Origin of the sequence: Herbaspirillum sp. BH-1 (genome assembly GCF_002870055.1) — a bacterium.
GTDB classification, from domain to species: domain Bacteria; phylum Pseudomonadota; class Gammaproteobacteria; order Burkholderiales; family Burkholderiaceae_D; genus Herbaspirillum; species Herbaspirillum frisingense.
Window position 1 is genome coordinate 571,940 of sequence record NZ_PKOI01000001.1, and the last position, 111,698, is coordinate 683,637.

The 111,698-nt window shown below is 64.5% G+C and carries 110 protein-coding genes (2 of these 110 running past the window's edge); 66 read left to right on the plus strand and 44 right to left on the minus strand.

What is annotated here, in order from left to right; genetic code table 11:
- A protein-coding gene (epsC, locus tag HBH1_RS02555) for a serine O-acetyltransferase EpsC (protein ID WP_199181511.1) crosses the window boundary here: on the minus strand, positions 1-157 show its start. The gene continues 779 nt to the left of window position 1, outside the view; 157 of the gene's 936 nt are visible here — the first part of the coding sequence; the start codon lies at positions 155-157; its stop codon lies off the left edge, out of view.
- 511 nt (positions 158-668) lie between these two features.
- Here epsC and HBH1_RS02560 point away from each other — a divergent pair.
- Together HBH1_RS02560 and HBH1_RS02565 are read left to right on the plus strand one after the other, a co-directional pair.
- Positions 669-1,169 (plus strand): Csu type fimbrial protein, encoded by a 501-nt coding sequence (locus HBH1_RS02560; RefSeq protein ID WP_006462503.1) that lies wholly within the window; start codon positions 669-671, stop codon positions 1,167-1,169.
- A gap of 177 nt (positions 1,170-1,346) precedes the next feature.
- Positions 1,347-1,727, plus strand: a complete 381-nt coding sequence (locus tag HBH1_RS02565; RefSeq protein WP_102661455.1) for a hypothetical protein — start codon at positions 1,347-1,349, stop codon at positions 1,725-1,727.
- Positions 1,728-1,731: 4 nt separating this feature from the next.
- Here HBH1_RS02565 and HBH1_RS02570 read toward each other — a convergent pair whose 3' ends face one another.
- The 4 genes from HBH1_RS02570 to HBH1_RS24765 all read right to left on the minus strand — a co-directional run bounded on the left by HBH1_RS02570 (position 1,732) and on the right by HBH1_RS24765 (position 7,179).
- Entirely contained in the window at positions 1,732-3,447 is a 1,716-nt protein-coding gene (locus HBH1_RS02570) for a chloride channel protein (protein ID WP_102661456.1), read from the minus strand.
- Between the two features lie 256 nt (positions 3,448-3,703).
- A complete protein-coding gene (locus HBH1_RS02575) occupies positions 3,704-5,422 on the minus strand; it encodes an acid phosphatase (RefSeq protein WP_102661457.1) in 1,719 nt (572 codons plus the stop codon).
- Positions 5,423-5,859: 437 nt separating this feature from the next.
- Positions 5,860-6,576 carry a Pr6Pr family membrane protein gene (locus HBH1_RS02580; protein WP_102661458.1) on the minus strand — a complete coding sequence of 239 codons (717 nt, stop codon included), beginning with the start codon at positions 6,574-6,576 and terminating at the stop codon, positions 5,860-5,862.
- 291 nt (positions 6,577-6,867) lie between these two features.
- Positions 6,868-7,179, minus strand: coding sequence for a hypothetical protein (locus HBH1_RS24765; protein ID WP_146012809.1), 312 nt, complete (start codon positions 7,177-7,179; stop codon positions 6,868-6,870).
- Between the two features lie 222 nt (positions 7,180-7,401).
- Here HBH1_RS24765 and HBH1_RS02585 point away from each other — a divergent pair, with 222 nt between their 5' ends.
- Entirely contained in the window at positions 7,402-7,935 is a 534-nt protein-coding gene (locus tag HBH1_RS02585; RefSeq protein WP_006462508.1) for a bactofilin family protein, read from the plus strand.
- A 332-nt stretch (positions 7,936-8,267) separates the two neighbouring features.
- Positions 8,268-9,137 carry a formyltetrahydrofolate deformylase gene (purU, locus tag HBH1_RS02590; RefSeq protein ID WP_077235047.1) on the plus strand — a complete coding sequence of 290 codons (870 nt, stop codon included), beginning with the start codon at positions 8,268-8,270 and terminating at the stop codon, positions 9,135-9,137.
- Between the two features lie 497 nt (positions 9,138-9,634).
- On the opposite strand, the gene HBH1_RS02595 is transcribed toward purU, so the two are convergent.
- The 6 genes from HBH1_RS02595 to HBH1_RS02620 form a co-directional block, all read right to left on the minus strand.
- Positions 9,635-11,281: a fatty acid--CoA ligase gene (locus HBH1_RS02595; RefSeq protein WP_102661459.1), complete on the minus strand. Its 1,647-nt coding sequence runs from the start codon at positions 11,279-11,281 to the stop codon at positions 9,635-9,637.
- A 150-nt stretch (positions 11,282-11,431) separates the two neighbouring features.
- Entirely contained in the window at positions 11,432-11,722 is a 291-nt protein-coding gene (locus HBH1_RS02600; protein ID WP_102661460.1) for a copper-binding protein, read from the minus strand.
- A gap of 62 nt (positions 11,723-11,784) precedes the next feature.
- Positions 11,785-13,170: a multicopper oxidase family protein gene (locus HBH1_RS02605; protein WP_102661461.1), complete on the minus strand. Its 1,386-nt coding sequence runs from the start codon at positions 13,168-13,170 to the stop codon at positions 11,785-11,787.
- Positions 13,167-14,561: a TolC family protein gene (locus tag HBH1_RS02610; RefSeq protein ID WP_102661462.1), complete on the minus strand. Its 1,395-nt coding sequence runs from the start codon at positions 14,559-14,561 to the stop codon at positions 13,167-13,169. Before HBH1_RS02610 ends, HBH1_RS02605 begins: the two co-directional genes overlap by 4 nt.
- Positions 14,562-14,663: 102 nt before the next feature.
- Positions 14,664-15,113, minus strand: a complete 450-nt coding sequence (locus tag HBH1_RS02615; protein ID WP_233207497.1) for a hypothetical protein — start codon at positions 15,111-15,113, stop codon at positions 14,664-14,666.
- A 36-nt stretch (positions 15,114-15,149) separates the two neighbouring features.
- Complete coding sequence (locus tag HBH1_RS02620; RefSeq protein WP_102661464.1) at positions 15,150-17,504, minus strand: heavy metal translocating P-type ATPase; 2,355 nt, start codon at positions 17,502-17,504, stop codon at positions 15,150-15,152.
- 80 nt (positions 17,505-17,584) lie between these two features.
- On the opposite strand from HBH1_RS02620, the gene cadR reads away from it, so the two are divergent.
- Complete coding sequence (gene cadR, locus HBH1_RS02625; protein ID WP_077235054.1) at positions 17,585-18,037, plus strand: Cd(II)/Pb(II)-responsive transcriptional regulator; 453 nt, start codon at positions 17,585-17,587, stop codon at positions 18,035-18,037.
- A 9-nt stretch (positions 18,038-18,046) separates the two neighbouring features.
- Here cadR and HBH1_RS02630 read toward each other — a convergent pair whose 3' ends face one another.
- The 4 genes from HBH1_RS02630 to HBH1_RS02645 all read right to left on the minus strand — a co-directional run bounded on the left by HBH1_RS02630 (position 18,047) and on the right by HBH1_RS02645 (position 22,736).
- Complete coding sequence (locus HBH1_RS02630) at positions 18,047-18,949, minus strand: alpha/beta fold hydrolase (protein ID WP_102661465.1); 903 nt, start codon at positions 18,947-18,949, stop codon at positions 18,047-18,049.
- A gap of 126 nt (positions 18,950-19,075) precedes the next feature.
- Positions 19,076-20,047 (minus strand): Gfo/Idh/MocA family protein, encoded by a 972-nt coding sequence (locus HBH1_RS02635; RefSeq protein ID WP_102661466.1) that lies wholly within the window; start codon positions 20,045-20,047, stop codon positions 19,076-19,078.
- Positions 20,044-20,466, minus strand: coding sequence for a Cu(I)-responsive transcriptional regulator (gene cueR / locus HBH1_RS02640; protein ID WP_006465369.1), 423 nt, complete (start codon positions 20,464-20,466; stop codon positions 20,044-20,046). Before cueR ends, HBH1_RS02635 begins: the two co-directional genes overlap by 4 nt.
- Positions 20,463-22,736, minus strand: a complete 2,274-nt coding sequence (locus HBH1_RS02645) for a heavy metal translocating P-type ATPase (protein ID WP_102661467.1) — start codon at positions 22,734-22,736, stop codon at positions 20,463-20,465. Before HBH1_RS02645 ends, cueR begins: the two co-directional genes overlap by 4 nt.
- Before the next feature lie 164 nt (positions 22,737-22,900).
- On the opposite strand from HBH1_RS02645, the gene HBH1_RS02650 reads away from it, so the two are divergent.
- The gene (locus HBH1_RS02650) at positions 22,901-23,107 is read left to right on the plus strand and encodes a heavy-metal-associated domain-containing protein (protein WP_102661468.1); all 207 of its coding nucleotides are present in this window, start codon (positions 22,901-22,903) and stop codon (positions 23,105-23,107) included.
- A gap of 22 nt (positions 23,108-23,129) precedes the next feature.
- Here HBH1_RS02650 and HBH1_RS02655 read toward each other — a convergent pair whose 3' ends face one another.
- The 3 genes from HBH1_RS02655 to HBH1_RS02665 are packed head-to-tail and all read right to left on the minus strand — an operon-like array spanning position 23,130 to position 25,839.
- The gene (locus tag HBH1_RS02655) at positions 23,130-24,299 is read right to left on the minus strand and encodes a vWA domain-containing protein (protein WP_102661469.1); all 1,170 of its coding nucleotides are present in this window, start codon (positions 24,297-24,299) and stop codon (positions 23,130-23,132) included.
- A 12-nt stretch (positions 24,300-24,311) separates the two neighbouring features.
- A complete protein-coding gene (locus tag HBH1_RS02660) occupies positions 24,312-24,899 on the minus strand; it encodes a GNAT family N-acetyltransferase (RefSeq protein WP_102661470.1) in 588 nt (195 codons plus the stop codon).
- 58 nt (positions 24,900-24,957) lie between these two features.
- On the minus strand, positions 24,958-25,839 hold the full coding sequence (locus HBH1_RS02665; protein ID WP_102661471.1) for an AAA family ATPase: 882 nt from the start codon (positions 25,837-25,839) through the stop codon (positions 24,958-24,960).
- A gap of 237 nt (positions 25,840-26,076) precedes the next feature.
- Between HBH1_RS02665 and HBH1_RS02670 the strand changes: the two genes are divergently transcribed.
- The 5 genes from HBH1_RS02670 to HBH1_RS02690 all read left to right on the plus strand — a co-directional run bounded on the left by HBH1_RS02670 (position 26,077) and on the right by HBH1_RS02690 (position 30,371).
- Complete coding sequence (locus HBH1_RS02670; protein WP_077235063.1) at positions 26,077-28,314, plus strand: preprotein translocase subunit TatB; 2,238 nt, start codon at positions 26,077-26,079, stop codon at positions 28,312-28,314.
- Positions 28,315-28,680: 366 nt separating this feature from the next.
- Positions 28,681-29,001 (plus strand): c-type cytochrome, encoded by a 321-nt coding sequence (locus HBH1_RS02675; protein WP_039877055.1) that lies wholly within the window; start codon positions 28,681-28,683, stop codon positions 28,999-29,001.
- A gap of 14 nt (positions 29,002-29,015) precedes the next feature.
- Positions 29,016-29,369 (plus strand): c-type cytochrome, encoded by a 354-nt coding sequence (locus HBH1_RS02680; protein WP_102661472.1) that lies wholly within the window; start codon positions 29,016-29,018, stop codon positions 29,367-29,369.
- Between the two features lie 80 nt (positions 29,370-29,449).
- The gene (locus tag HBH1_RS02685) at positions 29,450-29,686 is read left to right on the plus strand and encodes a hypothetical protein (protein WP_006465378.1); all 237 of its coding nucleotides are present in this window, start codon (positions 29,450-29,452) and stop codon (positions 29,684-29,686) included.
- Complete coding sequence (locus HBH1_RS02690) at positions 29,679-30,371, plus strand: nucleotidyl transferase AbiEii/AbiGii toxin family protein (protein WP_102661473.1); 693 nt, start codon at positions 29,679-29,681, stop codon at positions 30,369-30,371. Before HBH1_RS02685 ends, HBH1_RS02690 begins: the two co-directional genes overlap by 8 nt.
- Before the next feature lie 16 nt (positions 30,372-30,387).
- Here the strand turns inward: HBH1_RS02690 and HBH1_RS02695 are convergent, their stop codons facing one another.
- On the minus strand, positions 30,388-30,819 hold the full coding sequence (locus HBH1_RS02695; RefSeq protein ID WP_006465380.1) for a DUF1841 family protein: 432 nt from the start codon (positions 30,817-30,819) through the stop codon (positions 30,388-30,390).
- Between the two features lie 256 nt (positions 30,820-31,075).
- Here HBH1_RS02695 and HBH1_RS02700 point away from each other — a divergent pair, with 256 nt between their 5' ends.
- On the plus strand, positions 31,076-32,302 hold the full coding sequence (locus tag HBH1_RS02700; RefSeq protein WP_102661474.1) for a branched-chain amino acid ABC transporter substrate-binding protein: 1,227 nt from the start codon (positions 31,076-31,078) through the stop codon (positions 32,300-32,302).
- Between the two features lie 47 nt (positions 32,303-32,349).
- On the opposite strand, the gene nth is transcribed toward HBH1_RS02700, so the two are convergent.
- The 6 genes from nth to HBH1_RS24770 form a co-directional block, all read right to left on the minus strand.
- A complete protein-coding gene (gene nth / locus HBH1_RS02705) occupies positions 32,350-33,000 on the minus strand; it encodes an endonuclease III (protein WP_102661475.1) in 651 nt (216 codons plus the stop codon).
- Complete coding sequence (gene rsxB, locus HBH1_RS02710; protein WP_166758445.1) at positions 32,997-33,740, minus strand: electron transport complex subunit RsxB; 744 nt, start codon at positions 33,738-33,740, stop codon at positions 32,997-32,999. Before rsxB ends, nth begins: the two co-directional genes overlap by 4 nt.
- A gap of 193 nt (positions 33,741-33,933) precedes the next feature.
- Positions 33,934-35,169 carry a polyhydroxyalkanoate depolymerase gene (locus HBH1_RS02715; protein WP_006465384.1) on the minus strand — a complete coding sequence of 412 codons (1,236 nt, stop codon included), beginning with the start codon at positions 35,167-35,169 and terminating at the stop codon, positions 33,934-33,936.
- 312 nt (positions 35,170-35,481) lie between these two features.
- Positions 35,482-36,555, minus strand: a complete 1,074-nt coding sequence (locus HBH1_RS02720; protein ID WP_006465385.1) for an NAD(P)/FAD-dependent oxidoreductase — start codon at positions 36,553-36,555, stop codon at positions 35,482-35,484.
- Positions 36,556-36,858: 303 nt separating this feature from the next.
- Positions 36,859-37,182 (minus strand): ferredoxin FdxA, encoded by a 324-nt coding sequence (gene fdxA, locus HBH1_RS02725; RefSeq protein WP_006465386.1) that lies wholly within the window; start codon positions 37,180-37,182, stop codon positions 36,859-36,861.
- 7 nt (positions 37,183-37,189) lie between these two features.
- The gene (locus HBH1_RS24770) at positions 37,190-37,573 is read right to left on the minus strand and encodes a hypothetical protein (protein ID WP_146012810.1); all 384 of its coding nucleotides are present in this window, start codon (positions 37,571-37,573) and stop codon (positions 37,190-37,192) included.
- Between HBH1_RS24770 and HBH1_RS02730 the strand changes: the two genes are divergently transcribed.
- From HBH1_RS02730 to HBH1_RS02745, 4 genes are all read left to right on the plus strand, one after another.
- Entirely contained in the window at positions 37,557-38,810 is a 1,254-nt protein-coding gene (locus tag HBH1_RS02730) for an ABC transporter substrate-binding protein (protein ID WP_102661477.1), read from the plus strand. The genes HBH1_RS24770 and HBH1_RS02730 overlap by 17 nt on opposite strands.
- Before the next feature lie 185 nt (positions 38,811-38,995).
- A complete protein-coding gene (pncB, locus tag HBH1_RS02735; RefSeq protein ID WP_006465388.1) occupies positions 38,996-40,171 on the plus strand; it encodes a nicotinate phosphoribosyltransferase in 1,176 nt (391 codons plus the stop codon).
- 141 nt (positions 40,172-40,312) lie between these two features.
- Positions 40,313-41,737, plus strand: a complete 1,425-nt coding sequence (locus HBH1_RS02740) for a sodium:proton antiporter (RefSeq protein ID WP_369878587.1) — start codon at positions 40,313-40,315, stop codon at positions 41,735-41,737.
- A gap of 72 nt (positions 41,738-41,809) precedes the next feature.
- Positions 41,810-42,790, plus strand: a complete 981-nt coding sequence (locus HBH1_RS02745; protein WP_102661479.1) for a 2-hydroxyacid dehydrogenase — start codon at positions 41,810-41,812, stop codon at positions 42,788-42,790.
- Between the two features lie 111 nt (positions 42,791-42,901).
- Here the strand turns inward: HBH1_RS02745 and HBH1_RS02750 are convergent, their stop codons facing one another.
- Both HBH1_RS02750 and HBH1_RS02755 read right to left on the minus strand, forming a co-directional pair.
- Positions 42,902-43,159 carry an acyl-CoA-binding protein gene (locus tag HBH1_RS02750; protein ID WP_077235077.1) on the minus strand — a complete coding sequence of 86 codons (258 nt, stop codon included), beginning with the start codon at positions 43,157-43,159 and terminating at the stop codon, positions 42,902-42,904.
- 20 nt (positions 43,160-43,179) lie between these two features.
- Positions 43,180-43,536: an FKBP-type peptidyl-prolyl cis-trans isomerase gene (locus HBH1_RS02755; protein WP_102661480.1), complete on the minus strand. Its 357-nt coding sequence runs from the start codon at positions 43,534-43,536 to the stop codon at positions 43,180-43,182.
- A gap of 312 nt (positions 43,537-43,848) precedes the next feature.
- Between HBH1_RS02755 and HBH1_RS02760 the strand changes: the two genes are divergently transcribed.
- The 5 genes from HBH1_RS02760 to HBH1_RS02780 all read left to right on the plus strand — a co-directional run bounded on the left by HBH1_RS02760 (position 43,849) and on the right by HBH1_RS02780 (position 48,556).
- Positions 43,849-44,832, plus strand: coding sequence for a YVTN family beta-propeller repeat protein (locus tag HBH1_RS02760; RefSeq protein ID WP_102661481.1), 984 nt, complete (start codon positions 43,849-43,851; stop codon positions 44,830-44,832).
- A 22-nt stretch (positions 44,833-44,854) separates the two neighbouring features.
- The gene (locus tag HBH1_RS02765) at positions 44,855-45,676 is read left to right on the plus strand and encodes a polysaccharide deacetylase family protein (RefSeq protein WP_102661482.1); all 822 of its coding nucleotides are present in this window, start codon (positions 44,855-44,857) and stop codon (positions 45,674-45,676) included.
- A 108-nt stretch (positions 45,677-45,784) separates the two neighbouring features.
- Entirely contained in the window at positions 45,785-46,771 is a 987-nt protein-coding gene (locus HBH1_RS02770) for a sterol desaturase family protein (protein WP_102661572.1), read from the plus strand.
- On the plus strand, positions 46,771-47,616 hold the full coding sequence (locus HBH1_RS02775; RefSeq protein WP_102661483.1) for an EI24 domain-containing protein: 846 nt from the start codon (positions 46,771-46,773) through the stop codon (positions 47,614-47,616). The genes HBH1_RS02770 and HBH1_RS02775 overlap by 1 nt, the downstream gene beginning before the upstream one ends.
- A gap of 133 nt (positions 47,617-47,749) precedes the next feature.
- Complete coding sequence (locus HBH1_RS02780) at positions 47,750-48,556, plus strand: competence/damage-inducible protein A (RefSeq protein WP_102661484.1); 807 nt, start codon at positions 47,750-47,752, stop codon at positions 48,554-48,556.
- Between the two features lie 88 nt (positions 48,557-48,644).
- Here the strand turns inward: HBH1_RS02780 and phaP are convergent, their stop codons facing one another.
- Complete coding sequence (phaP, locus tag HBH1_RS02785; RefSeq protein ID WP_102661485.1) at positions 48,645-49,208, minus strand: TIGR01841 family phasin; 564 nt, start codon at positions 49,206-49,208, stop codon at positions 48,645-48,647.
- Positions 49,209-49,577: 369 nt separating this feature from the next.
- Between phaP and HBH1_RS02790 the strand changes: the two genes are divergently transcribed.
- Together HBH1_RS02790 and HBH1_RS02795 are read left to right on the plus strand one after the other, a co-directional pair.
- A complete protein-coding gene (locus HBH1_RS02790) occupies positions 49,578-50,492 on the plus strand; it encodes a histone deacetylase family protein (protein ID WP_369878588.1) in 915 nt (304 codons plus the stop codon).
- 59 nt (positions 50,493-50,551) lie between these two features.
- Entirely contained in the window at positions 50,552-51,451 is a 900-nt protein-coding gene (locus HBH1_RS02795; RefSeq protein WP_102661487.1) for a DMT family transporter, read from the plus strand.
- A 3-nt stretch (positions 51,452-51,454) separates the two neighbouring features.
- Here HBH1_RS02795 and HBH1_RS02800 read toward each other — a convergent pair whose 3' ends face one another.
- Positions 51,455-52,261: a helix-turn-helix transcriptional regulator gene (locus tag HBH1_RS02800; RefSeq protein WP_102661488.1), complete on the minus strand. Its 807-nt coding sequence runs from the start codon at positions 52,259-52,261 to the stop codon at positions 51,455-51,457.
- Positions 52,262-52,418: 157 nt separating this feature from the next.
- Here HBH1_RS02800 and HBH1_RS02805 point away from each other — a divergent pair, with 157 nt between their 5' ends.
- Positions 52,419-53,180 carry a class I SAM-dependent methyltransferase gene (locus HBH1_RS02805; protein WP_102661489.1) on the plus strand — a complete coding sequence of 254 codons (762 nt, stop codon included), beginning with the start codon at positions 52,419-52,421 and terminating at the stop codon, positions 53,178-53,180.
- A gap of 425 nt (positions 53,181-53,605) precedes the next feature.
- Positions 53,606-54,709: a D-alanyl-D-alanine endopeptidase gene (gene pbpG, locus HBH1_RS02810; RefSeq protein ID WP_102661490.1), complete on the plus strand. Its 1,104-nt coding sequence runs from the start codon at positions 53,606-53,608 to the stop codon at positions 54,707-54,709.
- A gap of 99 nt (positions 54,710-54,808) precedes the next feature.
- Here pbpG and HBH1_RS02815 read toward each other — a convergent pair whose 3' ends face one another.
- Positions 54,809-55,594 (minus strand): IclR family transcriptional regulator, encoded by a 786-nt coding sequence (locus HBH1_RS02815; protein WP_102661491.1) that lies wholly within the window; start codon positions 55,592-55,594, stop codon positions 54,809-54,811.
- Positions 55,595-55,939: 345 nt separating this feature from the next.
- Between HBH1_RS02815 and HBH1_RS02820 the strand changes: the two genes are divergently transcribed.
- The 13 genes from HBH1_RS02820 (at position 55,940) to HBH1_RS02880 (ending at position 67,500) form a co-directional block, all read left to right on the plus strand.
- The gene (locus tag HBH1_RS02820) at positions 55,940-56,953 is read left to right on the plus strand and encodes a sulfate ABC transporter substrate-binding protein (protein WP_102661492.1); all 1,014 of its coding nucleotides are present in this window, start codon (positions 55,940-55,942) and stop codon (positions 56,951-56,953) included.
- A 73-nt stretch (positions 56,954-57,026) separates the two neighbouring features.
- Entirely contained in the window at positions 57,027-57,623 is a 597-nt protein-coding gene (gene ssuE, locus HBH1_RS02825; RefSeq protein WP_102661493.1) for an NADPH-dependent FMN reductase, read from the plus strand.
- Positions 57,624-57,765: 142 nt separating this feature from the next.
- Positions 57,766-58,749 (plus strand): sulfonate ABC transporter substrate-binding protein, encoded by a 984-nt coding sequence (locus HBH1_RS02830; protein WP_102661494.1) that lies wholly within the window; start codon positions 57,766-57,768, stop codon positions 58,747-58,749.
- A 34-nt stretch (positions 58,750-58,783) separates the two neighbouring features.
- Positions 58,784-59,950, plus strand: a complete 1,167-nt coding sequence (gene ssuD / locus HBH1_RS02835) for an FMNH2-dependent alkanesulfonate monooxygenase (protein WP_102661495.1) — start codon at positions 58,784-58,786, stop codon at positions 59,948-59,950.
- Between the two features lie 7 nt (positions 59,951-59,957).
- Positions 59,958-60,821 (plus strand): aliphatic sulfonate ABC transporter permease SsuC, encoded by an 864-nt coding sequence (gene ssuC / locus HBH1_RS02840; RefSeq protein ID WP_006464489.1) that lies wholly within the window; start codon positions 59,958-59,960, stop codon positions 60,819-60,821.
- A gap of 20 nt (positions 60,822-60,841) precedes the next feature.
- A complete protein-coding gene (locus HBH1_RS02845; protein WP_102661496.1) occupies positions 60,842-61,693 on the plus strand; it encodes an ATP-binding cassette domain-containing protein in 852 nt (283 codons plus the stop codon).
- A gap of 92 nt (positions 61,694-61,785) precedes the next feature.
- Positions 61,786-62,001 (plus strand): TOBE domain-containing protein, encoded by a 216-nt coding sequence (locus HBH1_RS02850; RefSeq protein WP_006464491.1) that lies wholly within the window; start codon positions 61,786-61,788, stop codon positions 61,999-62,001.
- A 63-nt stretch (positions 62,002-62,064) separates the two neighbouring features.
- Positions 62,065-62,910, plus strand: a complete 846-nt coding sequence (locus HBH1_RS02855) for an EAL domain-containing protein (protein WP_006464492.1) — start codon at positions 62,065-62,067, stop codon at positions 62,908-62,910.
- Positions 62,911-62,949: 39 nt separating this feature from the next.
- The gene (locus HBH1_RS02860) at positions 62,950-63,528 is read left to right on the plus strand and encodes an RBBP9/YdeN family alpha/beta hydrolase (protein ID WP_006464493.1); all 579 of its coding nucleotides are present in this window, start codon (positions 62,950-62,952) and stop codon (positions 63,526-63,528) included.
- Positions 63,529-63,687: 159 nt separating this feature from the next.
- Positions 63,688-64,578 carry a sulfate ABC transporter permease subunit CysT gene (gene cysT, locus HBH1_RS02865; RefSeq protein WP_077235102.1) on the plus strand — a complete coding sequence of 297 codons (891 nt, stop codon included), beginning with the start codon at positions 63,688-63,690 and terminating at the stop codon, positions 64,576-64,578.
- A gap of 1 nt (position 64,579) precedes the next feature.
- The gene (cysW, locus tag HBH1_RS02870) at positions 64,580-65,479 is read left to right on the plus strand and encodes a sulfate ABC transporter permease subunit CysW (RefSeq protein ID WP_077235103.1); all 900 of its coding nucleotides are present in this window, start codon (positions 64,580-64,582) and stop codon (positions 65,477-65,479) included.
- A 9-nt stretch (positions 65,480-65,488) separates the two neighbouring features.
- Positions 65,489-66,568 carry a sulfate/molybdate ABC transporter ATP-binding protein gene (locus HBH1_RS02875; RefSeq protein WP_006464496.1) on the plus strand — a complete coding sequence of 360 codons (1,080 nt, stop codon included), beginning with the start codon at positions 65,489-65,491 and terminating at the stop codon, positions 66,566-66,568.
- The gene (locus tag HBH1_RS02880) at positions 66,565-67,500 is read left to right on the plus strand and encodes a CysB family HTH-type transcriptional regulator (RefSeq protein ID WP_102661497.1); all 936 of its coding nucleotides are present in this window, start codon (positions 66,565-66,567) and stop codon (positions 67,498-67,500) included. The genes HBH1_RS02875 and HBH1_RS02880 overlap by 4 nt, the downstream gene beginning before the upstream one ends.
- 12 nt (positions 67,501-67,512) lie before the next feature.
- Here the strand turns inward: HBH1_RS02880 and HBH1_RS02885 are convergent, their stop codons facing one another.
- From HBH1_RS02885 to HBH1_RS02895, 3 genes are all read right to left on the minus strand, one after another.
- A complete protein-coding gene (locus tag HBH1_RS02885; RefSeq protein WP_102661498.1) occupies positions 67,513-67,989 on the minus strand; it encodes a GNAT family N-acetyltransferase in 477 nt (158 codons plus the stop codon).
- Positions 67,990-68,139: 150 nt separating this feature from the next.
- On the minus strand, positions 68,140-68,334 hold the full coding sequence (locus HBH1_RS02890; protein WP_077235105.1) for a hypothetical protein: 195 nt from the start codon (positions 68,332-68,334) through the stop codon (positions 68,140-68,142).
- Positions 68,335-68,482: 148 nt separating this feature from the next.
- Entirely contained in the window at positions 68,483-69,358 is an 876-nt protein-coding gene (locus HBH1_RS02895) for a M15 family metallopeptidase (RefSeq protein ID WP_102661499.1), read from the minus strand.
- A gap of 207 nt (positions 69,359-69,565) precedes the next feature.
- Between HBH1_RS02895 and HBH1_RS02900 the strand changes: the two genes are divergently transcribed.
- Positions 69,566-69,847, plus strand: a complete 282-nt coding sequence (locus tag HBH1_RS02900; protein ID WP_039876100.1) for a hypothetical protein — start codon at positions 69,566-69,568, stop codon at positions 69,845-69,847.
- 346 nt (positions 69,848-70,193) lie between these two features.
- Here HBH1_RS02900 and HBH1_RS02905 read toward each other — a convergent pair whose 3' ends face one another.
- Entirely contained in the window at positions 70,194-70,979 is a 786-nt protein-coding gene (locus HBH1_RS02905) for a phosphodiester glycosidase family protein (protein WP_102661500.1), read from the minus strand.
- Positions 70,980-71,392: 413 nt separating this feature from the next.
- Between HBH1_RS02905 and HBH1_RS02910 the strand changes: the two genes are divergently transcribed.
- The 6 genes from HBH1_RS02910 to HBH1_RS02935 all read left to right on the plus strand — a co-directional run bounded on the left by HBH1_RS02910 (position 71,393) and on the right by HBH1_RS02935 (position 77,359).
- Positions 71,393-72,514: a branched-chain amino acid ABC transporter substrate-binding protein gene (locus HBH1_RS02910; protein WP_077235111.1), complete on the plus strand. Its 1,122-nt coding sequence runs from the start codon at positions 71,393-71,395 to the stop codon at positions 72,512-72,514.
- A gap of 103 nt (positions 72,515-72,617) precedes the next feature.
- Positions 72,618-73,544: a high-affinity branched-chain amino acid ABC transporter permease LivH gene (livH, locus tag HBH1_RS02915; protein WP_006464506.1), complete on the plus strand. Its 927-nt coding sequence runs from the start codon at positions 72,618-72,620 to the stop codon at positions 73,542-73,544.
- A 43-nt stretch (positions 73,545-73,587) separates the two neighbouring features.
- Complete coding sequence (locus tag HBH1_RS02920) at positions 73,588-74,814, plus strand: high-affinity branched-chain amino acid ABC transporter permease LivM (RefSeq protein WP_102661501.1); 1,227 nt, start codon at positions 73,588-73,590, stop codon at positions 74,812-74,814.
- Positions 74,811-75,587, plus strand: coding sequence for a high-affinity branched-chain amino acid ABC transporter ATP-binding protein LivG (livG, locus tag HBH1_RS02925; RefSeq protein WP_102661502.1), 777 nt, complete (start codon positions 74,811-74,813; stop codon positions 75,585-75,587). Before HBH1_RS02920 ends, livG begins: the two co-directional genes overlap by 4 nt.
- Positions 75,587-76,291: an ABC transporter ATP-binding protein gene (locus tag HBH1_RS02930; RefSeq protein WP_006464509.1), complete on the plus strand. Its 705-nt coding sequence runs from the start codon at positions 75,587-75,589 to the stop codon at positions 76,289-76,291. The genes livG and HBH1_RS02930 overlap by 1 nt, the downstream gene beginning before the upstream one ends.
- Before the next feature lie 228 nt (positions 76,292-76,519).
- A complete protein-coding gene (locus tag HBH1_RS02935) occupies positions 76,520-77,359 on the plus strand; it encodes an ABC transporter substrate-binding protein (RefSeq protein ID WP_102661503.1) in 840 nt (279 codons plus the stop codon).
- Positions 77,360-77,398: 39 nt separating this feature from the next.
- Here the strand turns inward: HBH1_RS02935 and HBH1_RS02940 are convergent, their stop codons facing one another.
- Positions 77,399-78,220, minus strand: coding sequence for an IclR family transcriptional regulator (locus tag HBH1_RS02940; protein WP_102661504.1), 822 nt, complete (start codon positions 78,218-78,220; stop codon positions 77,399-77,401).
- Between the two features lie 287 nt (positions 78,221-78,507).
- Between HBH1_RS02940 and HBH1_RS02945 the strand changes: the two genes are divergently transcribed.
- From HBH1_RS02945 to HBH1_RS02980, 8 genes are all read left to right on the plus strand, one after another.
- Complete coding sequence (locus tag HBH1_RS02945; RefSeq protein WP_051110930.1) at positions 78,508-79,311, plus strand: ABC transporter substrate-binding protein; 804 nt, start codon at positions 78,508-78,510, stop codon at positions 79,309-79,311.
- 133 nt (positions 79,312-79,444) lie between these two features.
- On the plus strand, positions 79,445-80,143 hold the full coding sequence (locus HBH1_RS02950; RefSeq protein ID WP_102661505.1) for an amino acid ABC transporter permease: 699 nt from the start codon (positions 79,445-79,447) through the stop codon (positions 80,141-80,143).
- Between the two features lies 1 nt (position 80,144).
- Positions 80,145-80,858, plus strand: coding sequence for an amino acid ABC transporter permease (locus HBH1_RS02955; protein ID WP_006464514.1), 714 nt, complete (start codon positions 80,145-80,147; stop codon positions 80,856-80,858).
- Positions 80,858-81,586: an amino acid ABC transporter ATP-binding protein gene (locus tag HBH1_RS02960; protein WP_006464515.1), complete on the plus strand. Its 729-nt coding sequence runs from the start codon at positions 80,858-80,860 to the stop codon at positions 81,584-81,586. Before HBH1_RS02955 ends, HBH1_RS02960 begins: the two co-directional genes overlap by 1 nt.
- 55 nt (positions 81,587-81,641) lie before the next feature.
- On the plus strand, positions 81,642-82,844 hold the full coding sequence (locus HBH1_RS02965; RefSeq protein ID WP_102661506.1) for a pyridoxal phosphate-dependent aminotransferase: 1,203 nt from the start codon (positions 81,642-81,644) through the stop codon (positions 82,842-82,844).
- Between the two features lie 34 nt (positions 82,845-82,878).
- Entirely contained in the window at positions 82,879-83,577 is a 699-nt protein-coding gene (locus tag HBH1_RS02970) for an RraA family protein (protein ID WP_077235118.1), read from the plus strand.
- Positions 83,570-84,613: an amidohydrolase family protein gene (locus HBH1_RS02975; protein ID WP_102661507.1), complete on the plus strand. Its 1,044-nt coding sequence runs from the start codon at positions 83,570-83,572 to the stop codon at positions 84,611-84,613. The genes HBH1_RS02970 and HBH1_RS02975 overlap by 8 nt, the downstream gene beginning before the upstream one ends.
- Positions 84,614-84,678: 65 nt before the next feature.
- Positions 84,679-86,046 carry an MFS transporter gene (locus HBH1_RS02980; protein WP_102661508.1) on the plus strand — a complete coding sequence of 456 codons (1,368 nt, stop codon included), beginning with the start codon at positions 84,679-84,681 and terminating at the stop codon, positions 86,044-86,046.
- A 40-nt stretch (positions 86,047-86,086) separates the two neighbouring features.
- Here the strand turns inward: HBH1_RS02980 and HBH1_RS02985 are convergent, their stop codons facing one another.
- Both HBH1_RS02985 and hppD read right to left on the minus strand, forming a co-directional pair.
- On the minus strand, positions 86,087-86,437 hold the full coding sequence (locus HBH1_RS02985; RefSeq protein WP_102661509.1) for a FlxA-like family protein: 351 nt from the start codon (positions 86,435-86,437) through the stop codon (positions 86,087-86,089).
- A 185-nt stretch (positions 86,438-86,622) separates the two neighbouring features.
- Positions 86,623-87,723 (minus strand): 4-hydroxyphenylpyruvate dioxygenase, encoded by a 1,101-nt coding sequence (hppD, locus tag HBH1_RS02990; RefSeq protein WP_102661510.1) that lies wholly within the window; start codon positions 87,721-87,723, stop codon positions 86,623-86,625.
- Between the two features lie 146 nt (positions 87,724-87,869).
- On the opposite strand from hppD, the gene HBH1_RS02995 reads away from it, so the two are divergent.
- The 4 genes from HBH1_RS02995 (at position 87,870) to alkB (ending at position 91,318) form a co-directional block, all read left to right on the plus strand.
- A complete protein-coding gene (locus tag HBH1_RS02995; protein WP_006464522.1) occupies positions 87,870-88,388 on the plus strand; it encodes an Lrp/AsnC family transcriptional regulator in 519 nt (172 codons plus the stop codon).
- Between the two features lie 110 nt (positions 88,389-88,498).
- A complete protein-coding gene (ada, locus tag HBH1_RS03000; protein ID WP_102661511.1) occupies positions 88,499-89,671 on the plus strand; it encodes a bifunctional DNA-binding transcriptional regulator/O6-methylguanine-DNA methyltransferase Ada in 1,173 nt (390 codons plus the stop codon).
- 85 nt (positions 89,672-89,756) lie between these two features.
- Complete coding sequence (locus tag HBH1_RS03005; protein ID WP_102661512.1) at positions 89,757-90,668, plus strand: alpha/beta hydrolase; 912 nt, start codon at positions 89,757-89,759, stop codon at positions 90,666-90,668.
- Positions 90,665-91,318 carry a DNA oxidative demethylase AlkB gene (gene alkB / locus HBH1_RS03010; protein WP_102661513.1) on the plus strand — a complete coding sequence of 218 codons (654 nt, stop codon included), beginning with the start codon at positions 90,665-90,667 and terminating at the stop codon, positions 91,316-91,318. The genes HBH1_RS03005 and alkB overlap by 4 nt, the downstream gene beginning before the upstream one ends.
- An 18-nt stretch (positions 91,319-91,336) precedes the next feature.
- Here alkB and HBH1_RS03015 read toward each other — a convergent pair whose 3' ends face one another.
- Entirely contained in the window at positions 91,337-92,527 is a 1,191-nt protein-coding gene (locus HBH1_RS03015) for a DNA topoisomerase IB (protein WP_102661514.1), read from the minus strand.
- A gap of 159 nt (positions 92,528-92,686) precedes the next feature.
- Positions 92,687-94,396 carry a ShlB/FhaC/HecB family hemolysin secretion/activation protein gene (locus HBH1_RS03020; RefSeq protein ID WP_158243269.1) on the minus strand — a complete coding sequence of 570 codons (1,710 nt, stop codon included), beginning with the start codon at positions 94,394-94,396 and terminating at the stop codon, positions 92,687-92,689.
- Positions 94,397-94,661: 265 nt separating this feature from the next.
- Here HBH1_RS03020 and HBH1_RS03025 point away from each other — a divergent pair, with 265 nt between their 5' ends.
- Entirely contained in the window at positions 94,662-96,617 is a 1,956-nt protein-coding gene (locus tag HBH1_RS03025) for a two-partner secretion domain-containing protein (protein WP_102661515.1), read from the plus strand.
- Positions 96,618-96,801: 184 nt separating this feature from the next.
- Here the strand turns inward: HBH1_RS03025 and HBH1_RS03030 are convergent, their stop codons facing one another.
- The gene (locus HBH1_RS03030) at positions 96,802-97,683 is read right to left on the minus strand and encodes a DMT family transporter (protein WP_102661516.1); all 882 of its coding nucleotides are present in this window, start codon (positions 97,681-97,683) and stop codon (positions 96,802-96,804) included.
- 117 nt (positions 97,684-97,800) lie between these two features.
- On the opposite strand from HBH1_RS03030, the gene HBH1_RS03035 reads away from it, so the two are divergent.
- Positions 97,801-98,613: an AraC family transcriptional regulator gene (locus HBH1_RS03035; RefSeq protein WP_102661517.1), complete on the plus strand. Its 813-nt coding sequence runs from the start codon at positions 97,801-97,803 to the stop codon at positions 98,611-98,613.
- Between the two features lie 115 nt (positions 98,614-98,728).
- On the opposite strand, the gene HBH1_RS03040 is transcribed toward HBH1_RS03035, so the two are convergent.
- The gene (locus HBH1_RS03040; protein WP_006464532.1) at positions 98,729-100,030 is read right to left on the minus strand and encodes a D-amino acid dehydrogenase; all 1,302 of its coding nucleotides are present in this window, start codon (positions 100,028-100,030) and stop codon (positions 98,729-98,731) included.
- Positions 100,031-100,182: 152 nt separating this feature from the next.
- On the opposite strand from HBH1_RS03040, the gene HBH1_RS03045 reads away from it, so the two are divergent.
- From HBH1_RS03045 to HBH1_RS03055, 3 genes are all read left to right on the plus strand, one after another.
- Complete coding sequence (locus HBH1_RS03045) at positions 100,183-100,671, plus strand: Lrp/AsnC ligand binding domain-containing protein (protein WP_006464533.1); 489 nt, start codon at positions 100,183-100,185, stop codon at positions 100,669-100,671.
- A gap of 184 nt (positions 100,672-100,855) precedes the next feature.
- A complete protein-coding gene (locus HBH1_RS03050) occupies positions 100,856-103,183 on the plus strand; it encodes an FdhF/YdeP family oxidoreductase (RefSeq protein WP_102661518.1) in 2,328 nt (775 codons plus the stop codon).
- A gap of 6 nt (positions 103,184-103,189) precedes the next feature.
- Positions 103,190-103,480 carry a helix-turn-helix domain-containing protein gene (locus HBH1_RS03055; RefSeq protein ID WP_102661519.1) on the plus strand — a complete coding sequence of 97 codons (291 nt, stop codon included), beginning with the start codon at positions 103,190-103,192 and terminating at the stop codon, positions 103,478-103,480.
- A gap of 53 nt (positions 103,481-103,533) precedes the next feature.
- Here the strand turns inward: HBH1_RS03055 and HBH1_RS03060 are convergent, their stop codons facing one another.
- Complete coding sequence (locus HBH1_RS03060) at positions 103,534-104,973, minus strand: aminotransferase-like domain-containing protein (protein ID WP_102661520.1); 1,440 nt, start codon at positions 104,971-104,973, stop codon at positions 103,534-103,536.
- A 62-nt stretch (positions 104,974-105,035) separates the two neighbouring features.
- On the opposite strand from HBH1_RS03060, the gene HBH1_RS03065 reads away from it, so the two are divergent.
- A complete protein-coding gene (locus HBH1_RS03065; protein WP_102661521.1) occupies positions 105,036-105,707 on the plus strand; it encodes a glutathione S-transferase family protein in 672 nt (223 codons plus the stop codon).
- Between the two features lie 18 nt (positions 105,708-105,725).
- On the opposite strand, the gene HBH1_RS03070 is transcribed toward HBH1_RS03065, so the two are convergent.
- The gene (locus HBH1_RS03070; RefSeq protein ID WP_233207499.1) at positions 105,726-107,033 is read right to left on the minus strand and encodes an ATP-binding protein; all 1,308 of its coding nucleotides are present in this window, start codon (positions 107,031-107,033) and stop codon (positions 105,726-105,728) included.
- Positions 107,030-107,773, minus strand: coding sequence for a response regulator (locus tag HBH1_RS03075; protein ID WP_102661523.1), 744 nt, complete (start codon positions 107,771-107,773; stop codon positions 107,030-107,032). The genes HBH1_RS03070 and HBH1_RS03075 overlap by 4 nt, the downstream gene beginning before the upstream one ends.
- Positions 107,774-107,998: 225 nt before the next feature.
- On the opposite strand from HBH1_RS03075, the gene HBH1_RS03080 reads away from it, so the two are divergent.
- The 3 genes from HBH1_RS03080 to HBH1_RS03090 form a co-directional block, all read left to right on the plus strand.
- Positions 107,999-110,068: a TonB-dependent receptor domain-containing protein gene (locus HBH1_RS03080; protein ID WP_102661524.1), complete on the plus strand. Its 2,070-nt coding sequence runs from the start codon at positions 107,999-108,001 to the stop codon at positions 110,066-110,068.
- Entirely contained in the window at positions 110,068-111,012 is a 945-nt protein-coding gene (locus HBH1_RS03085) for an alpha/beta hydrolase (protein WP_102661525.1), read from the plus strand. The genes HBH1_RS03080 and HBH1_RS03085 overlap by 1 nt, the downstream gene beginning before the upstream one ends.
- 151 nt (positions 111,013-111,163) lie before the next feature.
- A protein-coding gene (locus tag HBH1_RS03090; RefSeq protein WP_077238227.1) for a PepSY-associated TM helix domain-containing protein crosses the window boundary here: on the plus strand, positions 111,164-111,698 show its 5' portion. It continues 143 nt past the right edge of the window; 535 of the gene's 678 nt are visible here — the first part of the coding sequence; its start codon is at positions 111,164-111,166; its stop codon lies beyond the right edge, outside the window.

Genomic DNA, 111,698 nt, shown 5'->3' on the forward strand with positions numbered 1-111,698 from the left:
TCATCGCCTCGCGCGAAGGCAGTTCGCGGATTTCGCCGCGATAGCGGATCTTGTTGGTCACTTCGCGTGAGGTACGCAGCCCGGCCACCACGGCAGACAGGCCCATCCCGGCCGATTCGGCCAGGGCGTTCAATTCGGGGGTATGTGAAGTATCCATCCCGGCATGCTATCAAAAATGCAGGCAGCGCGTCGGCGGGCTGTTTCAGCGCGGCCAGCACGGACGGAGAGGTAATTGTCGGATCTGCAAGGAACTGGCGCCGCACGCCGTCGGGCAGGGGCCAGTGGAGGGAAGGGAAGCCGGAAGAGCGATTCGCGGCGCCCAGTTCTATCTGAAAAGTGGCGCCGCAATTGAATCTGCTCTGGAAACGTACTTTATCGGCTAATAGATTTTGATGCAAACACTCATTTAACATATCTATATGCGCAATTTGATCTGGCGCAAAGGCAGTGTGGGCGGGCCTTTCGGGCAGGTGCCGGAGTTTTCGGGCTGCTTGCCTCCCTGTGACCTCCCTGCATCACTCAGGGAATTCCTGACGCCTTTTCCCGCCGCTCTCAGGAAGCACCCGATACTTGGCGCCACAACAAAAACGTAAAGTTCTCTCCATACCAGCTGCACAACGAAGTCCGAGCAAGGGGCGAGGACCAGGCAGCGATCAGGGAGAGATCACATGTTCAATGCCAAGAAAAACCGCTTCGTTGCCGCCACCGTCGCCGCCGTCGTGCTGGCTTCCAGTGCACCTGCTTCCTTCGCTGCCACCGCCAGCGGCACGCTGACCATCAGCGCCTCGGTGGTCGCCGCCTGCACCGTGGTCGGTTCGGCCATCGCCTTCGGCGCCTACACCCAGAGCGTGGTCAACCAGTCCGGCACCATCACCGTGCTCTGCACCAACGGCACCGCCTACAACGTCGGCCTGGATGCCGGTACCGGCACCGGCGCCACCGTCAGCAACCGCAAGATGAGCGCGGCCGGCGGCGGTACCCTGAACTATGCCCTCTACCGCGATGCGGCCCGTACCAACAACTGGGGCTCGACCATCGGCACCGATACCGCCACCGGCACCGGCTCGGGCCTGACCCAGACGCTGACCGTGTACGGCCAGATCGCCGCCGCCCAGACACCGCTGGCAGGTGCCTATTCGGATACCGTCACCGTCACCTTGACCTACTGATTTCGCCACGACGAGCGCCGCCTGCGTTCACCGCAGCGGCCCTCGTCGCGCCACACCGGATTACCGGGAAGCCCTGAGGGGGGCTGACTTTTGGGCGTGCTTCCGCAAGGAGGTGCGCCCTTTTTTTGTTTGTGATGCAATAGCGGCCTGATTGATTGCGAGAAGGGTAGGCAAGCCATGCGTAGGGTCCGCTCCATCTGTTGCGCCTTCGTGGCGTTTTCCTTGCTGAGCTTGCCCTGGGTGGCGGCGCAGGCACAGGCCGCCCCCGCTACAGCGGCGGTCGTCCCGGTACCGGTGCCGGCCGTGGGCACGGCCGCGCCCACGCCGGTGGCCAGTGACATCACGCGCAGTTGCGCCGCCGGGGCTGGTTGCGTGCTCACCTGCCTGAACATGGCCGGCGAAACCGTGCTCACCGAGACGGCGACGCGGGCGGTGCGGAGCATTTCGCTCTCCAACGGCAACAGCGAATTCCGCCTGGATAACGGCAATGCCGGCATCAACGTGGTGCTGGTCTCGCATGACAACCTGATGTGCAAGCTCAGCGGTGGGGTGCTATAAGGCCCTAGTTGCCCAGCAGTTTTTCCCGCACCGATTCTTCTTCCGCATGGGCGGCGCTGGCGCGCGCCAGGTCGGACAGGGAAAGCATCCCCACCAGCTGCCGGCGTTCCGGGCCGGCCACTACCGGCAGGCGCGCCACGCCCAGCCGCGCCATCATGCCGGCGGCAGTGCGCGCGCTCAGGTGCGGCAGCAGATGGCCGCGATCCGGTTCCAGCAGCAGGCCGCAGACCTGGGCCGGGTCGGCCGCCTCCAGCGTGCGCAGGGCCAGCATGCCCAGCAGTTGACGTCCATGGGTCACCGGATAGTAGCGATGTACGTGGGTGCCAGCACGGCATTGCGCCAGCGCGGCGCCGGCCGGCAGGGCCGCATCCAGCGTCTGCGGGGCGGACATCAGGTCTTCCACATGCATGCGCTCCAGCGGATCGACGCCGTATTCGCGGTGCACGTGCAGGCCGCGGCGGGCAATCTTCTCGGTCATGATGGAGCGCTTCATCCACAGTACGTTGACCCCATACGCCACGGCGGTGGTGGCGATCAAGGGCAGCAGGGCATTGCTGGCGTGGGTCAGGCCGAAGGCGAAGACGATGGCGGTAAGCGGTGCGCCCAGTACGCTGCCCAGCACACCGGCCATGCACACCAGCGGCCACAGTCCGGGGGAGCCGCCCGGCAGCCACGGGGCCAGCACCAGCCCCAGGCCGGCGCCCATCATCAGCAGCGGCGCCAATACCCCGCCCGAGGTCCCCGAGCCCAGCGCCAGCAACCAGATCACCGCCTTGACCACCAGCAGCGCTACTGCCGCCGAGATCAGCATGTGCTGGTTCAGCAGGTCGGCGATGACGTCATAGCCCACGCCCAGCGCGCGCGGCTGCAGCAGCCCGCCCAGGCCGACGGCGATGCCGCCCAGCGCCGGCCACCACATCCAGTGCAGCGGCAGGCGATGGAACCCGTCCTCGATGCGATACAGCGCCAGCGTCAGCAGCGCCGCCAGGCTGCCACTGGCCAGGCCGGCGGCCAGGCAGGAGAGCAGGGCCATCGGGGCCGGCGCGGCCACCTGCAGCGGGAAAAGCACATCCGCCTCCAGCACCCAGGGCCGCAGGAAGCCGGCCACCGCGCAGGCCAGCGCCACCGGTAACAGACTGCGCGGGCGCAGTTCGAACAGCAGCAGCTCCACCGCCAGCAGCACCGCCGCCAGCGGCGTGCCGAAGATTGCCGTCATGCCCGCACAGGCGCCGCAGACCAGCAGGGTCTTGCGCTCGGCCGCCGTCAGGTGCAGCCATTGCCCCAGCAGCGAACCGACCGAACCGCCGGTCATGATGATCGGCCCTTCGGCTCCGAACGGGCCGCCGCTGCCGATGACGATGCCCGAGGACAAGGGCTTGAGCACGGCTACCCTGGGCGACATGCGGCTCTTGCCGAAGAGGATGGCCTCGATCGCTTCGGGTATGCCGTGACCCCGGATCTTGTCACTGCCATAACGGGCCATCAGGCCGACGATCAGGCCGCCTGCCACCGGCAGCAGCGCGGCGATCCAGCCCAGCGTATGCGAGGCCGGGGAACTGGCCGCAAAGGACAGGCGCTGGAAGTAGAACAGGTTGGTGAAGAGCGCAATGAGCTTGAGCAGCAGCCAGGCAGCGCCGGTGGAGAGGGCGCCGATCAGCAGTGCGATGGCGCACAGGTAGGGGAGCCGCCGGTCGGCGGTGTAGTCGCGTTTGTGTTTCATGCCGGAGTCAGGATGGGGCGCGGCCTGCCAGACTCACTGCGAGTGCAGGCCCGCCAGCGCAAGGGGATAGGCCTGTAATATATCACAACATGATATAAATGGTCGAAATGCGCCGTGCCGCTTGCCTCGATGGTTTTTCATGCTCTGGCGAAGCCTTGAATCCTGCATGAACCGTCAAAACGACAACGCCGCCGCAGGTGGACCCTGGGGCGGCGTTGACTGGCCGGCGATCAGCGAGAAAAGCGGTGGTGCCGGATCAGACCTTGAACTGCAAGGCGTTGGTCAGGTCACCCATGGGCTGCTGGCCGCGCGCGATCATGGCGTCGTCGCGCTGCTTGAGACCGTCCAGCTTTTCCAGGCCGAAGGTGCGGGTGATCAGGCGCAGGATGGAGGCGGTGTCGTAGATGGTGTGGTCCACCGTTCCCCTGCGGGCGAAGGGCGAGACCACCAGTGCCGGTACGCGGGTGCCGGGCCCCCAGCGGTCGCCCTTGGGCGGGGCCACGTGATCCCACCAGCCGCCGTTTTCGTCGAAGGTGATCACCACCACCATGTTCTTCCACTGCGGGCTGGCCTGCAGGCTCTTGATGATGTGCGCGATGTGACGGTCGCCGGAGGCGATGTCGGCATAGCCGGCGTGCAGGTTGAGGTTGCCCTGGGGCTTGTAGAAGCTCACCGGTGGCAGACGGCCGGCTTCGACATCGGCCAGGAAGCGGTTGGTCCGCGCTTCGTCGCCCAGGCCGCCGTCACGCAGGCGCTTGTTGCGCTCGGCCGGATTGTCCGGGCCCAGGTTCTTGAAGTAGTTGAAGGGCTGGTGGTGGTACTGGAAATTGGGAATCTTGGGAATGCCCTTGGAGTCCTTGAACTCGTCCAGCGTGGCCTGCCAGGCGCCGGCATACCAGGCCCAGTCGATGCCCTTCTTGTTGAGCTTGTCGCCGATGTGCTCGTGTACCTGCGGCACCAGCACGCTGGGCTGGTTGGGTTCGGCATAGGCCGGGTTGTTGCGGTCGCGGCTCCAGGTCGGCCAATAGGGCGGGGCCATGGTGTTGACCGCGTAGCCGTCCGGGGTGAGCGCACTGGGGCCAAACTTGGGCGGGCCTTGCAGGGCGCTGGCCGGGCTGTTTTCGGCCGGTACCAGTTCCGGTGAGAGTGGATCGTTGTTGCGGGTCTTGGCCACCTGGGTGCGCGAGACCGAATTCATCACATCCGGATAGTAGGGCGGGGCGGCGCAGATGAGGTATTGGTGGTTCAGGAAGGAGCCGCCGAAGGCGCCCTGGAAGAAGTTGTCGCACAGCACGAACTCGCGTGCCACGTCCCACAGGCGCAGGTTGTAGCGGGTGTCGGCGTAATGCCCCATGGTCAGGCCGCCGGAGTCGGCCCAGGCCACGAAACCGTCATTCTTGCCGCCGTTGATCTGCATCTGGTTCTGGTAGAACACGTGCCACAGGTCACGCGTGACCAGGCCCAGCGGCAGGGCTTCGCCCTGCGGTCCCTTGAGCGCGAAGGGCGCATTGGGCAGGTCGCTCTGGTATTGCTTGCCGGCCGGGTAGGTCACGCCTTCGATGCTCTGCTCCTGGATCGCCACGCCGCTCCAGACTGGGGGCAATTGCTTGAGCAGGCTGCCGTCGCGGTCGCGCTGCTGGTAGTCGGAGGCCTTGACCGAGGACAGCGGCTTTTCCAGGCCGGGGAAATCGGCGAAGAGGTTGTTGAAGCTGCGGTTTTCGGCGTAGATGACCACGACGGTCTTGACGTTGTCGCGCAGGGCGCGGTCCAGTGCCGCGGCATCTGCCGGATTGCCGCTGGGGTAGGGCACCGGGCCCGGACCCTGGCCCTCGGTGGCGCAGGCGGCCAGCGCGCTGCCTGCGCCCAGCGCGGCCATGCCGCCCAGGAAGCGGCGGCGGCCGGGATGGGGGGAGGGCGTGGAGGAATCTTCGGACGCGGGCTGACTGCCGGCGATGTCGTCGTCGTGCTGGCTCATGGATGAGTTTCCTGTCGGATATTGTTGTGGGTTGGCGCGTTGCGGGGCGAGCTTAGCGCGACCGTATGACAAGGATGTGTCCTTTTGCGTAATCGAGCAAGTTTCGAGCTAAAAATGTGAAGAAACCTGCACCAAGAGACAATGAAAAATTGCGTAAAAGAAGAGGTAGGATGCCGGGCGCGCGACCGGATGCCTCTACAATCACAGGACGTATCCGGCTGCGCTCCACGCGCAGCGTGGCCCGGCAACCGGGCTGGACAGGGCGACGGACCAGGGGATGGGCCGTGGCGCCCGGGTCGCTGCGGATCAGTTCGTTGAGGGGATCATTTTGCTCAAAGCGTTTCAATACCTGTTCATGGCCACCGGTTTCATCGTTTCCATGTTGTTCATGCTGCTGCTGGCCATCACTGCGCCCATCGTGTAGCGGATGGTTTGCGCTAGCGTCGATGCAGGACCGGTTTGCCGGATCGGTTCACGGCGATGAACAAGCCCATCAGTGCGATGAAGCTGGCCAGCAGCAGGCTGGCATTGAGCAGCACGCGCGGATAGCCCAGGGCATTGACGTCGATGAAGGGGTAGGGATAGAAGCCCGACAAGGCCCCGCGCCATAGCGTGAGCAACAGGTAGCCCAGCGGGTACACCAGCCACAGCAGGGACTTGCGCAGCGAGGTCCGGAACACCGGCACGAAGAAGATCCAGTAGGCAATGGCCAGCAGCGGCACTACCGTATGCAGGCTCTCATTGACCAGCGCACGAAAACCCGTCGGCGTCCACAGATGACGCAGCAAGAGGTTGTACGCAATCCCCACGAAGGCCAGATAGGCCACCACTGCCGAAATCACCGAGGGCTGCCGGAAGAAGCGGCTCACGGGCGTCTTCAGCGAAAACGCCAGCGAGGTAAAGCACAGCGCGCTCATCAGGATGGTGAGGTTGGTCAGGTACATGGTCAGCCGGTCCAGCCCATCGAGCACGCCGCCGCCGCGTGCCAGCAGGCGGCCGATGGTGATATCGGTCTGCGCCACGAAGGCGAACCAGCTGATGACGGCGATCAGTGTGGCCACCGCCCGTGCTGCGGCGGAGTCGCGGCGGGCCGGGAAAAGTTGGGCGCCAAAGGAATCCAGCGATTCCGGCGAGGGGATCTGTTCGTGGCTCATGGTGTGATCAGGGCAGCGGGACAGCTACGGCAGGGCAGGCGGATGCCTGGGCGCGCAGCGTGCACATCGTCAAAGGACATCATCATAGATCGGCTGGCCCGGATGTGCTGGCGCGATGACATTCATTTTCATCGCTTACATCGGCTCACATCCTTGCGCTTTTTTCTCCGTGTTGTATCGCCTGGTTATGCATCTCTCCTTTGCTCTTCCTGCTGTCGATTGTGGTGGTTTTCACGGTCCGTATCGGCCCCGTGGAGCGGGAAAGGAAGAGAATGCGGAGCATCCGAAAGACTAAGTTTTTAGGATGAGTGGCTCCTTCTGAAAGTCCCTTTGATGAAAACGTAGATGGCCTTGGGAGTCGCATCCAGAGCGGATTGCAGAATGATGAGTGTCGCCTTCAGGCGACGCAGGGTTGAAGGCAACTGTTACATTTTTTTTAGTTACAAGGCGCTTCAAAATATAAATAATTTGCCCTGTATTCATTGCGGAGAAAGGCTTCTCCGCTGTTACAAAATTATCGTGAACTTTGCAAAAGGCATCCTGCCGAACCGCACAGGTTTCCTCCCGGACAATGCCCTGCGGCATTGCTTCCAGGTGGCGCATCCCGGTCCTCGACCGTGACGATCGCTGCGGGAGGGTTCGACCTGTGGGCGTGGCGTCCTGTCGCTGATCACCTGCCCGGATATCCGCCGAACCTCCGGATATCTGCAGCCGGTCACTCGGGGCAACGCTACGTTCGCGTGCGCACTGTTGCGCATGCTCTTCTTCGCGCGTCATGACGCGTGTCATTTTTTTGCTTCAGGCTCTACCATTTCAGGAGATCACATGCTTCGCTCGGAATCCCTCTTCGGCAAACGCGAAACCAGCTCGACCAACTCCCCGTTCAGCAGTGCGGGCAATAGCGTCTCTTCTTCTACAGGCGGCAATGTGACCAGCGTCAATAAACCCAATCAGTATCCCTCTTCCGTGTCCAGCACCACCGGCAGCGCGCCTGCAGCGACCGAGGAGACCGGCAGCAAGCTCACCGTCGGCCCCAATATCAAGGTCAAGGGCGAGATCGAGGACTGCGACACCCTGGTGGTGGAAGGCAAGGTCCAGGCCACCATCAACTGCCGCGTGGTGCAGATCGCCGAACGTGGCGCCTTCAAGGGCTCGGCCGAGATCGACCTGGCCGAGATCCGGGGCGAGTTCGACGGCGACCTGACGGTGCGCCAGAAGCTGGTCATCTATGCCAGCGGCAAGGTCACCGGCAAGATCCGCTACGGCAAGCTGGTCATCGAAGAGGGTGGCCAACTGGCGGGCGATCTGCAGGTCGGTGGCGGCCACGAGCAGAAGGATCTGCTGCAGAAGACTGCCTGAGAGCCACTGCGGGTGGTGGCGGGTGCGGCGCACCGGCCACCGTCCGGGGATGGGCTGACTTAGTGGCATGGTCGATGGCATGGTCAGGTTTCTTTCTGGAAACCTGCTTGTCTGTGTCGCCATCTGCGGGCTTTGACAGTCAATTGCGCCGATTTCGGTGTCATTGGCTCGCCGTGTCGTGTGCGCGGCGTTTCTTTATGGCGCGGGATTTGTCCGCGTCGCCCGGCCGTGCGACAATAGCGCCTTTCGTCCTTTTAGCCGGCCTGCCAGGCCGGTGGTGACGCCAGCACGGCGTTACCTGTGGGGACGCTGGCGCTTTTCAGTACATTCTCATGGCTCACCCGGAATACATCCTTACCTTGTCCTGCCTGGACCAGCGCGGCATCGTGCATCGCGTCTCGGGCTTCCTGGCCGATCACGGCTGCAACATCATCGATTCGGCGCAGTTTGGCGATGCGCAATCCCGGCTTTTCTTCATGCGCGTGCATTTCTCTTCGGAGGATGCGGCGGTGTCGGATGCGGCGCTGCGGGCCGATTTCGGCGTGCTGGGGGATGCGCTGCAGATGAACTGGCAGTTGCATGATGCGGGCAAGAAGCCGCGTGTGATGCTGATGGTGTCCAAGATCGGGCATTGTCTGAACGATCTGCTGTTCCGCTACAAGAGTGGTCTGCTGCCGGTGGAGATTCCGGCGATCGTGTCGAACCATACGGATTTCTATCAGCTGGCGGCGAGCTATAACATTCCTTTCCATCATCTGCCGTTGGCTACCGGTGCGCCGGCTGAGGTGAAGCGGGCGCAGGAGCAGCGGATCATGGAGATCGTGGATGCGAACCAGATCGATCTGGTGGTGCTGGCGCGTTATATGCAGATCCTGTCGCCTGAGATGTGCGAGGCTTTGCGTGGGCGGGCGATCAATATCCACCATTCCTTCCTGCCCAGTTTCAAGGGGGCCAAGCCTTATTATCAGGCCCATGATCGGGGGGTGAAGCTGATTGGGGCGACTGCGCACTTTGTCACCGGTGATCTGGATGAAGGTCCGATCATCGAGCAGGGGGTGGAGCGGGTGGATCACTCCATGGGGCCGGATACGCTGACTGCCATCGGGCGCGATATCGAGTGTGTGGTGTTGGCGCGGGCTGTGAAGTGGTTTACCGAGCATCGGATTCTGCTCAATGGGCATAAGACCGTGATCTTCAACTGATCCTTGCTGTATGAACTTGGACGCCGTCTGGCTTGGGCTGGGCGGCGTTTTTGTTTTGTGCTTCAGGTTGTGTTCGGATGCGGGTTCGGGTTCGGATGCGGGTTCTGGTTCGGGTAGTCTGCACGGTGTGCTGTTCTGCGCACTGACTTAATTCTTTCTCTCTCCGGTCTCAGGGGAGCGCCGGGGGCGGCCCGGCAGCCGCTCACTTTCTTTGGCCCGCCAAAGAAAGTAAGCAAAGAAAACGGCCCCCAAGAGCCAGCCCTCCTGCGGAGGGTTCCCGCCGGAGTGAAGCAGCAAGTGGGAAAAATAGAGTCGCTTCGCTCCCACTATTTTTCTGATCCACTTGCCGCTTCACTCCGGCGGCTGGCTCCCAAGGGGGAAAGCGTGTCCGGCTCGCCTTCGGCCTCGCGGTGCGTCGCTCGCCTTCGGCTTCGCGGTGATTGCTCGCCTTCGGCTTCGCGCTCTTGCCGTCCTTGGGGATTGCTTCCGGGCTTACTTCACTTATTTTCTCTTGCCGGGTACTGCTCGCGCATGACGCGCTTGTTCAGCTTGCCTACGCTGGTGCGGGCCAGTTCGGTGACGAACTGGACGCGGTCAGGTACGCCGTAGCGGGAGATGGTGCCGGCTTCGGCAGCGGCCATGACGTGGCGGCGGATGTCTTCTTCATTCACGCCTGTGCTGTCTTTTTTCAAGACCACCAGGGCGATCGGGCGCTCGCCCCATTTGCCGTCCTGGATGCCGATGACCGCGGTTTCGGCGACGGCGGGGTGGCGGGCGATGATGTCTTCGATCTGGAGTGACGATACCCATTCGCCTCCGGTCTTGATGACGTCCTTGATGCGGTCGGTGACCTGCAGGTAGCCTTCGCCGTCGATGTGGCCAATGTCCTGGGTGTGCAGCCAGCCACCGTGCCACAGGTCTTCCGAGGCTTCAGGCTGGTGCAGGTAGCCCTGGGTCAGCCAGGGGGCGCGGACGACGACTTCTCCGGTGCTCTTGCCGTCGTGCGGGCAGTCGTTCATCTCGCCATCGACGGTGCGTAAGGCCACGAGGGGCAGCGGGCGGCCGGTCTTCAGGCGCAGGGTGGTTTCGCGGTCGCTGCCAAGGTCGGCGGTGGCGACCTGGGCCAGGGTCAGGACCGGGCAGGTTTCGGACATGCCGTAGCCGGTGAAGACGTCAAGGCCACGCTCCAGCGCGGCCTTGGCCAGGGCGCCGGTCATGGCGGAGCCGCCGATGATCATCTTCCAGCCGGTGAGGTCGGTATGGCGGGCCTGTTCCGATGACAGGATCATCTGCAGGATGGTCGGTACGCAATGCGAGAAGGTGACCTTTTCTTCGCGGATCAGGCGGCAGATGGTGTCGGGGACGTAGCGGCCAGGGTAGACCTGCTTGACGCCGGCCATGGTCGCGACATAGGGCAGGCCCCATGCGTGGACGTGGAACATCGGGGTCAGCGGCATGTAGACGTCGTCGCGGTGCAGGCGGCCTTGCTGCGGGGCCAGTGCCAGGCCGGCGGTGGTGCCCAGGGTGTGCAGGACCAGTTGCCGGTGGCTGAAGTAGACGCCCTTGGGCAGGCCGGTGGTGCCGGTGGTGTAGAAGGTGGTGGCGCGGGCGTTTTCGTCGAAGTCGGGGAAGCTGTAGCTGGCCTCGGCCTGGGCCAGCAGTTCTTCATATTCGCCGGCAAAGCCGGGGCCGCGCGGGCAGGGGGTGTTGTCGTCGGTGAGCAGTACGCAGCGGGTCAGGGTGGTGAGTTCGCCGCGGATCTGCTTGAGCACCGGCATGAAGTCGGAATTGACTAGCAGCACATCAGCCTGCGCATGGTTGAGGGTGTAGGCGATCTGTTCCGGCGACAGACGCACGTTGACCGTCTGCAGCACGCATCCCATCATCGGCACGGCAAAGAAGCATTCGAGATAGCGGTTGCTGTCCCAGTCCATCACGGCCACGGTGTTGCCGGCCTGGACGCCCATTTCCTTGAGCACGTTGGCCAGCCGCTGTACCCGCTGGTAGAAGCCGGTATAGGTGAGACAGCGCTGGCCGTAGATGATTTCCTGGTCGGGGGCGGTGGACAGGGCGCTGTGCAGCAATTGCTTGATCAGCAGTGGATAGCCATAGGCCGAGGGCGTTTGCTGGATCACTTGGGGCATGCCGGGTCTCCTCTGTTGTGTCGGCGCGATGGCCTGTTATGGAAAAAACCGATGATAACGCCAACGCCGCAGGGGAATGGTCGTCGGGGCGACGAAATTTACATCCGGCATCGCGCCTTCAGTTCGTCGCCCCGCACCCGTCGGTGTCGATCAGTTCCGGCTCTCCAGCGAGGTGACGGTGAGCGCGCCATCGATACGGTCGGCGGTGAAGCTGATCTTCTCGCCTTCATGGGCGCGTCCGATGATGTCCGGCGCGGCCTTGAAGACCATGGTCATGCCCGACATCTGCAGGTTGGGGATGTCGCCGTGGCGGATGGTGAGCTTGCCGGTGGTAGCGTCGACCTTGCGGATTTCGCCGTCGACCTTGGGTGCCGTGCCCTGGGCATGGACGCCCAGCACGGGCAGCGAGAGAGCCAGGGTGAGGAGGAGGGTGCGTAACATGATGCTTCCTTTCTTGATGGTGTAAAGCTGAAGTTGTTGGGGCGGCTGGTTCAGTGGCCTGATCAGTGGCCGTGGTGGCCGCCCGGCTTGACCACGTCCAGCGGGGCCGGCGCTGCCGGCTTGGTATGGCTGCCGACCGCGCGTCTGGCCTCGGGCATGTCTCCCTGCCATTCGCGGGCTACCGTGCCGCTGGGGGCGCGGTACCAGCCGGGGTCGCGGTAATCGTCGCGGGCCAGGTGGCGGCGTACCTTGACGGTGCTGAACATGCCACCCATTTCGATGGGGCCGTAGGGGCCGGTCCCGGTCATCATCGGCAAGGTGTTGTCGGGCAGCGGCATCTCCATGCCGTCCATCGAGCCACCCTTGTCACCCATGGCCATGTAGTCGGGGATGAGCTTGCTGATCTTCTCGACCACCCGTGACTGGTCCACTCCGATCATGGTCGGGACGTCGTGGCCCATGGCGTTCATGGTGTGGTGGGCCTTGTGGCAGTGCAGCGCCCAGTCGCCTTCCTCGGTGGCGTCGAACTCGATGGCGCGCATCTGGCCCACGGCGATGTCGGTGGTGACCTCGGGCCAGCGTGCCGCGGGCGGCACCCAGCCACCGTCGGTGCCGGTGACACTGAATTCGTGACCGTGCAGATGCAGGGGATGGTTGGTCATGGTCAGGTTGCCCACGCGGATGCGCACGCGATCGTTCTGCCGCACCACCAGCGGGTCGATGCCGGGGAAGGCGCGGCTGTTCCAGGTCCAGAGATTGAAGTCCAGCATGGTGCTGACCTTGGGGACGGCCGCACCGGGTGCGATGTCGTAGGCATTCATCAGGAACACGAAGTCGCGGTCCACGCGCATCTGGCCGGGGTCCCTGGGATGGGTGACCCAGAAGCCCATCATGCCCATGGCCATCTGCACCATCTCGTCGGCATGCGGGTGGTACATGAAGGTGCCGGCGCGCCGGGCGGTGAATTCATAGACATAGGTCTTGCCCGGCGGGATGGCCGGCTGGGTCAGCCCGGACACGCCATCCATGCCGTTGGGCAGGCGCTGACCGTGCCAGTGTACCGAGGTCGCCTCGGGCAGCTTGTTGGTCACGAAGATGCGTACCCGGTCGCCTTCCACCACTTCGATGGTGGGGCCGGGGCTCTGGCCGTTGTAGCCCCACAGATTGGCTTTCATGCCGGGGGCGATTTCACGCACCACCGGTTCGGCCACCAGGTGGAATTCCTTGACGCCGTTCTTCATGCGCCAGGGCAGGGTCCAGCCGTTGAGCGTGACCACCGGTTGATAGGGGCGGCCAGTGGCCGGTTGCAGCGGTGGCTGGGTGGCGGCGCTGGTCTGCAGCGCGGCCTCGGGCAGGCTGGCCGCACCGGCGCGGCTGACGGCGCCGGCCGTCACCGCCAGGGCGGCGCCGCGCAGGAAGTGGCGGCGGTCCTTGTCGCTCGGGTTCATGGTTGCGTTCCTTGGGTGGGGCGGCCGTTGAGGGCCAGTTGCAGGGCGGCGTCGGCGATCCAGAAATCGCGCTGGGCGTCGATGGCGGCGTTGACGGTACTGGCCTGTTCGCGGGCATCGGCCAGCAGCGCGAAGACGCTCAGCAGCATGCCGTTGTAACGCAGCAGGTTTTCTTCGGCGATGCGCTGGCGCAGCGGCAGCAACTGGTCGCGATAGCGTCGTGCCAGGGCGTAGGCATCCTGTCGTTGGCGCCAGGCCAGGCGCGCCTGGGCGCGGGCGTCCAGCACGGCACCGGCCAGCTTGTGGGCGCCTTGCAGGTAGATCGCCTCGGCCTTGGCGACGCGGGCCTCGCCCCAGTCGAAGAGCGGGATCTCGATGGAGATCTGGTAGCCGATTTCGGGCGGCTTGCCGCTTTCGGACGTGCGCAGCGCGCCCAGGTCCAGCACGTTCACCAGGCGCGTGGCGCGGGTCAGGCCCAGCGAGCCTTGCAGGCCTTCCAGTTCGGTGCGGGCGGCCTGTACGTCCAGCCGCTGTTGCAATGCCTGCTGCTCGACGTCGCCGATGGCATCCAGTTGCGCGGGCAGGGCCGGTAGTTGCGCCGGCAGGGCGAAGTCGGGCGCCAGGCCCAGCAGGCGGGCCAGGGTTTCCTTGTCCTGCGCGGCCAGGCGCTGGGCCTGTTGCAGGTTGGCTTGCGCCTGGCCGTAGAAGAACTGTTCGCGGGCGGCGTCCAGTTTGCTGATGTTGCCCAGGCGGGCCATCTGCGCGGCCAGTTCGTGCGCGGCGTCGGCGGCGTCGGCGACCTGCTGCTGGTAGGTCAGGCCCTGCTGCGCGGCCACTGCCTGGTAATAGGCCTGCCGGGTCTGTGCGGCCAACGCCAGCACGCGTGCGGCCAGCGACAGGCGGACCTGTTCGAAGCGGCGCTGTTCGATGCGGGCGGTGGCCGGCATGGTCAGCAGGCGCATCAGGCCCAGCGACAGGCTGCGCTCGATCTTGATGTCGTCGCCGGCATGGGTGCGGGCAAAGGAAAAGCCGGGGTTGGGCAGGCGCCCCGCCTGGACCAGATCAGCCTCGGCCACGCCGAGTTCGGCGAAGGCGGCCTGCAGTTCGGGGTTGTTGATCAGGGCGATCTGTACCGCGTCATCGGCACTGGCCAGTCGGTTGGCCGTGGGGCCAGCGCTGCCATCGGCCTGCAAGAGCCGGGTGACACGGTCCTGGCTGGCCTGGCCTTGTTCGGGCGTGCGGTTCCAGGCAGGTGCCTGGCCCAGGCGCTCGGTGCTGGTCTGTGCCAGCCGGTCGAAACCGGCGTCGGGCGAGAGCTGCGCGCAGCCGGCCAGCATGGCACAGGCGGCCACGGCGGCTGCCCGCAAGGGGCGTGAAACATGGGGGATCATGAAATCCTCGTCTGATGATGATCGTCATCCGTCGTGCGGCATGCAGGATGCGGCGCGGAACGGGGCAGAGCTCACGCGCACGCGGACGTGCGCGGGACGGGATCAGGCGAGGGCAGGGGGACGGTCGGGGTTTTCCGGCAGGTAGCCGACGAAGCCGGAAGCCGGCTGCACGAGATAGTCGTGCGAGGGAAGATCGGGCGCGGGAACGGTAGCCAGCGCCAGCGGCAGGATGGCGCCCACCGTGCAGGCGGCGCAGAAGCTGCAGGAGGCGTTGGCGTGCTGCGTGCCATGCGGGGAAGCCGGTGCGGGATCGCTATCGGCCAGGGTTTGCGCCATCGGGTGATGGTGGGCGTGATGCTGTGCAGCCTGGTCGGCAGGATCGGCAGGGGCGGCTTCGGCGGTCGTGGCAGTGGCGCTGGCCTGACCGGCGTGGTGTTGACCATGATGTTGCGGCTGCATCGCCGGCGCGCAGGCCTGCAGCACGGCGGCGAAACCCTGGAGGGGAATCGCCAGCGCCAGCAGCCAGAGCAGGAGGATTTTTGCGCGCAGCATCATGGGCGCCAGTATAGTCGCTGTGCCGACCGTGGATCAACCGGCCGATTTGCGCTGGCGCAAGCCGCGCACCAGCCGCAGGCCGTTGAAGACCACGATCAGGCTGGCGCCCATGTCGGCGAACACGGCCATCCACAGCGAGCTCATCCCCAGTAGCGCCAGCACCAGGAATACCGCCTTGATGCCCAGGGCGATGCTGATGTTCTGCACCAGTACGGCATGGGCCTGGCGCGAGAGGCCGATGAAGTCGGCGATCTTGCGCAGGTCGTCGTCCATCAGCGCGACATCGGCCGTCTCCAGGGCGGTGTCGGTACCGGCCGCGCCCATGGCGAAGCCGATATCGGCGCGCGCCAGGGCCGGGGCGTCGTTGATGCCGTCACCGACCATGCCCACGCTGCGCTCGCCATGGCGCTGGCGCAACTGCTCGATGGCCTGCAGCTTGTCTTGCGGCAGCTGGTCGCCACGGACATCGGTGATGCCGGTCTGCCCGGCAATCGCCTGGGCGGTATGGCTGTTGTCGCCGGTCAGCATGACCACCTGCACGCCCATGGCCTGCAGTTCGCTCACCGCCTGGCGGCTGCTCGGGCGCACCGTGTCGGCCACCGCCATCAGCAGTTCCGGGCGGCCGTCGCAGCACAGCAGGGTGGTGGTCTTGCCCTGCTTTTCGAAGCCTTGCAGGCGTGCCTCCAGTTCCGGGCTGCACTGGCCCAGTTCATGCACCAGGCGGTGATTGCCCAGGTGCAGCAATTGCCCGTCGATGCGGCCTTGCACGCCGCGTCCGGCCAGGGCGGCGAAGTCCTGCACCTCCAGTGCCTGCCTATCCTCTTGCCTCTCCTCTTGCCTCTCCTCCTGCACGGCGATGGCACGCGAGACCGGGTGGTCCGAGCGTGCCGCCAGCGACACCGCCAGTTGCAGCAGGGCCTGCGGGTCGGCGCCGGCCTGCAGCGAGACCACGTCGGTCAGGCGCGGCTTGCCGAAGGTCAGGGTGCCGGTCTTGTCCACCGCCAGGGCGCGCAGGCGGCGCCCCTGTTCCAGATAGACGCCACCCTTGATCAGGATGCCGTGCCGGGCCGCCGAGGCCAGCCCGCTGACGATGGTCACCGGCGTGGAAATGACCAGTGCGCAGGGGCAGGCGATGACCAGCAGCACCAGCGCCTTGTACAGCCAGGGCTGGAAGGGTGCGCCGGCCAGCAAGGGCGGCAGCAGGGCCACCAGCACCGCCATCACCACCACGGCCGGGATGTAGTAGCGCGCGAAGTTGTCCACGAAGCGCTGGGTCGGGGCGCGCTGGCCCTGAGCCTGCTGCACGCTCCGGACGATGCGCGAGAGGGTGGAATCGGCCTGGGCGGCGCTGACCCGCATCTCGAAGGCGCCCTGTTCATTGATGGTGCCGGCGAAGACCGGATCGCCGGCCTGCTTGGCCACCGGGAGGCTCTCGCCGGTGATCGGCGCCTGGTTGATGCTGGTGCTGCCGCTGACCAGCAGGCCATCGAGCGGTACGCGCTCGCCCGGGGCCACGCGCACCATGGCGTCCACGGCCACGCTGGCGGCCGGCACGCTGTTCCAGCTGCCATCGACGCTGCGCACGGTGGCCATGTCCGGGGTCATCGCCATCAACCCGGCGATGGCGTTGCGGGCGCGGTCCAGCGACAGCGCCTCGATCATCTCGGCCAGGGTGAACAGCACGATCACCACCGCCGCTTCCGGCCACTGGCCGATCACGGCGGCGCCGATGACGGCCAGCGACATCAGGAAATTCATGTTCAGCGAGAAATTGCGCAGGGCGATCCAGCCCTTCTTGAGCGTACCCAGTCCGCCCAGCAGGATGGCCGCCAGCGCCAGCGCGATCACCGGCAGCGAGCGTTCGTCGCCGCTGGTCCAGGCCAGCACCTCGGCGCCCAGGGCCGCCACGCCGGCCAGGCCCAGCAGCGCCCAGCGCCGGGCCGGGATGCGGTAGGCGGCCGCCTGGTCGGGGGCGTCGCCCCCGGCGTCGGCATCCAGCGAATCGGACTTCACGGCCGGCAGCATGTCCAGCGCCTTGAGGGTCGCGACCAGCGGTGCGATGGAGGGCAACTGGTGTTGCACCCTCAGTTCGCGCTGGATCAGGTTGAATTCCAGCGTACCTACACCCTTCATGTTGGCGAGGCGTTCACGGATCAGTTTTTCTTCAGTCGGGCAGTCCATCTTCTGAATGAAGAAGACCGCCTGTTCGGTCGCGCCGTCCAGCTTGCGCGGTGCCACCACCGTTGCCGCACTATCGCAGGCGTGGCTGCCGCAGCAGGCTTGCGGCTGGGCGTGCTGGTGCTGCCCATGATCATGATGGTGGTCATGGTCGTGGTCGTGATGATCGTGCTGGTGGTCATGCGCGTGCTTGTGATGGGTTCCGGTCATGCCTTGCTCCTTGTGCAGCCAACGGGTTTCAGGGGTATATTAAAAACCCTGAAGTAACTACAAGGTCAAGCGAGGATCGCATGGATACGCTCAAGATAGGCGAACTGGCCGCCCAGGCCGATTGCCCGGTGGAAACCATCCGTTATTACGAGAAAGAGGCATTGCTGCCCGAGCCGACGCGTTCATCGTCGAACTACCGGCTCTATGGCGAGCGACACGTCGAACGCCTGCAGTTCATCCGCCATTGCCGGTCGCTGGACATGACGCTGGACGAGGTGCGCGAACTGCTGCGCCTGCGTGATGCGCCCGAGCAGAACTGCGGCGAGGTCAATGCCCTGCTGGACAAGCACATCGGCCACGTGGCACAGCGCATCGTGCAACTGCAGGCCCTGCAGGAGCAACTGCACCAGTTGCGCGCCCAGTGCGAAGTGGAACAGCCGGCGCGGGATTGCGGCATCCTGCAGGGGCTGGCCAGCCTGCCGGACGAGATGAAGCCAGCCAATCTGGGCAGCCACGGCGGTGGCTGCCACTGAGGCCGTGGATCAGGCCGGGCGTGCCAGCCAGGCCATGATTTCCTCGGTGACCTCGTCCGGTCGTTCGCGCTGCGGGAAGTGGCCGGCACCCGGGATCAGCACGCGCCGATAATCCTTGCCGAAGAACTTGTCCCGGCCCTCGGAGGTGGCAGGGGCGTTGGCGCCATCCTCGGCGCCATGCAGCACCAGCGTGGGCACCATGACGCGCGGCGTGTCCTGCAGCCGGGCTTCCAGGGCGGCATAGGTCGGGTCACCCTCGGCGAAGCCCCAGCGATGACGGTAGGAGTGCAGGCAGATATCGACCCAGTCCGGATTGTCGAAGGAGGCGGCGGTATTGTTGAACTCGCTCTCGGCAAACTTCCACGACGGTGACCAGCTATGCCACATGAAGCGGGTGAAGGCCCGACGGTCCTCGCGCAGTTCGGCCGCGCCACGGTCGGTGGCGAAATACCAGTGGTACCAGTAGTTACGCGATTGCTGCAGCGTCAGTTTCTGGTCCGGCCGGTTGGTCCCCCAGCCCACCGACAGCGCGATGCAGTGGCTGATGCGTTCGGGGGTCTGCGAGGCAGCGATATAGGCGGCGCGGGCGCCCCAGTCGTGGCCGATGAGCGCGTAACGCTGCAGGCCGAGGGCGTCGACGAAGGCCATCAGGTCACTGCCCAGCGCGGCCAGCTGGCCGCTCCTCGGGGTGCTGTCGGTGTGGAAGCGGGTCGGTCCGTAGCCGCGCAGGTAGGGGCGGATCACCTGGTAGCCGGCCGCACGCAGTGGACGCAGCAGGGCATCCCAGGTCCGTACGTCGTCCGGCCAGCCATGCAGCAAGACCACCGGCGGGGCGTCGGGCGGGCCGCTGACTTCGAAGCCGATGCGCAACTGGTCAGTGTCGACGAAACTCAGATGATTGGTCTGGGGCATGGCAAGCAATCTCCCTCTTCTGTGTTCTGGTGAGTGATAGCTGAGTGATGGGTGGCGTCCGAGCGTGATCATCCCGCAGCCAGCGGCACCGTCGGTCCCCCCGTTGGCAACGCTGCAGACATTATGTCATTTTGGCCGCAGGATGGTTTCCATCATCCAGGCCGTATGGGCGGCGCTGTCGCCGCAGGAAGGATGGCGCGCACCTCCGTCCAGGTGAAGCTGCATGTTGCTGACGTGATGCAGCTGGATCGGGTCGGGGTTGGCGACCTCCAGGTGCAGCGTGGTATCGGCCGTGTGCAGTTGCAGGGCCGCTTCCTCGAATACCGAAAAAACGATCTTGCCGGCGCTGCCCGTGATCTCCACCCGGTCGGCGCGTTCGAAGCTGCCGAAATGCCAGCTGCCGCTGCCGGTCACGCCGCTGCGATAGCGCCAGCTTGCGGCCACCGCATCGCAGGCGCTGTACAGGCCCTGCTGGTTGCTGCCACTGCCGGATACCTCGGCCACTTCGCCGAAGAAGTATGAAAACAGGTTCAGCCCGTGACTGCCGAGGTCGTCGAAATAGCCTCCCGGGGCGATGCGGGCGTCGGTGCGCCAGCGGTAGCGTCGCTGCAGGTCGTCCGGCCCCGCTGGGCGCGCCAGTTGCCAGTGGATGTGGCGCGCAGTGCCGATGCGGCCTTCAGCCAGCCATTGGCGCACTTGTTCGAAGCGTGGCAGCGAGCGCCGGTAATAGGCCACGAACAAGGGCTGCCGTGCCCGTTCGAAGGCGGCCAGCATTTCCAGACATTGCGCGTGGCTGGGGGCCATGGGCTTTTCCACGCAGCAGGGCTTGCCGGCGGCGGCGACCTTGAGGGCGTAATGGCAGTGGCTGTCGGGCGGGGTGGCGATGTAGACGGCGTCGATATCGGGGGCCTGGATCAATGCATCTGCATCGTCGAACCAGCGCGCGACACCGTGGCGGTGCGCATAGTCGGCCGCCAGCGCGGCATCCCGTCGCATCACGCCGGCCAGCGCGAAGCCGGGCGTGCGCTGGTAGGCCGGGCCGCTCTTGCGCTCGGTCACGGCGCCGCAGCCGATGATGCCCCAGCGCAGCACCTTCATGCCGGCGTTCCCTGCCGGGCGCAGCAATCTCCCTGGCCGCCCAGTGCATCCAGAATGGGGCAGTCGGGACGGCTGTCGCCATGGCAGTCCTGGGCCAGGCGTTCCAGCGTGGCCTTCATGGTCTGCAGTTCGCGGATGCGCTGGTCCAGTTCGCCGATGTGGGTCTGTGCCAGTTGCTTGACCTTGCGGCTGGAGCGCGACTGGTCCAGCCAGAGCCCGATCAGGTCGCTCACCTGGGCCATGGAAAACCCGAGCTGGCGTGCCTGCCGGATGAAGCGCAGCAGGTGCACGTCGCGCTCGCCATAGACGCGGTAACCGGCATCGGTGCGGCCGGCACGCGGGATCAGGCCGGTCTCTTCATAGTGGCGGATCATCTTGGCCGAGACGCCCGAGGCGCTGGCGGCTTCTCCGATATTCATGGCTGGGTTCCCTCGTTGCTCAGGTTTTGTGGCACATCCTGTGGATGCGGCCGCCAGCGACGCAGCAGCAATGCATTGCTGACCACGCTGACGCTGGAAAAGGCCATCGCCGCGCCTGCCAGCATGGGGTTGAGCAGGCCGAAGGCCGCCAGCGGAATGCCGATCAGGTTGTAGATGAAGGCCCAGAACAGGTTCTGGCGGATCTTGCCGTAGGTGCGGCGGGAGATGTCGATGGCGTCCGCTGCGAGTCCCGGGTCGCCATGCATCAGGGTCACGCCGGCCGCCTGCATGGCCACGTCGGTCCCGGTGGACATGGCGATGCCGACGTCGGCGGCCGCCAGCGCCGGCGCATCGTTGATGCCGTCGCCGACCATCGCCACCAAGTGCGCGCCATTCTCGCGCAGGGCCGTGACCGCTGCGGCCTTGTCGCCCGGCAGCACTTCGGCGCGCACATCCTGGATGCCCAGCACATCGGCCACCTGTTGCGCGGCGCCCCGGTTGTCGCCGCTCAGCATGGCGGTACGGATGCCCAGCGCATGCAGGGTGGCGATGGCTTGCCGGGCGCCGGGCTTGATCTGGTCGCCGAAGGCCAGCAGGCCCAGCACCGTCACGCCTTCGGCGTCGCGTTGCGCCAGCCAGGACAGGGTGCGTCCCTGCGCCTGCAACTGTGCCGCACGCGCCTGCAAGGCCGGGGCCGAGGCCTGCAGTTGCTGCATCCAGCGGCTGCTGCCCAGATACAGCGTGCGACCCTCGACCTCGCCCTCGATACCCAGGCCGGCAACGCTGCGCACATCGTTGGCCTGCAGCGTCGCCAGGCCGGGTTCCGCCGCTGCAGCGTCTAGCACCGCGCGGGCCAGCGGATGTTCACTGCGCGCCTGCAGGGCAGCGGCCAGGGCCAGCAGCCGCGCTTTGCCGGACGGGCCGGCGCCTTCTCCTTCCTCCAGTTCGGTCAGGCGCGGCCGGCCCAGGGTCAGGGTGCCGGTCTTGTCGAAGGCGATCACATCCACCCGGTGCGCGATTTCCAGTGCCTGCGCATCCTTGATGAGGATGCCGTGGCGCGCCGCCACGCCGGTACCGGCCATGATGGCGGTCGGTGTGGCCAGGCCCAGGGCGCAGGGGCAGGCGATCACCATCACCGCCACCGCGTTGAGCAGGGCCTGTTCCCAGTCACCCGCCGCCAGGCCCCAGCCGAGGAAGGTCAGCAGGGACAGCAGCAGCACGGCAGGCACGAAGACCGCGCTGACCTTGTCCACCAGGCGCTGGATCGGTGCCTTGGCGGCCTGGGCCTGCTCCACCATGCGCACGATGCGCGCCAGCACGGTCTCGGCACCGACGGCGGTGGTTTCGAACACCAGCACGCCTTCGGCATTGATGGCACCGGCCGACAGGGTGTCGCCGACCTCCTTGGCTTGCGGCCGGCTCTCGCCGGTGAGCATGGCTTCGTCCAGATGGCTGCGACCCTCGCGCACCACGCCGTCCACCGGCACCCGCTCACCGGCGCGCAGCACCACCAGGTCGCCCACCTTCACCTGGGCCAGCGGCACCTCGACATCCTGCCCGTGGCGGCGCACGCGGGCGCGGTCCGGGCGCAGCGCATTGAGGGCGGCGATGGCGTCGGCGGTCTGGCGCTTGGCGCGGCCTTCCAGCCATTTACCCAGCAACACCAGGGTGATGACCACGGCCGAGCTTTCAAAGTAGAGATGCGGCATCGCCATGGTATGGCCATCCATGGCCGGCATGCGCAGCCATTGCCAGAGCGACAGGCCATAGGCGGCGCTGGTCCCCAGCGCCACCAGCAGGTCCATATTGCCCGAGCGTGCGCGCAGCGCGCCCCAGCCGGCGTGGTAGAAGCGCCAGCCCAGCCAGAACTGCACGGGCGTGGCCAGCAGCCATTGCCACAGCGGCGGCAGGCTCCAGCTGCTGCCCAGCGGAACCAGCAGCATGGGCAGCACCAGCGGCAGCGAGAGCGCGGCCGCCAGCGCCACCGGCCACCAGGAGGGCAGGGTACGGCCGCTGGGCGGGGTGCTAGCCTGCTCGGGCAGATGTTCACGGGCCTGGTAGCCGGCCTTTTCGATGGCGGCGATCAGGGTGGCAGGCGGGACCGCGTCGGCCGTGGCGATGCTGGCGCGTTCGGTGGCCAGGTTGACGCTGACCTCGGTCACGCCGGGGATTTTCTTCAGGGCTTTTTCGACGCGCATCACGCACGAGGCGCAGCTCATGCCTTCGATATCGAGGCTGATCTCGGCCGTGGCAGTGGAGGAATCATTCATGGCGAACTCCGGGAGGATGAATCGGATACCTTCATCTTCATCCTTCCCATGATGGTAAGGTCAAGCCCGATTTTCGCACGGATGGTGAATTCTTGCGCTTGACCTTGCCACGGTAGGAAGGTTTAAGCTTTCCTCATTGCCATCACTTCATGAAAGGAAATGCCATGAGCACCCCCCTCACCTTTACCGTCAACGACATGACCTGCAACCACTGCGCCGGTGTCATCACCAAGGCCGTCAAGGACGTGGACGCCAATGCCCGGGTCGATATCACGGTGGCCGACAAGCGCGTGGTCATCGACAGCAGCCTGCCGGCGCAGTCCTTCGCCGAGGCGATCGAGGAAGCCGGTTATACCCCGGTAGCGGCCTGAACCTTCAATCCTTTCATTGCCTTCATTTGCTGAGCAGCCGCATCGCCCGCTCCAGCCCATCCATGGTGAGCGGGAACATGCGGTCGTTCATCAGCTGGCGGATCAGCGCGATCGACTGGCGGTATTGCCATAGGCCTTCCGGCTCGGGATTCAACCAGACGAAGTGCGGGAAGGCGGCCGTGAAACGCTGCAGCCAGTCGGCGCCGGCTTCGGCATTGTTGTATTCCACCGCGCCGCCCGGCTGCACGATCTCGTAGGGGCTCATGGTGGCATCGCCCACGAAGATGAGCTTGGTGTCCGGCGTGTACCTGCGCAGCACGTCCCAGGTCGGGAAGCGTTCGGCATGGCGCCGCCGGTTGTTCTTCCACAGGTAGTCATAGACGCAGTTGTGGAAGTAGAAGAACTCCATGTTCTTGAATTCGGTACGGGCGGCCGAGAACAGCTCTTCGGTGCGGGCGATGTGGTCGTCCATGGAGCCGCCGACGTCGAACAGCATCAAGACCTTGATCTTGTTCTTGCGCTCGGGCTGCATGCGGATATCGAGATAGCCGGCATTGCTGGCGGTGGCGCGGATGGTGTCGTCCAGTGCCAGTTCTTCCTCCAGCCCTTCGCGGGCAAAGCGGCGCAGGCGGCGCAGCGCCACCTTGATATTGCGCGTACCCAGTTCGCGCTCGCCGTCGTAATCCTGGTATTGGCGTTCCTCCCATACCTTCACCGCGCTGCGCTGGCCACCCTTGCCACCGATGCGGATGCCTTCCGGGTTGAAACCGCCATGGCCGAAGGGGGAGACGCCACCGGTGCCGATCCACTTGCTGCCGCCTTCGTGGCGTTCCTTCTGTTCTTCCAGCAATTGCTTCAGGCGATCCATCAGCTTGTCGTAGCCGAACTTCTCGATGGCGGCCTTCTGTTCCGGGGTCAGGTCGCGCTGCAGTTGCTTGACCAGCCATTCCAGCGGGATGTCGGGACGCTTCTCGAAGATCGTTTCCACGCCCTTGAAGTAAGTCCCGAAGGCGCGGTCGAACTTGTCGAAGTGGGCTTCGTCCTTGACCAGCGTGAGCCGCGCCAGATAGTAGAACTCGTCCAGGGAGGGATGGATCACCTGGCGGTCCATGGCTTCCAGCAGGGTCAGGAATTCCTTGATCGAGGCCGGCACTCCGGCCTGCTTCACGGTATAGAAGAAATCGATGAGCATGGGCAGGCGGGCTCAGCGCCCCAGCTTGAACTGCAGATGGCGGCGCACCGTCGGCCATTCCGATTCGATGATGGAAAACACCACCGTATCGCGATAGGACCCGTCCGGCATGCGCTGGTGATTGCGCAGGATGCCATCCTGCTTGGCGCCCAGGCGGGCAATGGCTGCGCGCGATTGCTGGTTCATCCAGTGGGTGCGGAACTCGACGGCGATGCAGTGCATGTCCTCGAAGGCATGGGTCAGCATCATCAGCTTGCACTCGGTATTGATGCCGGTGCGCTGCGCACTGGCGGCATACCAGGTGGAGCCGATCTCCACACGCCGGTGGGCGACGTCGGCGTTCATGTAGGTGGTCATGCCGCACAGGGCGCCGGTGTCGTTGCGGCGGATCACGAAGGGCAGCATGCTGCCTTGCTGCTGCAGGTGCAGGCGTCTTTCGATTTCGGCGCGCATGGTCTCCGGCTTGGGGATGGCGGTGTACCAGAGCTTCCACAGCTTGCCGTCCGAGACCGCCGCGATGAGTGCATCGTGATGCTCGGGATGCAGTGGCTCGACGGTGGCGAACTGGCCCTTCAAGGTGATCGGCGAGAGAAATTGCATGACGGCTCCTGGGGCGGGTAGGGCGTGCTCAGCTGTGGTTCAGCGGAGGTTCAGCGTTTCAGCGATTGGTACGGGACATGAACACCAGCCTTTCGAACAGGTGCACATCCTGCTCGTTCTTGAGCAGGGCGCCGTGCAGCGGCGGCACCACGGCTTTATTGTCCGGGTTGTGCAGGGCCTCGGGCGGGATGTCCTCGGCCATGAGCAGCTTGAGCCAGTCGATCAGCTCCGAGGTCGACGGCTTCTTCTTGATGCCGGGCACGTCCCTCACCTGGTAGAAGGCTTCCAGCGCCTGCGCCAGCAGTTCACGTTTGATGTGCGGGAAGTGCACATCGACGATGCTCTGCATGGTCGCCTTGTCGGGGAACTTGATGTAGTGGAAGAAGCAGCGGCGCAGGAAGGCGTCCGGCAATTCCTTCTCGTTGTTGGAGGTGATCACCACCAGCGGCCGGTGCCGCGCCTTCACCAGCTCACGCGTCTCGTAGACGTAGAACTCCATGCGGTCGATTTCGCGCAGCAGGTCATTGGGAAATTCGATGTCGGCCTTGTCGATTTCGTCGATCAGCAACACCACCGGCTCTTCCGAGGTGAAGGCTTGCCACAGGACACCTTTGACGATGTAGTTGTGAATATCCTTGACGCGCTCGTCGCCCAGTTGCGAATCCCGCAGACGCGATACCGCGTCATATTCATACAGGCCCTGCTGGGCTTTCGTGGTCGATTTGATGTGCCACTGCAGCAGCGCCCGGCCGAGCGCGGCCGCCACCTCCTCGGCCAGCATGGTCTTGCCGGTGCCGGGCTCGCCCTTGATCAGCAGGGGCCGTTGCAGGGTGAGAGCGGCATTGACGGCCAGCTTGAGGTCGTCGGTGGCGACGTAGTTCTCGCTACCGTTGAAGCGCGCGGATTGAGGAGCGGAGGAAGATGCGGAATGATCTGGCATGGATGCGGTCCTTGTCAGGTTGCTGGAGGCAAAGCGTATGGTGTCTGCGTGTCTGTGAGTCTGGCAAATGCGGCGGTGCAGCGGCAGTGCAAGGGCGGCGCCACCTGTTTCTTCGTGTTTCTCCGAGTATAAGGGAAAACCCATGCCATCCCGAGTGGGCTTGAATTTGGTGAAATCATTCATATATAGCTGATCACGCATGCAACAAAATGGAAGCGCCCACGGCGCTCACTGCCCATGAAATTCCTGTTCTTCAAGATGCTGGTGGTGTGGAGACGAATGCGCCACGGCATGCAGGCGCGTTACATGGACCGGCAGGATGTCGGCCGCCAGCTGGAGGTGTTGATGCGACGCATCGATGCCGCTGCGAGCTGGCATGAACGCGCCAACTGGATGATCGACGTGGCCGAGTGGCTGCGCCATCGCCCGGCGGTATCGCTGCTGGACCGCCAGAGCTGGCACAAGGTGCGGCGTCAGCGGCTGGCGATCATGCTGGACTGGCTGGACCAGCACCGCGACGTGCGGCGCGAGGTCCAGAAGGCACTGCAAAAGACCCTGCGCGAAGCCACCGGCCCCGAACTCTTTTCCACCACCGGCCTGCCGCACGAGCCCGGCTTCTTCGGCGAGCTCTCGGAGCGCCTGGCGCGCCTGGTGCTGCCGCGCCATCTGTCACCGACCGACCTGTCCTCGCTGTTTACGGCCATGTTCCCCGATCCGGAGGACGCCGCCTGGCTGGTGGAGCTGGACAATGAACTGCTGGTCCGTCTGTGGAAACTGATGGCCGACGACGGCATCTCGCACATGTACTGGCAACAGATCGAGGAGGCCATCACCTACCTCACCATGACGGTGGTGGCCGATGGCATCAGCCCGGCCTTCCGCCAGCGCCTGGAGCCCAAGATGCCGATGCGCGCCACGCCCTTCCTGGCGCTGCGGCGCGAGATGGAGACCTGGCTGCGGGCGCAGCCGGGCGATCTGGGCGCGCTGCGCAGCGTGCGCATGCTGGTGGCGGTGTGCCACGCCCAGACCGACCGCATCTATGCCCACCTGGATGAATACGGCGTCTCGGTCAGCCTGGTGTACCGGGTCGAGCGCATGCGCGCCCACCTGCAACGCATCGGGCGCCTGATCGACGTGCGCTCCGGCGTACCCGGTCCAGCCATCAGTCCGGCTGTGCCGGGTCTGGCGGCCAAGGCCGGCGCCGGCCGCATGCAGTTGCTGCTGTGCGACCTGATTTCCGCGCACCACCATCGTGATTCGGTACGCGGCCTGATGCGGCGCAGTTTCGCGCTGCTGGCGCGCAAGATGGTGGAGCGCAATGCCGATCACCGCGAGCAGGCCATCGCCCGCGACGGTGCCGGCTATCGCAAGGTGATGCGGGCCGGTCTGATCGGCGGCGCCGTGATCGCCGGGACCGCCCTGGTCAAGACGAGCCTGTCGTCGCTGGGCGTGGGGCACTTCGTGGATGGCGCACTGGCCTCGCTGAACTACGCAGCCAGCTTCCTGTTGATCGCCGCCCTGGGCGGCGTGCTGGCTACGCGCCAGCCGGCCGTGACCGCACCGGCCCTGGCTTCGCGCATGGGCGAGCTGGACGGGCAGGGCATGCGCGAGCTGATCGCGGAGTCGGGCCAGCTGTTGCGCTCGCAATCGGCCGGCATCTTCGGCAACCTGCTGGCGGTGGTGCCGGTCACGGCCGCGCTGTGCGCCCTGGGCTGGTTTGCGCTGGGCGGCAAGTCGATGCCGGTGGAGACAGCGCGCCAGACCCTGGCCAGCCTGTCACTGGTCGGCCCCACGCCGCTGTATGCCGCCCTGACCGGGATACTGCTGTGGCTGGCCAGCCTGGCCGCCGGCTTTGCCGACAACTGGTTTGCCCTGCGCCGGGTGCGCGAGGTGGTGTCCAACCATCGTCGCCTGGTGCATGGCCTGGGGGCCATGCGCGCCCAGCGCTGTGCCGCCTGGCTGGAGCGCAACGTCGCCACCATCGCCGGCAGCCTGGCGCTGGCCGTGCTGCTGGGGATGGCGCCGGTGGTGGCGGCCTTCTTCAGCCTGCCGCTGGATATTCGTCATGTCAGCCTGGCGGCCGGCGCGCTGACGGCCGCTGCCTTCAGCCTGGGCTGGGAATCCCTGATGACACCGGCCTTCTGGCTGGCCGCCGGGGGTGTGGCCATCACCGCCCTGCTGTCGGTGGCGGTGGCCTTCGCCTGCGCCCTGGCGCTGGCCCTGCGCTCGCGTGACCTGCCGCGCCGTGCGCGCAACGTGGCCATGCGGGCAGTGTTGCGCCGTTTCGTCGTCCGGCCGTGGTATTTCATTCTCCCCGAGCGTTCACATGCCGCGCTGCAAGATGAAGCCGAAGACGAGCAGGATGACGATGACGACGAGGGAGACGATGCCGGTGCAGCCGATGGGAAGTGGCACCAGGCTTCACTTGTTCAATCAGATGATCTGCATCATCAGGCCAGTCGTCATGTCGCCTGAAGCTGACATCAGCCACATTCCATATCCCTGATATTGCAGCGCATATAACACCCCGTCCGCCCGCCAGGCCGCAGCGGGCGGGCTGTTGCGCCTGATCGGCCGGTGCTGCGGGCAGGGATGACGCTGCCGGTTTTATTGGTTAGAATCAAAAGCGTTTTTTGCGCAAGGCAGGGGGAGTGGAGAGACAAGCTTGAGCCAAAACACCGGTTGAGCCATAGCAGAACAGCCAAACCTGCAAGACCAGCACAATCTAACAAGTACGATAAAGTTTGCCGCTGGTAGCAAAAGATGCGTTTCGTCGGGTGTCCGTTGCGCAGCCGTTACATGCGGGACGGATGGCAAGTCCAATCATCTTAGCCAGCTCACATGAAAAAACACCTCGTGTTTCTTGCCTTGACCGGCATGCTCGGCAGTGCGTCTGCGGCGGACATCGTCGGCAATGCCAAGGCCGCTGAAAACAAAGTCTCCATGTGCATCGGTTGCCATGGCATCCCCGGCTACAAAGCCAGTTTCCCCGAGGTCTATCAGGTACCGATGCTGGGCGGCCAGTCTGCCAAGTACATCGAGAACGCGCTGCGGGCCTACCAGAAGGGAGAGCGCAAGCATCCCTCCATGATGGGCATTTCGGCCAGCCTGTCGGACCAGGACATTGCCGACCTGGCCGCCTACTATTCGCAGCAGAAGTGAAGGGGAGCCACGAGATGAACAACAAGCTGATCGCTCCGGCGCTGCTGGCGGCTGCCACGCTGCTGTCGCAGGCCGCCACCGCGGCCGATATCGCCAACGGCCGCGCGCTGATGGAAAAGTACAATTGCGCCTCCTGCCACGGCAAGGACTACACCTCACCCACCGACCCCGCCTATCCCAAGCTGGCCGGCCAGCACGAGGACTACATCAAGCACGCCCTGACCGCCTACCGGCGCGGCGACAGTGCCATGAACGGCCGCAACAACGCCATCATGTCGCCGCTGGCCAAGCCGCTGTCGGACCGGGATATCGCTGATATCGCGGCCTTCCTGCACAGCCTGCCGGGGACGCTGGTGTTGCGCAAATAACGGGGCATCTTGGTGCACAGGCAGGCCGGGGCAGGCTGGTGCCCGGCCGATGGACCTGCTGGTTTGATAAGGAATAGTTCATGATGCATAATCGATTCATGAACTTCGCCGCCGAACTTGTCGTCATCGGGGACTTCCCCCAGCTCCGTCTGATCGCCTGGAATCGTGATCCTCGCGATGCGATTACCGGTGCGGAGGCGTTCGACCTTTACGAACGCAACTGGAGGTTCGTCGACCAGGACGCCATGCCCCCTGCGGAGCGGGCCATGCTGGATCGCCTGATCCACCAGTACGGTCACGGCGTCCTGCATGTTTAAGCGAGCGCATCATCGCCGCATCGCCGGTTTGCTCGCAGCGCTGGATGGCGATTTCCTGTTCAGCTGTGGGTGTTTCTTCGGTGGTGGAACGGCCATCGTCCTGGCGCTGGATGAATATCGCGAATCCCTGGATGTCGACTTTCTCTGCAGCTCTCAGGAAGGCTACCGCGCCTTGCGCAATACCATTACCAATGCTTCCCTGGGACAGATGGCGCGTACGCCGCTTGAGCTGATACGCGAGGTGCGTGCTGATCGTTATGGCATCCGTACCTTCCTCCGGATCGACGATGTGCCGGTGAAATTCGAAGTCGTCAGCGAGGGGCGCATCCATGTCGCGGGAGCAATGCATCCGCAATGGGGCATCCCCGTGCTGGCGCCGGAAGACATGTATGCCGAGAAGTTGCTCGCCAATGCCGACCGCTGGGGTGACAAGTCGGTCGCCAGCCGTGATGCCATCGATCTGGCCATGATGATCGCCCACTGGGGAACGGTGCCGCAGGCTGCCTGGGACAAAGCCCGGCTGGCCTACGGCCAGAGCGTTGATGTGGCTTATGACAAGGCAATCGGACTGGTCAGCGATCCGGCTTATCTGGCACTTTGTCTGCAGAAGATGCAGATGGACCCGGAACTCAGGGAGCGCATTCCGGCCCTGCTGCGTAGTTCGTCGCCGGATTCACTTTCATGACCGTGGCTGCAGGGAATCACCCCTGGGCGCGCCGCTTGATATTCTCGATATAGGCGGCCCCATCCGGGGGCAGGCCATTGCGCTGGGCGTTCCAGATCATCTCGCCCAGGGCTTCCATGATCTCGTGATGGGCCTCGTGCTCCGAGCCACGGCGCTGCGCCAGCAACTGGAAGGCGGCGCGGATGCCGGGCGGCTGGTCGATGGAGATCTGTTCCGTGATCGACAGGTGCATCGACAGGTGCAGGAAGGGATTGCTCTGGCCCTGCTCGACCGAGTAATCGGCGGCAATCGCGGCCTCGACGTCGCGCAGGCCGTCGTGATATTCCGGATGCTGCATGATCCAGTCGCGGGCGATGGCTTCCAGCGGCGTGAGGATTTCATGGCCCTGGTGCTTGCGATAGGCTTCGCAGAAGAAGCGGCGGACATCGTGCTGGGACGGCGTGAACATGGCGGTGCGCAATTCGGTGACAAAGCGCTATTTTACGCTGGTCTGCCGGGGCTTTCAGGCGGCCCCGGCAGAGCGGCCCCGCAGCGGCCGCAGATGAAGTACTATTCTTTCCACACAACAAGCATCTGAATAATCCATCCAAAGACCAACCTGGCCGCATCGCCGCGTGGCGGTGACAGGGGACGCGAGGCCGGGCAGAGAGAAGGGATAGTGCATGCGTTTTGTTGGAAGCCTGATGGGACCTCCCCGCCACGGGATGTCCTGGCTGCGGCGCGGGTCGGCTGTCTTGCTGACATGGGCCGCCGTGGCCGCGATGGCTGTGACTGCGGTGAATGCATTGAGCACGCCGGCCTGGGCAGCGCCTGCCAAGCGGGACGTGCCTGCGGTGACTGATGAGGCCGATAGCGGGGACGATACCCTGGCCATCGGTTTTGCCGGTCCGCTGAGCGGGGCCTCCATGGCCGTGGGCCGCAGCATGCAGAACGGCGCGCAACTGGCGGTAGACGAAGCCAACCAGCGCGGCCTGCGCATAGCCGGCAAATCCTATCGGCTCAAGCTGGTTTCCCAGGATGATCGGGCCGATCCCGGTACGGCGGAATACGTGGCCCGCTATCTGGTGGGGCAGCGTGTCATCGGCGTGGTCGGTCACTGGACCAGCGGTACCAGCCTGGTGGCCGCGCCCGTCTATCATGCGGCCGGCGTGATCCAGGTCACCCCTTCGGCGATGAGCCGCAAGCTGACTTCCCTGTCTTATCCGCGCATCTTCCGCACCATTCCCAACAACGAAGGCGTGGGGCGGCTGGCGGCCGATTATGCGATCGCCAGGCTGGGCGTCAAAACCGTGGTGACCATCGACGACCGTACTCCCTTCGGCCAGGGCCTGGCCGAGCAGTTTGCCCGCCAGGCAGAAGCGCAGGGGGCGAGGGTGCTGGGCCGCTATTCGGTCAGCGACAAGACCTCGGACTTCAATGCTCCATTGATGGAGGCGCGCAAGCAGGCGCCCGACCTGATCTTCTTCGGCGGCCTGAACTGGCAGGCGGGCATCCTGGCCAAAGCCATCCGTCGGCTCAAGCTGGAGGCCCGATTGATGGCCTCTGCCGGCACCGTCGGCTTGCCCTTCCTGATGCGTGCCGGCGCCGATGCCAATGGCGCGCTGGTGCTGGAGCCGGGTCCTCCGCAGGACAGGATGCCGGGCTGGAAAGGCTTCCGCCAGCGCTATAGCCAGAGTTTCGATTCCAATATCGATCTCTATGCCGTGTTCGCCTATGAGGCGGCGCAGGCCATCATCCAGGGCATCCGCCAGGCCGGCAGCAGTGACCCGGAGCTGGTGGCGCGGGCCATGCATCGTCTGCGCTTCGAGGGTGTCAGCGGCACGGTCGCGTTCAATGAGGAGGGTGACCTGCTCAACCCCACCTTTACCATGTATGAAGTGAAGGATCAGCGCTGGGTGCCGGTGGAGCGCTTCAGCGGACTGCCGCGCTGAAGCGGCCGCGTCGGATCGGCCAGTCGCCAGTCCGGAGCTTCAGAGCTTCACACGCCCTTGGCCGGAAGTGGCGTCTTCTGCTTGAATTCACACAGGTCGGCGATGATGCAGTTCCAGCACTGGGGCTTGCGCGCAATGCAGGTATAGCGGCCATGCAGGATCAGCCAGTGGTGCGCATCCTGGCGGAATTCCGGGGCGACGAACTTGATGAGCTTGCGTTCGACCTCGTCCACATCCTTGCCCGGGGCGAGGCCGGTGCGGTTGGAGACGCGGAAGATATGTGTATCCACCGCAATGGTGGGATGGCCGAAGGCCGTGTTCAGGACCACGTTGGCGGTCTTGCGGCCGACTCCCGGCAGGGCTTCCAGCGCCTCGCGCGATTCCGGCACCTCGCCGCCGTGCTGTTCGATCAGGATGCGGCAGGTCTCGATGACGTTCTTGGCCTTGGTGCGATACAGGCCAATGGTCTGGATATAGGGCATGAGCTGGTTCACGCCCATCCTGAAGATCGCCTCGGGCGTATTGGCCACCGGATAGAGCTTGCGGGTGGCCTTGTTGACCGAGACGTCGGTGGCCTGGGCCGAGAGCAGCACGGCGATCAGCAGTTCGAACGGGGTGGTGTATTCCAGCTCGGTGGTCGGGGTGGGATTGGCCTGGCGCAGGCGTTCGAAGATATCGCGGCGTTTGGTCGGGTTCATGCTGGCTCGCTGTCGGTCGGGTTGGTCGGCGGGGCTGGCGTGTCTTGGCTGTCTTGACTGTCTTGTGCCGCCTGCAGCTTCTTTTGCCGCGCACGTTCCATGGCGGCCTGGATGATGGCCTTCTTGCGGGCCAGTTCGGCCTGCTCTTCGGGCGTGCCGGCGGCAGCGGCTTCCACTTCCTTCAATTTGGCGGCGGCCTTGGCGGCCAGGCGGGCATCGTTTTCCAGCTTATCGCGACGCAGACGTGCCGTGCGCCAATCGTGACGGGCACGGGCCTCGTCGGCCTGCTGCTGGCTCCAGGCCTGCCAGCCGGTGCGGCCGGGCGTGACCTCCACCATGCTGATGCAGTCCACCGGGCAAGGCGCCACGCACAGGTCGCACCCGGTGCACAGGGCATCGACCACGGTATGCATCTGCTTGGCCGCGCCGGCAATGGCATCCACCGGGCAGGCCTGGATGCACAGGGTGCAGCCGATACAGACCTGTTCATCGATCACGGCCAGGCGACGCGGTTGTTCGCTGCCATGGACCGGATTGAGCGGAATCACCGGCCGGCCCAGCAACTGCGCCAGTCGCGCCACCCCTTCGGCACCACCGGGCGGGCACTGGTTGTACTCGGCACGTCCTTCGGCGATGGCTTCGGCATAGGGGCGGCAGGCGGGATAGCCGCACTTGGTGCACTGGGTCTGCGGCAGCAGGTCTTCGATACGGTCGGCCAGCGAGGCTGACGAAGTTGCCAACGTAGACAAAGGGGACAAAGGGGACGAGAAGGAGGCGGATGGCGGCACGTCGGTCGGGCAGTTCTGCAGAATAAGGGCGCTATTATCCGGCCAAACCGCGCCGAAGTCATGCCGCCAGCGCAAAGCAGAACGGCGCCGCGTTTTCACGGGCGCCGTTCCGAGGGGCGTGGCGGATCAGTCGTGCCAGCGCCGTTCAGGCATTGGCGCGGATGAATTCGCCGATCTTGGGACAGACGATCTCGCGCCAGCGGCGGCCCGAGAAGATGCCGTAGTGGCCGGCCTTGGGCACGGTGAAGTGCTGCTTGCGGGCCTTGGGGATGCTGCTGCACAGTTCCTGCGCGGCCTGGGTCTGGCCGGAGCCGGAGATGTCATCCAGTTCGCCTTCGATGGTGAAGAGGGCGACCGACTTGATGTCCTGCGGGCGCACCGGCTTGCCTTCGATTTCCCAGGTGCCACGGGCCAGGTTGAAGTCCTGGAATACCACCTTGATGGTTTCCAGGTAGAACTCGGCCGGCATGTCCAGCACGGCGTTGTACTCGTCGTAGAACTTGCGGTGTTCCTCGGCCGAGGCATCGTCGCCGTCGCGCAGGTGCATGTAGAAATCCCAGTGGCTCTGGGCATGGCGGCGCGGGTTCATGGCCACGAAGCCGGCGTGCTGCAGGAAGCCCGGGTAGACCTTGCGACCGAAGCCGGGATAGTTGGCCGGGACGCTGTAGATCACCGTGTTCTCGAACCAGGAGAAGGGCTTTTCGGTGGCCAGGTCGTTCACCGAGGTGGGCGACTTGCGGGCATCGATGGGGCCGCCCATCATGGTCATGCTCCTGGGCAGCTTGGGATCGTTGGCGCTGGCCATCAGCGCGATGGCCGCCAGCACCGGCACCGTCGGCTGGCAGACCGAGATCACGTGCACGTCCGGACCCAGGGTGCGGATGAAGTCCTGCACGTAGTAGACGTAGTCATGCAGGTGGAATTCGCCCTGTTCGACCGGCACCATGCGGGCATCGGTCCAGTCGGTGATGAAAACGTCATGTTCCTGCAGCAGGGCGCGCACGGTTTCGCGCAGCAGGGTGGAGTGGTGGCCGGACAGTGGCGCCACCACCAGCACGGTCGGCTGCTTGAGGGCGGCAATCTGGCGCGCGTTGAGATCCTTCTTGAAGTGGATCAGGCGGGCGAAGGGTTTTTCCTCCACCACTTCCTCGACGATGCCGGTGGGCTTGCCATCGACCGGCACTTCGCCGATGTTGAACTGCGGCTTTTCGTATTCCTTGGACAGGCGATAGAGCAGCTCATAGCCGGCGGCGATGCGCTGCGAGAAGGGGGTGTGGGCGAGCGGGGAAACCGGGTCCGAGAAGAGTTTGGCCGAGGTTTCGGCCCATTGCATCATCGGGTTCAGAAACGCGCGATTGAGTTCATGCAGTTGATAAAGCATAGCTGACCTTTATACAAGCACTGGCTGGCCTGCCTGCCAGGCGGATAGCCCGGACCAGGTGCGCAGCAAGCATGTGCCACAAACGTTTGGCGACGATCATCGGCTGACAAATTCATATTGTGATTAATTTGTCAACTTTTTCCTTGTTGCGACGCAGTAGCATAGCACGCTTTGCCTTACGCCCTGCTTGCTGGTCAGACCAGTGGCTTGCAGTCCACAAGTTCCTGCAAAACTTTGCAGAAACAAAAAGCCCCCGTACTGGGACGGGGGCTTTGGTGGCAGCGCGGCTGCCTTGGTGCGGGCAGTGCAGCCTCAGTCGAAGACCGGGCTTTCCACGCCCAGGATCTTGTGCAGCTTGGGCGAGGTGGTGGTGTACTGCATGTGGATCTTCTTTTCCGGGAAGATGTAGGGCGCAGCGCCGAAGGCGGCCAGCGCGGCTTCGTGGAAGCCCGACAGGATCAGCTTCTTCTTGCCCGGATAGGTGTTGATGTCACCCACGGCGAAGATGCCCGGGATATTGGTCTCGAACTTCTCGGTATCGACCACCTTCAGTTGCTTGCGCTCGATATCCAGGCCCCACTCGGCGATCGGGCCCAGCTTGGGCGAGAGGCCGAAGAAGACCAGCAGCATGTCCAGCGGCAGGCGGCGGGTGACGCCGTCGGCACCGGTGACCTTGACCTCGGCCAGCTTGCCGTCCTTGATCTCGGTGCCGGTGACCTGGCCGATCACCAGCTGCATCTCGTACTGTTCGCACAGTTCCTTCATCTTGGCCACCGACGCCGGCGCGGCGCGGAATTCCTCGCGACGATGCAGCAGGATCACCGATTCGGCCTTGCCCACGAAGTTCAGCGCCCAGTCCAGGGCGGAGTCGCCGCCGCCGCAGATGACGATGTTCTTGCCTTCGAACAGGGCCGGTTCCTTGACGCGGTAGAACACCTGCGAGCCTTCGAACTGCTCGATGCCCTCGACCTTCAGGGTACGCGGCTGGAACGAACCCACGCCAGCGGCGATGAAGATGGTCTTGGTGATGAAGCGGGTGCCGGTGGAGGTCTCGACGTCGAAACGACCATCTTCGCGCTTGTTGACCAGGGTCACTTCCTGGCCCAGGTGGAAGGTGGGCGAGAAGGGCTCGATCTGCTTCAACAGGTTGTCGGTCAGTTCCTGGCCGGTGCAGACCGGCACGGCCGGGATGTCATAGATGGGCTTGTCCGGGTAGAGCTCCACGCACTGGCCGCCGACGACGGGCAGCGAATCGATCACGTGCGCCTTGATTTCCAAGAGGCCGAGTTCGAACACCTGGAACAGGCCGACCGGGCCGGCGCCGATGATGACGGCATCGGCATCGATGACGCCGTTGACTGCCGCGCTCTGGACATTGTTTTCCATGATTTTCTTGATATTCCTGTTTCAGTAGATCAGTAGAGAGGCTTTTCGCACTTGCGCGTTGCGCGACTGGCTAGCGGCGTGGGCCGCATGGCGGTGGATCGGCCAGGTAAGGACGGTGCATAAAGAGGGTGCTGCAGGCCTGCACCGCTTCGGCAACGCCAACCCATGAGGCTGGCAGGGGCTTTGCGGAGGGCCAAATACAAACGGCTGCGCATCTGGCTGGGACGATGGTGCTGCCAGGCTGGATGCGCAACCGCAATTCTGGGCGGGTTCGGGCCCGACCGGCTTGATCTGCCGCAGCGATCAGCGCTGCAGGTATTGCAGCTTGTCGGTCTTGTCCTTCCATTCCTCGGCGTCCGGCAGCGGTGCCTTGGTCTTGGTGATGGAGGGCCAGCTGCGGGACAGGTCCGCGTTCAGGGCGATGTAAGGCTGCTGGTCGGCCGGCACGTCTTCTTCCGCGTAGATCGCATTGACCGGGCATTCGGCCACGCACACGGCGCAGTCGATGCATTCGTCCGGGTCAATCGCGAGGAAATTGGGGCCTTCGCGGAAACAATCCACCGGGCAAACATCCACGCAATCCGTGTAGCGGCAACGGACGCAGGAATCGGTGACAACGTGGGTCATAACTGTCCTATCTGTAAAATTTCTTCAAACCGATGGCTAACTGCGCCGCAATTGATGGCAATATGGCACGGTTAAAATCATGTTGCGGCTGGTCAACCTGTTGTCGAGGTCCATTTTGCGCGCATCCTGCTGCATCCTCCGCCTTGTGGGCGCCCTTGGGATGCCGCTGCGCAACCCGCCGCAAAGCCTTGTATTTTAAGGTAATTCGATTTTTCCCACAAATGAGGCTTATACAGTTTACGTATAAGTAAATAAACAAGCTCGCCACCAGACCCGCCGCCGCCAAGGTCTTCCGGATGCCGCCTCCGCGCACGGAACAAGGCCGCCAGGCGTGCCGGTCGATGCGGCGCATCAACTGATAAGGAAGTCCCGGCGTGAACGCTGAAGACACCAGACCCTCTCCCCTGCGTCGTTCCCTGCTGCCGGCCGTACTGGGCCTGCTGACCGCGCTGGCCTTGCCGTTGGCGCCGGTGGTCCCGGCCAAGGCCGCCGAAGCCATCCGCATCGGCGAGATCAATAGCCAGGGGCGCCAGTCACTCTCCGGGCAAGCCTACCGCAATGGGCTGGCGCTGGCCCTGGAGCAGATCAATGAAGCCGGTGGTGTGCATGGCCGGCCGTTGCAGCTGGTGGTGCGGGACGACGATGGTGACGCCGACCAGGCCGCCCGCAACGCCAGGGAACTGGTCAGCAAGGAACGCGTCGAGGTGCTGACCGGCACCATGCTCTCCGACGTGGCCCTGGCGGTGGCGCGCGAAGCCGCCCGCGGCAAGACCGTGCTGGTGGTGGGCGATGCCCTGTCGGACGCCATCACCCTGGACAAGGGCAACCGCTTCACCTTCCGCGTGCGTCCCTCGACCTACATGCAGGCCGCCATGCTGGCCGAACAGGCCGCGCGCCTGCCGGGGCGGCGCTGGGCGGTGGTAGCCCCCAACTATGAATACGGCCAGAGCGCCGTGGCCAGCTTCAAGATGTTGTTGAAGCAGGCCCGCCCGGATGTGGAATTCGTCAGCGACCAGTGGCCGGCGCTGGGCAAGATCAAGGCCGACGACGTGGCGCGGGCGATCCGCCAGTCGCGCCCGGACGGCATCTTCAACGCCACCTTCGGCGACGACCTGCAGAAGTTCGTGCAGGCCGGCAACCGCCTGCAACTCTTCAATGGCGTGCAGGTGGTGTCGCTGGCCTCGGCCGGTGCGCAAAGCCTGGATCCTTCGCAGAGCGAGGCGATCCGCGACTGGCTGGCCGTCGGCTACCCCTGGGACCAGATCAACACCCCCGAACACCAGCGCTTCCTGGAAGCCTATCTGAAGAAATTCAGCGAACGCCCGCAGCTGTCGTCCGTTTTGGGCTATTCCACGATGATGGCCATCGCCGCCGGCCTGAAGAAAAGTGAAGGAAATGACGGCGAGGCCCTGGTCGAGGCCCTGCGCGGCCTGCACTGGTCTTCGCCGCTGGGCGAACTCAGCTTCCGCGCCCTGGACCAGCAGGCGTCCATGGGTGCCTTCATCGGGCTGGTGTCGCAGAAGGACGGTCGCAGCACCATGCGCGAGTGGCGCTACCTGGATGGCAGCGCCTATCTGCCGCCGGCCACCTACGTGCGCAGCCGCCGTCCTGGCTCGGCCATCAAGTGACCGCCTGGCGGCACGCCCAATGCCCCCTTGGCGCAGGGGGCTTTGCCATCGCCGATCTCGGTTAAGATAGCGCACGCGGCGCCCAAGGGGGCCGCCAAGGCATGGCGCGGGACCGCTCCGGGGCGACCCGCCATGCACGTGGACCATCAACATGGCAGCATGCGGAGCATCCGCATCCGGACTTCATGATCATCACTTCCTTACTCGACACCGACCTGTACAAATTCACGATGATGCAGGTGGTGCTGCATCACTTCCCCGGCGCCCAAGTCGAATATCGCTTCAAATGCCGCAACGAGCACATCGATCTGACCCCCTACGTCGAGGAAATCCGCGCCGAGATCGCCGCCCTGTGCCGCTTGCGCTTCAAGGAAGACGAACTGAACTACCTGCGCGGCCTGCGCTTCATCAAGAGTGACTTCGTCGACTTCCTCGACCTGTTCCACCTGAACGAAAAGTACATCACCGTCCAGCCCGACCCGGCCGGCAACGGCGAGATCGAGATCAGCGTCAAGGGCCCGTGGCTGCACACCATCATGTTCGAAGTGCCGGTGCTGGCCATCGTCAATGAAGTCTATTTCCGCGCCACCCAGCGCACGCCCGATCTGGAAGAGGGCAGGGCGCGACTGCGCCGGAAGATGTCGGTCATCACCGACGACGCCGAACTGGCCGGCTGCAAGATCGCCGACTACGGCACCCGCCGCCGCTTCTCGCGCAGCTGGCATGCCGAAGTCATCGACGAGATGAAGCAGCACATGGGCGAGCACTTCGCCGGTACCTCCAACGTGATGTACGCCATGCAGCACGACCTGACGCCCCTGGGCACCATGGCCCACGAATACCTGCAGGCCTGCCAGGCCCTCGGTCCGCGCCTGCGTGATTCACAGACCTTCGCTTTCGAGATGTGGGCGCGTGAATATCGCGGCGACCTGGGTATCACGCTCTCCGACGTCTATGGCATGGACGCCTTCCTGCGCGACTATGACATGTACTTCTGCAAGCTCTTCGACGGTGCGCGCCACGACTCGGGCGACCCCTTCGAATGGGGCGAGCGCCTGATCCAGCATTACCGCGACAATCGCGTCGATCCCTCCAGCAAGGTGCTGGTGTTCTCCGACAGCCTGGACTTCGACAAGGTGCGCGCCCTGTACCTGCGCTTCAAGGACCGCGCCAAGGTTGCCTTCGGCGTAGGCACCAACCTGACCAACGACCTGGGCTATACGCCCCTGCAGGTGGTCATGAAGATGGTGCGCTGCAACGGCCAGCCGGTGGCGAAGCTCTCCGACACCCCGTCCAAGAACATGTGCGATGACCCGGCTTATGTGAACTATCTGCGCCAGGTGTTCCAGATCAAGGCCTGACCGGGTTTGCGCGGCACAGAGCGGATTTGATCAATAGCTGAAAGTTTTTTCACTGGCCGGTTTTCGCGCGCCGGCGGCAAGTCGGCTGCTATAGTGTGGCTCCCCCGTCATCGCCTGTCGCGATGGCGGACGTTTTCTTCCATGCCATCCCGAGGACGACACTTGCCGCTCAACGCCATCCTCCTTGCCCTGTCGGGTTTGACGTTTCCCCTGTCCGCTCAGGCCGCCGAGCTTGACGGCGCCGGCCTGTCGCTGGTCTGGGCGCTCCCATTTGCCGGCGTGCTGCTTTCCATCGCCGTGCTGCCACTGCTGGCGCCTTCCCTATGGCATCACCATTTCGGCAAGATCGCCGGCGCCTGGGCGCTGGCTTTGCTGCTACCGCTGGCTGCCACGCAGGGCCTGCACGCAGCGCTGGCCATCAGCGTGCATGCGCTGGTGGCGGAATATCTTCCCTTCATCATCCTGCTGACCGCCCTCTTCACAGTGGCCGGTGGCATCTGCGTGCGCGGCAACCTGCACGGCACGCCGGCCTTGAATACCGGGCTGCTGGCGCTGGGCACCCTGCTGGCCAGCATCATGGGCACCACTGGCGCGGCCATGCTGCTGATCCGCCCACTGATCCGCGCCAACGACGACCGCAAGCACTCGGTGCATGTGGTGGTGTTCTTCATCTTCCTGGTGGCCAATGCCGGCGGTTCGCTCACGCCGCTGGGTGATCCGCCGCTGTTCCTGGGCTTTTTGAAGGGGGTGGACTTCTTCTGGACCGCACGCCACCTGCTGGCGCCGATGGCCTTCCTGTGCGGTGCGCTGCTGCTGATCTTCTACCTGCTGGACCGGCATTTCTACCTCAACCGCGAAGAGCGCCGCCCGCTCGATCCCACGCCAGACTCGTCGCTGCAGCTGGAAGGTAGTGTCAACTTCCTGCTGCTGGCGGTGGTGGTCGGGCTGGTGCTCATGAGCGGCCTGTGGAAGCCGGGCGTGGCCACCGAGTTCATGGGGGCGCCGCTGGAATGGCAGAACCTGTTGCGCGATGGCGCCTTGCTGCTGGTGATCCTGCTGTCGCTGTGGCTGACCCCCGGCAGCGCCCGTGCCGGCAATGAGTTCGGCTGGGGACCGATGCTGGAGGTGGGCAAGCTGTTCGCCGCCATCTTCCTCACCATTGCCCCGGTCATCGCCATGCTGCGCGCAGGCGAGCAGGGCGCCTTTGCCGCCGTGGTGCGGGCCGTGACCGGTCCCGACGGCCGGCCTGACGATGTGATGTATTTCTGGATGACCGGCCTGCTGTCTTCCTTCCTCGACAATGCACCGACCTATCTGGTCTTCTTCAACACCGCATCGGGTGATGCCCGCGAACTGATGGGGCCGCTGGCCTCGACCCTGGCGGCCATTTCTGCCGGTGCCGTCTTCATGGGGGCCAACAGCTATATCGGCAATGCACCTAACATGATGGTCAAGGCCATCGCCGAGGAGCGCGGTATCCGCATGCCCAGTTTCTTCGGCTACATGGCGTGGTCGGTGGGCATCCTGGTGCCGCTGTTCATCGTCATAAGCTTCCTGTTCTTCTAATCATCCGAATTCCTGAATTACTGTTCACCCAAGCGCCTCCAACGAGACATTTCGAGACATTACGAGACCCCCATGAAACCAAAGATCTTCGTCGCCCGCGCCGTCTTCCCTGAAGTATTGGCGCGCCTGGAGCAGCACTTCGAGGTCGAGTCCAACCAGGACGACCGCATCTACACTGCCGATGAACTGCAGGCCAAGGCCCAGGGCAAGGTCGGCCTCTTCACCACCCCCAGCGAACCGGTCACGGCGGCGCTGTTCGCCGCCAATCCCCAGCTCAAGGCGGTCTGCAACATGGCCGTGGGCTACAACAACATCGACGTGGCCGCCGCCACCCGCGCCGGTGTGATGGCCACCAATACGCCCGATGTGCTCAACGAGACCACCGCCGACTTCGGCTGGGCGCTGATGATGGCGGCCGCCCGCCGCATCACCGAATCGGAGCACTTCCTGCGCGCCGGCCAGTGGAAGAAGTGGAGCTACGACAGCTTCGTCGGCCCCGACATCCATGGCGCCACCCTGGGCATCATCGGCATGGGCCGCATCGGCCAGGCCATCGCCCGCCGCTCGCTGGGCTTCGACATGCAGGTGCTGTACCACAACCGCTCGCGCCTGGCGCCGGAGCAGGAGGCGCGTGCCAACAATGCGCGCTACGTCAGCAAGGAAGATCTGCTCCGGCAGGCCGACCACGTGGTGCTGGTGCTGCCCTATTCGAAGGACACCCACCACACCATCGGCGCCGCCGAGCTGGCGCTGATGAAGCCGACCGCCACCCTGACCAATATCGCCCGTGGCGGCATCGTCGATGATGCCGCCCTGATCGCTGCCCTGCGCGAGGGCCGCATCGCCGCTGCCGGCGTGGACGTGTTCGAGAACGAGCCGGCCTTCAAGCCGGAATTCCTGGACCTCAGCAATGTGGTGCTGACTCCCCACATCGCCAGCGCCTCCACCCCCACGCGCCTGGCCATGGCCCATTGCGCCGCCGGCAACCTGATTGCCGCCTTGTCCGGCCAGCGCCCGCCCAACCTGCTCAACCCGGACGTGGTCAAGGGCTGATCCAGCCACATTGCGACAAAACAAAATGGGCGCACCCGATCAAGGGTGCGCCCATTTTTTTGCGCTTTCGCTTCCGGTAGGCGGCAACAGCGAACGGCTGCCGCACCCGCATCAACCCTTCAGGTCATTGAAGATATCGATGTATTCCTGCTGCGCTTCGGCTTGCGGCTTGCCCTTGAGCGCGGCCCAGGCGTCGAACTTGGCGCGGGCCACGAAATCGGTCATGCCGGGGCGCTCGCCCTGCACGTCGCCGTTGCTGCCCTGCTTGTAGAGGCCGTACATCTTCAGCAGGGTCATGTTGTCGGGACGCTCGGGCAGGCTCTTGGATTCGGCCACGGCCGCTTCGAACTGTTCTTGCAGGGTGCTCATGTCTCTCTCCTCCAGCGGGCTCAGACGCCCAGCAGTTCGACTTCGAAGATCAGGGTGGCATTGGGCGGAATCACGCCGCCAGCGCCGCGTGCGCCATAACCCAGGCCGGCCGGGATGATCAGCTTGCGGGTGCCGCCGACCTTCATGCCTTGCACGCCTTCGTCCCAGCCCTTGATCACATGGCCTGCGCCCAGCGGGAAGGCGAACGGGTCATTGCGGTCCTTGCTGGAATCGAACTTGCTGCCGGCGCTGCCGTCTGCATTCTGCAGCCAGCCGGTGTAATGCACGGTGACATGGCTGCCGGCCTTGGCTTCGTCGCCCGCGCCTACGGTGATTTCTTCATATTGCAGCCCGGAAGCTGTGGTGATCGTGGACATCTTGTTCCTTTCGGTGAGGGGATGGGGTGTGCGCGGCCTGTCTGTTCATGTTGGGTGGCGCGGAACTGATGGGTAGTGCCTGCAGGCAATTTTCCCGCCGTCCATGTCCACCCGCGCGTCGCCGCATGGCGACAGGCTTGCAGGCCGCTCCGGCAGCGGCATGCGACCGGAACGGCAGGCAGTGTAAACCAAAAATTGAAATTTTTTCATATTGCGTCAGCGGGCTGTCAGCGGGATGGCTCCGGCATGCGTTAAGAGCCCAGGACGTGCTCCGTGCACGATGAGATCAGGCATTTTTGTGTAAAGTTCGTCATGTTGCGTCGATTCAGCCAACTTTTATCCCTTTCCCTCCGCGCAGCATGTGTGTCGGCCGTTCTCGCGGTGTCCGCCCATGCCAACGTGGTGGTGGTACTCAACTCCGGCGACGCCTCGGTATCGCTGCTGGACCAGAGCGGTGAGAAGGAGCTCTCCACTTTCTCGGTCGGCAAGGAGCCGCACCACCTGATGGCCACCCCGGACAACAAGTCCCTGATCGTGGCCAGCGCCACCGGCAACCAGCTGCTGTTCCTGGACCCCAAGACCGGTGCCGTGCAGCGCAAGATCCGCGACATCATCGACCCCTACCAGATTGGCTTCACCCCCGACCAGAAATGGTTCGTGGCCACCGGCCTGCGCCTGGACCGGGTCGATGTCTACAGCTATGACGGCCAGGACCTGAAGCTGTCCAAGCGCATCCCGCTGGCCAAGACGCCCAGCCACATCGCCTTCGACAACGACAGCACCATCGCCTTCATCACCCAGCAGGGCAGCGACCAGATCAGCGCCATCGACCTGGCCACCCAGCAGGTCAAGTGGACCATGCCGGTGGGCAAGCTGCCGGCCGGCATCGTCATGACCCCGGACAACAAGTATCTGCTGGTGGGCATCATGGGTTCGGACTATGTCGAGGTGATCGACTGGCGCACCCAGAAGATCGTCAAGAAGATCAAGACCGGCATCGGCGCCCACAACTTCCGCGGCCAGGGTGACAAGCGCTTCATCTATGTCTCCAACCGCGTGGCCAATACCATCAGCATCGTCGACATGACCACACTGGAAAACGTCGGTACCATCAAGGTCCCTGGCGGTCCGGACTGCATGGAAGTCACCGCCGACGGCAAGACCATGTGGGCCACGCTGCGCTGGAGCAAGAAGGTCGCGGTGATCGACCTGGCCAGCCGCTCGGTGACCAAGGTGATCCCGGTGGGCCGTTCGCCGCACGGCATCTACCTGTACAACCGGGCGCCCGATATCTGATCCTGCCGATGACCGCTCCACGATGACGCTGTCCCTCTCGAACCAGACCCTGCGCGGCCTGTGCCTGTTCGCCATCCTGGCGGCCGGCCAGGCCGTTGCGCAATCCGCCGCACCCGAGGCCGCCGCCTGCAAGGGGCACATCTATCTCACCTTCGATACCGGCAGCCAGTCCCAGGCCGAACTGATCGAACAGACCCTGCTGCGCCACCATATCAAGGCCACCTTCTTCCTGGCCAACGAGAAGACCATCCATGGTGACTACTCCCTGGATCCGGCCTGGGCGCCGCTGTGGAAGCGGCTGGTGGCCGAGGGCCATGCCTTTGGGACCCATACCTTCGACCATGTCTACGTGGTTCGCGACCTGCCGGACGGCAAGGTCGAGGTGCGGCCGCAATTCGGCGCGCAGGCCGGCAAGAAGCTGCAATGGACCCCGGCCCAGTATTGCCAGGAGATGCAGCGCGTGGATCAGCGCTTCCAGCAGCTGACCGGGCACAAGCTCGACCCGCTGTGGCGCGCCCCCGGCGGGCGCCTCACGCACAACCTGCTCAAGGCCGGGCAGGCCTGCGGCTACGCCCATGTGGCCTGGGCGCCGGCCGGTTTTTCCGGTGATGAACTGCCCAGCGACAAATTCCCCAACGAGGTGTTGCTGAAAAAGGCGCTCGATGGTCTCAAGGATGGTGATATCTTCCTGGCCCATATGGGCATCTGGTCGCGCCAGGACCCCTGGGCCCCGGCCGTGCTGGAACCCTTGATCAGCGGGCTGGAGCAGAAGGGATACTGCTTTGCCACCCTGCGCGAACATCCGGCCTACCGCCACCTGTTTGGTGCCGGCAAGGAACACTGAACGCCGCTGCCAGTCGAACCGGCGCCGAGGGCAGGGGAGCCCGGCGCACCGTCGGCCCGCAGCCCGTCCACCGCGGCATACCGTCATACCGATTCAAGCCTATCCATGATCATCCAGACCATTTCCGACCTCTTTGCCACCGTCCAGGGCTGGCTTTTCGAGACCCTGGTGCAGCCGCTGGTGTTCTTCACCGGCATGGGCGAATTCGTCGAGGAAGCCTTCACCGGCACCGAATTCGTCCTGGTAGGCCTGTGCGAACTGGTGATCCTGTTCCTGATCCTGCGCCCGCTGGAGGCCGCCATCCCGGTCCATCCCATCACCGACCCGCGCGCGCGCTGGAATGATTTCATCTATACCGTCCTGCAGCGGCTGGGCATCATCCCCATCGTCGCCTTCCTGCTGCTCGATCCGTCCCTGTCCTACCTGTCCGAGGCCTTGCACCTGGAAGGCTGGGGGACCTTCAACCTGGACCAGATCTGGCCCGGCGTGACCGACCGTGCCCTGGTCAGTTTCCTGCTCTACATGGTGGTGCTGGACCTGTGCGAATACATCTACCACTGGGCGCAGCACAATGTGCGCTGGATGTGGGCCCTGCACAGCCTGCACCATAGCCAGCAGAACATGAACCTGTGGAGCGACGACCGCAACCACATGCTCGACAACCTGGTGCACGATATGATCTTCGGCCTCATCGCCGTGCTGATCGGCGTGGAGCCCTCGCAATACATCCTGCTGGTCTCGCTCTCGCGCATGCTGCAAAGCCTGCAGCACGCCAATGTGCGCATCCATTTCGGCCGCATCGGCGAATACCTGCTGGTCTCGCCGCGCTTTCACCGCACCCATCACGCCATCGGCCTGGGCCATGAAAGCCGGGGCCGCAATTCGCTGGGCGGCCACAACTTCGCCGTGCTGTTCCCGATCTGGGACGTGATCTTCCGTACCGCCCACTTCAGCCAGGGTTTCGCCATGACCGGCGTGCGCGACCAGCTGCCGGCACCGGCTGGCCGTGGTCGCGACTATGGGCGCGGCTTCTGGATGCAGCAATGGCTGGGCATCAAGCGCCTGGTTGAATTCACCCGCAGGAAGCCACGCTGATGCGAATTTTCCTGGCCTCCTTCGGTCGCGCCCTGCTGGCGCAGCTGCATATCCGCATGCTGTGGCTGACCGTGCTGCCTTTTCTGGTGTCCCTGGCGCTGTGGGCGGTCTGTCTGTGGCTGGGCCTGCAACCCATCATCGACTGGCTGCAGGCCTATTTCGTGACCAACAGCATGTTCGGGGAAATCGGCAGCATGCTGGCCTGGTTCGGCATGGCCACCCTGAAGACGGTGCTGGTGCCGCTCCTGGCGATGTGGACGCTACTGCCGCTGATGATCCTCACGGCACTGGTCTTCGTCGGCCTGTTCACGATTCCTGCCATTTCCCGTCACATCGGTGCGCGCCACTATCCCATGCTCTCCAAGCGCCATGGCGGCAGCGTCGCCGGCAGCCTGTGGACCTCGCTGTGGTGCTTTGCCGTCTTCACCATCCTGTGGCTGGCCACGATCTGGGTATTCCTGATCCCGCCGCTGGCCTTCGTGATCCATTCGCTGCTCTGGGGCTGGCTGACCTATCGCGTCATGGCCTACGACACCCTGGCCGACTACGCCAGCACCGAGGAGCGGCACGCCGTGCTGCGCCTGCATCGCTGGCCGCTGCTGGCGGTGGGTACCATTGCCGGCGCACTGGGTGCGGCGCCCACCCTGCTGTGGCTGGGCGGGGTGCTGTCGGTGGTCTTCCTGCCCGTGCTGGCCGGGGTGGCGATCTGGCTGTATGTGCTGGTGTTCGTCTTTACCGCGCTGTGGTTCCAGTTCTATTGCCTGGAAGCGCTGCTGCGCTACCGCAGCGGCCAGCCACCGGATGGCCCGGTAGACGGCGCAGTCATCGATGTGGCACCGCGTTGAAGCCGCGTTGAAGCCTGATTGACGCCGGGTGCTGGTACCAGGTGGGCGGCGGAGCAGGGCGCGGCCCGCCACGGCGCTGCCGAATGGGGCATAATCGCCGCCATCTTTCTTCAACTTTCTGGCGGGTAGACGCATGGCATTCGGACTCATCATCATCGGCGACGAAATCCTCTCTGGACGCCGCATCGACAAGCATTTCCCCAAGGTCTTGGAACTGCTCGGCCAGCGCGGCCTGCAATTGTCCTGGGCGGAATATCTGGGCGACGACCCCGACCGCATCACCGCCACCCTGAAGCGCACACTGGCCACCCAGGACGTGGTGTTCTGCACCGGCGGCATCGGCGCCACCCCGGACGACCACACCCGCCAGTGCGCGGCGGCTGCGCTGGGCGTGCCGGTGGTGCTGCATCCCCAGGCCAAGGAAAAGATCCAGGAGCGCATCGCCGACATGGCCCGCGAATCCGGTGCCACGCCCGACTTCGACGCACCCGAAAACCAGCACCGCCTGAAGATGGGCGAGTTCCCGCAGGGCGCCTCCATCATCCCCAATCCCTACAACAAGATTCCCGGCTTTTCCCTGCCCAATACCAGCGGCGAAGGCGCCCATTACTTCGCGCCTGGCTTCCCCGTGATGGCCTGGCCGATGTTCGAATGGGTGCTGGAAAACCACTACGCCGACCAGTTCCACCGCCATGCCTGGGCCGAACGTTCGATGCTGGTGTACGAGGCGATGGAATCGACCCTGACCCCGCTGATGGAAGCCATCGAGGCGCAATTCCCGCTGGTGAAGGTGTTCAGCCTGCCGCACGTGGGCGACCAGCAGACCCGTCGCCATATCGACCTGGGCGTCAAGGGTGACCCCACCCAGGTGGAACCGGCCTTCGAGAAGATGCAGGAAGGCCTGCGCGCCCTGCGTGCCGAGTTCCAGATCAGCGCCTGAAACGCGCAACGCCAGACGCAAAAAGGCCCCGGTCCAGCCGGGGCCTTTCAGCAATCGGCGCGAGCGCCGGATTGTTGATTACTTTTGATTACTTCTTGGCAGCGCGGGTCACCTTGGCGCCAGCCTGGGACATCTGATCCACGGCGTTGCTGACATTGGCTTCCAGCACTTCAGCGGCCTGCTTGGCGTTCTTGGTGAACTGTTCGTAGCCGGCGCTCATGTTGCCGATGGCCGACTTGAACATCGAGATGGCCTGTTCCGAACCGGCCGGGGCGTTCTTGGCGGCTTCGTCGATCATGGCCACCACCTTGCGGTTGACTTCGGCGATCTGCGCTTCGGCAGCCTTGGTCAGTTCCGACTGGGTGCTGGAGAAGATGCCGCTCAGGTGACGGCCGTAGGCGACCGACTTTTCCAGCGTCGGCTGGGCATGCGCGCTGGATAGGGTGAAGAATTCCTGCGGGTCCTTGGCAGCAAACAGCTTCAGGGCCGCAGCCTGGCTTTCTTCGAGCGAGGACTTGGCCGCCTTCAGGTTCAGATCCACCAGTTTTTCCACGCCTTCAAAGGTCTTGCTCGCCAGCTGGCTGAAGAGTGCGATCTGGGCTTCGGCATTGGCTTTGGCAGCAGCAGAAAATTGCTCGGTGTAGTTCGTCATGTTGAAACATCCTTCTCGGTGATAGGTTGATGAACAATGCTGCGACAGTGATTGCTTACGGACCAATCTGAAGGGAAAGGTGGATCTCCGCTGTAATTTCTTATTTGAATATGATGCATTGCACAAGGCGGATTCTAGTTTAATCGTGCATAAAGTCAAACGTTTCATCGCGTGAGAACTGCGAAAAGTGTTTCAAAATTGATCCAAGTCTAATCAAGGACTTACGCGATTTTTGATGAGGAATTCGATTCTTTTTCAGCTTGCTGTCGAGCTAATGAAATTACGTTATCAGTATCGTGCGCGCAATCGTTTGCGCCGCATCGCAAAACGCTTATTGCAACGCGGAAACCGGTATCAACAGGAAGGAATTTGTCTTTGAAGGCCTTTTACAGCGACCATTTCGTGCTGCCCCTGCCACCGGGCCACCGCTTCCCCATGATCAAGTACCGCATGATCCGCGAAGGGGCGGCCGGCCTGCAGCCAGCCATCGATTTCCAGGAAGCCCAGGCTGCCAGCGATGGCGAGCTGGCGCTGGCGCACCATCCCGACTACATCGGTCGCGCCAGCCGTGGCGAACTGAACGCAGCCGAGCAGCGCGAGATCGGTTTCCCGTGGTCACCGCAGATGGTGGAGCGCTCGCGCCGCTCTTCCGGGGCGACCATCGCCGCCTGTCGCGCCGCCTTCGTAGACGGGGTGGCGGTCAACCTGGCAGGCGGCACCCACCATGCCTATGCCGACCACGGCGCCGGTTTCTGCGTCTTCAACGATGCCGCCATCGCCGCGCGCCTGATGCAGGCCGAACGCCGCGCCGCCCGGGTCGCCATCGTCGACCTGGACGTGCACCAGGGTAACGGCACCGCTTCCATCCTGGCGCGGGATGATTCGGTGTTCACCTTGTCCCTGCACGGAGAGAACAATTACCCCTTCGAAAAGGAACAGAGCGATCTCGACGTCGCCCTGCCCGATGGCATCGGTGACGCCGACTATCTGGCAGCCCTGCAGGGCGCCCTGACGACGCTGCAGCAGCGCTTCGCCCCGCAGTTGCTGATCTACCTGGCCGGCGCCGATCCGCACGAGGGCGACCGCCTGGGCAAGATGAAACTGAGCATGGCTGGCCTCGCGGCCCGCGACGAGACCGTGTTCGCCTATGCACGCGAGCACAAAATTCCGGTTGCGGTTACGATGGCGGGCGGCTACGGCAGAGATATCGAACAAACCGTCGCCGTCCACCTGCAAACGATAAGACTCGCCGGCCTCCACGCTGCCCGCTGGAGCGCACGGTGAAATGACCCGGGCCTCTTCGCGCATGAGCATGTCGCATGCGGCCCGCCCACGGAAAAGAAATGATGCAATCCACCACCGGCGCCAGCCGGTCGCGCCAGCTCCTGATGAGCCTGGTGCCCCTGTTGTTCGTATTGATCTGGAGCACCGGCTTCATCGTCGCCAAGTTCGGCCTGCCGTATGCGCCGCCGCTGACCTTCCTGCTGTTGCGCTTCACCGGCGTGTTGATCGTGCTGCTGCCGCTGGTGCTGCTGTCTCGTGCCCCCTGGCCGCACGGCCGCATCCGCCACGTGGCCGTGGCTGGCGTATTGCTGCAGGCCGGCTACCTGGCCGGCGTCTGGTGCGCCATCAAGATCGGCATGCCGGCTGGCCTGTCGGCCCTGATCGTCGGCCTGCAACCCATCCTGACCGCCTTCGCCGCGCCCCTGCTGGGTGAATCGGTGCGTGGCCGGCAATGGGTGGGACTGGCGCTGGGCCTGTGCGGGGTAGGGCTGGTGGTGGCCAACAAGATTTCGCTGATCGGCCTGTCCACTGCCAGCATCGGCCTGTGCCTGTTTGCCTTGTTGTGTATCACGGTCGGTACCTTGTACCAGAAGCGCTACTGCGCCCACTTCGATCTGCGCACCGGCACCGTGATCCAGTTCGCCGCCTCCATCGTGGTGGTGCTGCCCTTTGCCGTGGCCGTGGAAGGTCTGGACTGGCATCTGGTCAACGTCCACTGGACCCCGCAATTCATCGCAGCGTTGCTGTGGTCGGTGCTGGCCCTGTCGATCGGCGCCATCTTCCTGCTGTTTGCGCTGATCCGCCGCAGCGCCGCCACCAGCGTCACCAGCCTGCTCTATCTCACGCCACCGACCACGGCGGTGATGGCCTGGCTGATGTTCGGCGAAGCCTTCAGCCTGATCGGTGCGCTGGGCATGCTGGTAGGTGTGATCGGCGTGGCCTTCGTGGTCCGCAAATGAGGATCAGCCGGGCGCGGGCGCGTCCGGCATCAGCGTCACCAGTTTCAGGTCCGGCCGGTTGGCCACGCGGAAGTTGACCTGGCGATAGCGCAGTTCCCCCGATTGCGGATGCTGGAAGCGGCGCTCGCCGCCTTCGCGCTCCACCACATCCTGCAAGTGCCAGGCCCGCTTGAAGAGCGGACTGGCGGCTGACAACTCTTCCACCAGCGCCAGCAGATCCGGATCGTCCAGCAGGCTGGCACTGTCGGCCCGGAACTCCGCCACCAGCCGGCGCGCGCGCTGCTCCCAATCGATCGTCAAGGCCTGCGCCATCGCGCGGGCGAACATGAAGCGCAGCAGATTGGGCGCTCCCTCCCCTTGATCCAGCCACCCCACGAAGAGCTTGCGCGCCGCCGGGTTCCAGGCCACGGCATTCCAGTAGCGGTCCAGCAGATAGGCCGGCGCGCGGAAGTTGCCGACCACATCCAGGATTTCCGGCGCCGTCACCGCCACCGCCTGTTGCTCCGGCAGCGCCGGGTCCTTCTTGCCGGCCAGTTCGAACAAGTAGGCCCGCTTGGCGCGCGGCAGGTGCAGCGCGTCGGCGATGCGCGCCAGCGCCTGCGGCGAGACCGAGTCGGTGCGCCCCTGTTCGATCCAGGTGTACCAGGTCACGCTGATGCCGCACAACTGCGCCACTTCTTCTCGGCGCAAGCCCGGCGTGCGACGCCGGCCATGGGCCAGGTGCGGCAGGCCGGCTTGCGAGGGAGCAGTCTGTTCGCGCTGGGTTTTGAGGAAGGCCCCCAGGGCGCGGCGGGCAAGATCGGGTTCCATGCAGAGAGAGCAGGGTGGTGGTCGGGGTAATAGTATAAATGCTGAACTTGTAACAGGATAAGGTTTCGCTAGACTGGCTGCTCATCCACAGGCAATGGCAAGCTGCCTTTGCCTGCTTTGTATTCTTGTTCACATTATTTCGCCCAGGAGCCCCGCCATGCGCAGCCATCAGCAAGTCGTCACCGAACAGTTCGGCAGTACCGCCGCCGCCTATCTCACCAGCGCGGTACACGCCCAGGGGGCTGATCTGCAGGAGCTGGCCGCCATCGCCGCCACCCTTCCCGGCGCCCGCGTGCTGGATCTGGGGTGCGGTGGCGGACACGCCAGCTTTGCCGTGGCGCCGGTGGTGGAAAAAGTGATTGCCTACGACATCGCCGCCGAAATGCTGGACGTGGTCGCCAGCGCCGCCCGCGAGCGTGGCCTGGACAATCTGGCCGTGCGCCAGGGTAGCGCCGACCGGCTGGAGTTTCCTGATGCCAGCTTCGACCTGGTCTGTACCCGCTTTTCGGTGCACCACTGGCGCAATCTGCCGCAGGCGCTCGCTGAAGTGTTCCGGGTACTCAAACCGGGCGGACGCTTCATCGTCATCGACACCGCCGCACCGGCCGACGTGCTGGCCGATACCTACGTCCAGGCCATTGAGTTGCTGCGCGATACTTCACATGTCCGCAATATCAGCCTGAACTCCTGGCGCAAGCTGTTGCTGGCCGCCGGTTTTGCCATCGACAGCGACAAGACCTGGAAACTGCGCCTGGAATTCGACAGCTGGGTGGCCCGCATGCGGACCCCGCAAGACAACATCACGGCCATCCGTGCACTGTGGAAAGCCGCTCCGGAAGAGGTAAAACAATATTTCGCGCTGGACCAGGCCTGTTCCTTCTCCATCGACGTCGCCATGCTGGACGCCCGCAAGCCCTGATCTGCAGGTCTTTTGCCGTGCCGGCCGCAAGATGCATTGCGCCGTCAACGGCATCCCCCGACTGCCCGTTAGTGTTTCATTCCAGATGCCTCCAAAGTGAATTAAAAAGCGCGAAAACGAGCATCTGGGGCCGGTATTGCCTTCTGTTATCGTTTTCAGAAACTGAACGGAAAGCTTAGACTGGTATCATGTCGCTTCGTTGGCGTGGATCTTGCTCAAAATAAATCGAATAAAATCGAGCAAGATTGTCAGGAAATGTCAGAAAAATTGGCCGAAACAGGGGATGCTTCGGCCGGCCGCAAGATAGAAAGCCGTTTAAATAAATGCGCTAACGTCTTAATTCTCTTGCGAAAATTCTGCTTTTTGCTACACTGCCAACGTTTCTCTTGTGTACTATCAGGGTAAATTCGGGGGGAGATCCACCTATGTTCAAAACAGCGCTGGCCATTTTCACATCGCTACTTTTCATCCACGCTGGTTTGGCACCTGCCGCAGCCCAGACGGTCAACAACGCCGCCAAGAAGGCCCCGGCCAAGAAGGTGGTCGCCAAGCGACCCGCCGCAGCCGTCAGCCGCACGGTCGCCAAGGGCTCGCTGAACAACCGCGAAAAGCTGGTGCGCAAGGTCAGCGTGGTCAAGGGCAAGCGCCACATCAGCTATCAGCGCGTCTCGGCCGCCCCCTCGGTGCCGGTGGTGCCACCGGTCATGACCGCTGGCGATCTGGCCGGCCTGAACCTCACGCCTGATCCCTTGGCCCTGCGTTCCAATGTGGCCCTGGTGATCGACCAGGCCAGCTCGCAGGTCCTGTTCGAAAAGAATTCCTCGGTGGCCCTGCCCATCGCCTCGGTCACCAAGCTGATGACCGCACTGGTGGTGGTGGAAGCACACCTGAACATGGAAGAAACCCTGACCGTCACCGATGACGACGTCGACCGCGAAAAGCACAGCAGCTCGCGCCTGCGCGTGGGTGCTACGCTGAGCCGCGACGACATGCTGCACATCGCCCTGATGAGTTCCGAGAACCGCGCCGCCTCCGCGCTGGGCCGCAACTATCCGGGCGGGCTGCCGGCCTTCGTGGCGGCCATGAACGCCAAGGCCCGCTCGCTGGGCATGACGGACACCCGCTATGTCGATTCGACCGGCCTGTCCAGCCAGAACGTGGCCAGCGCCCGCGACCTGGCCAAGCTGGTGGTGGCAGCCTATAACTACCCCATCATCCGCCAGTACTCCACCGACCCCAAGTACATGGTCGAACCCAGCGGCCATGCCATGCAGTACAACAGCTCCAACCGCCTGACCTCCAACAAGGAATGGGACATCGGCCTGCAAAAGACCGGCTTCATCAACGAAGCCGGCCATTGTCTGGTGATGTACACGCGTATCGAAGGTCGTCCCATCGTCATGGTGTTCCTGGATTCCAAGGGCCGCCTGTCGCACGTGGGCGATGCCGCCCGCATGCGCAAGTGGCTGGTGGAAGACCAGCCGAACAACCTGACCCGCGTGAAGATGGTCAGGGCCGACGAGGGTTGATCGCCGCAGGAACCTGACTGACCAACAAAAAAGCGAACCCGATGGTTCGCTTTTTTGTTGGTCGATCTGATTTGAAGATGAACAGGCCCAGCCCTGGCATCAATCCCGGTCCCGGCGATGTCCCAGCGCCGACGAGATCTGGTTGGCCGTGCTGACCAGGTCATCCACCCATTCTTCCTGCAGCCGGTCGGCCGGGGCCGAGATCGACAGGCCGGCCACCAGCTTGCCGCTGTCGTCGCAGATGCCGGCGGCCATGCAGCGCACGCCCAGTTCCAGCTCTTCGTTGTCGCGGGCATAGCCGAGGGCGCGCACCATGGACAGTTCGCGCTCCAGCTTGGTCAGATCGGTGATGGAGTTCTTGTTATGCCCCGCCAGCCCGGTCCGGGTGGCATAGGCGCGCACGTTCTTGGGGTCATCCACCGAGAGAAAGAGCTTGCCGGTGGAGGTCAGGTGCAGCGGCGCACGGCCACCGATGGCACGCACCACCTGCATGCCGGAGCGTTCGGAAAAGGAACGGTCGATATAGACGATTTCATCGGCCTGCCGAACCGACAGGTTGATGGTCTGGTGGGTCTTGCGATGCAGGGCGCGCATGAAGTCCAGCGCCGCCTCGCGCACCGACAACCGGCTCTTGACGATATTGCCCAGCTCCAGCAGGCGCATGCCCAGGCGGTAGGTGCCCGGTTCCACGCGGTCCACGAAACGCTTGACCACCAGATCGTTGAGGATGCGGTGCGCGGTCGACGGGTGCAGGTCGGTCGCCGCCGACAATTCCTTCAGGCTCACCGGGTCCGGGTAATCGGCCAGCGCATCGAGCAGCGACACCATGCGCTCGATGACCTGGATGGAAATGTGTTCTGTCTCGCCTGCAGCTTCTTTTTTCATGGCGCAGCCTGGTGCGTTGCAATATGAGGGTTATACCACAATGTGAAAAGAACAAAAAGTTCGACCGTGCTTTTTTGATCCGCATCAACGGCATATCAAGGTTGTCGGCCGCCTCCGGACGCGCCTTGCGGCGGGGCAGGGCGCCCCTCCGGATTGCCGAACGCCCGTTTCCTCTTTCCTGGCTCTCCCTGACGTTTGGTTATAAAGACGGGCCGCCTTATTCCGGCGGCTTGCGCTTGCATATCTGTTTTCCGCATATCGAGAGAAGAAAGTATTCGTTCTTTTCAGGCAGCAGGCTCATTAACCTGTGTGCTCCAAAACAACTAACACATTCGGGAACCGGACATGCTGAAGAACGTCATCAAATCGGTCGTCGCCACCCTGGTGCTGGCGCAAGCCGCCCACGTCGCACAGGCGGCCGATCTCTCGCTGCTCAACGTCTCTTACGACCCGACGCGCGAACTCTACGCCGACTATAACAAGGCCTTTTCCAAGTACTGGAAGGAAAAGGCCGGTGACAACGTCACCATCAAGGCTTCCCACGGCGGTTCCGGCAAGCAGGGCCGCTCCGTCATCGACGGCATCGATGCCGACGTGGTGACCCTGGCCCTGGCCTACGACATCGACGAAATCTCGGAAAAGGCCAAGCTGCTGCCGGCCGACTGGCAAAAGCGCCTGCCGCACAACAGCTCGCCCTATACCTCCACCATCGTGTTCCTGGTGCGCAAGGGCAATCCCAAGGGCATCAAGGACTGGGGCGACCTGATCAAGCCGGGCGTGTCCGTCATCACTCCCAACCCCAAGACCTCGGGCGGTGCGCGCTGGAACTACCTGGCCGCCTGGGCCTATGCCAAGCAGAAGGGCGGTAGCGACGACGCTGCCCGCGACTATATCGCCAAGCTCTTCAAGAACGTGCCGGTGCTGGATTCCGGTGCCCGTGGCGCCACCATCACCTTCGTCGAACGCGGCATCGGCGATGTCCTGCTGGCCTGGGAAAACGAAGCCCTGATCTCCCTGAAGGAATGGGGTCCGGACAAGTTCGACATCGTCGCGCCGTCGATCTCCATCCTGACCGAGCCGCCGGTGGCCGTGGTGGACAAGGTGGTGGACCGTCGCGGTACCCGCAAGGTGGCCGAGGAATACCTCAAGCACCTGTATTCCGAGGAAGGCCAGGAAATCATTGCCAAGAACTACTACCGCCCCATCGATCCCAAGATCGCCGCCAAGTACGCAGCGCAGTTCCCCAAGCTGAACCTGGTGACCATCGACAAGGACTTCGGCGGCTGGCAAAAGGCCCAGAAGACCCACTTCGCCGATGGCGGTACCTTCGACCAGCTCTACGCACCCAACAAGAAGTGATCTGAAACCTGGCAGGGCGCCGGCCGCGCCGGCTCCCTGCCGCTTCCTCCCGCTCAACGCTCAAGCATAAGACATGACCATCCTGCTCCTGGCCGGCAGCCCTTCGGCGCCTTCCCGCTCCACCCGCCTGCTGCACCACGTCGGCGACAAGCTGGCCCAGCTCGGCCACCGCCATGCCCGTCTGGAGGTGCGCGACCTGCCGGGCCAGGCCATCCTGCGCGCCGACTGGAACAATGCGGAGATCCAGGCAGCCCTGTCCACGGTGGAGGAAGCTTCGGCCGTGGTGGTCGCCACCCCGGTCTACAAGGCGGCCTACAGCGGCATCCTCAAGGCCTTCCTCGACCTGCTGCCGCAGTTCGGCCTGACCAACAAGCTGGTGCTGCCGCTGGCCACCGGTGGCAGTCAGTCGCACATGCTGGCGCTGGACTACGCCTTGCGCCCGGTGCTGTCCTCGCTCAATCCCAAGCACGTCCTGCCCAGCATCTACGCCACCGAGGCCCAGGTGACCTGGAGCGAAGAGCAGGGCCTGGTGCTGGATGCGCCCATCGCCACCCGCGTCGATGAAGGCGTGGCGCAGTTGTCGGCCAGCCTGTTGGCCCTGCACAAGGCAGCGCCGGAAGAGTTCCGCGAAATACCGTTCTCGCAATTGCAGTACAGCGTCTCCTACTGATGCTTGCCGACGCAAACTGACATCCCGTATTGAAACCGGCCGGAGTGATCCGGCCTGTCTTGAACGTCTGAACCAAACGTCTGAAACGATCATCGGCCGGTGCAGCCGAAAGCCTTCTGCACGCCCAAATCTGGAGAAAAACGTGTCCGCCAACAAGAACAAGATTGTCCATTCCTCCCGTCGTCGCACGCTGGTCGGCCTGTCGGCCCTGGCGCTGGCGACCGCAACCCTTGCCCTGGGCGCCGCCGCGGTGCAGGCCCAGGAAGCCAAGGTTCTGCGCATCGGCTACCAGAAGGCGGCCAATACCCTGGTCTTGCTCAAGGCCCACGGCACGCTGGAAAAGCGCCTGCAGCCGCTGGGCGTGGAAGTGAAATGGGCCGAGTTCGCGGCCGGTCCGCAATTGCTGGAAGCGCTCAATGTCGGCTCGGTCGATTTCGGCTACGTCGGTGAAGCCCCGCCGGTGTTTGCCCAGGCCGCCGGTGCCGACTTCGTCTATACCGCCTACGAAATCCCGACCCCGGACGCCGAAGGCCTGCTGGTGCAGAAAGATTCACCGATCAAGAGCGTGGCTGAACTGAAGGGTAAGAAGATCGCCTTCAACAAGGGGTCCGACGTGCACTGGCTGGTGGTGGCCCTGCTCAAGAAGGCCGGCCTGCAATACAGCGACATCCAGCCGGTCTACCTGGCGCCGGCCGATGCCCGCGCCGCCTTCGAACGCGGTGCCGTGGATGCCTGGGCGATCTGGGACCCGTTCCAGGCAGCCGCCGAAAAGCAGGTCGGTGCGCGGCGCCTGGCCAGCGGCGTGGGCGCGGTCAGCCATCACCAGTTCTTCCTGAGCGCGCGTCCTTTCGCGGCGAAGAACCCGCAGGTGCAGAAGGTCCTGCTGGAAGAGATCACCCGTGAAGGTGAATGGGTGCGTACCCATACCGGCGAAGCGGCTGCCCAGCTGGCGCCCATCCAGGGCCTGGATGCCGACATCATCGAAACCGGCTTGAAGCGCTACGCCCACGTCTACAAGCCGGTCGATGCCCAGGTGCTGGCCGAGCAGCAGAAGATCGCCGATGCCTTCTATGAACTGAAGCTGATCCCCAAACAACTCAAGGTCAGCGATGCCGTCCTCAAATGATGTCCACCCGGTTGCCGCAGCACAGGAGTCAAGCATGAACGTTTTCTGGTTTATCCCCACCCATGGAGACAGCCGCTACCTCGGTACCACCGAAGGCGCGCGCCCGGTCAGTCATGACTACATGAAGCAGGTCGCCGTGGCCGCCGACACGCTGGGCTACGACGGCGTGCTGCTGCCCACCGGCCGTTCCTGCGAAGACGCCTGGGTGGCCGCCGCCAGCCTGATCGATGCCACCCGCCGCCTGAAATTCCTGGTGGCGGTGCGCCCCGGCCTGACCGCGCCGACGTTGTCGGCACGCATGGCTGCCACCTTCGACCGTCTCTCCAATGGCCGCCTGCTGATCAACGTGGTCACTGGCGGCGATCCGGTAGAGCAGGAGAGCGATGGCATCTTCGGCAGCCACGCCGAGCGTTACGAGATTTCCGACGAGTTCCTCAAGATCTGGCGCGAGGTGCTGGCCAAGACCCATACCGGCGAAGAGACCCATTTCGAGGGCAAGCACCTGCGCGTCAAGGGCGCCAAGGCGCTCTATCCGCCCCTGCAGAAACCCTATCCGCCGCTGTACTTCGGCGGTTCCTCGGACGAAGCCATCGACCTGGCCGCCGAACAGGTGGACGTCTACCTGACCTGGGGCGAACCTCCGGCTGCGGTGGCCGAGAAGATCGCCCGCGTGCGCGAACGCGCCGCCCGCGCCGGTCGCACCCTGCGTTTCGGAATCCGCCTGCACGTGATCGTGCGCGAGACCAACGAAGCCGCCTGGCGCGCCGCCGATGAACTGATCAGCCGCCTGGACGGCGAGACCATCGCCAAGGCCCAGACCAACTTCGCCCGCATGGATTCGGAGGGGCAGCGTCGCATGGCGGCCCTGCACGGCGGCCGACGCGACAAGCTGGAAGTGAGCCCCAACCTGTGGGCCGGGGTCGGCCTGGTGCGCGGCGGTGCCGGTACGGCGCTGGTGGGCGATGGCCCCACGGTCGCCGAACGGCTCAAGGAATATGCAGCGCTGGGCATCGATACCTTCATCCTCTCGGGCTACCCGCACCTGGAAGAATCGTATCGCTTCGCCGAGCTGGTCTTCCCACTGTTGCCACGTCCGCAGCGCGAGACCCTGCCGGGATTCAACCTGACCGGCCCCTTCGGCGAGATCGTCGGCAACACCGAGCTTCCCAAGGCCGCGCCGGTGCGCGTGTCGGCCAGCTGAGGCAGGCATGACGAGCGCATCCAATCCGCTGAACAGCGCTACCACCGGCGCCGCCAGCACCAGCACCAGCGCACCCGCCGGCAAGGCCGCCCGTGCGGCTGGCCGCTCGCCGCGCAAGGCGCGTGGCGCCTGGGTGGGCTGGCTGTTGCCGGTGCTGCTGCTGGCGTGGTGGCAACTGGCCTCACAGGCCGGCTGGCTGTCCAGCCGCATCCTGCCGGAACCGTTTGCGGTCCTGACGGCGGCCTGGAAACTGTCGGCCTCCGGTGAGCTGTGGCGCCACCTGGCCGTCTCCAGTGGTCGCGCGGCCTCGGGCTTTGCGGTCGGTGCCGGGCTGGGCCTGGTGCTGGGCCTGCTTTCCGGCAGCCTGCGCTCGGCCGAACTGCTGCTCGATACCACGCTGCAGATGGTGCGCAATATCCCGGCCCTGGCCTTGATCCCGCTGGTGATCCTGTGGTTCGGCATCGACGAGACGGCCAAGCTGTTCCTGGTCTCGGTGGGCGTGTTCTTCCCGGTCTATCTCAATACCTTCCACGGCATCCGCTCGGTGGACCAGGGCCTGATCGAGATGGCCAGGAGCTATGGCCTGTCGGGCTGGCCGCTGTATCGCGACGTGATCCTGCCGGGCGCCTTGCCATCCATCCTGGTCGGGCTGCGCTTCGCGCTGGGTCTGGTGTGGGTGTTGCTGATCGTGGCCGAGACCATCTCCGCCCAGGCCGGCATCGGCTACATGACCATGAATGCCCGCGAATTCCTGCAGACCGATGTGGTGCTGGTCGGCATCCTGCTCTATGCCTTGCTGGGCAAGCTGGCCGATACCGCTGCCCGTGCGCTGGAGCGCTTCTGGCTGCGCTGGCATCCGGGTTACCAATGAATTCGCATCAGGAGAACCGTATGCGTCACGACCAACAGGAAAATCAGGAGCTGGGCCGCGCTGCCGGTCGCGGCGTGGGCTTGAAGCTGCGCGCCGTGTCCAAGGCCTTCAGCGGTCGTACCGTGTTGCACGACATCGACCTGGACATCGCCCCCGGCGAATTCGTCGCCATCGTCGGTCGCAGTGGTTGCGGCAAGAGCACGCTGCTGCGCCTGGTGGCGCAACTGGATGCAGCCAGCGGCGGTGAGGTGGTCTATGAACACGATGCCGGCGGCGAACCCGAAGTGCGCATCATGTTCCAGGATGCGCGCCTGCTGCCCTGGAAGCGGGTGCAGGCCAATGTGGCGCTGGGGCTGCCCAGGCAGCACGCGCCGCTTGCCCTGCACGCCCTGCAGCAGGTCGGCCTGGATCAGCGCGCCGGTGAATGGCCGGCGGTGCTCTCGGGTGGCCAGCGGCAACGCGTGGCCCTGGCCCGGGCGCTGGTGCACGACCCGCAATTGCTGTTGCTGGACGAGCCGTTGGGTGCGCTTGACGCCCTGACCCGCATCGAGATGCAGGCCCTGATCGAATCGCTATGGCGCGAGCGCGGCTTCACCGCCTTGCTGGTGACCCACGACGTACAGGAAGCGGTCGCCCTGGCCGACCGCGTGCTGCTCATCGAAGACGGCCGGGTGACGCTGGATCAGCGCATCACGCTGGCCCGCCCGCGCTCACGCGGACAGGCGCAGTTTGCCGCGCTGGAAGAAGCCATCCTGGCGCGCGTGCTGCGTCATCCTGGCAGCGACGCCAATGCCATCGACGATGGTGCCACCGCAGAACTGGAGCCTGCTTTTGTCCCACGCGGCGTGCAGCAGGTGCAGTGGGCGGTCTGAGGCCGCACATGATTTGACCGTTTCAGAAAGTCCGACCATTTCAACCCATGCGGCGCGGCAGGTGCCGACGCCGTTTCATCAAGGAGCAGAGCATGACCATTCAAGCGATCAACGTACGTAACCAGTTCAAGGGCAAGGTCAAGGCCATCATCGAAGGTTCGGTGGTGTCCGAGGTGGATGTCGAGACCCCGGCCGGTATCGTCACTTCCGTCATCACCACCCGTTCGGTCAAGGACCTGGGCCTGACCATCGGCAGCGAAGTCGTGGCGCTGGTCAAGGCCACCGAAGTGTCGATCGCCAAGCTGTGATCTTTTCCGGCCGCCCATCGGTCAATCTCGCCCGGGCGGCATATTTTTCCAGGAGCAGGCCCGATGGCATATCAGGCTTTGGATGCTTACCTGGCGCGTCTGCAAGCCACCCAGTCGACCTCCTCCAAGGTCTGGCTGGATGAGCAGGGACGTGCCGCAGGGCGTTTCTTCAATACATCGCTGACCTCGGCCTTCCAGCCGGTGCGCAGCTTCGAACAGGGCAGCATCGTCGCATGTGAAGCCTTTGCCCGCAGTCATTCGGCGGTCGATGACGGACTCCATCTCTGGAAGCTGCTCGACCAGGCCGCCAGCGACGACGAATCGGTCGAGCTGGACCGCCTGTGCCGCATGCTGCACGCCATCAACTATTACCGTCAGGTCGGGCAGGGCGGCCTGGGCGATACCGACGCCCCCGAGCTGCATCTGTCGGTGCATGCGCGCCTGCTGGCCGCCGTCAACAACAATCATGGCGTGGCCTACCGCCGCATCCTGGCGGCACTGGAGTTGCCGCACGAGCGCATCGTGCTGCAACTGCCGGTGGTCACGCCCAACCAGCGCTGGCTGCTCAACTATGTGCTGGACAATTACCGCCGCAATGGCTTCCGCCTCGGAGTCTCGGCCAATAGCCCGCTGGAGGCATTGGGCTTGCTCGACAAGATCAAGCCGGACCTGATCAAGGTCGATGCCCGCGAACTGCCCGATCCCGACAGCGTGGCCTTGCTCTTGCTGCGGGCGGCGGAGCAGGGCGTACGCATTTTCTTCAAGCGCGTCGAGAACCGCGAGGTCTTCGACAAGCTGAGCCAGTTCGGCCAGGCCCTGGCCCAGCCCATCCACGCCCAGGGTTATCTGTGGGACACCCCCGGTGCGAGACTGCCGGACCAGATATCGGGTATCCGGGATGCGGCTTGAGGCATACTCCGTGATTCCATCGTCAACAGCGAGGTCTGCATGAGTCTGTCGTCCCACGTTTCCCCGGCCCCGGCGCGGCTGTCCGATTTCCGCGTACTGGTGGCGCCGGGCCTGTCCGATAGCGGCCCCGAGCACTGGCAATCGCGTTGGCAACGCCTCTACCCGGCCTTCGAACGGGTGCAGCAAGACGACTGGGAAACCCCCGACCTGCCGGCCTGGTCGCAGCGCCTGGGCGAAGTGCTGGCGCGCGATGGCCGACCGACCGTGATCGTGGCGCACAGCTTCGGATGCCTGACTACCGTGCAGCGCACCGCTGCCCTGCTGGCCGAAGGGGGCTCGGCCCATCCCATCGTGGCGGCCCTGCTGGTGGCACCGGCCGATCCGGCCAAGTTCAGCGTGAGCTCGGCGGTACGCCACCGGTTGCCGTATCCGGCCCTGGTGGTCGGCAGCGACAACGACCCCTGGATGAGCGCCGACCGCGCCCGCCACTGGGCCGAGGCCTGGGGCGCACAGTTCCGCTCCATCGGCCCCCGCGGGCATATCAATTCCGAGTCCGGCCTGGGCGACTGGACGCAGGGCCAGCAATGGTTGCTGGAGTTGCTGGAGCAGATTCCCTGAGGCGTGTTCGGTCTGCAGGGCCGCGCACATAAAGACGGTTTTCGGTGGCTTCTTATGCGCTTTTCTTCTAAAGGCATGCAAAAAACTTCGTTCTCTTTATAACCTGCGAATGCGATTATCGGTCACCTATAGTCGCATTTGTAATAAAAAGAGAACGACATGTCCGCAACCCCTGTTTCCCTAGCCGCCCCACGGGCCGCGCCAGTGGCCGCTTCCGGCGGGACCGGCCGGCGCGTATTGCCCGGTTTCCGATTGTCGCTGGGCTTCACCATCTTCTATCTGGCGCTGATCGTCCTGATCCCGCTGTCGGCCTTGTTCCTGAAGACCTTCACGCTGACCTGGGGCGGTTTCATCGATGCCGTGACCTCGCCACGGGTGATGGCCTCCTATCGCCTCAGCTTCGGGGCCTCCCTGATCGGTGCTTTCCTGAACGTGATCTTCGGCGGCATCGTGGCCTGGGTGCTGGTGCGCTACCGCTTCCCGGGCAAGCGCATCATCGATGCCCTGGTCGATCTGCCATTTGCCCTGCCCACGGCCGTGGCCGGCATCGCCCTGACCACCCTGTATTCGCAGAACGGCTGGCTGGGCAAGCTGCTCGCCCCGCTGGGCATCAAGGTCGCCTTCACCCCGCTGGGTGTGCTGGTGGCGTTGACCTTCATCGGCTTGCCGTTTGTGGTGCGCACCGTGCAACCGGTGCTGGAAGAGGCCGAGCGCGAGCTCGAAGAAGCCGCCGCCAGCCTGGGCGCCAACCGCTGGCAGACCTTCACCCGCGTGGTCTTCCCCACCATCCTGCCGGCGCTGCTGACCGGGTTTGCGCTGGCCTTTGCGCGCGCCTCCGGCGAATACGGCTCGGTGGTCTTCATCGCCGGCAACATGCCGATGGTGTCCGAGATCACCCCATTGTTCATCGTCACCAAGCTGGAGCAGTACGACTATGCCGGCGCCACCGCCATCGCCATGGTGATGCTGCTGGTGTCCTTCGTCTTGCTGTTGACCATCAACCTGTTGCAAGCCTGGACCCGCAAGCGCGGCCAGGCGGAGAGGACCTGAGATGAGTGGCGCGCCTGTTTCCCTCGCCGGCCAGAACATCGCCCGCGGCGAGCCGCCGATCACCCCCGGAGCCACCCTGGAACCGTTCTGGGTGCGTGCCCTGTTGATCGGCATTGCCCTGGTGTTCCTGACGCTGTTCCTGTTCGTGCCGCTGGTGGCGGTGTTCTATGAAGCCTTGCGCAAGGGCTGGGATGTCTATGTGGCCTCCATCACCGAGGCCGACGCCTGGTCGGCCATCAAGCTGACCGTGATCACGGCGGCCATCGCCGTGCCGCTGAACCTGGTATTCGGCGTGGCGGCGGCGTGGGCCATCGCCAAGTTCGAGTTCCGTGGAAAGAACGTGCTGCTGACCCTGATCGACCTGCCGTTCTCGGTCTCGCCGGTGATCTCGGGCCTGATCTACGTGCTGCTGTTCGGCCTGCAAGGCTACCTCGGCCCCTGGCTGCGCGAACATGACATCAAGATCCTCTTCGCCGTGCCGGGCATCGTGCTGGCCACCATCTTCGTGACCTTCCCGTTCGTGGCGCGCGAGCTGATCCCGCTGATGCAGTCGCAGGGTAGCGAAGAAGAGGAGGCCGCGCTGGTGCTGGGCGCCTCCGGCTGGCGCACCTTCTGGCACGTGACCCTGCCCAATATCAAGTGGGGCCTGCTGTATGGCGTCATCCTCTGCAACGCCCGTGCCATGGGCGAGTTCGGCGCGGTATCAGTGGTTTCCGGCCACATCCGGGGCGAGACCAACACCATCCCGCTGCAGGTCGAAATCCTCTACAACGAATTCAACATCACCGGCGCCTTCGCCGTGGCCTCGCTGCTGGCTTTCCTGGCCCTGGTCACACTGGCCATCAAGAGTGTCATCGAGTGGCGGCTGCATCAGCAGCACAGCGCCAGCGAGCAAGTCTAAGGAGTTCTCATGAGCATCGAAGTCCATCACATCCAAAAGCGTTTCGGCAGCTTCACCGCACTCAACGACGTCTCGCTCAACTTCCCGGCCGGCGAACTGACCGCGCTGCTGGGGCCCTCGGGCTGCGGCAAGACCACGCTGTTGCGCATCATCGCCGGTCTGGAATCGCCTGACTCCGGCCAGGTGCTGCTGGATGGTGAAGACGCCTCGGCACGCCATGTGCGTGAGCGCCAGGTCGGGTTCGTGTTCCAGCACTACGCCCTGTTCAAGCACATGACCGTGTTCGAGAACATCGCCTTCGGCCTGCGGGTGAAACCGCGCGCCCAGCGTCCCTCGGAAGCGGCCATCCGCGAGAAGGTCAAGAGCCTGCTGGAACTGGTGCAACTGGACTGGCTGGCCGACCGCTATCCACCGCAACTCTCGGGCGGGCAGCGCCAGCGCATCGCCCTGGCGCGTGCACTGGCCGTGGAGCCGCGCGTGCTGCTGCTGGACGAACCCTTCGGCGCACTCGATGCCAAGGTGCGCAAGGAACTGCGCCGCTGGCTGCGACGCCTGCATGATGAATTGCACGTCACCAGCATCTTCGTCACCCACGACCAGGAAGAAGCGCTCGAAGTGGCCGACCAGGTGGTGCTGATGAACAAGGGACAGGTGGAACAGATCGGCACGCCCGAAGCGGTCTACAACCATCCGGCCTCACCCTTCGTCTACGGCTTCCTGGGCAATGTGAACCTGTTCCATGGCCGCCTGCACGAGGGCGTGCTGGATGCTGCTGGTGCCCGTTTCGAGGCGCCCGGCCATGACGATACCCGCGATGCTTCCGGCGTCGGTTACGTGCGGCCGCACGATCTGGATGTGGAACGCTACGCGCCCGGTGCCCAGGGCATCGTGGTGCAACTGCGCCGCGCCCATGCCATCGGCCCGCTGGCCCAGCTGGAACTGGAGCGCGACGACAACGCCGAGCTCATCGAAGCCGTCATCCCCAACGAACGCTTTGCGCAGCTGGGACTGAAGAATGGCGACACCCTGGTGGTGCGCCCGCGCCGCCTGCAGGTGTTCGCCCAGCAGGAAGGAGGGACGGCACGATGAACTTCCAGCAACTGCGCTCCATCCGCGAAGCCGCCCGTTGCGGCTTCAACCTGACCGAAGTGGCCAATGTGCTGTTCACCTCGCAACCCGGCGTGAGTCGCCAGATTCGCGAGCTGGAAGAAGAACTGGGCGTGGAAATCTTCGAACGCAACGGCAAGCGTCTCACCGGCCTGACCGAGCCCGGCAAGGGCATCCTGGGCATCGTCGAACGGCTGCTGCTGGAAGCCGAGAACCTGCGCCGCGCCAGCAAGGAATACGCCGGCGAGCAGAGCGGCACGCTCTCCATCGCCACCACCCACACCCAGGCCCGCTACGTGCTGCCGCGCATCGTGCAGGCCTTCCGCGACGCCTTTCCGCAGGTACGCATCGCGCTCCAGCAGAGCGCGCCGGAACACATCGCCGAATGGGTCATCTCCGGCAAGGCCGACATCGGCATCGCCACCGAAGGCCTGTCGCAGTTCAAGGAACTGGTGTCCTTCCCCTGTTATACCTGGAGCCACGTGATCGTGGTGCCGAAGGGCCACCCGCTGCTGGGTCTGGAACAGGTGACCCTGGAAGACCTGGGGACCTGGCCGCTGATCACCTATGACGTCGGCTTTACCGGCCGGGGCCATATCGACGAAGCCTTCCGCCAGGCCGGCATCGAGCCCGACATCGTGCTCACCGCCATGGATTCGGACGTGATCCAGCAATACGTGTCGCTGGGCATGGGCGTGGGCCTGGTGGCCTCGATGGCGGTCGACCAGGGCAAGCACCAGGACATGGTCGCCATCAATGCGGCGCACCTGTTCAAGGCCAACATCGCCCGACTGGCGGTGCGTCGTGGTGCCTACCTGCGTGGCTATGCGCTGGACTTCATCCAGCAGTTCGCCCCCGAGCTCAAGCGCGCCGACATCGTCGCAGCGCTCAATGAGGCTAATGCCCAGACCTGAACGCAGACACGCCTACAGGTTCTTGCGATAGACGATGAAGCCGGAGTCGATGGCCAGCGTGTCATAGAGCCGGCGCGCCGTCGCATTGCCGTGGTGGGTATGCCAGTAGACGCGTTCGGCGCCATCGGCAGCCGCACGGCGGTAGAGCTCTTCGATCAGTGCGCGCCCCACGCCGCGCCCGCGAGCGGCTTCGGTGGTGAACAGATCCTGCAGATAGCAGGTCGGACCGATCAGGATGGTATTGCGGTGGTAGAGGTAGTGCGCCAGGCCCAGCAGCCTGCCGTCGGCTTCGGCCACCAGCGCATGGACCGGCTCGCCGGCATCGTGGATGCGCGCCCAGGTGGCCTGGGTGATCGGCAGGGGCAGGGCAGTAGCGCCGCTGCGACCGTAGAAGGCATTGTAGTCATCCCACAGGATCTTCCATTGCGGGTAGTCGTCGTGGCGTGCGCCGCGAATCTGCAGCGCGCTCTCAGGGGCTTGCTCGGGCATCGGGTCTCCAGGGCGCCGGTCGGGCGCGTGAAGCCGCAGTATAGCCTTGCGCTGACAAATCAAAAGGCCGGAGGACGTAGGTACAGCCCTACGCCCTCCGGCCTTTTTCATGGGCGGTTCGCCCGGGGTGATGCGTGAATCCCGATCGTGTCAGACCGTGCGGGTCGGCGTCGTGGTGAAGGTGTCGGTGCTGCTGGGCTGGGTGCTGGCAGCCTGCGCTACCTGGGCGGACTGACCGGCCGCATTGAGGACGTCGTTGAAATTGACGGCCGGCTTCTTCGTCGTTTGCTGCGTGTTGGCTGGCGTATTGCTGTGGTAGATGGAAGAAATGGAATTGATCGACATGCGTGCACTCCTGATTAAGGCTGTCCCCCCGGGCGAGCGCCCAGACCGATGTTGCCAGGGCAGTATAGGTGCGTGATGGCGTGCTGCTACGCCGGTTTACCCAAACTTGCGCATCTTTACCTGTGCCGGCTGGCGGCGTCGGATCGCTTCATTTGCGCAGGCGTGCCGCGCATTGGTCGCGCAGGGTGGTGTCTTCCGCCGTGTCGTCGTCGCCATCGCTGGTGGCGGCCTGTGCACCCGGTGCACCCGGTACGCCCGGATGTGCGCACCGGCGGTAGGCCGCCACATAACGCTCGAACTCGGCCCGCGCCTGCGCCCTCGGCAGGCTGGCCAGGCGGACGATGAAGCCACGGCTGCCGATCTCGAAGTGCTGGTAGTCGATGGGTTGCTTCCACTGGCCACCCCAGACCAGGAAGCCGTGATCGTAGAACACGCTCACCACCTCCTCGGCCATGCCGGCTTGCGCGGGCGTGCGCTGCAGGTAGCTGCTGCCCTTGGGCGGAAGCACTTCCTGTGCGCTGCTGCCGGCCTGGCTCACATAGGGGTTCTGCAGGGGATTGATATCGATGGCGGCGCCATAGGCATGCTTGGACCAGCCACCGCCGCCGGTCATGGGCCGACCGTTGAAGGCGGAACTGTTATTGGCGACCATGGAGCGCTGGTCATCGCCATCGAACGCTTCCAGTGCGCGCGCACCGGCCAGCGGAAAGGAGCGCAACAGCAGTTCGCCGAACAGCGACTCCACCTGCGGCGCCACTGCATCCAGCACCACCACCGCGCCCTGGCGGGTGGCACCGTCGAAATCGGTGTAGTCGAAGCTGACCCGGGACAGGCGCGCGCAGGGGACCGGATTGGCCGCCGTGATGACCTTGCGCGCCTTCATGTCGGCACACTGCGCCGGCGAGACAGGTGTGATGTCGGCATGGGCCGCAGACATCATGGACAAGCCGGCGAGCAGGGCGGCGATCAGGGTAATCCGGCGGCCAGGGGAGGGCGGCAGGAGGAGGGCGGGCAAGGTCGTCATAGGCGGCGATGATACGGGTTTTCAGGCAAGAAAGTGTTGCCTTTTGATTCACATTGCCTGCGATGACTGACATCAAGATGCGCCATTTTCTGACAGCCTGCGGCCGCCGGAGCGGGAATAATCCATATCCAGAAACAGTCGAACTTCGGCAAGGACCCATCTGGCCGAATGTCGGCACAACCCATCAACAACCTTTGGAGGCAAAACATGCAGATTCGCCACACCCTCTTGGCTGCCGCCGTCTTTACTGCCGTGCTCGCCGGCTGCAACAAGCGCGACGAAGCGCCCGCCACGCCGGCCGCCACCCCGCCGGCCGCATCGGAACCGGCTCCGGCCACCACCACCCCGACCACACCGGCACCGGCTGACTCCGGCTCGACCGCCACTCCGGCGACCCCGACTCCGACCACGCCGTCGGATTCCTCGGCCACCAGCCCGAGCACGCCGCCTGCGACCACGGGCGACACCGCCGGTGGCGAGAAGAAGTAAGCACAGCATTCAAGCGCCAGCCTTCGCATAACAAGAGCCAGACAAGAACGGCAACAGCCGCACCATCATCCCGCAGTGGGAACAGCACTGCATGCGCCGCGTCAGGCAACTGACGCGGCGCTTTCTTTTGAGGTACGGCAGTGAGAGGCTAGTGAAAGGGGCGCGACGGGCAGGGCGAGATGGACCCAAGGGGCAGGCCGTTCTGCCTCCTGGGGAAGGCGTCAAAATCTTTCCGAACTTTTTTTTGCGGCCCGCAGTCGTACAGGTGGTTGAACTGTTCCTTCAACCTCCCTCTTGATAGGGAACTTGCCCGCAGTTTATTGGCTGCGGGCTTTTTTTTCGCCGCTCACTTTGCGCCGTGTGGCTTGACCACCGCGATCATGGCGCCGAAAGCCGGTCCCATATTGGCTTCGAGGGTGGGATACATGCGCGAGATGCTGCCGTCCAGATAAAGGGCGTCGCTACACTTCAGTTCGTCGCGCAAAAAACTGGCGAAGTCATGGAAGCTGATCGGATTGCGCGCAATGGCCAGCGTGACCACCCCGGCTGCGTCCAGGCAGGCGGCATTGCGCACCACCGTATTGGCCGAATCGGGATCGAAGCGCGGGTTGATCTTGCCATCCACGATCAGCAGCGGCCCCGACTGCGTGGCATAGCGCGCCACCGAATTCCACAGCCCCAGCTCGGCCTCGTAGTCCGAGGTCTCCACGATATAGGCCTGGCGCTCGCTGAGGACAAACACCCCATTGGGCTGCAGGTAGAAGTTGCCATAGGCGTTCTTGCGGGTATTGAGGCGGCGCAGCTGCGTGCCGGCCTCGACGTACAGACCCAGCGGCTGCAGCTGCTTGTCGTAGATGCCGGCATTGGTGGCGCACACCATGTCCAGCCCCTGGCTGCGCAGATGGGCGTCCAGCCGCAGGAAATTGCCCAGCGGTGCGCCATTGGCATCCTTCCAGTACATGCGGATGGTGTCGCTGCGCGGATCGGCGCGACAGGTGCTGATGAAGACCTGGTGATACTGGTATTGCCTGATCTCGGCAGCGCCGGCCAGCGCCGGACAAAGCAGGGGAGCCGCCAGGATGACCAGCGCCAGGCGACGCAACAGGGGGGAGCGGAGGAGGAAATGAAGCATCGAAACCGGGTCTTGTTCTGCGGGAATACGCGGGGCGAGGCCGTATTGTAATTGTGGGCAGCCCGGCCTGCCACCGGTTTCCCGGAATCGGCTGCAAATCCGCCACCAGCATGGCTTTGCGAGTATCGCACCGAAATGGCTCATGCTGCAGTGCGAGCCTGCACCAAATTTAGGAAAATGAAGAAAATCAGCATGAAATGTGCGAGAAATCGAATTTGACAGGGTAAAAATGACGGACTACGGCCAATTATCAAAAAAAAGTTGCCCTTCATGACGAGGGTGTTACACTCTGCCCCCATGCTTCGGCCGGCCCCCGGAATTATCAGGGCCAGAGAACCGGAGCCCTACGCGCGCCGGCCTGCTGGCCAGGTAACGGCGCCTCTTGAATCCGTTCCATCCTGGAGGAAACGTCAATGAAATCTGCAAGCCGTCTGACCAAGATCGCCCTGGCCGCCGCCACCTTCGCCGCCTTTGCCGGCGTGGCGCATGCCGAGACCGTCAAGATCGCCATCGCCGGTCCCCTGACCGGTGCCGTGGCCCAGTACGGCGACATGGTCAAGGCCGGTGCCCTGACCGCGATCGAACAGATCAACGCCGCCGGTGGCGCCAATGGCAACAAGTTCGAAGCCGTGATGATGGACGACGCCTGCGAACCCAAGCAAGCCGTGGCCGTGGCCAACAAGATCGTCAGCCAGGGCATCAAGTACGTGATCGGTCACGTCTGCTCCGGCTCCACCATCCCGGCCTCCGACATCTATGAAAACGAAGGCGTGGTGATGATCACCCCGTCGGCCACCGCTCCCCAGCTGACCGAAGCCAAGCCGCACAAGTTCATTTTCCGCACCATCGGTCGCGATGACCAGCAGGGTCCTGCTGCCGCCCGCTATGTGATCGAAAAGCTCAAGCCCAAGAAGGTCGCCGTGCTGCACGACAAGCAGTCCTACGGCCAGGGGGTGGCTTCCTCGGTCAAGGGCGCACTGGACGCCGCCAAGGTGCCGGTGGTGCTGTTCGAAGGCATCAATGCCGGTGACAGCGACTACTCCGCCATCGTCACCAAGCTCAAGTCGCAGGGCGTGGACTTCGTCTACTTCGGCGGCTACCACCCGGAAATGGGCCTGATCATGCGCCAGGCGCGTGAGCAGGGCGTCAAGGCCGTGTTCATGGGCCCTGAAGGCGTGGGCAACAAGGACATCACCGCGATTGCCGGCCCGGCTTCCGAAGGCATGCTGGTGACCCTGCCGGCCGACTTCGCCGCTGACCCGGCCAATGCCGCCCTGGTCAAGGCCTTTGCCGCCGCCAAGCGCGACGCCAACGGTCCGTTCCAGATGCCGGCCTATTCCGGCGTGAAGATCATTGCCGATGCCATCACCGGCGCCAAGTCCACCGATCCGGAAAAGGTCGCGGCCTACATCCACGCCAACAGCTTCAAGACCCCCATCGGCAACGTCGAATACGACAAGAAGGGCGACCTGAAGTCCTTCAAGTTCGTGGTCTTCACCTGGCACAAGGACGCCACCAAGACCGAAGCCAAGTGATTCCCCGCGAATCGTTGGCATGACCGTCTGACCTGACGTCAAACAGCGAAATGCCCCACCGCGAAATTCTCGGATGGGGCATTTCCACTTCTGGACCCTCCACATGAATGAATTGCTCCCACAACTGACCCAGCAGCTCGTCAACGGGCTTTCGCTGGGCGCGATCTATGCCTTGATCGCCATCGGCTACACCATGGTCTACGGCATCATCGGCATGATCAACTTCGCCCATGGCGAGATCTACATGATCGCCTCCTACGTGGGCCTGGTGACGCTCACCGCCATCGGCGTGCAGTCCGGCTACCCCTTGCCGCTGCTGCTGGGTGGCGCGCTGATCGTATCGGTACTGGTCACGGGCCTGTATGGCTGGACCGTCGAGCGCGTGGCCTATCGCCCACTGCGCGGCGGTCCGCGCCTGGTGCCGCTGATCTCGGCCATCGGCATGTCCATCTTCCTGCAGAACTATGTACAGATCGGCCAGGGCGCGCGCGACATGTCGGTGCCGGTGCTGATCTCGGGCGCGCTGGAATTCCAGATGGGCAGCGACTTCACCGTCACCGTGCCGTATTCGCGCATGGTCATCGTCGGTGTCACGCTGCTGCTGATGGTGGCGCTGACGCTGTTCATCGCGCGCTCGCGCATGGGCCGCGCCTGTCGTGCCTGTGCCGAGGACATGGGCATGGCCAACCTGCTGGGTATCGACACCAACAAGGTCATTTCCTTCACCTTTGTATTGGGTGCAATGCTGGCCGCAGTGGGCGGTGTGCTCATCGCGCTGACCATCGGCAAGCTCAATCCCTACATCGGCTTCATCGCCGGCATCAAGGCCTTCACGGCGGCGGTGCTGGGTGGTATCGGCAGCATTCCCGGCGCCATGCTGGGCGGCGTCCTGCTGGGCCTGGCCGAGACCTTTGCCGCCGGCTACCTGCCGTCGGAATACAAGGACGTGGTGTCCTTCGGCCTGCTGGTGCTGATCCTGCTGTTCCGTCCCACGGGCCTGTTGGGCAAGCCCGATATCGAAAAGGTCTGAGCGCAGCGCGCCTGACGGACAACGAATTATTCAAGGAGGCGTGATGCCTGAGACTTTCAAGAATGCCGTGGCGGCGGCGCTGGTGACCGCCGTACTGACCATCCCGCTGCTGGGCATGCAATTGCAGCTGGAAGGTTACCGGGTGGTGCTCAATACCCACTGGACCCCGGTGCTGGTGGCGGTGATCGCCGTGTTCCTGTTCCAGCTGGTCAAGCCGGCGCTGTCGCGCTCGGCCGCTGGCGTGAAGCTGCCGGCCCTGCCACGCATGCAGCCGCGCCAGCAGCGCGCCGCCGTGATCATCCTGCTGATGGCGGCGCTGGTATGGCCCTTCTTCGGTTCGCGTGGTTACGTGGACGTGATGACCCTGGCGCTGATCTACGTGGTGCTGGGCCTGGGCCTGAACATCGTGGTCGGCTTCGCCGGCCTGCTGGACCTGGGCTATGTCGGCTTCTACGCCGTGGGGGCCTATACCTATGCACTGCTGAACCAGTATGTCGGCCTCTCGTTCTGGGAGTGCCTGCCGCTGTCGGCGGCGGCTGCGGCGCTGTTCGGCTTCCTGCTGGGCTTCCCGGTGCTGCGCCTGCGCGGTGACTACCTGGCCATCGTCACGCTGGGCTTCGGCGAAATCATCCGCCTGCTGCTCAACAACATGACCAGCCTGACCGGCGGCCCGGATGGCGTGTCCGGCATCCCCAAGCCCACCGTGTTCGGCCTGGCGATGGCGCGCAACCCCCTGACCGAGGGTGGTACCACCTTCCATCAGGTGTTCGGTCTGTCGTACCAGGGTGGACACATGGTGATCTTCCTGTACTTCCTGGCCCTGCTGATGGTGTTGTTCACCTACCTGGTCACCAGCCGCCTGCTGCGCATGCCCATGGGCCGCGCCTGGGAAGCCCTGCGCGAAGACGAGATCGCCTGCCGCTCGCTGGGCATCAACCCGACCAGGGTCAAACTCTCGGCCTTCACGCTGGGCGCCGCCTTTGCCGGCCTGGCCGGCTCCTTCTTCGCCGCCCGCCAGGGACTGGTGACACCGGAATCCTTCACCTTCATCGAGTCCGCCCTGATCCTGGCCATCGTCGTGCTGGGTGGCATGGGCTCGCAGCTGGGCGTGATCCTGGCCGCCATCCTGCTGACCGTGCTGCCGGAAGTGGCGCGCAGCTTTGCCGAATACCGCATGCTCATCTTCGGTCTGGTGATGGTGCTGATGATGATGTGGCGTCCGCAAGGACTGCTGCCTGCCACCCGTCCGCATGTGGAGCTGCCGCAATGAACCAACCTGTGAACACCATGCTGGAAGTGGCCAACCTGTCGATGCGCTTCGGCGGCCTGCTGGCGGTCGATGGCGTCTCGCTGTCGGTCAAGGAAGGTGAAGTCTTCGCCATCATCGGCCCCAACGGTGCCGGCAAGACCACCGTCTTCAACTGCATCAGCGGCTTCTACCAGCCGACCTCGGGCGAGATCGCGCTCGATGGCGTCTCCATCGCCCGCCGTCCCAGCCACCAGGTGGCGCAGCAGGGACTGGTACGCACCTTCCAGAACATCCGCCTGTTCAAGTCCATGACGGTGGTGGAAAACCTGCTGGTGGCGCAACACCAGCAGGTCAATACCAACCTGCTGGCAGGCCTCTTGAAGACCCCCGGCTACCGTCGTTCCGAGCAGGAGGCGCTGCAACGCGCCGCCTACTGGCTGGACCAGCTGGGCCTGACGGCACTGGCCAACCGCGAAGCCGGCACGCTCTCCTACGGCCTGCAGCGCCGGGTGGAGATCGCCCGCTGCATGATCACCCGGCCGCGCCTGCTGTTGCTGGACGAACCCGCCGCCGGTCTGAACCCGCAGGAAAAGCAGGAGCTCTCGCAACTGATCGACCGCCTGCGTCGCCAACACGGCGTGGCCGTGCTGCTGATCGAACACGACATGAGCCTCATCATGGGCATCTCCGACCGCATCCTCGTCATGGAGCACGGCAAGCCCATCGTCACCGGCACCCCGGACGAGGTGCGCAGCGACGAGCGCGTGATCAAGGCCTACCTGGGAGAAGAATGATGCTGCAGTTTGACAAGGTGCATACCCACTACGGCGCCATCGAGGCGCTGCACGGCGTGTCGCTGAATGTGGAAAAGGGCGAGATCGTCACCCTGATCGGCGCCAACGGGGCCGGCAAGACCACGCTCTTGATGACGCTGTGCGGACGTCCGCGTGCCTCCAGCGGCCGCGTGATCTTCGAGGGGCAGGACATCACCGCATTGCCGACCCACGAGATCATGCGTCGCGGCCTGGCGATCTCGCCGGAAGGGCGGCGCGTCTTCCCCAGCCTGACCGTGCTGGAAAACCTCAAGATGGGCGCCTTCTTCGCCAGCAATGAGGCCATCGAACAAGGCATCGAGTATGTCTTCGGCCTGTTCCCGCGCCTGAAGGAACGCGCGGCCCAGCGCGCCGGCACCATGTCCGGCGGCGAGCAGCAGATGCTGGCCATCGGCCGTGCGCTGATGAGCAAGCCGCGCCTGCTGTTGCTGGACGAGCCCACGCTGGGCCTGGCACCGCTGGTGATCGCACAGATCTTCGAGATCATCCGAACCATCCGCGAAAGCGGCGTGACGGTGTTCCTGGTCGAGCAGAACGCCAACAAGGCACTGGGCGTGGCCGATCGCGGCTATGTGCTGGAGAACGGTCACGTGGTCATGTCCGACACCGGCGCCAACCTGCTGGCCAACAGCGACGTGCGCAAGGCGTATCTGGGACACGGCTGAGCCCCTGGCGGCGCTTGCAGATGACGGCCCGGTCGCTCTCAGACCGGGCCGTTTTTTTTTCGCACTACGAGAGCGGCCGGCCGGGCTGACATGTCATACCAGACGACCAGCTGTGCCTGGCGGTGTGCAGATGCAGCCGGTTTTTTGGACAGGTGTGCATGCCGCCGTCTGCTGTAAGTGACATTTGGGATTGTTTCAGGCTATTCTCGATATTCAATGAGGAAAAGCATGAAAATGATTTCGCAGCATCTGAAGAAACTGGGCATGGGCAGCTTGCTGTTGGCCAGTGCCTGGCTTTTTCCGGCTGCGGCGCATGCCGACCGGCTGGCCGAGATCCAGGCACGCGGCACCCTGGTCTGTGCCACGCTGGCCAATAACGAACCGCTCGGCTATCCCGATCCGCAGACCCGGCAGGTGGTCGGCTTCGATGTGGACATGTGTGCGGCGGTGGCGCGCAAGCTGGGCGTGCAGATGCAACAGAAGAGCGTGACCGTGGAAGCCCGTCTGCCGGCGCTGATCCATGGCGAAGCCGACCTGGTCTCGGCGGCGCTGGGTTACACCCGCGAACGGGCGCACCAGATCGATTTCACCGCCTCCCATTACCAGAACCCGATCAAGCTGATCGTGCAATCCGACTCCGGCCTGAACCTGGTATCGGACCTGGCCGACAAGCGCATCAGCGCCAATCGCAGCTCCACCCCGGAACAGGCGGCGCGGCGCGTACTGCCCAAGGCCACGGTGCTGGGCTTTGTCGATACTCCGCAGGCCTTCCTGGCACTGGCGCAGGGCAAGGTGGACGCACTGGCCATCTCCATGCCGTCGGGCGTGCGCTTCGTCAACGAATCCACGGGACGCTTTCGCTTCGTGGAAGGGGCGCTGGCCTGGGAGCCCACCGCGCTGGGTGTCAAGAAGGGTGAGCGCCGACTGCTGGCCGCCATCAATCAGGGTCTGATGGAGATGGAGAAGGAGGGCGAGATCGATGCCCTCTGGAGCCGCTGGTTCGGGCCCAAGACCAAGTTCAACATCCCCCGCGACAAGAAGCTCACGCCCATTGCCAGCCTGCGTTAGGGACGATGGAAAAAAACGATGCCGCGGCATCGTTTTTTTTCATCCGTCGCCGACCGTGGCCTGTGTGGATTGGACTGCCTGTGCCGCCAGTGCTGCCTGTGCCGCAGCTTCATCGAAGATGTCCGCACTCGGCGCCTGATAGACCTGGGGCGACGCGCCCAGTCGTATCGACAATTCCTGCGCCATCTGCAGCAGGGTAGCGCGCATGGCGCCGCTGGCGGCCGGATCGAAGCGCAGGGTCAGGCCGAAGATGGTCAGTGAACCCACCAGCGCGTTGCCAGGCCCGAACACCGGGGCCGACATCGATGACGACAGCGGATTGTTGATCCCCACCGAAATGCAGACATAGCGCCCACCCGAGCGCGCCGCATTGCCCGGCACCGAGAAGAAACGCAGTACCTGCGCACTGGAGGTCTGGTCGATCGGGAACAGGCTGCCCGCCTTGACGGTGGCCTTCACCGAGGCCGGGGTCTCGGCCGCATACAGGCACAGCCGCTGCTCCTGCTGGCGGATGTAGAAGGCGGTGCTTTCGCCGGTCTCTCGCACCAGCTTCTCCAGCGTGGGCATGATGAAGTCGGCATAGTCGAACCGGGCCTCGAAGGCCTTGCCCAGCTGGTAGGCGCGCGGCCCCAGCTGGTAGGAATTGTCAGCACGTTGCACGACGTACCCCGCCTTGATGAAGGACATCATGTAGCGGTGGATCACGCTCTTGAACAGTCCCGTCCGGGCTTCCAGCTCGGTCAGGCCGAACGGCTCGGGGGCATCGATAAAGGCGCTCAGGATGGCCAGGCTGCGTTCGGCGCCGAGCACGGTGCGGTCGGGTGCCGCATCCTTTTTGTCGGGCTCACTCTCTTTTTTCATAAATCGACGTCGAATTTCGGAATGGGGCGAGGTTATCACCTTTTTCGATTGGCGCGGCGCACCAAAAAATCGCCGCCAGCGGCCTTGCCTGCACCGCCGGCGGGAATCTGCATGCCCATTTCAGGGATTTTTGCACCGCCGCGATGCATGTCCTAAGTATCTGAAATATAAGGACAAATTGTGCTTGTTTAAAAATCATAATGCAATTATGATTTATTTCATCGATGTTCGTTGTTCAACCTGGGAAAGGATAGAAAATGACTTTGGGGCGCTTCAACAAGACCTGTATGGCAATCGCGGCTGCGGCCGTTTCGCTGGTGTTTTCCACGGCCGCGCACGCTGACCGCCTGGCCGATATCAAGGCACGCGGCACCCTGGTGTGCGCCACCCTGACCAGCAGCGAACCCCTGGGCTTTCCCGATCCGGCCACGCGCCAGATCGTCGGCTTCGACGTCGACATGTGCAATGCGGTCGCCAAGCAGCTGGGAGTGAAGCTGGAACACAAGGGGGTCTCGGTGGAGGCGCGCATCCCGGAACTGACGCTGGGCCGGGTCGACCTGGTGGTGGCCGCGCTGGGCTATACCAAGGAGCGCGCCCAGCAGATCGATTTCACCGCCGCGCACTACCAGACTCCGATCAAGCTGATCGCCCACAGTAACGGCGGCTTCAACAAGGTCGAGGACCTGGCCGAAAAGCGCATCAGCGCCAACAAGGGTTCCACCCCTGAGCTGTATGCGCGCCGCGTCCTGCCCAAGGCCACCATCCTGACCTTCCAGGACACTCCGGCCGCCTTCCTGGCATTGGCCCAGAACAAGGTGCAGGGACTGGCGCTGTCGCAGCCTTCGGGCATCCGCTTCGTCAACGAATCCGAGGGCAAGTACAAGTTCCTCAATGGCGAACTGGCCTGGGAACCGACCGCCATGGGCGTGAAGAAGGATGAGCCGGCCCTGCTGGCCGCCGTCAACGACGCCCTCGAAAAACTGGAAAAGAGTGGCGAGACCGACGCCCTCTGGAACAAGTGGTTCGGCCCCAATACCAAGTTCAACATCCCGCGCGAGAAGAAGCTCACGCCGATCTCCGCCTTCCAGTAAGCCCTTCACTCAAGCCTTCGTTCCCGCTGCAACAAGGATCACGCGCACCGGCCCGGCCGGTGCGTGCGGGACCGGCTTACCCTTCGCCTGGCAATCTTGGTGCGCCAGGCTGTTCTAGCAAGGAAGCGCTCACATGCTCAATCTTGATTTCGGCGCGGTGTTGCATGGCCAGTACCTGCACTGGCTCATCGGCGGCGCCTTCACCACGCTGTGGCTGTTCGCGGCGGCCTGGGTCTGCGCCTTTATGCTGGCGGTGCTGCTGGTGGGCCTGCGCACCCTGGCGCTGCCGCCGCTGGAGTGGCTCATCGCCGGCTACGTCAACTACCACCGCAACGTGCCGGGACTGGTACAGATCTTCGTCTGGTATTTCGGCATCCCCGAACTGCTGCCGGCCTGGATCACCGACTTCATCAACAACCACAACGGCGAATTCATCTTTGCCCTGATCGAGCTGTCCCTCAACAGTGCCGCCTATATGTCGGAAGACCTGCGCAGCGGCATGCGCTCGGTGGCGGCCACGCAGATGGAGGCGGCGCGCGCGCTGGGCCTGTCCTACCTGCAATCGATGCGCGACGTGCTGCTGCCGCAGGCCATCCGCATCTCGGTGCCGCCCCTGGTGAACCAGTCGCTGTCGCTGTTCAAGTCCACCAGCCTGGCCATGGCCATCGGCGTGGCCGAGATGACCTACTCCAGTCGCCAGATCGAAAACGAAACCTATCGCACCTTCGAAACCTTCGCCCTGGCCTCGGCCTTCTACCTGCTGATGTCGTGGTCGATCATGGCCATCGGTGGCTGGTACAACGGCCGCCATCTGAAAGTGAAGGGGCGCTGACATGCACACCATCCTCGATATCTTCGACATCCTCCGCACCTACGGCCTGCAGCTGCTGATCGGCGAATTCCCGCATGGTCCGCTGGGCGGTCTGGCCTTGACACTGATCCTGGCGGTGACCGGCCTGGTCTGCGCCTTCCCGCTGGCGGTGCTGTTCGGCATCGCCCGTACCAGCACTGTGCGCTGGGTGGCCTGGCCGGCTGGCGCCATCGTGCATACCCTGCGCGGGCTGCCGGTGCTGATGCTGATCTTCTGGGCTTACTTCATCGTGCCGCTGTTGACCGGCAAGTCCATCTCCGGCACCACCACGGTGATCTGTGCGCTGGTGGCCTATGAGACCGCCTTCCTGGGCGAGGTCATCAAGGCCGGCATCCAGGCCATTCCGCAAGGGCAGGTCGAGGCCTCACGCTCGCTGGGCATGAGCTACTTCACCACGCTGCGCGAGGTGGTGCTGCCGCAGGCGCTGTTCAACATGATCCCCAGCATCCTCAACCAGCTGATCTCGCTGATCAAGAACACCTCGCTGGCCTACATCATCAGCGTCAACGAACTCACCTATGCGGCCTACCAGGTCAATGCGCAACTGCTGACCAAGCCCTTCCAGGTGTACTTCCTGCTGGCCATGACCTATTTCGTGCTGTGCTACCTGCTCAGTTCGCTGGTCGGGCTGGCCGAGCGCCGTATCAAGCTAAAACGTCAATTCAGGAGTCTCTGATGATCCGATTCAACAATGTGAACAAGTGGTACGGCGACTACCACGCCCTGCGCGGCGTCAACGAAGAAATCAAGCGCGGTGAAGTGGTGATCGTCTGCGGCCCCTCGGGCTCGGGCAAGTCGACCCTGATTCGCACCATCAACCGGCTCGAACCCATCAACGACGGTCACATCTACGTGGACGGCCAGGACGTGCACGGCAACGGAGTCGATATCAACCGCCTGCGCAGCCGCATCGGCTTCGTGTTCCAGTCCTTCAACCTGTTCCCGCACATGAGTGTGGAGCGCAACGTCATGCTGGCCACCATGCGGGTCTTGAAACTGTCCGAGAAAGCCGCCCGCGACAGCGCCATGGCCCTGCTGGAAAAGGTCGGCCTGGCCGGCAAGGCGCAGTCCTATCCCGGCCAGCTCTCGGGCGGCCAGCAGCAGCGCGTGGCGATTGCCCGTGCCCTGGCCATGAAGCCGCCGGTGATGCTGTTCGACGAACCGACCTCGGCACTGGACCCGGAGATGGTGGGCGAGGTGCTGCAGGTGATGAAGCAGCTGGCCGCCGAGGGCATGACCATGGTGTGCGTGACCCACGAGATGGGCTTTGCCCGCGAAGTGGCCGACCGCCTCATCTTCATGGCCGATGGCCAGGTGCTGGAGCGCGCCACCCCGCAGGACTTCTTCGAGCGACCGCAGCATGAGCGCGCCCGCAAGTTCGTGGCCGACATCCGCCACGCCTGATCGCACCATCCCCCAAGATTTCCCGGAGATCCGGGATCAACAAGACGAGACCACCATGGCATTCATTTCCGATTCACTCTCCCGCATCAAGGCTTCGGCCACCATCGCCGTCACCCAGAAGGCGCGCGAACTGGCCGCCCAGGGCCGCAACGTGATCGCCCTCAGTTCGGGCCAGCCCGACTTCGACACCCCCGACAACATCAAGCAGGCCGCCTACGCCGCCATCGCCCGTGGCGAGACCCGCTATACGGCGGTGGCCGGCATCACCGAGCTGCGCGAAGCCGTGGTCGCCAAGTTCAAGCGCGAGAACCAGCTCGACTACAGCGTGGCCCAGACCATCGTCTCCAACGGCGGCAAGCAGGTCATCGCCAATGCCCTGATGGCCAGCATCAACGTCGGTGACGAAGTGATCGTGCCGGCCCCTTACTGGGTGTCCTATCCGGAACTGGTGGCCCTGTGCGGTGGCCACGTGGTGTATGCCAAGACCACCCGCGCAGCCGGCTACAAGCTGCGCCCCGAAGCGCTGGAGGCCGCCATCACCCCGCGCACCAAGTGGCTGATGTTCAACTCGCCCTGCAACCCCAGCGGCGCGGCCTACACCCGTGCCGAGATCTGCGCGCTGGCCGAGGTGCTCAAGCGCCATCCGCAGGTCTGGATCCTCTCCGACGACATCTACGAACACCTGACCTACGGCGACTTCGAATTCACCACCCCGGCCCAGATCGCGCCCGAACTCTACGAGCGCACCCTGACCATGAATGGCGTCTCCAAGGCCTATGCCATGACCGGCTGGCGCATCGGCTACGCGGCCGGTCCGCTGGCACTGATCAAGGCCATGGAAAAGATCCAGGGCCAGCTGACCTCGGGCGCCAGCTCGGTCTCGCAATGGGCCGCGCTGGAGGCCCTGAATGGTCCGCAGGATTACATCCACGAGAGCCGCAAGGTATTCCAGGGCCGACGCGACCTGGTGGTGTCGCTGCTGAACCAGGCCGAGGGTCTGGATTGCCCGGTGCCGGAAGGCGCTTTCTATGTCTTCCCCTCCTGCGAGCGTGTGATCGGCAAGCGTACCGAAGACGGCCAGGTCATCGGCAATGACGAGGACTTCGTCTCGGCCCTGCTGCAGGCCGAGGGCGTGGCCCTGGTGCATGGCAGCGCCTTCGGCCAGGGGCCGAACTTCCGCCTGTCCTATGCCGATTCCACCGAGCGCCTGCGCGAGGCTTGCGTGCGCGTCCAGCGCTTCTGCGCCAGCTTGCGCTGAATCTTTCACTTTTTATTCTTGCAGGGAGAACACCATGTCAGCAGGATTCCGCATTCTTGAGCGCGTGCGCAAGGTCAGCGCGCAAGACGTCAAGAACTTCGCCGCCATCCCGGTGGCCAACATCAGCGATTCGATGGCACGCATGACCGCTGCCGGTGCGCGCCTGCGGCCGCTGCATCGCGGTGGCAAGCTGGCCGGCGCCGCCATCACGGTGAAATCGCGCCCGGGTGACAACCTGATGGTGCACAAGGCCCTGGACCTGGCCGAGCCGGGCGACATCGTGGTGGTCGATGCCGGGGGCGACCTGTCCAACGCCATCATCGGCGAGCTGATGGTGGCGCATGCCATCCAGCGGGGCCTGGGCGGCATCGTCATCTACGGCGCGGTGCGTGACCTGGACGCCATCCAGGGCGGCAGCTTCCCGGTGTTCGCCGCCGGTGTGACGCATCGCGGCCCCTACAAGGATGGCCCGGGCGAGATCAATGTGCCCATCGCCATCGACGGCATGGTGATTGCCCCGGGTGACCTGGTGGTGGGTGATTACGACGGCCTGCTGTGCGTGGGCTATGACGACATCGCCGCCGTCTACGCTGCCGCCAAGGCGAAGAATGATGCCGAAGTCGCGCAGATGGCGGCCATCCAGGCCGGCACCAGCGACCGTGGCTGGATCGATGCGAGCCTGAAGCGACTGGGCTGCCAACAGATCGGCCAGCCGGTGTCGCGCCATGGCTGATGCCGCCGCCTCGCCGCACCTGCAGGTACGCCCCGACTGGCTGGCCCTGACGCAGGAAGCGGTGCTGGAGCCGGAGCTGCCCATCATCGACGCCCACCACCATCTGTGGGATCGCGCCGGCAACCGTTACCTGTTCGAGCAGTGGATGGCCGACCTGTCCAGCGGCCATCGCATCACCGAGACGGTGTTCGTGCAATGCCGTTCGATGTACCGGCAGGAGGGGCCGCAGGCCATGCAACCGGTGGGCGAGGTGGAGTTCGTCAATGGCGTGGCGGCGCAATCGGCCAGCGGCCTTTACGGCCCGGTGCGCGCCTGCGCGGCCATCGTCGGCTTTGCCGACCTGATGCTGGGCGCCGACGTACAGGCTGTGGTCGAAGCCCTGCAGCAGGCCGGTAACGGCCGCCTGCGCGGCATCCGCAATACCACGGCCTGGCATGCCGATCCGTCCATTCGCAGCAACCCGCAGCCGCCACCGCCCGGCCTGCTGGCGCAGGACAGGTTCCGTACCGGTGCGCGCCTGCTGCCGCGCTACGACCTGTCGCTGGACGTCTGGGCCTATCACACCCAGCTGGATGAAGTGCTGGCGCTGGCCCAGGCCTGCCCGGACACGCGCTTCGTCCTGGATCACTGCGGCGGCCCGCTCGGCGCCGGCCCCTACGCCGGCCAGCGTGAGGCAGCACGACGCGAGTGGGAGCGCGGCATGCGCGCCATCGCGGCCCTGCCCAATGTCTGGCTCAAGCTGGGTGGTCTGGGCATGCCCGTGGGCGGCTGGGATTTCCATCGTCAGGCCGCGCCGCCGGATTCGATCCAGCTGGCCCAGGCCTGGCGACCGTATATCGACACCTGCATCGACCTGTTCGGTCCGCAGCGCTGCATGTTCGAGAGCAATTTCCCGGTGGACAAGGGCATGTTCGGCTATGTCAGCCTGTGGAATGCCTTCAAGCGGCTGACGGTGGACCTGTCCGCATCCGAGCGCACAGCGCTCTTCAGTGGTACCGCCCGGGAGGTCTACCGCATGCAGGAGGCAGGGCGGTGATAGCATAACGCCCTCGTTCGGACGCCCCGGCGTCCCCGGATCATCTCAAGCCTTGAAAGCAGACAGTGCACGTACAGACCCGCAGCGGCGCCCCGCATGACGCCGACGGCCTGCCGCCCCGGCAGCGCTTCCTCGCCATCGCCACCGTGGTGCTGGGCATCACCATCGCGGTCCTGGACGGCTCCATCGCCAACCTGGCGCTGCCGTCGATGGCCGCCGATCTCAAGGCCAGCGATGCCGATGCCATCTGGGTCATCAACAGCTACCAGATCGCCATGGCGGTGTGCCTGCTGCCGCTGGCTTCGCTGGGCGAGGTGGTGGGCTACCGGCGCGTCTATCTGGGCGGGCTGTTCCTCTTCACGCTGGCTTCGCTGGCCTGTGCCGCCAGCAATGACATGCTGCAGCTGAGTCTGGCGCGGGTGCTGCAGGGGCTGGGCGCGGCCGGCATCCTGTCGGTCAATACGGCCCTGATCCGCTTCATCTACCCGGCGCGCCTGCTGGGCCGCGCCATCGGCTACAACGCCCTGGTGGCCGGCACCGGCAATGCCCTGGGGCCGACCGTGGCCGGCTTCATCCTGCACCTGGCATCCTGGCACTGGCTGTTCCTGATCAATATCCCGCTCGGGCTGGCCGCGCTCGTGGTGGGCAACAAGGCGCTGCCCACCAATCCGCTGGCCCCGCGCCGCTTCGACCGGCAGAGCGCGCTCCTGTGCATGTGCTTCATCGGCTTGCTGCTCTATACCATCGATGCGGTCGGCCATCTGCAGGGCGTCTGGGTGGTGGCCGGCTGCGCCGTGCTGACCGGGCTGAGCCTGTTCCTGTTGCTCAAGCTGCAGTCGTCCAGCGCCCCCATGCTGCCGCTGGACCTGCTGCGCATTCCCTTGTTTGCGCTGTCCATCGGCACCTCCTTCTGTTCCTTCGCGGCGCAGATGGCGGTGTTCGTGATGCTGCCCTTCATGTTGCAGAACTACCTCGGCATCAGCGCCGCGCGCGCCGGGCTGTTGCTGACGGCCTGGCCGATTGCCGTGGCCCTGACCGGGTTGGTGGCGGGCAAGCTGTCGGACCGCATCGCGGCGGGTTTGCTGGGTGGGATAGGGCTGGGGGTGATGTGCCTGGGCCTGCTGTCGCTGCTGACGATCGACCATGGCACGCCGGACGGCCTGATGGCGCTGCAGTTTGCGATATGCGGGTTTGGCTTCGGGCTGTTCCAGTCGCCCAACAACCGCACCATGATCAGCGCCGCTCCGCGTGAGCGTACCGGTGGCGCCAGCGGCATGCTGGGCACGGCGCGCCTGACCGGGCAGACCGTGGGCGCCTCGATGGTGGCCATGCTGCTGGGGTGGTCGGACGCACCGTATGCGCTGGTGCTGTGCTGCGCCGCCGGGCTGGCGGCGCTGGCGTGTGTGGTCAGCCTGACACGGCTGCGCTATTGAAGGGAACGCAAGGAGCGGAAGAGAACGGCGAGGGCAGGGCTCAGGCGACTGCGGCCAGGGCCTCGCTCTGGGCGTGGTGGTGGGCCGCATGGGCGGCCACCGACAGGGCCATGCTGAGGTAATTCTCGCCGCGCCTGCGCTGACGGGACTGTTGCTGCTCCAGCGCAAACAATTGCTGGTAGAGCGTGCGGATCTGCTGCTGCAGCAACTGGCGCTGCTGCTTGCCGTCGCGATTGGCCGGGAAGCGTGCCAGCGACTGCGCCTGCTGTTGCAGGATCAGGATGCGGTGACTGAGCTGCTCGATCAGTTCGGCGGGGTCATGGTCCAGCGTGTCTGCATGGGCGGTGTGGCTGGCCTCGGCAGTTTTTTCTTGTTCATACGCGATGTTCATGCGAACTCCAGCCCCGGTCGAGGCGCCAGTCTTGCAGGTTCAGGCAAGATTGCCTTTGGGTAGAGTTACGGCAGCTTCCTGCAAAGCTTGAGTCGCGAAACGTAAAAAAGCGAAAAGGCGCAGGCCCGGGAAGGGCGCTGCGCCTTGCATGCAGGGAAGGGCCGGCATGGCTGCCGGCGGCTCCATCAGATGACGCCGCGGCGCATCTGGTCCAGTTCGATGGATTCGAACAGGGCCTTGAAATTGCCCTCGCCGAAGCCGTCGTTGCCCTTGCGCTGGATGATTTCATAGAACACCGGGCCGATCAGGTTCTGGGTGAAGATCTGCAACAGCAGCCCCTGGCCGGCGGTGGGGGCACCATCGATGAGGATCTTCAGTTCGCGCAGGGCGGCCAGGTCTTCGCCATGGCCGGGGATGCGGCGTTCCACCAGGTCGTAATAGGTGGCGATGGTGTCCTGCAATGGCACCCCGCGAGCGTACAGGGCGCGCACGGTCTGGTAGATGTCGTCGGTGCCCAGGGCGATGTGCTGGATGCCCTCGCCGTTGTACTGCTTGATGAATTCCTCGATCTGCGACTTGCCGTCCGCGCTCTCGTTGATGGGAATGCGGATCTTGCCGCACGGGCTGGTCATGGCCCGCGAGCGCAGGCCGGTGACCTTGCCCTCGATGTCGAAATACTTGATCTCGCGGAAGTTGAACAGACGCGTATAGAACGACGACCAGGTGTCCATGGCGCCGCGCATGACGTTGTGGGTCAGGTGGTCGATATAGGTCAGGCCCACGCCCTTGGGATTGCGCTCCACGCCGGGGAAGAACTGGAAATCCACGTCATAGATGGAGCCGTTGTCGCCATAACGGTCCACCAGATACAGCAGCGAGCCACCGATGCCGCGGATGGCGGGGATGTTCAGCTCCATCGGGCCCAGACGGGCTTCCACGCCTTCGGCACCCAGTTCCAGCGCGCGCTTGTAGACGAAGGCCGCGTCCTTGACGCGGAAGGCCATGGCGTTGACCGAGGCGCCGTGCACCTGGGCGAAGGCGGCGGCATTACTGTCCGGCTCACCGTTGAGGATGAAGTTGATCTGACCCTGCCGATAGAGGGTCACGTTCTTGGAACGGTGACGCGCCACGGCGGTAAAACCCATCAGTTCCAGCACGCCGGCGATGGCGGCCGGGTCGGCGGCGGTGTATTCGACGAACTCGAAACCATCGGTCCCCATGGGGTTGTCGAACAGGTCCGTGCTGGCGGCGGCAAGTTGGCTGATCTGGCTGTCTGCGTGGCCCATCTGTGTCTCCTCGGATTGGAAAGGCCGGCAAGCCCGGCCCATGCAAGGAGTTTATTGCGTCGTCACTGCAATTTGTGATTGTTTTTTGCGCAAATTAGGGGTTAATATGCACAAATAAATCTTAAATAAGAAAATTGGAGAGATAAATGAGCATCATCAATGTGGATCGCTACGATCTGGCCTTGCTGACCGAGCTGCAGCGTGACGGACATATTACCAACAGTGCACTGGGACTGAAAGTTCACTTGTCCACCTCCCAGATCAGTCGTCGCGTGCAGCGCCTGGAAGAAGCCCACGTCATCGAACGCTACACCGCCGTGCTGGACCCGGCGGTGGTCGGCCTGGGCGTGACGGCCTTCACCACCGTGACCCTGGATCGCCAGGGCGAAACCCGGGGCGAATTGTTCGAAAAAGCCGTGGAAACGATGCCAGAGGTCACCGAATGCTTCTCCGTCACGGGGGAGGGCGATTATATCCTGCGCATTGTCGCCCCCGACCTGGCGGCGTTTTCCGAATTCATGATGAGCCGGCTGCTGCGCCTGCCTGGCGTGACCAACGTCAAATCCAACATCACCCTCAAGAAGGTCAAGCAGTCCCACGAACTGCCGCTGGAACACGTCATGCAGCCGGTGAAGTCGCGCCAGCGCATTCGCTTCTCCCAATGAGGGAGTGAACGCAAAGGGTGGGGTGGCTTGCGAATTCAAAAGCAAGCACCCGAGTGCGACGCCGCCAGGGGGCGCCTAGAATCATCCTGACCCGATAGCAGGAGCACCCCATGCCGAGCACGACCTCCCCGATGATTTCCAGGCCCCCTACGTCCCCCGCGCCCTCCACGGAGGCGGACCCCGCATCCGCCGACCCGTCCCTCACCGACCCGTCCCTCGCCGACCCGCAACGCTGGCTGGCCGTGCAGCGCCGCGACCCGGCGTTTGACGGCCTGTTCTGGTATTCGGTCAAGAGCACCGGCGTCTATTGCAAGCCCTCCTGCGGCGCGCGCACACCCTTGCGCAAGAACGTGGCCTTTCACGGCAGTTGTGCCGCTGCCGAAGCGGCCGGTTTTCGGCCCTGCAAGCGCTGCCGGCCCGACCTGCCGCCGCTGCAGGAGCGCCAGGCCCACGCCATCGCCCAGGCCTGCCGCCTGATCGAAGCCGCGGAGCAGGCGCCCGCCACCGAGGACCTGGCCCAGGCCGTCGGCTTGAGCCGCTACCACTTCCATCGGCTCTTCAAGGCCCACACCGGGTTGACCCCCAAGGCCTATGGCGACGCCCGGCGGGCGCAGCGCCTGCGTCAGCAACTGGCCTCACGCGCCAGTGTCACCGAGGCCTTCTACGAAGCCGGCTTCAATTCCAGCGGCGGCTTCTACGCCCACCGCAATGCCGACCTGGGCATGAAGCCGGCGGCCTACCGCCACGGCGGCCGTGGCGAAAAAATCCGTTTCGCCGTGGCGCAATGCTGGTTGGGCGCCTTGCTGGTGGCGGCCACCGAGCAGGGCATCTGCGCCGTCACCCTGGGTGAGGATGCCGAGGTCCTGGTGCAGCAACTGCAGGACCGTTTTGCCCAGGCCGAACTGGCGCCGGGCGATGCCGCCTTCGAGCAGACGCTGGCGCAGGTGCTGGCCGCGCTGGATGACCCGCAACGTGGCGCCACGCTGCCACTGGACGTGCGTGGCACGGCCTTCCAGCAGCGCGTGTGGCAGGCCCTGCGCGAGATACCGCCGGGGGTGACCCTGAGCTACGCCGAACTGGCCGCCCGCATCGGCCAGCCCGCGGCGGTAAGGGCGGTGGCCAGCGCCTGCGCGCACAACGAGATTGCCTTGCTGATTCCCTGCCATCGCATCGTGCGCCAGGATGGATCACCGTCCGGCTACCGTTGGGGCATCGAGCGCAAGGCGGCCTTGCTGGCGCGCGAGGCAGTGGTGCGCCCGCCGCAACCGCAGTCGCAGCCGTAGCCAGCCACCGCCAACGGCAAGCCCGTCTGAAGGCGGGGGCAGAGGCGGCTACAATGGCTGTTACTTCATATTGCAGGAGTCGTGCATGCATGTTCTTGGCAAGGCCGGCCTTGCCCTCACCGGCGCGGTGCTGGTCCTGGGTGGCCTGATCGCCTGTTCGCCGCTGTCGGCCATCAATGCGGTTACCCCGAGCTCCAGCTACATCAAGACCGAAGGCGTGGCCTACACCGACAGCGACCATCCACGCCAGAAGCTGGACATCTACCGGCCGGCCGCGCAGGCCGACGCCGCGACCGCCAAGGGCTTGCCGGTGGTGGTCTTCTTCTATGGCGGCAGCTGGAACGAAGGCAGCCGCAAGGACTACGCCTTCGTCGGCGAAGCCTTGAGCTCTCGCGGCATCATCGCCGTGCTGCCGGACTATCGCGTCTATCCCGAAGTGCGTTATCCGGATTTCCTCAAGGACAGCGCCCAGGCCCTGGCCTGGACCCTGCGTTCCCTGCACGAACTGGGCGGCGATCCGCAACGGGTCTTCGTCATGGGGCACAGTGCCGGCGCCTATAACGCGGCCATGCTAGCCCTGGACGCGCGCTGGCTGCGCCAGGCCGGCGCCTCGCCAGATGCCCTGCGCGGATGGATCGGCCTGGCCGGGCCGTACGATTTCCTGCCCATCGAAAACCCGGACGTCAAGCCGGTATTCTTTGCCCCCGACTCGCCGCCTGATTCGCAACCGGTGCGCCACGTCCAGGCCGGTGCGCCACCCGCGCTGCTGATCGCCTCGCACAAGGACAAGCTGGTCTCGGCCACCCGCAACACGGGCGGGCTGGCCACACTGCTGCGCGCACAGCAGGTGCCGGTGGAGGAACGTTACTTCGACAACACCTCGCACGCCTCCCTGGTGGGCAGTCTGGCACGGCCGCTGCGATTCCTGGCGCCGACGCTGGAGACGGTCATCGAGTTCATCGCTACGCCGCCCCCGCGCACCAAGGCCGCGCCGTGACCGGTGACCTGTTTGCCGCGCTGCCCCGCGAGCCTGACATCGAGAGCATCACCGAGGGCGCGACCTTGCTGCGCGCCTTCGTCAGCGACGAGGAGGCTGCAGCGCTGGTGGCTGCCATCGATACCGTGCTGGCACACTCCCCCTTGCGCAATATGCAGACGCCGGGCGGCTTTCGCATGTCGGTGGCGATGAGCAATTGTGGGCAATTCGGCTGGGTCACCGACCGTCGTGGCTATCGCTACCAGACACTGGACCCCCTGACCGGGCAGCACTGGCCCGACATGCCGGCAGCATTCGTCGCACTGGCACAGCGGGCGGCCGCGGCGGGCGGGTTTGCTCCCTTCCTGCCGGACGCCTGCCTGGTCAACCGCTACGACCCCGGCGCCCGCATGTCACTGCATCAGGACCGTAACGAAGAAGACATGCAGCAGCCCATCGTCTCGGTCTCGCTCGGCTTGCCGGCAACCTTCCTCTTTGGCGGCATGGAGCGCAGCGACAAGCCGCAACGCATGCGGCTGGAGAGTGGGGATGTGGTGGTCTGGGGCGGCCCGGCGCGGCTGGCCTTTCATGGCGTGGATGTGCTGCGCGACGGCGAGCACCCGCTCACCGGTCGCTGCCGCTATAACCTGACCTTCCGTCGCGCCCGCTGAGGGCAACGATCCTGCCGATCAGGCTCGTGCAGCGTGCGCGCTGCCGTGTGCAGCCTTGCGCGCAGTGCTGCTTGCCCGGTTGCCAGCTTTTTTGCGCGCCGGCGGACGTGCAGGGGAATCATCGGCTTCGTGCAGGCGTTGTTGCAGCAGTGCCAGCACCGCCGCCTCTTCCGGCGACAGGTCGTGCAGCTCCTGCACCAGTTCGGCCTGCACCCGCTCTTCCAGCAACTCGGCGAAACTGCCATCGAGATAGCTCTCGATCACCGCCGGGTGCACATAGCATTTGCGACAGATCGACGGCGTATTGCCAAGCCGGCGGGCCACATTCTCGATGGCGCGGACCACGTTCTGCTTGGCCTGGGCCTGCGAGTCCACCCGCTCGAAGGCCTGCAGCGCCAGCGTAGCCAGCACCGTACCGGCCCAGGTGCGGAAATCCTTGGCGCTGAAATCCTCGCCCGCTGCCTCGCGCAGATAGGCATTGACGTCGCCGGAGTCGATGCAGTGCCGCTCACCGTCGTCATCCACGTACTGGAACAGCTCCTGCCCCGGCAACTCGCGCATCTTGCGGATGATGCGCGCCACATAGGGATCATGCAGCTTGATGTCATGCTGCACGCCGCTCTTGCCACGGAAGCGGAACAGCACATCGCTGCCATCGACCCGCACGTGGCGATGGCGCAGCGTGGTCAGCCCGAAGGACTTGTTCTGGCGCGCGTATTCGTCATTGCCGACCCGCATGAAGGTGCTCTGCAGCAGATGCACCACCGCCGCCAATACCTTTTGCCGATGCAGGCCGGGCCGCTGCAGATCCTGCTCCACCACTTTGCGGATGGTGGGCAAGGCGCGGGCGAAACTGATCATGCGCAGGTATTTGGCGTCGTCGCGCACCAGGCGCCAGCGGGCGTGATAGCGGTACTGCTTGCGACCGCGCGCATCGCGCCCGGTGGCCTGGATATGGCCATTGTGATGGGGGCTGATCCACACCTCTTCCCAGGCCGGTGGAATGGCCAGCGACTTCAGGCGCGCCAGCACTTCGGCATCGCGTATCAGTTGGCCCTGCGCATCGTGATAGGCAAAGCCCTTGCCATGGCGGCTGCGGCGGATGCCCGGCATCTCGTCGTTGACGTAGCGCAGCTGGTTGGCACGGGCGATGTCGGCGGCCTCGTCCTGGTGACGGGCATCGGCGGGGGGAGCAGCATTGCGGTCCATGATGGTCTCCTCGGACGCGGCGCCGGGACATCCGGCAATGGTCCATGGCGGCCATTATTGAGCAAGCCGCCCCGGCCGACAGTCAGCCATTGGCCGGGGATAGTGTGGGACTTTTCCCGCACGTCGAACTAGCCCGGACGACTAGCTCAGACGACTGGCTCAGAACGACCACTGCAGGCTGAAGCCACCTGTCAGTGCGGCCGTGGCAAAACCCACCGGCTTGGCCAGGGGCGTCGCCAGCGACATCTCGTAGTTCATCTTTGCCACGCTGCCGCGCACGCCCAGCGCCGCACCCGTGAGCCGGTGACCGGTCAGGTACTGCGCCATCGGTCCGGCCACCGCTCCGGTATCGACACCGGCAAACAGTTCCTGTCCGCTGTCGCCCAGGGCGAGTGCCAGCTCATTGCGCAGGAACCAGCCCCGTTCGGCCTGCAGGGTCAGCTCGCCATCGAAGCCACGCACGGTATAGCGGCCGCCGATGGAAAACTGGTCCTGCGGCGGCAGTGCTCCCCGGTTCCACTGCGCGCGTAGCGTGCCGCTGTAGCGCAGACGCGCCGAGGCCAGCTGGAAGGGCGCGTTCAGCGAGGCATCCAGCAACCACAGGCCGTAGCGCGAGTCGATCTGCGGCAGGTCGTAGGGCGTCACCGGTTCGCTGCCTTGCCGATCCAGCGAGCGACGATAGGCGAGGGTGGCGTCGGCAATGGCGTCGCCCATGAACTGGCGGTGGTTCAGGCCCGCCTCCCAGCCGCTGGTGCGACGCTGCTGCGCACCGATCTCCAGTTCATCGATGGCGTTGTAGGCGGTGCGCAGCAGGCCCTTGACGAAGACCGTGCTCTTGCTGGCGGCATCGCGCCGGACCAGTCGCGAGAGCTTGAATTCGGTGGTCTCCGAACGGCCGCTGTAGACGAAGTTCTCGAAGGCCCCGGCCACGGTCTGGTGATAACGGTTGCCCGACATCGTGACTGCACCCATCCAGTCACCCCAGGGCAGCGAGTAATGCAGGGTATAGGCCTGGCTGCCGTGGTCGCCGTAGTGGTTCAGGCTGCGGCTGACGCTCACGTAGAAGAGGTCGTTGAGGGTCCACCAGTTGTCATAGGCCAGCGTCAGCCCCAGCAGATACTTGCCGGTGGCGCGGGCGCCGCCATCGTCCAGCGTGGTCGTCAGGCGGAACGGGAAGGCCTGCTGATACTGGATCACCAGATCGCTGTCGCCCGCCTCGGCACCGGCATCCTCGGAGGGCGTGATCTTGATGTCGGCCTGCACGGTCGGCAGGCGCTTGAAGTTTTCCAGTCCTTGCTCGATATCGCGCAGGTTGAGGAGGTCGCCCGGCTTCAGCGGCAGCGCATTGACGGCAGTGCCACGGGCACTTGCATCGGCAGCAAAGCGGATGTGACGCACGCGCCCCGGTTGCACGCTCAACACCAGCCGCCCCGTGGACAGGTCCTGCGGGCGCGCCAGCACCCGGGTGGTGGTATAGCCCTGCGCCACGATGGCGCTCTCCACCCGGGCCAACACCAGATTGACCCCCTGCGAACCGAGGCAGCGCCCCAGCGCGCCGTCCGCGCCTGTCACGCTGGCGAGCGCAAAGCGGAAGCGCTCGGCCTGCTCGCCCTCCAGGGTGATGGATGAAATCAGCCGGCACGGTTGCTCCTCTGCGGGAAAGGCCTGCGGCGTCGGGCTGGCGACGGGGCCACCCAGGCCCACATCCGGCCGCTGTTCCTGTTGCTGGCGCAGGGCGCGTTCACGTTCGCGTTGCAATTGTTCCGGGTTGACGGCGGTTTGCGCGATGCACAGGGCGCTGACCAGGTTCAGGCCGGCGAATATCGGTATCGCCAGACGATGGGTAGAAAGACAGGGGACGGAAAACATGGCTTGAGCGATTCATCCCGCACGCTTGTGCGAGGAATCAACATAAATGATGTCAATGAATAAACGAGTTTTGATGGCTTCCCATCGATGTTGGGTTTTCCCGACAGGAAATCTTCTTGAAATAAGGGAAATCGATAAATCGTCGTTAACCTAAATTAACATCTGGGCCCTGGCAACCAAATTCTTGCCGATCAGAAATGACCGACAACGACGGGTTCGTTGTATAGCCGGTCATAAAAACAATTGCATCAGGGTGTGGGCGTCCATGAACCGTCAGCGTTACAAGCTGGTTTTCAACCGGCATCGCGGCCAATTGATGGCTGTCGCAGAAATTGCTTCCAGTGTCCAGCACCACGGCCGCACCTCGGCACCGGGCGTCGGCCCGGCGGATTGGCTCCCGTCGGTCCTGCGCTTTTCGCGCCTTGCGGTTACGCTCGCGCTGGCCCTGAACACCGTGGCCCACGCGCAGATCCTGGGCGACCGCAATGCCCCGCGCAACCAGCAGCCGACGGTCCTGGTCACGCCCAATGGTGTACCGGTGGTCAACATCCAGACGCCCAGCAGCGCCGGGGTTTCGATGAACCAGTACCGTCAGTTCGATGTGGGCGCCAATGGCGTCATCCTCAACAATGCCCGGGTCACCACCGCCACCCAGCTGGGTGGGCAGGTCACCGGCAACCCCTGGCTGGCCACGGGCGCGGCACGGGTGATCGTGAATCAGGTCAATTCGACCAACCCCAGCTATCTGCGTGGCTACCTGGAAGTGGCCGGCGCCCGTGCGCAGGTCGTCGTGGCCAACCCGGCCGGCATCAGCTGCGCCGGCTGCGGCTTCATCAATGCCAGCCGCGCCACCCTCACCACGGGCCTACCGCAGGTTAGCAACGGCAGTCTGGAGAGCTATCGCGTCGCCGGTGGCACGGTGAGCATCGACGGCAATGGCATGGATGCCAGCCGCACCGATTACGCCGAGATCATTGCCCGCGCCGTGCAAGTCAATGCCGGCATGTGGGCGCCGGAACTGAAGGTCAGCGCCGGTCTGAACACCGTCAGCGCCGACCATGCCAGCGTCGTTCCCGGCGTCGCTCCCGCCGATGGCCAGCCCGCTATCGCCATCGACGTGGCACAACTGGGCGGGATGTACGCCGGTCACATCTACCTCACCTCCACCGAACACGGCGTGGGCGTGCGCAATGCCGGCACCATCGGCGCCTCGGTCGGGCAAGCCGTGGTCACCGCCGATGGTCGCCTGGAAAACAGCGGGGCCATCAGCGCCACCGGCCCGCTGGCGCTGCAAGCCAGCGGCGGTGTGCGCAACAGCGGCGAATTGGGCAGCCAGGGCGCCGTCACCGTCACCACCAGCACGCTGGACAATGCCGGCAGTATCACCAGCACCGGCACGCTGGCGGTACAGGCCAGCGACGTCATCCTCAATACCGGCAGCGTTGGCGGCGAGGGGGGTGTGCAGATGACGGCCGCCAGCATCGACAACCGCAACAGCATCGGCAGCAGTGCGGGACTGGCGCTGCAAGCCAGCGGCAACACTGGCCATATCGGCAATAGCGGCACACTGCAGGCGACGCGGGATGTGACGATCAACGCCGCAACAGTGGATAACAGCGGCACCGTGCGCGCCAGCCAGGGCGCGCTCCAGGTCACCAGCAGTGCAGGCAGCACCAACAGCGGGCGCATCGAAGCCGGCCAGTCCATTGCGGTCAATGCGGCAGGTAGCCGGGGCAATAGCGACGGCAAGGATGTGAGTAACGTACTGACCCACGTCAAGGCCGGCGGTCAGGTCAATATCGACTCTGGACGCGATACGAACCTGATCGGTGCGACGGTAGAGGGAACGATGCGTGTGCTGGCGCACACCATTGTTGGTGGCCTGACCGGAGGGCTCGCCGGAGCGGCAGGCGCTGCAATGGGCACGCTCACCGCACCGAACGTTGCAGCTGCCTTGAATAAGGCGGGCGTTGATCCGGATTTGGCGAGGGAGTTGACGGGGTTGTCGAGTACCTTGGCTGGGGCGGCTGTGGGTGGTGTGGCTGGGGGATCGGCGGCTTATAACGAAGTTATAAATAATTATCTGAAGCATGAAGAGGCGGCAAGGTTAAGCCTGCTCAGGGATAAACAGCTAGTTGGCCAGTGCAATAAGGACTGTGAATCGGAAATCACGTCACTGGAACAGCTAGATAAGAAGCGTGACATTGAATTCCAGGCTTGAACGACTTCCCGGAAGAACCGATGTATACGCTCATCGTGGAAGGTAAAGAAGTACTCAATTTTACTGAATGGCCAGATAAATGGGCTAAGGCTTCGCTGTAACTACCCACTAAAATCCAGCTCACCCCAAACGGCAAAAACTCTACTCAATCGCACCAACACTCCCAAAGTCTCGTCCCCACCCCTCAAAGATTCTCTCTCCGTCTCTCCCCCCGCAACGCCATCCCCAATCCCGCCACGATCGCCACCGCCCCCACCATCATCGAGACCGGCAGCGGCTCCTGCAGCACCCAGGCCGAGGCCGCGACGCCGAAGAGTGGTGAGAGTGCATTGAGCATCAGCGCCCGCACCCCCAGTCGCGCCACCACCCAGTTGAACAAGGCCACGCTGAGGATGCTCACCAGCAGGCCGTGATAGGCGCTCTGCAGCGCCAGGGCGGGCAGGGGCTTGCTGAAGGTGGTTTCGCCCAGCCAGGGCAAGGCCACCAGCGTGCAGGCCAGCGACAGTACCTGCGTCAGCGCCACCGCATCCAGCGGGGCGACCTGCCAGTTGCGGTTCAGGACCAGGTACCAGGCCCACATCAGGGCCGATAGGACGAACATCAGGTCGCCGCGCCAGGCGCCTGCCGGGGCCAGGCCGCTGGCCAGGATGCCATTGAGGCCGACCAGCACCAGCCCGGCCAGGAGCAGGAGCACGCCCCAGGGCGAGATGCGCTCGTGCTGCCGGAAGACGAAGCGGCTGATCGCCATGCCGAACAGCGGGGTGAGCGCCGGATGGATCAGCGCGCCATGCGAGGCGGGGGCGTAGTTCACGCCGCCGACCAGCACCAGGCTGAACAAGGGGCCGGAGAGCAGGAATAGCACCAATCCGCGCCGCCAGCCCACGCCACAGGCGCCGATGAGCCCGCGGCGCCAGGCATAGGGCAGCATCAGCAGGCCGCTGGTGAGGTAGCGCACCAGGGTGGCGTCATAGGGTGTCAGCCCTTGCTGGTAGCCGTAGCGCGAGATCACGGGTTGGATGCCCCAGATCAGCGCGACCAGGATGCCGGAAAGAATGGGTGGGTTCATGTCGAAAGCCGGTTGGTGAAAGCCCTGCAGAAGTGAGCACAGTAGAGCAAAGGGGCTTTGACTGACTTTCGATCATTGGTCAATAATGTTTGAATCTGCGCCATCACCGGTTGACACATGCCCAAGCCCACGCCAGCTCCGCCGACCCTGCCCATCGATCGCGTGGGGGAGATTGCGCGACCGGTGGTGGTGGCGGGTGCCGACTATCCCAGCGGTTCGCTGCAGCCCCTGCACAGTCATCGGCGGGCGCAATTATTGTTCGGGCTGGCGGGCATGATGCAGGTGGTCACGCAGGATGGGGCCTGGGTGGTGCCGCCGCAGCACGCGGTGTGGATTCCGTCCGGGCGTGAGCACCTGAGCCGCATGCTGCTGCCGGTGACGACCTGCAGTGCCTTCGTGGAGCCCGAGCACGCACCACGCCAGGCGCAGACCTGCCAGGTGCTGGAGGTGCCGCCCTTGCTGCGTGAATTGCTGATCGAGGCGACCCGCATCGATCCGCTCTACGCGCCCAATAGCCGGGAAGAAGACCTGATGCGCCTGCTGCTGGCGGAAATCGGTCGTGCCCGCGAGATTCCGGTCCACGTGCCGTTGCCGCAGGAGGAAAAGCTGGGCGCGCTGTGCCGCAGCTTCATGATGGCGCCGTCGATCCGCTCGCGTCCGGGGGAGTGGGCGGAGCAACTGCATACGAGCGAACGCAGCTTCAATCGCCGTTTCCTGGCGCAGACGGGGATGGGTTTCCAGCAGTGGCGCTTGCGGGCCTGTATCGTCAATGCGATCTCGCGGCTGGCGCTGGGGCATTCGGTGACGGTGATCGCCTATGACCTGGGCTATGAACGGCCGGCGGCGTTTTCCACGATGTTCAGGAAGATGACCGGGCATGTGCCGTCGGCCCATCCGGCGGCGCTGGGGGCGGTGCGTCGCAGCCGCTGAGCGGCGGCCATAAAAAAGGCCGGGGCATTTCGCTCCGGCCAACCATTCTGCGAGGGATGCAGAAGAGACTATCGGGGTGAAGGACGCAGGGCGTGGGCCCTGTCGTCAGCCCGGATCAGGCACCTGCCAGGCGCGGGGCCTGCGCCCGGCCGCCCGACTGCATGTAGCGCTCGACCGAGAGGTCTTCATGGGCGATGGCGGGACGGCGGCCGGAGATCAGGTCGGCCAGCAGTTGTCCCGAGCCGCAGGACATGGTCCAGCCCAGGGTGCCGTGGCCGGTGTTGATGAACAGGTTCGAGACCGGGGTGGCGCCGACCACCGGCGTGCCGTCCGGGGTCATCGGGCGCAGGCCGGTCCAGAAGCTGGCCTGGCGGGTGTCGCCAGCGCCGGGGAAGAGGTCGTTGACCACCAGTTCCAGCGTGGCACGGCGCTTGGCCTTGAGGGTGGTGTCGTAGCCGACGATCTCGGCCATGCCGCCCACGCGGATGCGGTCGTCGAAGCGGGTGACGGCGATCTTGTAGGTTTCGTCCAGGATGGTCGAGACCGGGGCGGCGCTGGCGTCGGTGATGGGCACGGTGATCGAGTAACCCTTGAGCGGATAGACCGGAATGGCGGGCAGGCCCGGCACATCGGCGAGCAACTGCGGCGAGTAGGAGCCCAGGGCGACCACGTAGCTGTCGGCCTGTACCAGTTCCTTGCCGCAGACGACGCCGGCGATCTTGCCGCCGGCCATGGCCAGCGCATCGATGGAGACGTCGTAGCGGAATTTGACGCCCAGCTGTTCGGCCATCTTGGCCAGGCGGGTGGTGAAGAGCTGGCAATCGCCGGTTTCGTCATTGGGCAGGCGCAGGCCGCCGGTGAGCTTGCCGCGCACCTTGTCCAGCGCCGGTTCGGCGCCGCCCAGCTGGTCCGGGCGCAGCAGTTCGAAGGGAACGCCGGCTTCCTTGAGCACGGCGATGTCCTTGGCCGCGCCATCCAGTTGTTCCTGGGTGCGGAACAGCTGCAGCGTGCCTTGCTCGCGGCCTTCGTAGGGGATGCCGACATCGGCGCGCAGCGCGCGCAGGCAATCGCGGCTGTATTCGGCCAGGCGCACCATGCGTTCCTTGTTGACGGCGTAGCTCTCGGCATTGCAGTTGCGCAGCATCTGCCACATCCAGCGCAGCTGGTTGAGCGTGCCGTCCGGGCGGATGGCCAGCGGGGCGTGTTCCTGGAACATCCACTTGATGGCCTTCAGCGGAATGCCCGGGGCGGCCCAGGGCGAGGCGTAGCCGGGGGAGATCTGGCCGGCATTGCCGAAGGAGGTTTCCAGCGCGGCGCCGGGCTGGCGGTCCAGTACGGTCACGTCATGGCCGGCCCTGGCCAGATACCAGGCGCTGGTGACCCCGATGACACCGCTTCCAAGAATGACGACGCGCATGTTGATTCCCCGTTTTCAATGATGCCGCTACGAAAGGCTGCTGGATTAGAAGATTCAGCTATGATATGGGCGAATAAATAGTGTTTGTTCGCGTATTTATTGATAATTTCAGGAAGAAATAATTTAAATCGCGCTGAAACAGGAAAAATCCCATGAGAACCCAGCAGCAGTCCGTCCGTACCCTCGACAAGCTTGATCACCGCATCCTGGCGGTGCTGCAGAAGGATGGGCGCATTTCCATGAAGGAGCTGGGGGAGCAGGTCGGGCTGTCGGTCACGCCCTGCATTGAACGGGTCAGGCGCATGGAGCGCGATGGGGTCATCACCGGCTATTACGCGCGCGTCAATCCGGAGTCACTGGGGGCGACCTTGCTGGTGTTCGTGGAGATCACGCTGAACCACAAGTCGGGCAACATGTTCGAGCAGTTCCGGCGCGAGGTGCTGCGCATTCCCGAGGTGCAGGAATGCCACCTGGTCTCGGGCGATTTCGACTACCTGATCAAGGCCCGCATCCGGGGCATGGCCGAATACCGCAAGCTGCTGGGCGATATCCTGCTGCAGCTGCCGGGGGCGGCGCAGTCCAAGAGCTACGTGGTGATGGAGGAAATCAAGGAAACCCTGGCCTTGCCGCTGGACGACTGAGATGATCGGGCGCATGGCGTCGCCAGATAAAGGGTCGGGGGCGGGGCTGGGGCGCGAGGGATGGTTGAGCAGCTTGCTTGACCTGCACTGTACTTGAATCCGGCGTGCGTTCCTGTGCATTCCTGTTTGGTTTGGTGTGACCTAGACTTCACCTACACTGGACTCCACTCCGACCCGAGACATCATGCCTTCCAAACCAAGAATCGAGCAATACAATCAACCCGCAGGCGGCTGGGGCGCACTGAAATACGTGGCGCTGAACCTGGTCAAGGAACACGTGGCCGATGGCAAGGGGCTGCGCACCCTGTTGTCGCAGAACCAGCCGGACGGTTTTGATTGCCCCGGCTGTGCATGGCCGGACCGGGAGCATACCTCCACCTTCGAATTCTGCGAAAACGGCGTCAAGGCGGTGGCCGCCGAGGCGACCAAGAAGCGGGTGACGCCCGATTTCTTCGCCCAGCACACCGTGGCCGAGCTGATGCAGCAGTCGGACTATGAACTGGAAGAACACGGCCGCCTGACCCATCCCATGGTCTACGACGCCGCCACCGACAAGTACCGCAAGATCGAATGGAGTGCCGCCTTCGAACTGATCGGCCAGCATCTCAATGCCTTGCCCGATCCGAACATGGCCGACTTCTACGTCTCCGGCCGCGCCAGCAACGAGGCGGCTTTCCTGTTCCAGTTGTTCGTGCGCCAGTACGGCACCAACAATTTCCCCGACTGCTCCAACATGTGCCACGAGCCCACCAGCGTGGGCCTGCCGGTGACTGTCGGGGTCGGCAAGGGCACCGTGCTGCTGGAAGACTTCGACCACTGCGACACGCTGCTGCTGTTCGGCCAGAACCCGGCCACCAACCACCCGCGCATGATGGGCGAGCTGCGTCACGCCTCCAAGCGCGGCGCCACCATCGTCGCCATCAATCCGCTGAAGGAACGCGGTCTGGAGCGCTTTGCCGACCCGCAGAGCAAGGTCGAGATGCTGACCATGGGCAGTACCCGGATCAGCTCCATGTTCATTCATCCCAAGCTGGGCGGTGACCTGGCACTGATCAAGGGCGTCATCAAGCGCACCATCGAGCTGGACGACGCTGCCCTGGCCGCAGGGACCGAGCGCGTGATCGATGTGGCCTTCATCGAGCAACATACCGCCGGCTTCGAGGCGTTCGCCGCCCAGGCGCGTGGCGAAAGCTGGGACGACATCGTCGAGGAATCCGGCGTCTCCCGTGACGACATCGAAAAGCTGGCCCAGGTCTATGTCAAGGGTAAGGCGGTCATCGCCACCTGGGGTATGGGCCTAACCCAGCACAAGCATGCAGTGGCCACCATCCAGCTGCTGTCGAACATGATGATGCTGCGCGGGAACATCGGCCGCCAGGGCGCTGGCCTGTGCCCGGTGCGTGGTCACTCCAACGTGCAGGGCGACCGCACCGTGGGTATCGACGAAAAGCCGACCCCGGCCTTCCTGGATCGCCTGGAACAGGTCTTCGGCTTCAAGGCGCCGCGTCACCACGGCAACGACACCGTCGGCTCGGTCATGGCCATGCTGGAAGGGCGCACCAAGGTCTTCATCGGCCTGGGCGGCAACTTCGCCATGGCCACGCCCGACACCCCGCGCACCTTCGAGGCCATGCGCTCCTGCAACCTGACGGTGCATATCACCACCAAGCTCAATCGCAGTCACCTGGTACATGGCCGTGACGCGCTGATCCTGCCGACCATGGGCCGCACCGAGATCGACATGCAGAAGTCCGGTCCGCAGGGTGTGACGGTGGAGGATTCGATGAGCATGGTGCACGTCTCCTATGGCATCAACAAGCCGGCTTCCGAGCAGCTGATGTCGGAAACCTCCATCGTGGCGCATATCGCGCAGGCCACCATGCAGTCGCGCAGCAACGGTCCGCAGATCGACTGGCTGTGGTACGCCGAGGATTATTCTCGCATCCGCGATGCCATCGAAAAGGTCTACGACGCCTTCAAGGGTTACAACGAACGCATCGCCAATCCGGGTGGCTTCCACCTGGGCGTGGCCTCGCGTGACCGGGTCTGGAAGACCAGCACCGGCAAGGCCAACTTCATGGTCCTCGACATCCCCAAGGACACCCCCATCCATCGTGCCCGGGCGATCCACGGCGAGAAGCTGCTGACCCTGATGACCACCCGTTCACACGACCAGTACAACACCACTATCTATGGCATGGACGACCGTTATCGCGGCGTGTTCGGCCAGCGCCGGGTGGTGTTCATCAACCCGGCCGATCTGCAGATGCTGGGCTTGAAGGATGGCGAGTGGGTCGATATCACCAGCGTCTGGGACGATGGCGTGGAACGTCGCGCCGATGGTTTCCTGCTGGTGGGCTACGACATTCCCCGTGGTTGCATCGGCAGCTACTATCCCGAGACCAATCCGCTGGTGCCGCTGGAAAGCTTTGCCGACCAGGCCCGCACGCCGACCTCGAAGTCGATTCCGGTGCTGCTGGCGCGTTCGGCGGTGCAGCGCGCGGCGGCGTAAATAGAGATGGCAGACATGGCAGACCCGGCGGCCCCGGACAGCGGCGACCTGCAGGAGCGGGCGCGGCATCTGGGGGTGCCGCCCGAGGTACTGCTCATCGTCGAGACCTTGCAGGCCGACGCCGAAGAGAAGGAGGGCGGCGCGCTGTCACTGGCGCGCCTGTCCAAGCGCACGCAACTGCGCATGAGTACCTTGCGGCGTCTGCTGTCGGCGCTGGAAGAGGCCGGCGTGGTGCAGGTAGCGATGAACGAGGACGGGACCGGCAGCGTCAGCTTGCTGGTGCCACCGCCTCAGTAAGCGCTACCTGAGCGACCTAGGCGCCACCGCCGCCGTGAGCAGCCGCAGACAACTCAATCCGCCAGTTCCTGCACCAGCTTGCCCATCAGTTTGAGGGCCTGTTCGATCTCCCTCGACCAGTCATAGCTGTAGTTGAGCCGGATGAAATGGCTGTAGCGATTGGTGGCCGCAAAAATGCGTCCCGGCGCCACCGTGATGCCCAGTGCCAGACTGCGGCGATACAACTCCATCGCATCCACCTGCGGCGGCAATTCCACCCACAGCACATAACCGCCTTCGGGCGCAGAGACCCGCGTGCCTTCCGGGAAGAAGCGCAGCACGAAGTGCCGCATCAGTTCCCGCTGCTGGGCAAAGGCGCGGCGTACCCGGCGCAGGTGGCGCTCGTAGCCGCCCTGGGTCAGGTATTCGGCGATGGCCCGTTGCGGCGCGGTGGGCGTGGCCAGGGTGTTGAGGAACTTGAGCTTTTCCACCTGATCGCGGTAGCGGCCGGGCATGGCCCAGCCGATGCGGTAGGCCGAAGTCAGGCTCTTGGAAAAGGACGAGCAGTGCAGCACCAGGCCGTCGCGGTCGTAGTTCTTCAGCGAAGAAGGATGGGCATTGCCGTAATAGAGTTCGCTGTAGACGGCGTTTTCGATCAGCGGCATCTGGTGCTGTTCGGCCAGGCGCACCAGCCTTTCCTTTTCGCTGTCCGGCATCTGGAATCCGAGTGGATTCTGGAAGTTGGGCATCACCATGCAGGCCGCCACGGCCTGCGTCTTCAGACATTCTTCCAGGGCCCCGACGTCCATCCCGCGCTCGGGATCGGTGGGAATTTCCAGCGCCCGCATGCCCAGTCGCTCGATGGCGTGCAGCATGGCATAGAAGGTCGGGGTCTCGACCGCGATGGTGTCGCCCGGCTTGGCCACGGCTTGCAGGCAGAGGTTGATGGCCTCGGTCGCGCCGACGGTGATGACGATTTCCTCGGGGGCGACCTTGAGACCGTTTTCCAGGTAGCGGCGGGCGATCTGGCGCAGCAGTTCCGGATGGCCCGGCGGCAGGTCGTCGAACACGCTGGACTGGCTGGCATGGCGGGCGATCTTGCCGGCGTACTGCGCCAGCCGGTGCGAGGGGAAGAGCGCCGGGTTGGGGTAGGGCGACCCCAGCGGCACGGTGCCGTCCTGCTGGATGGTCCTGAGCGTGGCCAGGACCAGCCGGCTGACGTCGACCTCGGTCGATTCCTGCCAGGCCGGGTGGTCCTCGCGCGAGGTCTTGGCCGCCGGCATGGCGACGGTCTCGGCCTGGGCCCGCACGAAGTAGCCGGATTGCGGCTGGCTTTCGATGATGCCCTGGCTTTCCAGCAGTTCGTAGGCGCGAACCACGGTCGTGACGCTGACCTTGTGTTGCTGGCTGGCAATGCGTACCGAGGCGATGCGCTCGCCCGGGCGCAGCACGCCGGCACGGATCGAGGCCGCCAGCTGGTCGGCAAATTGTTTGTAGAGAGGCATGGCGGCCATGGAAGAGGGATGTGGGACGGCGGTGTTAAAGTGCTAAGCCCGCATTCTACAAGGACGCCGCCATGATCACCGTGCATCACCTGAACAACTCCCGCTCGCAGCGCGTGCTGTGGCTGCTGGAAGAGCTGGGGCTGGATTACCAGATCAGGTTCTACCAGCGCAATCCCAAGACCATGCTGGCCCCGCCGGAACTGCTGGCGGTCCATCCCCTGGGCAAGTCGCCCGTGATTACCGATGGCGACCTGACGGTGGCCGAGTCGGGCAACATCATCGAATACCTGCTGGAACGCTACGGCGCCGGCAGTGGCCTGCTACCGGCCGCCGGTACCGCCGAGCGCCTGCGCTATCGCTACTGGCTGCACTTCGCCGAGGGCTCGGCCATGCCCTGGCTGTTGCTGGGCCTGATCTTCGCCAAGATGCCCGGGGCCGTGCCGGTGCTGATCCGTCCGATCGCCAAGATGCTGGCGCAGGGCATGCGCAGCCGCCTGGTCGCGCCGCAGCAGCAGCGTCAGCTCAAGTTCATGGAAGCCGAACTGGGCAAGGACGGCTGGTTCGCCGGGGCGCAGTTCACGGGGGCCGACATCCAGATGAGTTTCCCGGTCGAGGGGCTGCGGGCGCGGGGTGGGTTGGATGCGCGCTATCCCAGGCTGCTCCACTACCTGGAGGCCATCCACGCCCGGCCGGCCTACCAGCGGGCGCTGGAAAAGGGCGGGCCTTACGAGCTGTTGCGCTAGCCTTCGGCGCGGGAGATTTCAGGCCGGCAAGCTCACCTGGGCGCGCAGGCCACCGCCGCTGCGATTGCACAGCAGCAGGCGCCCGCCATGGGCCTCCACGCTGGAGCGTGCGATGGCCAGCCCGAGGCCGACATGGCTGTCGCGGCCCCGATGGCGGGCCGGGTCAAGGCGTACGAAGGGCTTGAAGACTTCCTCCAATTGCGCCTCGGCGATGCCGGGGCCGTCATCATCGACCAGGATCGTGAGCGCGCCATCGGACTGCGCCCTCAGCGACAGGCGCGCCCTCTGGCCATAGCGCACTGCGTTGTCCACCAGGTTGCCCAGGGCGCGGCGCATGTGGATCGGGCGGCAGCGATAGGGCTGGGAAGTCGCCTCTTCCAGCAGCACCTGATGGCCCTGGGCCGACTGTTCCTCGGCGATCTCGCGCAATAGTGCCTGCAGATCAATCTGTTGGGTGGCTTCGGCGTGGGCGTCGTCGCGGGCAAAGTGCATCGTTTCTTCCACCATGGCCCGCATCTCCTCGAGGGTGCGGATCATCGCCGTGCGCAGCGCGGCATCGTCTACCAGTTCGGCCCGTAGTCTCAGGGAGGTGATCGGCGTGCGCAGATCGTGACTGATGGCGGCCAGCATGCGGGTGCGGTCTTCCACGAAGCGGCGCAGCCGTTGTTGCATCAGGTTGAAGGCGCTGGTGACGTCGCGCGCTTCCTGCGGGCCGGTGACCGGCAGGGCGTCGATCTGCTCACCCCGGCTGACCCGTTCGGCGGCCTGTGCCAGGGCCTTGATCGGGCGCAGGATGCGGCGCAGGAACAGCGCCACGATGACCAGCACCGGCAGCGTCGAGACCGGCACCGAGAAGCGTAGCGGGCGCTGCCAGCCCTGGGTGATCACCGGGAACTGCACGGTGTTGACCCAATGCCCATCTGGCGTGCGCAACGCCATGCGTAGCGTGGCCGGGCCTTCCGGGGATTCGTACAAGCTCACCCGCAGGGCATCGGCGGGCAGCGCCAGCATGTCCTGCAGGCGCTGGCGCAGAATGTCCTGATCGCGTCCTCGCTGGTGCTGGGCATCGATGTGCGGTTGCGGGTCCAGCGTATAGCGTCGGCTGTCCAGGCTGGCCTGGTGCAACGCCGCCCGGGCCTCGGGCGTGGGCAGCAGGCCCAGGCGCCAGGCGATGGCGGCGTGTTCGGCCATCTGCTCGCGCGAGATCACGTGGATACGTTCGCCATTGCCCAGTACCAGCATCAGGCCGATGGCATGGGCCGCTACCAGACCCACCAGCAGCAGGGCCAGCAGCTGGCCGGTCATGGTGCGCGGCCACAGTCTCATGAGACGGCGGGCTCTGCGCTGACCTGGGCCGCCAGCAGATAACCGTTGCCCCATACCGTCTTGAGCAGGCTCGGGCGGCGCGGGTCGGGTTCGAGTTTCTTGCGCAGGCGGCTGACCTGGCTGTCGATGCTGCGATCGAAGGCCTGGGCTTCGGTGCCGGCGGTGAGGTCCAGCAGGCGGTCGCGCGAGAGCACGGTGTTGGGATGTTCCACCAGGACGCGCAGCAGGCGGTATTCGACGCTGGAGAGGGTCACGCTGGCGCCGTCGCGGTCGCGCAGTTCGCGCTTGTCTACATCCAGGGTCCACGTATCGAAGAGGTAGCGCCGCACCGCCAGCGGTGCAGCGGGCAGCGCTGCGCCCGGTAGTTGACGGGCGATGCGGCGCAGCACGCTGCGGATGCGGGCCAGCAATTCGGCGGGTTCGAAGGGCTTGATCAGGTAGTCGTCGGCACCGGTGTCCAGGCCGCGGATGCGGTCGTCGCTGGAGGCCATGGCCGTCAGCAGGATCACCGGCGTACCCAGTTGCTGGTCGATGTAGCGGCACAGCGAGAGCCCGTCCTCGCCCGGCATCATCACATCCAGCACGACCAGGTCGAAACGTTGCCTGCCCAGCAGCGCGCGCGCCTGCGCGGCATCCAGGGCCATGCTCACCAGCAGGTCCTGGCGGCGCAGGTAGGCGGCCAGCGGTTCACAGATATCGGGATGATCATCCACCACCAGGATGTGGCGTTGCGCTTGCATGGTTGTTCCTTCTCCGGTGGCCTTGGCTTGCCACACTTTGACAAACTTTTGTCGATTTTAAATGAATATAATTCTCATTTGCAAATCAACGGCAATCGACCAGAACCCGTCCGGTCTGGCGCAAATCCATTTCCCCAGCGACGTTGCAGGCCATGACCGTGGCCAGCAGGGGAGCGTTTGCGCCTGGACGTCGGCACGCTGGCATCCAACAGGGGAAGCAATCACATGTACGCATACCGACTTTTCACACCCAATCGCATGGCGCTCGCGGTGGCTGCCGCGCTGGCCTTGTCGGCCGGCCTGGCACAGGCGCAGCAGGCCGACGATGGCCTCAGGCAGGTGGTGGTCACCGCCACCGGTTTCGAGCAGGAAGTGATCGATGCACCGGCCAGCATCACCGTCATCGGCCAGGATGAATTGAAGAAGAGACCCTTTCGCGACCTTACCGATGCCTTGAAGGATGTCGAGGGCGTGACTGTCACCGGCACCGCCAGCGAAAAGGACATCTTCATTCGTGGCCTGCCCGGTGCCTATACCCTGATCCTGGTGGACGGCAAGCGGCAGAGCACGCGCGATGCGCGCACCAACGGCAATTCCGGCTTCGAGCAATCCTTCATTCCCCCGCTGGCGGCCATCGAACGCATCGAGGTGGTGCGCGGGCCGATGTCCTCGCTCTACGGCTCAGATGCGATGGGCGGCGTGATCAACATCATCACCAAGAAGGTGGCGCGCCAGTGGGGCGGCTCGGTCAGCGTCGATACCACCTTGCAGCAGCATGCCGACTCGGGAGATGCCTACCAGGGCCAGTTCTACGTCAACGGTCCCATCGCCAGCGATGTGCTGGGACTGCAGATGTGGGGCAAGGTCTACAAGCGCCAGGAAGACCGCATCCTCAACGGTAATACCAAGGCGCTGGACACCGACTTTACCGCCCGTCTGGCGCTGACGCCCAACAAGGACCACGACATCCTGGCCGAGATCGGTACCACCCAGGTGCGGCGCGATGCCTCCAGCTATCACACCCTGGCGGCCACGCGTACCACGGCCGATACCTACAACGAAAACCCGCGCGACCACATGTCGCTGTCGCATACCGGTCGCTATGGCTGGGCCACCTCGGATGTGTCCATCTCCTACGAGAAGGCGCAGCGCAAGAGCTACACCGAAAGCCCGGTCGGCAGCGACAGCTACACCCAGGCCGCGCGCGCCCCCAAGATCGAGAACCTGGTGATGGACGGCAAGCTGTCCCTGCCGCTGGGCGCGCACTGGCTGGTACTGGGCGGCCAGTGGAACGAGGCCACCCTGACCGACGTCAACCCGGGCGTGAGCAGTACCCTGGTGCAGCAGTTCAAGATCACCCAGAAGGCGCTGTTCGTCGAGGACGAGTGGAAGCTGACCGAACGCCTGGCCCTCACCGGCGGCCTGCGCCTGGACAACCACCAGGTCTATGGCAACCACTGGAGCCCGCGCCTGTATGCGGTCTGGCATGGCACCGAGCAACTGGTGCTCAAGGGCGGCGTCTCGCGTGGTTTCCGGGCGCCGGAGATTCGCACCATCGCACCGGGCTACGCCTATACCACCGGGGGCGCGGGTTGCACGGTCGGCCCCACCGGCACCTGCGGGGTCATCATCGGCGACCCCAACCTCAAGCCCGAGACCAGCACCAGCTGGGAAATGGGCGCACAGTGGGATAACCACGCCGGCCTGGCCGCCGGTGCCACGCTGTTCTACACCGACTTCAAGGACAAGGTCAGCAATGCCCTGGTCTATAACGCCGATGGCAGCATTGCGCGCTGGTCGGCCAACAGCAACTATCGTCTCTGGACCAGCTACAACGTCGATCGCGCCACGATCAAGGGCATCGAGTTGAGCGGGCGCTGGCAGGCCACCCGCAGCGTGGCGTTCAAGTCCAACTACACCTATACCGATTCACGCCAGAAGGGAGGCGCCTACGATGGCTATGCGCTGGCCCGCACGCCCAAGCACATGTTCAACCTGCGTGCCGACTGGACTCCGGCCGATGCCTGGACCGTCTGGAGTGCGCTGGCCTACCACGGCAAGGAGGTCAATGCAGCTGCGCGCGTGGGGACCGCCGGCACCACCATTTCCTCGTCGGGGGTCAAGGAGTACCAGGGCTATACCCTGGCCGACCTGGGTGTGACGCATGACATCAACAAGCTCACCTCGGTCAGCGCGGCGATCTATAACCTTACCGACAAGCGTCTGGATGAGCAGAGCTTCAACACCGTCGGCGATGGGCGCCGGCTGTGGGTCAGCCTGACGCAGCGCTTCTGATGGCCGGCGTCGATCTGCACCGGCGGCGCCTGCTGGCGGCCGCCATGCTGGCCAGCCTGCCGGCAATGGCGGTAGCGCAGCCTGATCTGTCGCAGCGGCTGGGGCCGACGATTGCCGAGCACGGTTCGGCCTGGTATCGCTTCGAGCGCTTTGCGCTGCGCTCGCAGGACGGCCAGCGCGGCTACCGGGTGACCGTGTGCCTGCCACGCCGTGCCGCGCCGGCGGACGGTTATCCGGCCATCGTCCTGTTGGACGGCAATGCCGCGCTGGCGGCCATCGAAGAAGCGCAGTTGCAGGCGCTGGACGCGGTCGGACCGCCGTTGATCGTGGCCATCGGCTATGACACTGACCTGCGCTTCGATGTCGCGGCACGCGCCTATGACTACACGCCGCCCATTCCTGCCGGGCAGGCCGATGACGAAGCCCTGCGCGGACGCCGGGGCGGTGGGGCCGATGTGTTCCTGGACCTGCTGCAGGATCGCATCCTGCCGCAGGTGCGTCGGCTGGCGCCATTGGACAGTACGCGCCTGAGCCTGTGGGGGCATTCCTACGGTGGCTTGTTCGTCTTGCATACGCTGTTCACCCGGCCGGGGCTGTTCTCCCGCTATATCGCCGCCAGCCCGTCGCTGTGGTGGCAGCGCGGCCTGATCCTGGAAGAAGAACGGCGTTTCACGGAGGCGCCCGGCGCCCGGCTGTGGCTGATGGTGGGGGAGGCCGAACAGCGCGAGCGCAAGCCCGCCCGGGAGCTCGATGAGCGTAGCCGCGCCATGCTGGCCGCGCGCGCCTGGTTACCGCCCCAGGCACTGCAGGAAATGGCGGTGCGGCTGCGTCAGCGCCAGGGGCTGGAGGTGCAGATGCGCAGCTTCCCGGGGCTGGCGCACGGACCGATGCTGCCGGCCTCACTGGCCCCGGCGCTGCGTATCGCTGCCGGGCTGGCGCCTTGAGACGGACGGCTGCGGGAGCTGCGTGGGCGGGTTTGTATCGTCATGTATCGCAAAGTAAAAGACCCGCGATGGGGCTGGCACAGCGCAGCAGTGAAGCTATAATTGAGAATTGTTATTATTTGCAGCCTGCTTCATTTCGGTTGTCGATTTCATGAAGGATTCTTCGCTCATCCCTGTCAATGCCGTTGCGGACCAGAAGCGTCGGGCCTTCTGGCTCAAGCACCTGCACCAGTGGCACTGGATCAGTTCCGGCATCTGCCTGGTGGCGATGCTGGCTTTCGCCGTCACCGGACTGACGCTGAACCACGCCGCACAGATCGAAGCAAAGCCGCAGGTGGTGCATCGCACCGCCGTGCTGCCGCCCGCGCTGCTGACCCCGCTGCGCCAGCAGGCCGAGGCGGCATCCGCCGTCGATACCAAAGGCGGCAGCAAGGACCCCTTGCCCGCGCCGGTGCGGGACTGGGTGGCCCAGCAATGGTCGGTGGCGGTGGGCACGCAGGCGGCGGAGTGGTCGACCGACGAAGTCTATGTGGCGCTGCCACGTCCCGGCGGCGATGCCTGGCTGCGGGTGGCGCTGGAAGACGGGCAGGTGGAATACGAAAAGACCGATCGCGGCTGGATCTCCTATTTCAACGACCTCCACAAGGGCCGCAATACCGGCGCCGCCTGGAGCTGGTTCATCGACA

Coding starts and splice junctions, on each gene's coding strand:
- HBH1_RS02850 (WP_006464491.1), top strand. CDS start 61,786: ATGACCATTCAAGCGATCAACGTACGTAACCAGTTCAAGGGCAAGGTC.
- HBH1_RS02975 (WP_102661507.1), top strand. CDS start 83,570: ATGGCTGATGCCGCCGCCTCGCCGCACCTGCAGGTACGCCCCGACTGG.
- HBH1_RS02600 (WP_102661460.1), bottom strand. CDS start 11,722: ATGTTACGCACCCTCCTCCTCACCCTGGCTCTCTCGCTGCCCGTGCTG.
- HBH1_RS03070 (WP_233207499.1), bottom strand. CDS start 107,033: ATGAGACTGTGGCCGCGCACCATGACCGGCCAGCTGCTGGCCCTGCTG.
- HBH1_RS02630 (WP_102661465.1), bottom strand. CDS start 18,949: ATGCCCCAGACCAATCATCTGAGTTTCGTCGACACTGACCAGTTGCGC.
- HBH1_RS02665 (WP_102661471.1), bottom strand. CDS start 25,839: ATGCCAGATCATTCCGCATCTTCCTCCGCTCCTCAATCCGCGCGCTTC.
- livG (WP_102661502.1), top strand. CDS start 74,811: ATGAACCAACCTGTGAACACCATGCTGGAAGTGGCCAACCTGTCGATG.
- HBH1_RS02985 (WP_102661509.1), bottom strand. CDS start 86,437: ATGAACATCGCGTATGAACAAGAAAAAACTGCCGAGGCCAGCCACACC.
- HBH1_RS02620 (WP_102661464.1), bottom strand. CDS start 17,504: ATGACCGGAACCCATCACAAGCACGCGCATGACCACCAGCACGATCAT.
- HBH1_RS02580 (WP_102661458.1), bottom strand. CDS start 6,576: ATGAGCCACGAACAGATCCCCTCGCCGGAATCGCTGGATTCCTTTGGC.
- HBH1_RS03005 (WP_102661512.1), top strand. CDS start 89,757: ATGCATGTTCTTGGCAAGGCCGGCCTTGCCCTCACCGGCGCGGTGCTG.
- HBH1_RS02565 (WP_102661455.1), top strand. CDS start 1,347: ATGCGTAGGGTCCGCTCCATCTGTTGCGCCTTCGTGGCGTTTTCCTTG.
- HBH1_RS02875 (WP_006464496.1), top strand. CDS start 65,489: ATGAGCATCGAAGTCCATCACATCCAAAAGCGTTTCGGCAGCTTCACC.
- HBH1_RS02690 (WP_102661473.1), top strand. CDS start 29,679: ATGTTTAAGCGAGCGCATCATCGCCGCATCGCCGGTTTGCTCGCAGCG.
- HBH1_RS02720 (WP_006465385.1), bottom strand. CDS start 36,555: ATGGAAAACAATGTCCAGAGCGCGGCAGTCAACGGCGTCATCGATGCC.
- HBH1_RS03075 (WP_102661523.1), bottom strand. CDS start 107,773: ATGCAAGCGCAACGCCACATCCTGGTGGTGGATGATCATCCCGATATC.
- HBH1_RS02715 (WP_006465384.1), bottom strand. CDS start 35,169: ATGCTTTATCAACTGCATGAACTCAATCGCGCGTTTCTGAACCCGATG.
- HBH1_RS03065 (WP_102661521.1), top strand. CDS start 105,036: ATGATCACCGTGCATCACCTGAACAACTCCCGCTCGCAGCGCGTGCTG.
- HBH1_RS02860 (WP_006464493.1), top strand. CDS start 62,950: ATGAGTCTGTCGTCCCACGTTTCCCCGGCCCCGGCGCGGCTGTCCGAT.
- HBH1_RS02940 (WP_102661504.1), bottom strand. CDS start 78,220: ATGAAAAAAGAGAGTGAGCCCGACAAAAAGGATGCGGCACCCGACCGC.
- HBH1_RS02930 (WP_006464509.1), top strand. CDS start 75,587: ATGCTGCAGTTTGACAAGGTGCATACCCACTACGGCGCCATCGAGGCG.
- cadR (WP_077235054.1), top strand. CDS start 17,585: ATGGATACGCTCAAGATAGGCGAACTGGCCGCCCAGGCCGATTGCCCG.
- HBH1_RS02855 (WP_006464492.1), top strand. CDS start 62,065: ATGGCATATCAGGCTTTGGATGCTTACCTGGCGCGTCTGCAAGCCACC.
- HBH1_RS02995 (WP_006464522.1), top strand. CDS start 87,870: ATGAGCATCATCAATGTGGATCGCTACGATCTGGCCTTGCTGACCGAG.
- HBH1_RS02695 (WP_006465380.1), bottom strand. CDS start 30,819: ATGTTCACGCCGTCCCAGCACGATGTCCGCCGCTTCTTCTGCGAAGCC.
- HBH1_RS02950 (WP_102661505.1), top strand. CDS start 79,445: ATGCTCAATCTTGATTTCGGCGCGGTGTTGCATGGCCAGTACCTGCAC.
- HBH1_RS02560 (WP_006462503.1), top strand. CDS start 669: ATGTTCAATGCCAAGAAAAACCGCTTCGTTGCCGCCACCGTCGCCGCC.
- fdxA (WP_006465386.1), bottom strand. CDS start 37,182: ATGACCCACGTTGTCACCGATTCCTGCGTCCGTTGCCGCTACACGGAT.
- HBH1_RS02760 (WP_102661481.1), top strand. CDS start 43,849: ATGTTGCGTCGATTCAGCCAACTTTTATCCCTTTCCCTCCGCGCAGCA.
- HBH1_RS02575 (WP_102661457.1), bottom strand. CDS start 5,422: ATGAGCCAGCACGACGACGACATCGCCGGCAGTCAGCCCGCGTCCGAA.
- HBH1_RS24765 (WP_146012809.1), bottom strand. CDS start 7,179: ATGCGCCACCTGGAAGCAATGCCGCAGGGCATTGTCCGGGAGGAAACC.
- HBH1_RS02745 (WP_102661479.1), top strand. CDS start 41,810: ATGAAACCAAAGATCTTCGTCGCCCGCGCCGTCTTCCCTGAAGTATTG.
- HBH1_RS02845 (WP_102661496.1), top strand. CDS start 60,842: ATGCGTCACGACCAACAGGAAAATCAGGAGCTGGGCCGCGCTGCCGGT.
- HBH1_RS02815 (WP_102661491.1), bottom strand. CDS start 55,594: ATGAAAAAAGAAGCTGCAGGCGAGACAGAACACATTTCCATCCAGGTC.
- HBH1_RS03055 (WP_102661519.1), top strand. CDS start 103,190: ATGGCAGACATGGCAGACCCGGCGGCCCCGGACAGCGGCGACCTGCAG.
- HBH1_RS02615 (WP_233207497.1), bottom strand. CDS start 15,113: ATGCTGCGCGCAAAAATCCTCCTGCTCTGGCTGCTGGCGCTGGCGATT.
- HBH1_RS03085 (WP_102661525.1), top strand. CDS start 110,068: ATGGCCGGCGTCGATCTGCACCGGCGGCGCCTGCTGGCGGCCGCCATG.
- ssuE (WP_102661493.1), top strand. CDS start 57,027: ATGACCATCCTGCTCCTGGCCGGCAGCCCTTCGGCGCCTTCCCGCTCC.
- nth (WP_102661475.1), bottom strand. CDS start 33,000: ATGAACCCGACCAAACGCCGCGATATCTTCGAACGCCTGCGCCAGGCC.
- HBH1_RS02645 (WP_102661467.1), bottom strand. CDS start 22,736: ATGAATGATTCCTCCACTGCCACGGCCGAGATCAGCCTCGATATCGAA.
- hppD (WP_102661510.1), bottom strand. CDS start 87,723: ATGGGCCACGCAGACAGCCAGATCAGCCAACTTGCCGCCGCCAGCACG.
- HBH1_RS02895 (WP_102661499.1), bottom strand. CDS start 69,358: ATGACGACCTTGCCCGCCCTCCTCCTGCCGCCCTCCCCTGGCCGCCGG.
- HBH1_RS02880 (WP_102661497.1), top strand. CDS start 66,565: ATGAACTTCCAGCAACTGCGCTCCATCCGCGAAGCCGCCCGTTGCGGC.
- HBH1_RS02635 (WP_102661466.1), bottom strand. CDS start 20,047: ATGAAGGTGCTGCGCTGGGGCATCATCGGCTGCGGCGCCGTGACCGAG.
- HBH1_RS02655 (WP_102661469.1), bottom strand. CDS start 24,299: ATGCTCATCGATTTCTTCTATACCGTGAAGCAGGCCGGAGTGCCGGCC.
- HBH1_RS03035 (WP_102661517.1), top strand. CDS start 97,801: ATGCCCAAGCCCACGCCAGCTCCGCCGACCCTGCCCATCGATCGCGTG.
- HBH1_RS02900 (WP_039876100.1), top strand. CDS start 69,566: ATGCAGATTCGCCACACCCTCTTGGCTGCCGCCGTCTTTACTGCCGTG.
- HBH1_RS02650 (WP_102661468.1), top strand. CDS start 22,901: ATGAGCACCCCCCTCACCTTTACCGTCAACGACATGACCTGCAACCAC.
- livH (WP_006464506.1), top strand. CDS start 72,618: ATGAATGAATTGCTCCCACAACTGACCCAGCAGCTCGTCAACGGGCTT.
- HBH1_RS02750 (WP_077235077.1), bottom strand. CDS start 43,159: ATGAGCACCCTGCAAGAACAGTTCGAAGCGGCCGTGGCCGAATCCAAG.
- HBH1_RS02765 (WP_102661482.1), top strand. CDS start 44,855: ATGACGCTGTCCCTCTCGAACCAGACCCTGCGCGGCCTGTGCCTGTTC.
- HBH1_RS02685 (WP_006465378.1), top strand. CDS start 29,450: ATGATGCATAATCGATTCATGAACTTCGCCGCCGAACTTGTCGTCATC.
- HBH1_RS02775 (WP_102661483.1), top strand. CDS start 46,771: ATGCGAATTTTCCTGGCCTCCTTCGGTCGCGCCCTGCTGGCGCAGCTG.
- pncB (WP_006465388.1), top strand. CDS start 38,996: ATGATCATCACTTCCTTACTCGACACCGACCTGTACAAATTCACGATG.
- HBH1_RS03030 (WP_102661516.1), bottom strand. CDS start 97,683: ATGAACCCACCCATTCTTTCCGGCATCCTGGTCGCGCTGATCTGGGGC.
- HBH1_RS03080 (WP_102661524.1), top strand. CDS start 107,999: ATGTACGCATACCGACTTTTCACACCCAATCGCATGGCGCTCGCGGTG.
- HBH1_RS02800 (WP_102661488.1), bottom strand. CDS start 52,261: ATGGAACCCGATCTTGCCCGCCGCGCCCTGGGGGCCTTCCTCAAAACC.
- HBH1_RS02965 (WP_102661506.1), top strand. CDS start 81,642: ATGGCATTCATTTCCGATTCACTCTCCCGCATCAAGGCTTCGGCCACC.
- HBH1_RS02935 (WP_102661503.1), top strand. CDS start 76,520: ATGAAAATGATTTCGCAGCATCTGAAGAAACTGGGCATGGGCAGCTTG.
- HBH1_RS03015 (WP_102661514.1), bottom strand. CDS start 92,527: ATGGACCGCAATGCTGCTCCCCCCGCCGATGCCCGTCACCAGGACGAG.
- ada (WP_102661511.1), top strand. CDS start 88,499: ATGCCGAGCACGACCTCCCCGATGATTTCCAGGCCCCCTACGTCCCCC.
- HBH1_RS02755 (WP_102661480.1), bottom strand. CDS start 43,536: ATGTCCACGATCACCACAGCTTCCGGGCTGCAATATGAAGAAATCACC.
- HBH1_RS02970 (WP_077235118.1), top strand. CDS start 82,879: ATGTCAGCAGGATTCCGCATTCTTGAGCGCGTGCGCAAGGTCAGCGCG.
- ssuC (WP_006464489.1), top strand. CDS start 59,958: ATGACGAGCGCATCCAATCCGCTGAACAGCGCTACCACCGGCGCCGCC.
- pbpG (WP_102661490.1), top strand. CDS start 53,606: ATGTTCAAAACAGCGCTGGCCATTTTCACATCGCTACTTTTCATCCAC.
- HBH1_RS02920 (WP_102661501.1), top strand. CDS start 73,588: ATGCCTGAGACTTTCAAGAATGCCGTGGCGGCGGCGCTGGTGACCGCC.
- cysT (WP_077235102.1), top strand. CDS start 63,688: ATGTCCGCAACCCCTGTTTCCCTAGCCGCCCCACGGGCCGCGCCAGTG.
- ssuD (WP_102661495.1), top strand. CDS start 58,784: ATGAACGTTTTCTGGTTTATCCCCACCCATGGAGACAGCCGCTACCTC.
- HBH1_RS02670 (WP_077235063.1), top strand. CDS start 26,077: ATGAAATTCCTGTTCTTCAAGATGCTGGTGGTGTGGAGACGAATGCGC.
- HBH1_RS02820 (WP_102661492.1), top strand. CDS start 55,940: ATGCTGAAGAACGTCATCAAATCGGTCGTCGCCACCCTGGTGCTGGCG.
- HBH1_RS03040 (WP_006464532.1), bottom strand. CDS start 100,030: ATGCGCGTCGTCATTCTTGGAAGCGGTGTCATCGGGGTCACCAGCGCC.
- HBH1_RS02610 (WP_102661462.1), bottom strand. CDS start 14,561: ATGATCCCCCATGTTTCACGCCCCTTGCGGGCAGCCGCCGTGGCCGCC.
- HBH1_RS02805 (WP_102661489.1), top strand. CDS start 52,419: ATGCGCAGCCATCAGCAAGTCGTCACCGAACAGTTCGGCAGTACCGCC.
- HBH1_RS02585 (WP_006462508.1), top strand. CDS start 7,402: ATGCTTCGCTCGGAATCCCTCTTCGGCAAACGCGAAACCAGCTCGACC.
- HBH1_RS03060 (WP_102661520.1), bottom strand. CDS start 104,973: ATGGCCGCCATGCCTCTCTACAAACAATTTGCCGACCAGCTGGCGGCC.
- HBH1_RS03045 (WP_006464533.1), top strand. CDS start 100,183: ATGAGAACCCAGCAGCAGTCCGTCCGTACCCTCGACAAGCTTGATCAC.
- HBH1_RS02795 (WP_102661487.1), top strand. CDS start 50,552: ATGATGCAATCCACCACCGGCGCCAGCCGGTCGCGCCAGCTCCTGATG.
- HBH1_RS02910 (WP_077235111.1), top strand. CDS start 71,393: ATGAAATCTGCAAGCCGTCTGACCAAGATCGCCCTGGCCGCCGCCACC.
- HBH1_RS02595 (WP_102661459.1), bottom strand. CDS start 11,281: ATGCCCCAAGTGATCCAGCAAACGCCCTCGGCCTATGGCTATCCACTG.
- cueR (WP_006465369.1), bottom strand. CDS start 20,466: ATGAATATCGGAGAAGCCGCCAGCGCCTCGGGCGTCTCGGCCAAGATG.
- HBH1_RS02675 (WP_039877055.1), top strand. CDS start 28,681: ATGAAAAAACACCTCGTGTTTCTTGCCTTGACCGGCATGCTCGGCAGT.
- HBH1_RS02570 (WP_102661456.1), bottom strand. CDS start 3,447: ATGAAACACAAACGCGACTACACCGCCGACCGGCGGCTCCCCTACCTG.
- HBH1_RS02885 (WP_102661498.1), bottom strand. CDS start 67,989: ATGCCCGAGCAAGCCCCTGAGAGCGCGCTGCAGATTCGCGGCGCACGC.
- HBH1_RS02955 (WP_006464514.1), top strand. CDS start 80,145: ATGCACACCATCCTCGATATCTTCGACATCCTCCGCACCTACGGCCTG.
- HBH1_RS02660 (WP_102661470.1), bottom strand. CDS start 24,899: ATGCAATTTCTCTCGCCGATCACCTTGAAGGGCCAGTTCGCCACCGTC.
- HBH1_RS03050 (WP_102661518.1), top strand. CDS start 100,856: ATGCCTTCCAAACCAAGAATCGAGCAATACAATCAACCCGCAGGCGGC.
- cysW (WP_077235103.1), top strand. CDS start 64,580: ATGAGTGGCGCGCCTGTTTCCCTCGCCGGCCAGAACATCGCCCGCGGC.
- HBH1_RS03025 (WP_102661515.1), top strand. CDS start 94,662: ATGAACCGTCAGCGTTACAAGCTGGTTTTCAACCGGCATCGCGGCCAA.
- HBH1_RS02890 (WP_077235105.1), bottom strand. CDS start 68,334: ATGTCGATCAATTCCATTTCTTCCATCTACCACAGCAATACGCCAGCC.
- HBH1_RS02960 (WP_006464515.1), top strand. CDS start 80,858: ATGATCCGATTCAACAATGTGAACAAGTGGTACGGCGACTACCACGCC.
- HBH1_RS02700 (WP_102661474.1), top strand. CDS start 31,076: ATGTCCTGGCTGCGGCGCGGGTCGGCTGTCTTGCTGACATGGGCCGCC.
- HBH1_RS03020 (WP_158243269.1), bottom strand. CDS start 94,396: ATGTTTTCCGTCCCCTGTCTTTCTACCCATCGTCTGGCGATACCGATA.
- HBH1_RS02605 (WP_102661461.1), bottom strand. CDS start 13,170: ATGAACCCGAGCGACAAGGACCGCCGCCACTTCCTGCGCGGCGCCGCC.
- HBH1_RS02905 (WP_102661500.1), bottom strand. CDS start 70,979: ATGCTTCATTTCCTCCTCCGCTCCCCCCTGTTGCGTCGCCTGGCGCTG.
- HBH1_RS02680 (WP_102661472.1), top strand. CDS start 29,016: ATGAACAACAAGCTGATCGCTCCGGCGCTGCTGGCGGCTGCCACGCTG.
- HBH1_RS02780 (WP_102661484.1), top strand. CDS start 47,750: ATGGCATTCGGACTCATCATCATCGGCGACGAAATCCTCTCTGGACGC.
- HBH1_RS02945 (WP_051110930.1), top strand. CDS start 78,508: ATGGCAATCGCGGCTGCGGCCGTTTCGCTGGTGTTTTCCACGGCCGCG.
- purU (WP_077235047.1), top strand. CDS start 8,268: ATGGCTCACCCGGAATACATCCTTACCTTGTCCTGCCTGGACCAGCGC.
- phaP (WP_102661485.1), bottom strand. CDS start 49,208: ATGACGAACTACACCGAGCAATTTTCTGCTGCTGCCAAAGCCAATGCC.
- HBH1_RS02740 (WP_369878587.1), top strand. CDS start 40,313: ATGCCATCCCGAGGACGACACTTGCCGCTCAACGCCATCCTCCTTGCC.